Raw genomic sequence first — 115,343 nt, forward strand, 5'->3', positions numbered from 1 at the left:
CGCCCAACGCCGCGAACGCGCCCGCATCCGAAGCGAGAAAGGCATCCGCTGGGGCGGCCGACCTCTGACTTCCGCAGCCTGAAGCCTCGTCATCCAACCCGGCGATCGTTTCCGGTCACAGCACTAGATGTGCTTGCGGCTCCAGAACCGCCGCGTACGCTCCCCCGGCAGATGCGGCTCGTCCGGCGGTGTCGGCTGCCGGACGATCACGACCGTCGTCTTGGCGTGCCGAGCGCAGTACATGCTCGTCGAAGGCAGGAACAACCGGCTGAGCATCCCCCGCTTGCCCCGCCCCAGCACCAGCAGATCGCCCTCACGGGCCAGGTCGACGAGGTGATAGCCGGGATCACCGACCCGGCCGACCACCGCCGTGGTGAGGTCGGCGGGCAGCCCACCGGCCACGTCGTCGAACACGCCCGCGATCACCTCGTTGCACCGCGCCTCCTCCCCTGCCTTCATGGCGTGCTGCACGGGCAGCGCCTCGGGGAAGGCCTGCATGGGGGCCCGGCTGACGTGGACGGCGATCAGCGCCATCCGATGCAGCCGCGCGGCCCCGATGGCCCACGCCAGCGCCCAGCGCGAGGCCGGGGACTCGTCCACCCCCACGATCAGCCTCGCTCCGCCGGGCAGGTCCTGATCCACCGCGACCCTCCTCGAAGAGGTACTCGACCATAGTGCGCCTCAGTCCCGGTTACCGGGAGGTGGCACTTTGCGAACTCTGGAGTCGTTCGCGATCCCCGGCGTAGCATGCGTGGGTGGAACGTGGGTGGGTGCAACCCCGTCCCGCCCTCGACCGGCGGCTCGACGGGGCGCTGACGCACAGGCTCACCACTGTGGTGGCCACCACGGGCTACGGCAAGTCGATCGCGCTGACGAGTTGGAGTGAGGCGGTCGGCGCGGTGCTCCACCGGCTGGGGCCCGCCGATCGCGACCTCACCACGCTGGCCGGCGCGCTGGTCTCGGCCCTCGCGGAGGTGGTTCCTGACCTGCCCGCCGAGCTCGCGGCCGCCGCCGAATCCCCGCTCGGGCCGGACGCCGACGAGCTGTCCAGGGCGGCGGCGCTGGCGGGCGCGCTGGCCGAGGCGCTGGCGGGGCGGCTGCGACGGGGACTCGCCCTGGTCTTCGACGGCATCGAGACGATCATCGGCGCGGCCGGCTCCGTACGCTATGTCGAGACGCTGGTCCGGGCGGCCCCGCGCCACCTGCACGTGGTCACCGCCTCGCGGGCGCCGCTGCCGTTCCCCACCGCCCGCCTCCGCCAGGACCACGAGGTGCTCGACCTCGACGCGACCGACCTCGCGCTCACGATCGGCGAGACCACGGCCTGGGCGCGCGACCGGCTGGGTGAGCCGGGGGCGGCGATCGCCGCCACGCTGCACGACGCCTGCGGCGGCTGGCCCGCCGCCGTGCGGGCCGCACTCGACGCGCTCGCCCGCACCGATCCGGCCACCTGGCCGGGTACGGCCGCGGGCCTGGCCGCCACCTCCGCCACGCTGGAGCGGCTCACGCTGTCGGCGTTCGACGACCTGCCCGCGACGATGCGCGAGCTGCTGCGGGCGGCGACCGTGCTGCCCGTGCTCACCGACGACCTCGCCGCCGCGCTCGGCGCCCCGCCCGAAACGCTGGCCTCGCTGACCAGCCGGGGCCTGTTCCTGGAGGCCGGCCACGACGGACCCCGGGCCGGGGCCGCCTCGACGGGCACTCAGCGCACAGCCGACGGACACGGCGCCCACCCCACGGCCGACGGGCACGGGCTGTCCGGCGCCGGCGGATACCGGCTGACCGCGACCAGCGCCCACGTCCTGGCCGCGCACGCGCCGCTCGACCGGCACGAGGCCCACGACACGGCCGCCGTCGCCGCCCGCTGGTACGTCGAGCACGACCAGCCCGAGCTGGCCCTGCGCGCCGCGGTCGCCACCCGGCACAGCACGCTCGTCACCTCGCTGCTCGGCACGCACGGCCTGCGCCTGGCCGAGCGCGGCGACGACGTGGTGGCGGCGCTCGCGCTGCTGCCGGAGCCGATCAGGCAGGCGCCGGCGATGCTGCGGCTGGCGGGCATCGCGGAGCAGAACCGCGGCGACTGGAACCGGGCGCGCGACCTGCTCGCCCGCGCGGCGGCGACCTCGGTGTTCGACGCGTTCCTGGCCAGGCGGCTGGGCCTCATCGACCACCTGCGTGGCGACCTCGACTCGGCCATCGCCATCTACACCAAGGGCTTCGAGTACGGCCTGCCGCCCGCCGACGCGGCGATGTGCGCGGCATCCACCGCGTCGGTGCTCTGGCTGAAGGGCGACCGGGCGGGCTGCGCCGAGCTGGCCGACCGGGCGCTGGAGCTGGCCGGCGCGCTGGGCGATCCGGGCGCCCTGGCCGCGGCCAACACCGTGCAGGCCATGCTCGCCTCGCTCGACGGCGACCGGCGGGCCAACGACGCCTATTACCTGCGCGCGCTGGAGTACGCCGAGCGGGCCGGGGACGTCGTCCAGCTCATCCGCATCCGGGCCAATCGCGCCTCCTGCCACCTCGACGAGGCCGCCTACACCAGGGCGCTGGCGGAGGTCGAGATCGCGGCCAGGCTGTCGGATCTGGTGTCGTTCGCCCCGTACGCCGCGCTGAACATCGCCAACCGGGCCAAGGCGCTCATCGGGCTCGGCCGGCTGGAGGAGGCGGCGATCGACGCCGCGGACGCGGCGGCCAGGTGGGAGGCGATGGGGTCGCGGTTCGTCGGCTACGGGCTGATCCGGCTGGCCGACATCCAGGTGCTGCGCGGCGACCGCAGGTCGGCGATGGCCATCTACCGGCGGATCATCGCGGACGCCGGCGCGTCCGGCGAGGTCCAGGAGCTGTCCAACGCCCTGAACAAGCTGGCCGTCCTGCTCACGGACGACGATCCCGACGAGGCGGCCCGGGTGGCCGCGCGGGCGCTGAAGCACGCGGAGGGCATCGCCGGGGTGGACGCGAGGCTGGTCGCGGCGCGCGTCGCGCTGGCGGCGGGGCGGTACGACGAGGCCAGGGCGCTGCTGTCTGAGGCCGAGTCCGTCGCCGTACGCCGCAGGGACCACGCGGCGCGGGCCGCGATGGTGGAGCTGCGCGCCGAGCTCGACGGCGACTCCCGGCTGGCCGACGAGGCCGTACGCCTGTGGTCGGCGCTCGGCGATCCGATCGGCCGGGCCAGGGCCGAGCTGGTCAGGGCCGCGCTGGGCGACGCGGTGCCCGGCAGGGAGGTCGCGCACCAGGTCAGGAGCCGCATGCACGCGATCGGCTGCCGGGCGCTCGATGCCAGGATCGACGCGCTGGTCGGCCGGTTCACGCCGGTGGCGGAGGCGCGCGTGCAGGTGGAGACCATGGGAACGTTCCGGGTCCTGCGCGGCGCGGTGCCCGTCGCACGCACCGCCTGGCAGTCGCGCAAGGCCCGCGACCTGCTGAAGATCCTGGTCAGCCGCCGGGGCGCGGCGATCAGCAGGGAGCGGCTGGTGGAGATCCTCTGGCCGGAGCAGCAGGGCGACGCGGTCGGGCTGAGGCGGCTGAACGTGATGGTGTCCACGCTGCGGGCGGTGCTCGATCCGGCTCATGTACGTCCGGCGGACGAGTTCGTCGTCTCCGACGAGGGCGCGCTGCGCCTCGATCTGGCCAACGTGGACGTCGACGTGGAGGGCTTCCTCGATCTGGTGGGCTCGGCCGGACAACTGGATCAGGCGGGGCGGCCGGCGGAGGCGCTGGCGCGCTGGGCGGAGGCCGAGGCGTCCTACGGAGGCGACTTCTGCGAGGAGGACCCGTACGCCGACTGGGCCGTGGGCCTGCGGGAGGAGGCGCGGCTGGCGTACGTGCGGGCGGCCGCCAGGCTCGCGACGGCGCGGGCGGGCGAGGGGCGGCACGACGAGGCGGCCCGCTACTGGCTGCGGCTGCTCGAACGCGACCGCTACGACGAGCGCGCCCACCTCGGTCTGGTGCGGGTGCTGGACTCGGCGGGCCGGCGCGGCGACGCGCGGCGGCGCTACGCCCTGTACGCCGAGCGGATGCGCGAGCTGGAGGTCGAACCCGCGCTCTACCCCACCTGAGCGGCCTGTCTCCAACTCACCTGAACCTGGCCTGAACCGTTCGGGGAGATGGTGCCGAAATGAGGACGGTCATCGTACGGCTGGTCGAGCCTGAGCAGTCCGGCGGCCAGCTCCGCGGGCTGCTCGAAGAAGTCGGTGGCGATCCGGTGCCGTTCAGCGGGAGCGAGGCGGTCGTCGACCTGCTGCTCTCCGCCGCCGGATTGACCCGAGATCAGCCCTGAACCTCCCGCGAACCTCGCTCACCATCATCGAGGGTGAGAGGAGGCACGATGAGCGAGCAGCTGGGGAGCACATGGCCGTTCGTCGGGCGAGGGGGCCAGCTGGCGACCGTACGGGAGGCACTGCGGTCGCGGGCGGGCGTGATGATCGCCGGAGACGCGGGGGTGGGCAAGAGCAGGCTGGCGGCGCAGGCGCTGTCCGGCCTGGAGGGGTACGGGGTGGTTCGTGCGCTGGGCACTGAGACGGCGGCGGCGATCCCGTTCGGCGCCTTCGCCCACGCGCTGACCGAACCGCCCAGCAGCGGGGAGAACCTGCTGCGCTGGGCCGCACGGCACCTGGGAATCAGCGCGGGGCGGGACGAGCTGCTGGTGAGCGTGGACGACGCGCACCGGCTCGACGCGGCCTCGGCCGCGCTGGTGCACCACCTGGCGGAGAGCGGCGCCGCCAGGCTGCTGGTCACGGTGCGCAGCGGTGAGCCGCTGCCCACGCCGGTCGCCGCGCTGTGGAAGGACGAGCTGCTCCGCCGGATCGAGCTGCCGCCCCTGACCGTGGCCGAGGTCGGGAAGGTGCTGGAGGGGGCGCTCGGCGGCGAGGTGGCCGGACAGACCGTCAGGCACCTGGCCGGAGTCAGCGAGGGGAACGTGCTCTACCTGCGCGAGGTCGTGCACGCCGGCCGTACCTCGGGATGTCTGACCGAGACCGACGAGCAGTGGCGCTGGCAGGGCGAGCTGTCGATGACCACCCGGCTGCGCGAGCTGGTCGACGCCAGGATCGGGCACCTCGACCAGGACGAGCGGGAGGTGCTGGAGCTGGTGGCGTTCGGCGAGCCGCTCGGCACCGACCTGCTCGTCTCGCTCACCTCGCCGATCGCGGTGGAGCGGGTGGAGGACCGCGGGCTGATCGTGGCCGTACGCGATGTGCAGCGGGAGCACCTGCGGCTCGGCCACCCCCTCTATGGCGAGGTGGTACGCGGCGGCTGCGGCACGCTGCGGACACGGCGGCGGCTACGGATGCTGGCCGAGGCGCTGGAGGCGAGCGGGCTGCGGCGGCGCGAGGACGTGCTGCGCGCGGCCGTGTGGCGGCTCGACAGCGGCTCGACCACCGACCCGGACATGCTGCTCGTCGCCGCGCGGCTGGCCTGGGCCAGGCAGGATCCGCGCCTGGCCGCGCGGCTGGCCAGGGCGGCGATGAACGCGGGCCCGAGCGTGGCCGCGGTCGCACTGCTCGGCGAGGCGCTCATGGTGCTCGGCGACGCCGACACCGCGCTGACCGCGCTGCGGCAGACGGCACCGGCGGTGGTCACCGAGAGCGAGCGCGCGCAGCACGCCATCAGCCTCGGTCTCAACCACGCCTGGGCGGGCTCGCTCACCGAGGCGTGCCGGGTGCTCGGCGAGGCGGCGCGTACGCTCACCGACCCGGCCTGGCAGCAGGAGGCGCACATCTACCTCGGCGTGGCCGAGTTCTGGGCGGGCCGCACCACCCGAGCCGTCGAGTCGCTCGAGCGGGCCCGCGCCTGCACGCCGACCACGGTGCGCGGCGCGGCGCACATGGCCGCGCTCGACTCGTGGACCAGCGCCTACTCGGGACGGACCGAGCACACCATCGCGGTCGTCGAGCAGGCCCTGGCCGGGGTGGACGGCTGGGGGGACGAGACGCCGCACGCGCTGCCGACGATGCTCGACGCGCGCTGCGCGGCCGAGACGTTCGCCGGACGGCTGGAGGCGGCGGAACGCACCGCCGACTACGGCATGGAGCTGGCCGCCGCCGAGCTGTCGGTCTCCGGGTTCGGGGCGTTCCGCGCACTAATCGGCAGGCTCCGGGGCGACGCCGAGGGCGCCGTGCGCTGGAGCCGCGACGACGCCGCCGGGCTGTACGAGCGCTCCCCCTACCGGGGGCGTTGCCTGGCCGAGCAGGCGCACGCTCTGGCACTGCTGGGCAGGACGGCGGAGGCGCGCGGCCTGCAGGCCGAGGCCGAGGAGCTCGCCTCCCGATGGGCGTTCACCCGCTACCCGACGCTGCAGGCCGCGGTGTGGGTGGCGGCGGCCGGCGGGGACCTGGACGAGGCGGTACGCCTGTGCCTGTCGGCGGCCGATGCCGCGGAGAAGCACGAGCAGTCCGGCCACCTGATGTTCGCGCTGCACGACCTGGTGCGGCTGGGCGTGCCCGCGCTGGCCACCGACCGCCTGTCCGCGCTGGCCGAACGGGTGGACGGGCCCCTGGCCGGGCTCCTGGCCCGGCACGCGCGGGCCACCGGCGACCCCGACGAGCTGCGCGCGGTGGCGGCCGGGTTCGAGCGGCTCGGCATGATCCTGTACGCCGCCGAGGCCACCGCCCAGGAGTCCGCCGCCTACCGTGCGATGGGCCGGAGCGCTCTGGCCAAGGGGGCGCAGACCAGGGCGTGGGCACTGGCCAGGCGCTGCCCGGGGGTGTCGACGCCCGCGCTGGTCGAGCTGGCCACGCCCGAGCTGACGCCGCGCCAGCGGGAGATCGTCCAGCTCGCGGCGGCCGGCTTGACGAACCGGCAGATCGCCGCCCGGCTCACGGTCTCCACCCGGACGGCCGCCAACCACCTGCAGGCCGTGTACGAGAAGCTCGGCGTCAACGACCGTGCGGAGGTGGGCCGGTTACTCGCCTCCCTCTGAACGGGGGTTGCCCGGCTCGCTCTGAGCGAGCCGGGCCTGGCTAGACCAGTGCCAGCAGGCCGTCGTGCAACAACGCGCGCTCGTGCTCGGAGATCGCGCCGTACGGCTCGGCGGCCCGCCGGTTGGTCTCCCGCTCGATCCCGTCGCGCAGCGGCCCCGGCCCGAGCACGATGATCTCGGCGGCGGTGAGGCCGGCGGCCCGCCAGGCGGCGGCGTGCGAGTCGGCGCGGTGGTAGCGCAGCGCGGCGAGCCGGTTGAACAGCAGCACACCCGCCGGCGTGCCCACCGGTTCGTACGGCGGCGCCATCGCGGCGAAGGCGTCACCGGGATCCGCTCCTGCCGCACCGATCACCCGTCCGGCCAGGTCGGCGAGCGTCTGGAGATCGCGACCCGCCCAGATCCGCGAGGTGGTGGCGGCGTGCACGGCGTAGAGGCCGTCGATGAACGCCAGCGCCTTGGCCGTCGCCCGCAGCGCGCCGTCGCCGTCCTCCTCCAGCATGCCCTGGTCCAGGTGGTCCTGGATCTCGGCGTCGAGCTCGGCCGCGTCGCCGTACCGGTAGATCGTGGCGAGCGAGCGACGGGTCAGCGGGCGGAGCGGGAGCGTGAAGCGCAGGTCGATCAGGAAGCCGGGCAGCAGTCCCGCGTCCTGGGCGCGAGCCGAGGCGTGCACGTTCACGTGGACCGCGCCGATGACGGGGCCCATGGTCGCCGCATAATCCGCCAGGTCATGTGTTTTCGGCATTGAGCGCCATTATGCCGGGGGAGAAGCGGTGGTGTTGGTCGATGGCGCGCGTCCCCGGACGTTCTGCGTCGGTCGGCGAGGCGCGCTCACTCCGGCGACATGATCTCGTAGAGGTTGCGGACCGCGTCGGTGAAGAACAGCCCGCGCGGGCAGAGCGGGTGGTCGATCCGTCCGTTGTCGGGGGTCGCGGGGTGGTTCCCGTACGGCACGCCGCGCTCCTGGATGCGGGCCAGGATCGCGTCGAACGTCGCCGGATCGACGTCGAACCCGAAGTGGTGCCCCTCGGGATTCTCGACGGTCATGTAGTCGAGCGTGAGCCGCTCGTCGACCCGCACGGGGGCGAAGTGCCCGCGGGCCCCCATAGGCGGCAGCCGCTCGAGCCCCATGATGTCGGCGAAGAAGTCGGCCTCCCGGTTGTTGTCGGCCGCGGGGACGATCGTGTGGTTGAGGGACACGCTCACGCCGGCTCCTCCTCCTTGATGGCTCCATGCAGGAACACCTCGACGAGCTGGCTCGTGGGCAGGACGGTCGAGCGGGTGAACAGCAGGCTCAGGAAGACCTTGCTCACCTGCGCGGCGGGCAGCCGCAGCGCCGCCTCGTCCGGTTCGAGCAGGTCGGCGATCGCGTCCCCGATCAGCTCCATGGACGCCTCGCGGCTGCCCGGCTGCGGGCGGGCGCCCCGCTCACCGCTCCGGTGGCCGCTGGAATGCAGGGCGCCGGCCACGGTGCCCATGCGCGCCAGGTGGGCGCCGAGCGCGTCGGCCGCCTCGGCGAGCCGGTCGGCCAGCGGCTGGTCGAGCGGGATGGAGGCGAGCTCCGTGACCACGTGGTCGGGCCGCATCGCCTCGGCCATGCAGGCGTCGAGCAACTCGTCCTTGTCGGCGAACACGCGGAAGACGGTGGCCTCACCGATGCCCGCCGCTCTGGCGATCTTGCTGGTGGTGACGGCGGTGCCGTACTCGGCCACCAGGGGGAGGGCGGCGGCGATGATCATCGCGCGGCGCTCCTCCGGGCTCATTCCCGGCGCCCTGCGCCGGACCGGGTTCTCACTCATGCGGACCACGGTACGGAGTGAATACTCACTCCGTCAAGGGCGGAGTGAGCATTCACTCCGATGCTTGATCACGGGGCGGCCAAGGGCCGTGGCATGATGACGGCACTGTGACCGCCGGTCTGCCCTTCCGCCTCGCCCGCACCTCGGCCTTCGCCGCGGTGTGCCTCGGGCTGGGCGTGGCGGCGCACGCGTTCGGCGGTGGCACGGTCGGAGCACCGGCCATGGGCGCCGCGCTGGGTCTGTCGTTCGCGGCGGCGTTCCCGCTGTCGAGGCGCGAGCGGACCGTAGGCGCGATCCTGCCGCTGCTCGGCGGTCTCCAGGTGGTCATGCACCTGCTGTTCTCGCTGGCCTACGCCGCCTCGCCGATCGCGGCGACGGGTCACGCGCACTCGGGCCTGGTGCCGGGTCTCGGCATGCTGGTCATGCACGGCTGGGCGATCGGGCTGACCGCCCTGTGGCTGGCGCGCGGTGAGGCCCTGCTCTGGGGGCTGCTGCGCCGTCTGGCCGTACGGCTGCTGGTCGTGCTGCTGCCCGTCATCCGGGCGCCGTTCCCGGCTCCATGTATGGCGGAGCCGCCGGTCTTCCGCTCCGCCGTGCTGCGGCACGTGGTCTCCGGGCGGGGTCCGCCGATGGTCGTCGAAACCCGCTGACCCCTTTTCGATGACCTCTTTTCGATGACCTCGTTTCGATGACCTCGTTTCGATGACCTCGTTTCGACGACCACGCCCGGCAGGGCGCGCTTCGGCGTGCCGTACCGGGTGGAGAAAGGCCTTTTCCCATGTTCTCTCGCCATGCCCTGCTGCTCGCCGCCGCCGCCATCGCACTCGCCGGCTGCGGCTCCGCGCAGGTCGCCGCCGCACCGGCCGAGCAGTCCCCCGCCGTCGCCGCCCCGGCCCTCACCATCACCGATCCCTGGGTGAAGACGGCCAAGAAGGGGATGAGCGCCGCCTTCGGCACCCTGGTCAACAACACCGACGCCGAGGTGACGATCGTCTCCGGCGCCTCGCCGCTGTCCCCGAAGATCGAGCTGCACGAGGTCGTGGAGTCCGGCGGCAAGATGATCATGCGGCCCAAGGAGGGCGGCTTCGACATCCCCGCGCACGGCACGCACGAGCTACGGCCCGGCGGCGACCACATCATGCTGATGGGCGTCGCGCAGGAGGTGCTGCCGGGCGCCCGGATCCCGTTCACGCTCACCGTCAAGGGCGGCAAGCCGCTGGAGTTCACCGCGATCGGCAAGGACTTCGCCGGTGGCAAGGAGGACTACCAGCCCGGTATGGGCCACAAGTGATCAGCCGCCGGGGTCTCATCGCCGGCGGCGCTCTGACGGCCGTCGGCGCTCTGACCGCGCCCCCTGCGCAGGCCGCCGTCGCCGTTGAGCCCTTCCATGGGCTCCACCAGGCCGGGATCGCGACGCCTCCGCAGGCGCACGCCGTCTTCGTCGGCCTCGACCTGGCGCCGGACACCGGCAAGGAGGCCGTCGTCCGGCTCCTCCAGCTGCTGACCGACGACGCGCGCCGCCTCACCCAGGGGCGGCCCGCGCTGGCCGACACCGAGCCCGAGCTGGCCGCGACGGCCGCCCGGCTGACGATCACGTTCGGCTTCGGGCCGGGGCTGTTCGCGGCGGTGAAGGCGGAGTCACCGGTGGCCGCGCTGCCGTCGTTCACGATCGACAAGCTGGACAAGCGGTGGAGCGGCGGCGACCTGCTGGTGCAGATCTGCGCGGACGACGGGGTCACCGTCGCCCACGCGCTGCGAATGATCGTCAAGGACGCCCGCGCGTTCGCCAAGGTCCGCTGGATCCAGCGCGGCTTCCAGAGCGCGACGCGGCGCAACCTGATGGGCCAGGTCGACGGCACGGTCCAGCCCGCCGACCTGGACCGGGCCGTGTGGATCGGCCAAGGGCCCGCGTGGCTGCGCGGCGGCACCACCCTGGTGCTGCGGCGCATCCGCATGAGCCTGGAGTCCTGGGACGCCGCCGACCGGGTGGCCAGGGAGTTCACGATCGGCCGCCGGCTCGACACGGGCGCTCCGCTGACCGGCCGGGCGGAACGCGACGAGCCGGACTACAGCCGGCTGAACCGGCTCGGTTTCCCGATCATCTCCGAGTACGCCCACATCAGGCGGGCCCACGTCACGGACCCGGGGCTGCGCATCCTGCGCCGTCCCTACAACTACGACGAGGGGCTCACTCCGGACGGAAAGTCGGACTCCGGGCTGCTGTTCGCCTCCTACCAGGCGGACATCGACCGCCAGTTCGTTCCCATCCAGCGCAACCTGGCCAAGGGCGACCTGCTGAACGAGTGGATCACACCCGTCGGCTCGGCCGTCTTCGCCATCCCCCCGGGCTGCGCACCCGAGGGCTGGATCGGGGACAGTCTGCTCGGCTGAACTCAGCCGAACTCCCGACCGGGCAGGCACGAGGGCGGGCGCCCCGAGGCGGGCCAGACGTAGTCCAGGTCGTCGGGCTCGTCGCCGAACAGCGGCCGGTAGAAGCCGGGCGCCTTGCGCAGCAGGGCGGAGCGGTGACTGAGATGGAAACCGGCGTCGCCCAGCCACGGCGGCAGCTCGCCGTCCGCCTCCAGGCACACCTGGGAGCGGACGGCGGTGCTGCCGCAGCGCTCGGCCAACTCCCTGGCCAGGGTGCCGGCGCAGGTGTCGGCGCGGCCGGTGGCGCACCACCGGCCGCACACGTCGAGCCCGTACCGCACCAGGGCCTCCTCGTAGCCCGCCCACATGCGTACCGCCGGATGGTGCCGCCAGCCGTAGCCGGGGACCGTCAGGGCGCGCAGGATCTGCAGGGCCTCGACCCGCTGCTTACCCAGCCGCAGCGGGTCGAGGACCGCCGCGGTGCGCGCGAAGTCGGGATAAGGCAGGAACGTCTGCACAGCTGCCCCGTGGTCGCCTCATGCCCACCGGCTACCCATGGCGGCTCGCGATCAACCTAGAGTGGAGCCGTGCTTCCCGACCTGATCAAGCAGCTCACCGAGTCGGACCTGCCGCGCCACCACTGGCGCGGCGACGACGAGCGCGGCGGCATATGGCTGTTCGAGACCGTCGAGGGCGACGGCGAGCACTGGGCGGTCAGACAGGTCGAGATCGGACCCGACCGTGCCGCGCACCGCTACTGGTGGCGCCATCTTCAGGACGAGCACGGCTTCCTCACCGAGCAGGCCGTGGAGATCTGGGAGCTGACCGAGATCACCGGGGCCGCCTTCGAGGCCGTGTGGGACGCGGCCGGGTAACACCCGCACAGGGAGGCAGTCGGGTGACACCCGTGTGTCGATGGACCGGCCGCCCGTCCACGCTCACAATCGGGCTATGGCTGAAGGTTATGTGGGTGCCAGGACGCCCCGCCGCGAGGATGCCCGGCTGCTGACCGGGCGCGCCCGGTACGTCGCGAACGTACGGCTGCCCGGCATGGCCCACGCGGTCGTCGTCCGCAGCCCCATCGCCCACGGGCGGCTGGTGAGCTGCGACGCCAAGCAGGCGTGGACGATCGAGGGGATGCTCGACGTCATCACGCCGGGCGACGCCGCCGCGGTCCGCCTGCCCTGCGTCACCCTGAGCCCCGGCCAGCCCGTCACCTCCTACCTGGCGCTCGACGAGGCGATCCGCTACGTGGGCCAGCCGCTCGCCGTGGTGGTCGCGCGGACGCCGGAGGCCGCCAGGGACGCGGCCGACCTGCTCGACCTCGGCTACGAGACGCTGCCCCCGGTGATCGGGATCGAGCGGGCGCTGGCCGGTGACGCCCCGCTGCTGTACCCGGACTGGGGCGGCAACGTGCTGACCGACTTCACGCTCGGCGACCAGGACTGCGACGCGGTCATCGCGGGGGCCGCGCACGTGGTGGAGATGACGTTCACGTTCGGCCGGGCCACGCCGTACCCGCTGGAGCCGCGCGGCATCGTCGCCGACTACGCCGACGGCGAGCTGACCGTGCGGACCTCGACGCAGGCCCCGCACCACGTACGCGAGCAGGCCGCGGACGCGCTCGGGCTCACGCACGACCGGGTGCGGGTCGTGACCGGCGACGCGGGCGGCGGTTTCGGGGGAAAGGAACACCTGTATCCGGATGAAGTGCTCATCTGCCTCGCCGCCATGCGCCTGGGCCGCCCGGTGAGCTGGACGGAGTCGCCCACCGACCGGCTCGCCGCGACCCTGCCCGCGCGGGGCGCCGTACACCATGCCCGCCTGGCGCTCGACGCGGACGGGCGCTTCGTCGCCCTGCACGCCGACGTCGTCGGCGACCTCGGCGGCCACCCGTCGAACGTGGGCATCTCGCCGTTCGCGGTGACCGCCACGCTGCTGCCCGGCCCCTACCGCTTCGACCGGGCAGGGGTACGGCTGCGCGCCGTCGTCACGACCACCACCCCGACCGGCTCCTACCGCGGCTTCGGCCAGCCGGAGGCCACCTGGACCAGGGAGCGGCTGGTCGACGAGGCGGCCAGACGGCTCGGCGCCGACCCGGTGGAGCTGCGCCTGCGCAACATGCTCGGCCCCGACGAGCTCCCCTGTACGTCCCGGACCGGGCAGGCGTACGACTCCGGCGACTACCCCCGCGCCCTGCGTACCCTGCGCGACCTGGTCACTCCCCCGGCCCGTGACGACGGGCGCAGGCGCGGCGTCGGCTACTCCTGCCATGTGGAGGGCACCGGGCTCGGCTCATCGATGGGCATGAAGGCCATGGGCATGCTGGCCGGGGGCTTCGAGACCGCGATCCTGCGCATGGAGCAGGACGCCTCGGTCGTCGTCTCGTCGGGTGTGTCGGGGGTCGGGCAGGGCATCGAGACGGCGCTGTCCCAGATCGCGGCGGATCGGGTGGGGGTGCCGCTCGACCGGGTACGCGTGGTGCTGGGCGACACCTCGGCCACGCCGTACTCCTCGATCGGGTCGATCGCCAGCCGCTCGCTCGCGGTGGGCGGTGGCGCGCTGGCCCTGGCCGGGGACCGGCTGCGGGAGAAGATCGTGGCCATCGCCGCCCATCGGCTGGAGGCGGCGCCGGCCGACCTGGAGATCATCGACTCGGTCGTACGCGTCAAGGGGGACCCGCAGGCGGCGCTGACGCTGCGGGAGATCGCCACGTCGGCGTGGCGGGGCTGGGACCTGCCCGAGGGGGCCGCGCCCGGACTGGAGGAGCGGGTCTCCTACGATCCGGCCGACATGACGTACGCCTACGGGGCGCACGCGGCGGCGGTCGCGGTCGACCCGGAGACGGGAGCGGTCGAGGTCGAGGGCTACTGGGCCGTCAACGACTCCGGCGTGCTGGTCAACCCGGCGATCGTGGAGGGCCAGGTCCTCGGCGGGATCGCGCAGGGGATCGGCATGGCGCTGACGGAGGAGATCGTCTACACCGAGGAGGGGCAGCCGGTCGCCGAGTACCTGCTGCCGACCACCCGGGAGATCCCCGACATCCGGCTCGCGACGCTGGAGGTGCCCTCGCCGCGCACGCCGGGCGGCATGAAGGGCGCCGGGGAGTCGGGGACGATCGGCCCGCCGGCGGCCATCGGCAACGCGGTCGCCGCCGCGTTGCCGGAGATCGCCGGCCGGGTCACCGGAACGCCGTTGACCCCGGCCGTCTTGTGGGCTCTACTCTCTGGATGACCTACGCCCGATATGTCGCCCTCGGTGACAGCCAGACGGAGGGCCTCGGCGACGGCGACGACGTCCGGGGCCACCGCGGCTGGGCCGACCGGCTCGCCGAGCAGCTGGCCGCCGCGAATCCCGACGTCCAGTACGCCAATCTGGGCGTCCGCGGGCGCCTGGCCGGGCAGATCCGCGACGAGCAGCTCGGCCCGGCGCTGCGGCTGCGGCCCGACCTGGCCACGGTGATGGCCGGGATGAACGACCTCGTCCGGCCCGGCTTCGACGCCGCCGCGGTGGCCTCGGCGTTGGAAGACATGTTCGCCCAGCTCACCGCGTCCGGCGCGTGCGTGGTGACCGTGACCTTCCCCGACATCGGCAAGATCGCGCCGCTGGCCCGGCGGCTGGTCCCCCGCGTGATCGACATCAATGACAGGATCAAGGCCGCCGCCGCCCGCCACGGCGTCATCGTCGTCGACACCTTCCCGCACTCCTTCAGCACCGACGCCAGGATGTGGAGCAGCGACCGGCTGCACGCCAGCCCGCTGGGCCACGCCAGGATCGCCGCCGCCATCGCCCACGCCATCGGGCTGCCCGGCAGCGACGACACCTGGTCGGTCCCGCTCACCCCGCTTCCCCCCGCCGCGCGCTGGCGGGTGGCCGGGGCCGAGGTGCGCTGGGTCGCGAGCTTCGCGGGGCCGTGGATCTACCGGCGCCTGCGCGGCCGGTCCTCGGGGGACGGCCGCGTCGCCAAGCGCCCCGAGCTCGGCCCCGTGCCGCCCCCTCCTGTGTGACCCGCCGCGACCGGGGCGCCTACCGGTCAATCGGTAGGCGCCGGCCACGGCTCACACGCTGACGAGCACACCCGCCACGGCGTCGGCGGTCTCGGGGTGACGGGCCAGCAGCGCGCCTGCCTCCCCGCTGAACGAGCCGCCGGACGAGCCGCCGGACGGCCCGTCTGCGGCCTGCTGCCAGCCGCCCTCGCAGCCGAGCAGCGCGGCCAGGGCGTCGGTCGCGCCCGGATGTCCCGCCAGCAGGTCGGTCACCGGGCCCGCCTGCGCGGGCGCCGCCGCACCTGCCGCCTTCTTCGCGGGCTTCGCCGACCAAGGCGGTGTCCACTGGTCGAGCGCGGCCAGGCCGCCGGGGAACGTACGGCCCGCCTCGCGCACCAGTACGGGCACCAGCTCACCGGCCTGCTCGCGCAGGGTCGTGATCAGGCCGGGCAGCCACGGCAGCAGCACGGAGTCGGGCAGCCGGCCGAAGGCCTTCGACATCAGCTCGACCACGAACGACGCCAGCGATGGAGCCGGCTCCATCGCCTGCGCGAACCCGCTCATGTACTCCGGGAACGCCGGGATGACGAGCGGGTTGGCGAGCAGCTCGTCGCAGCGCGCCCGCAGCTCGGCCAGCGGCAACGTGCCGAGCAGGTACTGGGCCGACCACAGGAGGGCCACCTTGGCGGGCGCCTCCGGATGCGACTGCCGCACCGCGATCTCCAGCTGGGCCCGCTCGCAGCCCAGCGCCAGCGCCAGGCTCTCCATCGTGAACAGGAACCCGAGCATGGCCGACACCTGCCGGACACCGATGTACTCGTCCACGAAGGCGGTCGGCAGCAGCGTGCAGTAGTGCGCGAACCCCGCCGTGACGAACGCCTCGCACCAGGCCGGCAGCTCTGGCTCGGTCGCGCGGTAGTGGGCCAGCAGCCGCCTGATCCGGCGCAGCACCTCCGGCGCATCGTCCACGGACCGCTCGGCGGCCAGCAGCTCCACGGCCCGCGCCCCGAGCTCGTCGGTGAAGCGCCGGCTGCGCAGGTAGAGGATCGAGTCCTCGACGGCCGCGAGCGCCACGGCCGCGGTCGCCTTGGGGTCCCATACCTTGCGCCGCAGCCGCTGCTCCAGCACCTGCTCGACGGTGATGCCCTCGTAGCCCAGCTCGATGATCGAGCGCTGGTGCTTGCCGATCGTCAGGTCCCAGCTCTCCTGGATCGCCCGCTCGCCCAGCCGCCGCGCGCCCATGATGGGCCGTACGGCGTCGTCGGGCAGCAGGTGGCGCAGGATCCACAGCAGGTCGGAGCAGGGCACCAGGTGCGGGTCCGCCTTGAGGTCCATGAGCGCCCGCTGCACCGTGCGCTTGCTCAGGTCCAGCCCCAGCGGCTGCAGCCGGTCGAACACGTCCTGGGCCAGCGGCGGCATGGCGTGGTAGCCCACCTGGCCGATCCGGTCGCCGCCGAGCAGGATCTCGCACAGGCGGCGCACGTCCCGGCGTCCCGGGACCGTGTCCTTCTCGATGCACGTGACCGCGGCGTCCTGGAAGTCGTACGGCGTGGGACGTGCCCGGCCACGCAGGCCGGCGAGCAGGATCGACGTCTCGAACACGGCGATGGCGTCGGCGGTGCTGGACTGGTAGCCGTTGCGCCGGGCCAGCCGGACGATGTCGACGGACCAGCCGAGCAGCTCGGCCTCGTCCAGGCCGTCCAGGACCGGCGGCTTGGCCAGGAAGCCGGACAGCCGGTCGGTGGCCGGCTCCGGCGCGGCGGGCGCCACCGGCTTCGGCGGCTTCTTGGCCGGCTTCTTCTGGCCCGCCAGCTGGTACGGCTTGACGCCGCCGCGCTGCAGCGCCTTCTCCCAGGTGGCCGCGGCGATCGAGACCGAGCCGGAGGCCAGGCCGAACTGGGCCTCGATGGCCGAGTGACTCGACGGGATCAGCCCGTACAGCCAGCGGGTGGCCGTACGGGGGCCGATCTCGAAGGGCGCGTCCGAGGCCAGCCCGAACTGCTCCACCCGGCTGGCCGCGTGGAAGGCGCCGCAGACGTAGAGGCACTCGGCCGGGTCGGCGCCCGTCTCGGCGAGGTGCTCGCGCATCCGCGTCCACATGTAGCGCTCGCGGTCCTCGTCGCGGTCCGTCCGCCGGTCGCCCTCGGGGCGCAGGCGGCGGAACAGGCTGCCGATCAGGACCATGACCTGCCGGTACGACTCGTAGTCCGCGCCGGTCAGCGGCTGCTCGACGTACTGGTCCCACCACTCCGACCAGTGCCGGACCTTGCCGTGGTGCAGCAGGTACTCTTCCAGCTCGGCGAAGCCCGGCCGCAGGTCGCCGATCTCGACGCCCACGGCGTCGCCGTGCAGGCCCGCGTCGTCGTCCCCGCCCTGCTTGGGCTCGGCCGGTTCGGCCGGGTCGCGGGGCAGCCACTGGAAGACGTGGTCCGTCGAGCGGTCCACCAGCACCAGCTCGACGCCCGGCGTGCCGAGCGCGTACGAGATGGCCTGGTACTCGGCCGACGCCTCCGTGATGGGCGCCACCACGCTGAGCGGCTCCCAGCCGGCCGGGAATCCGTCGATGTCGGAGGCGAACGCCTGCAACGCCACCGGCAGGCGGCAGTTGCGCAGCTCGTCGAGCAGCGGCCGCAGGTCCTCGCACAGCTCCAGGTAGATGACCTTGGGCTGCTTCTCGCGCAGGCGCCGCACCATGGCCAGCGCCGAGGCCGGCGAGTGGTGGCACACCGGGAAGATCTCGAGCTCCTCGCTCAGTGCCCGGTCGACGTCGTCGACCAGGCCCGACAGGATCCCGGCCAGGGTGTCCGGCTCGCCGGCGAACGCGGCGGCGGCCTCCAGCAGCTGCTCGCGGAGTGCGCCGAACGGGCTCATGAGAGCGTCTTGATGGCCTGGCGGCCACCTTCGAGGAAGTCCGTCCAGGGCCCGCCGTCCTTCTTGCTGCGGGGCTCGACGATGCCGTGCCAGTACTTGTTCAGGATGGCCAGGTCCTCCGGGGTGCGGCGGGCCAGCGAGCCCACCAGCGAGCCGCCGAGCGTCTCCGCCCGCAACTGGCGGTCGCCGAAGAACTGGCTGTGCAGGATGGCGTCCTCGAGCACGCCGATCTGCTCGGCCGTGGACAGGGCCGACTCCAGCTTCTCGTCGTCGCTCTTGGCCGAGGCCGCCGCGTTCCGCAGGTCGGCGAAGCTCTGCAGCAGGATGTCGAGCAGCGTGGGCGGCACGTCCAGCTCGATGCGGTGCCGGCGCAGCAGCTCCGTGGTACGGAACCGGACGATCTCCGCCTCGCTGGTCTTGCTGGTCACGACGGGGATGCGGACGAAGTTGAAGCGCCGCTTCAGCGCCGACGACAGGTCGTTGACGCCCCGGTCCCGGCTGTTGGCCGTGGCGATGATCGAGAATCCGGGCTGGGCGAAGACGATGTTGTCGTCGTCGAGCTCGGGGATGGAGACGTACTTCTCGGACAGGATGGAGATCAGGGCGTCCTGGACGTCGCTGGTCGACCTGGTCAGCTCCTCGAAGCGGCCGATCACGCCCCGCTCCATCGCCGTCATGATGGGCGAGGGGATCATCGACTGGCGGGACTGCCCCTTGGCGATCACCATGGAGACGTTCCAGGAGTACTTGATGTGGTCTTCCGTGGTGCCGGCCGTGCCCTGGACGACCAGGGTGGAGTTGCGGCTGATCGCCGCCGAGAGCAGCTCGGCGAGCCAGCTCTTGCCGGTGCCCGGGTCGCCGATGAGCAGCAGGCCGCGGTCGGAGGCCAGCGTCACGATGCTGCGCTCGACGAAGCTGCGGTCACCGAACCACTTCTGCGGGATCTCCCGGTCGAGCCCGTCCGAGCGCTCGGAGCCGAGCACGAACAGGCGGACCATCCGGGGGCTGAGCCGCCACGAGAACGGCTTGGGGCCGTCGTCCACGGACTCCAGCCAGTCGAGCTCTTCGGCGTACTTGACCTCGGCGGGGGCACGCAGTATCTCGGTCATTCGCGGGTCTCCTAGGTGAGGAAGTTCTTGAGCTCGAGCACGAGTTTGCGGATGTGGCCGGAGATCACGGGGGTGCCCAGGTCCTTGAGCTTTTCGCGGAACCACTGGTCCACGCTGGCGTACCCCGAGCTGTTCACGGAGCCGACCGGGATGAACTTGACCCCCGAGCGATGCAGCGACGTGAAGTCGTCGATCAGCGACCGGTTGTCGTAGAAGTCGGAGATCCAGACCATCACGGTGTTGCGCGGGTCGACGATCTTCGGCCGGGCCAGGGCCATCGCGACCGTACCGTCGGTGCCGCCGCCGAGCGTCGTGCGCAGCAGCACCTCGAACGGGTCCTTCACCCACGGCGTCAGGTCGAGCGCGCGGGTGTCATAGGCGACCAGGTGCACGTCCACCTTGGGCAGCCCGGCGAAGATCGACGCCAGGATGGTGCAGTTCACCATCGAGTCGACCATCGACCCCGACTGGTCCACCACCACGATCAGCCGGGCCGGAGTCGTCCGCCTGGCCGTGTGCCGGTAGAACAGCCGGTCCACATACAGCCGCTCGTCCTCCGGGCTCCAGTTGGTGAGGTTCTTCCAGATCGTCCGCTCGATGTCGAGGTTGCGGAACACCCGCTTCGGCGGCACCGACTTGTCGATCTTGCCGACGCTGGTCTTCTCGACCTGTGTACGGAGCACCTCGGCGACCTCGTCGACGAACCTGCGGATCAGCGCCTTGGCGTTGGCCAGGGCGACTCCGGAGAGGTTGTCCTTGTCGCGCAGGAGCTGCTCGATGAGCGACATGCTGGGATTGAGCTGGGCGGCCAGGGAGGAGTTGGACAGCACCTCGCGCAGGCGCATGCGGCGGACCAGGTCGCCTTCCAGGTTGGCCAGGACCTTGTTCAGCTCGGCGTCGTCGATTCCACGACCGCCACCGCCGGTGCCGAGCCCCCGGCCTTGGCCGGATCCTTCGCCTTCCTGTTCTCCTTCGCCTTGCGCGTTGCGGCTGCCGCCGCCTCCCCCGAGTGCTTGCTTGAACCACCCGGCGTCCTTCTGCCAGGCGGCGAGCTGGGCGGCCGAGACGTCGCCGGACCCGGTGGCGAAGACGTTGAGCAGGAGCTTGGAGATCAGTGCGGCCCTGCGCACCTGCTCACCGCCGTCCTCCTCGCCGCTGGAGTCGTGGTCGAGCAGGTGGTCGAACTCGTCGGCCAGGTCGGGGAAGCGCTGCACGAGGTTGTCCACCGACACCGACGGGTCGAGCAGGGCGGCCGGCAGGCCGAGGTCGTCCACGACGGCCACGCTGGCCGACTCCAGGGCGCCCTGCTCCTCGGTGTTGAACACCCGGGCCAGCAGGCGCCAGTAGAGCACCTGCCGCCTGTTCTCGTTGTTGGCAGTCATTTGCGCAGCAGCCGTCCCGCCCGCTCGCGCAGCACGGCCACCGCGTCGCCGTTCCTGGCCTCGGCCTTGGCGATCTTGGGGTCCGTCGGGCCCTGCGCCCAGTCGCCGTTGTGCGCGGTGACCGGCAGTTTCTTGACCATCCCCTGGACGGCGAGCGGCTGGAGCAGCCACCGGCCGGCGTCCCAGCGGAGCAGCCCGATGCACGACTCGGAGCCGCGCACGATCGCGGGCGTGAGCGGGCCGCACGACGGCAGCCGCCCCGTGTCCACCGTGATCGTCTTGCCGCCGAGGTCGAACACCATCTCATCGCCCTTGGGCACGGAGTAGCCCTCGACCAGCACCGGCTCGGCGAGACGCACCGGGTGGCGCTCCAGCGGCGGCGCGGCGGGGGCGAGCGCGCTCCCCAGCTGGACCCTCGCCGTGGTGAACGGGTCCGCGGGCTCCCCCGCCGTGGCCCGGTCGTCGTGCCAGATCAGGTCGCCGCCGCTGAGCAGCGGCATGTCCTTGATGTCCAGGCTGCGGTGCTCGGCCAGCGCGTTGAGCAGCACCGGGACCCCGGTCAGCAGCCGCCACACGGCCGAGCCGACGATCGTGTCCACCTTCGTGGCGGCGACGCTCGTACGCACCAGACGGCACCGACCGCCGTCGGCGGGCTCCAGGATCGCGTGGACCTGCGCCTGCACGGCGGTGGCGTGCTCGTGCACGTCCACGCCGAGCACCAGCAGCCGCCCGGACACCGGCTCGCCGGCGCCCGCGGGCAGGCCACCCGCCTGCGTGAGCATCAGCGCCTGCGTGAGCATCAGCGCCCGCGCCCACAGGTCGGCCCAGCGCCGGGCGGGCACGACCTCCATCGTGGCGACCGGGCACGACGCGCGCAGCTCCCCCGCCAGGCCGTCGATCAGCACCGCCAGCCGGCGCAGCCGCGGCTCGGCCAGCAGCGCCTCCATCGTCTGGCCCACGGCGGAGACCAGGTCGTGGTCGACGCCTCGCCAGCCGGTGATGGCCAGCTCGTTGAGCCAGGACCGGCACCCGCTGAGCAGGTTGTCGGTAGTGCCGGCCACCGACGGCTCCGCCCAGGAGTCCCGCTCCCGGCCCAGCGCCGCGTCGAGGCGGCCCAGCAGGGCGTCGTGCACCGCGCCCAGCAGCGCCGTACGCCCGCCGGCCAGCGCCGTGACGTTCTCCTCCGAGACCGAGCCCGCGGCGACCTTGGCCGCCGCCTCCCCCACCCGGTCGCCGAGCGGCGTGGCCGCCACCGCGCCGGCCAGGGCGGTCAGCGCCGAGGCGCGATCCTCGCCGAGCCGGGCGAAGCCGTTCGTCAGGGCCTCGTCGAAGCCCGTCACCAGGTCGAGCGCCTCGCCGACACCCGGCAGGGGCTGGTCGACGATCTCCGCCAGCTGCACGCTCAGCATCAGCCCACCGCCCCGGAGGACGGGAACCAGTGCAGCTCGGCGATGGGCTCGGTGGTCATGGGCAACTCCAGGTAGGCCAGGTGGCTCAGGAACCGGCTGAACACCTCGGCCCCCTGCGTACGCTCGACACCGCCGTTCAGGTGGTAAGACAGCCTCTCCCCCTCGGCGACCTCCACCCGCAGGTAGCCGGCGACCCGGTCCTGGCCGTACTGCAGCACCGCCTCGTCGACCAGTGATCGCAGGTGCTTGCACATGTCGCCGTACAGGCCGCCGCACGGCCGGTTGTTGTTGGTGCTGCAGTTGTAGGTATGGGTCCCGGCGGTGATCGACGAGACGTACACCCGGCTGATGTCCGAGCCGCTCGACACGACTCCCTGCAACCGCCCGTCGGCCATCTCGACGAAGGGCACCTTCGCCAGCTTGCGCGGGCTGACGGGCGAGACCACCCGTGCCACGCTGCGTTGCTCCCACGCGGTTCTGTCCGCGGTCACGCCTTTCGACCTCCAGCCCAGCGGCTCGCGGACGCCAGCCGGTGCGGCGGCACCTGTGCGAACGGCCGATCAGTGATCGCGTAATTTACCCCATTCGCGGGGAAGCGCGGGCGCGTTTCGATCTCCTTCCCCTGCACGTCCGGCCATCAAAGTAAGAGGCATTGTGCCTAGGTGCTCCTTACAGTTAAAGTCGGCCGTCAGGAGCGAAAGCTGGCTGAGCGCCTTACCGGAGGAGCGCATGGTGGAGCACGTCGACGGGGCCGGGTCCCCCCTGCGTCAGCTGCTCAAGCTCGCAGTGCCCGCGCTCGGCGTCCTGGCCGCCGAGCCGCTCTACCTGCTCGTCGACATGGCCGTGGTCGGCCATCTCGGCGCGGTGCCGCTCGCCGGGCTCTCGATCGGCGCGATCGTGCTGGCGCAGATCGCCACCCAGATGCGGTTCCTGTCCTTCGGCACGACCGCCCGTGCGGCCCGGCTGCACGGCGCCGGCCGCCGTACCGATGCCGTGGCCGAGGGCGTGGAGGCGACCTGGCTCGGCGCGATCGTGGGGCTGGTGCTGATCGTGGCCGGGCAGCTGCTCGCCGCGCCGATCGCCGGCCTGCTCGCCGGTGACGACCAGGTCGCCGCCGCCGCGGTGAGCTGGATGCGGATCGCCCTGCTCGGCGCCCCGATGATCCTGATCACCATGGCCGGCAACGGGTGGATGCGCGGCGTACAGGACATGCGGCGCCCGCTCCGCTACGTGCTCGTGGGCAACGGGATCTCCGCGGCGCTGTGCCCGGTGCTCGTGCACGGGTTCGGCTGGGGGCTCAACGGCTCGGCGGTCGCCAACGTGGTCGCGCAGGTGATCTCCGCGAGCCTGTTCGTACGGGCGCTGCTGGCGGAGGGCGTGCCACTGGCGCCGGTCCCGGCCGCGATGCGCGCCCAGCTCGGCCTCGCGCGCGACATGATGGTGCTCGGCCTGGTCTTCCAGGCGTGCTGGGTGTCCGCGACCGTGGTCGCCGCACACACCTCCACCGCGGCGGTCGGCGCCCACCAGGTGGTGTTCCAGCTGTGGATGTTCCTGGCCTTCGTGCTCGACGCGCTGGCCATCGCCGCCCAGTCGCTGGTCGGGGCCGCGCTCGGCGCGCACGACGGGGAACGGGCGCGCCGGCTGGCCTGGCAGGTGACCGGTTGCGGGCTGGTCTTCGGGGCGCTGCTCGGCGTGGTGTTCGCGGCGCTGGCCGGCATCCTGCCCCACGCGTTCACCACCGACGCGACGGTGCTGGCCGAGATGCCTCACGCCTGGTGGTTCTTCGTCGCGCTGCAGCCGATCGGTGGCGTCGTGTTCGCCTTGGACGGAGTGCTGCTCGGCGCCGGAGACGCGGCGTACATGCGGACCGCGACGTTGAGTGCGGCGGTCCTGGGGTTCCTGCCGCTGGTGTGGGGATCCCTGAGCTTCGGCTGGGGACTGGTGGGGATCTGGTCGGGGTTGTCGGCCTTCCTGCTGATCCGGATGACCACCCAGCTGGCCAGACTGCGGTCCGGCCGCTGGGCGGTGCTCGGCGCCGTACGGTGAACCGGCGATTGGGCGGTGATCCGGCGGTTGGGCGGTGCTCGGCGCCGGTGATCCGGCGCCGAGCCCCCGAGGGCCTCGGTCAGGCGCCCACGTAGGCCGCGAGGTGCTCGCCGGTGAGGGTGGAGCGGGCGGCGACGAGGTCGGCCGGCGTGCCCTCGAAGACGATCCGGCCGCCGTCGTGGCCGGCGCCCGGGCCGAGGTCGATGATCCAGTCGGCGTGCGCCATGACCGCCTGGTGGTGCTCGACGACGATGACCGACTTGCCCGAGTCGACGAGCCGGTCGAGCAGGCCGAGCAACTGCTCGACGTCGGCGAGGTGCAAGCCGGTGGTCGGCTCGTCGAGGACGTAGACGCCGCCCTTGTCGCCCATGTTGGTGGCCAGCTTGAGCCGCTGCCGCTCGCCGCCGGACAGCGTGGTGAGCGGCTGGCCCAGGCTGAGGTAGCCGAGCCCGACGTCGGCGAGCCGGTCGAGGATGGCGTGCGCGGCCGGCGTACGCGCCTCGCCGGCGCCGAAGAACTTCTCGGCCTCGGTCACCGACATCGCGAGCACCTCGCTGATGTCGCGGCCGGCGAGGTGGTACTCCAGCACCGAGGCCTCGAACCGCTTCCCCTCGCACTCCTCGCAGGTGGTGGCGACCCCGGCCATCATCGCCAGGTCGGTGTAGATGACGCCGGCGCCCTTGCAGGTGGGGCAGGCGCCTTCGGAGTTGGCGCTGAACAGCGCCGGCTTCACCCCGTTGGCCTTCGCGAACGCCTTGCGGATCGGCTCGAGCAGTCCGGTGTACGTCGCCGGGTTGCTCCGTCGCGAGCCGCGGATCGCGCCCTGGTCGATCGAGACCACGCCGTCCCGCCCCGACACCGAGCCGTGGATCAGCGAGCTCTTCCCCGAGCCCGCCACCCCGGTGAGGACGACCAGCATGCCGAGCGGGATGTCGACGTCGACGTCGCGCAGGTTGTTCGCCGTCGCGCCGCGGATCTCCAGCGTGCCGGTGGGCTTGCGTACCGTCTCCTTGAGGGCGGCCCGGTCGTCGAAATGGCGGCCGGTGATGGTGCCGCTGGCCCGCAGCCCTTCGACGGTGCCCTCGAAGCAGACGGTGCCGCCCGCCGTGCCGGCGCCGGGACCGAGGTCCACGACGTGGTCGGCGATCGCGATCGCCTCCGGCTTGTGCTCCACGACGAGCACCGTGTTGCCCTTGTCGCGCAGCCGCAGCAGCAGGCCGTTCATCCGCTGGATGTCGTGCGGGTGCAGCCCGATCGTCGGCTCGTCGAAGACGTAGGTGACGTCGGTGAGCGACGACCCGAGGTGGCGGATCATCTTGACCCGCTGCGCCTCGCCGCCCGACAGCGTGCCCGACGACCGGTCGAGCGAGAGGTAGCCCAGCCCGATCTCCACGAAGGAGTCGAAGGTGTGCCGCAGCTTGGCGAGCAGCGGCGCCACCGACGGCTCGTCGAGGTCGCGGACCCATTCGGCCAGGTCGCTGATCTGCATCGCGCAGGCGTCGCCGATGTTGATCCCCTTGATCTTCGAGGACCGGACCGCCGCGCTGAGCCGGGTGCCACCGCACTCGGGGCAGGCGGTGAAGGTGACCGCCCGGTCCACGAACGCCCGGATGTGCGGCTGCATCGCCTCCCGGTCCTTGGACAGGAACGACTTCTGGATCTTCGGGATCAGCCCCTCGTAGGTGAGGTTGACGCCGTTGACGTTCACCTTGGTCGGCTCGCGGTGGAGGAAGTCGTACCGCTCGGTCTCGGTGTAGTCGCGGATCGGCTTGTCCGGGTCGATGAAGCCCGACTGGGCGAAGATCCCCACGGTCCACCAGCTGTCCGTCTTGTAGCCGGGGATGGTGATCGCGCCCTCGGCGATCGACTTGGAGTCGTCGAAGAGCTGGGTCAGGTCGATGTCGTTCACCTTGCCCATGCCTTCGCAGCGCGGGCACATGCCGCCGGTGATGCTGAACTCGCGCCGCTCCTTCACCGTCTTCCCGCCGCGCTCGAGCGTGACCGCACCCGCTCCGCTGATCGAGGCGACGTTGAAGGAGTACGCCTGGGGCGAGCCGATGTGCGGCTGCCCGAGCCGGCTGAACAGGATGCGCAGCATCGCGTTGGCATCGGTGACGGTGCCCACGGTGGAGCGGACGTTGGCGCCCATCCGCTCCTGGTCGACGATGATCGCCGTGGTCAGCCCGTCGAGCACGTCGACCTCGGGCCGCGCCAGCGTCGGCATGAACCCCTGGACGAAGGCGCTGTAGGTCTCGTTGATCAGCCGCTGCGACTCGGCGGCGATCGTGTCGAACACCAGCGAGCTCTTGCCCGAGCCGGAGACGCCGGTGAACACCGTCAGCCGGCGCTTCGGGAGCTCGACGCTGACGTCCTTGAGGTTGTTCTCGCGAGCGCCGTGCACGCGGATCAGATCGTGGCTGTCGGCATCGTGCGGCTCAGGCGACTGCGTGTCCGTCCTCGTGGCCATGCTCATCGTGTCTCCATCTGTTAGGCGGGTCCGCCGTCGCGCTCCCCGTCAGGTCGCCTCGGCAACAGCCCCCTGTCTACCTGATCGGCGGCGCGGGCGAGCCGGGCGGGCCGCCCGTGGTGGAGCCCATGACGGTCAGGCTAGGTGCGGCTCGGTGACCCGTGCTTCTCGAATCCTGACCGGTCTGGTCACCTGCTTCGCCACGCACGGCGGCATCCCGGCCGTCGCGCGGCTGAGGTGCCCGGCCGACATGTGCGCGCCACGGGCGAGCGCCTCGACGTCCAGCGGCTGCGCGTACTCCCGGTCGATCCGGTCGCGAACGCGGCGCAGGCGGGCCAGGTCGCGCAGGTGCCGCTCGGCCGCGGGGCTGCTGGTCACCTACCCGATCGTGCCACGTCGCGCCGGAGGTGCCTAGCGCGGTGTACGCGCTGGGCCGGGCGTGCGGCGTATCCCCGACGCCGGAACCCGGCCCTCTTGTTGATCGTTGTGACGGGCGGCTGACACAACCGATCCCGAGGACAGGGAGACAACAGCGTGGTCTTCAAACGGATGCTGGGCGCCTTCGGCGTGGGCGCGCCCTCGGTGGACACCGTCCTCTCCACCCCGCGCATCCAGCCCGGTGGGCTGCTGGCCGGGCAGGTACGGCTGAAGGGCGGCGACTTCGACGCCGAGATCGAGCACATCACCCTCGGACTGGTGGCGCGGGTGGAGATCGAGCACGGCGACGGCGAGCACGCCGGGCTCGGCGAGTTCTCCCGCACCCGGGTCTCGGGCCCGTTCACGCTGCGCGAGGGCGAGAGCCGTACCCTCGACTTCCAGATCCCGGTGCCGTGGGAGACGCCGATCAGCGAGATCGACGGCCAGCACCTGGCCGGCATGGCTCTGGGCGTACGCACCGAGCTGGCCATCGCCAAGGCTGTGGACAAGGGCGACCTGGACATGATCGCGGTCGAACCCCTGCCCTCCCAGCTTCGCATCCTCCAGGCGTTGCTGCGGCTCGGCTTCCACTTCAAGTCCGCCGATCTGGAAGCCGGCCACCTGTACGGAGTGCACCAGGACCTGCCGTTCTACCAGGAGATCGAGTTCTACCCGCCCGCCCAGCACGCCGGGGTCGTGGGCGAGGTCGAGCTGACCTTCGTGGCGAGCCCGGCCGGGCTGGAGGTCATCCTGGAGGCCGACAAGCGGGCCGGCCGTCACTCCGGCGACGCCATCGGCCGCTTCCACGTCAGCCACGAGGACGCGCTGCACACCGACTGGTCCAGCGAGCTCGACCGCTGGCTGACCGGCCTGGCCCAGCACGGCGGTCATGGCCCCTCGCACGGCGGTTACGGACCCTCGCACGGCCATATGGGGCATCACGAGGGCTACGGACACCACGACGACCACCACCGCGGCGGTCCCGGTTGGGGAACGGTGGCCGCGGCCGGAGCCGCGGGCGTGGTGGGCGGGTTCGTCGCGGCCGAGGTGGTCGAAGAGATCTTCGAAGGCGACGAGGAAGACGAGGGCGGCGACTGGTAACGCGAGGCCGGGTGGCGGGCCGCGACGGCCCGCCCGAACGGCGGTAGCGCTGGCTGTACCTCTGAACTCCAGCGCGTGGGATCGATCACGAAGGGGGCCGGCCGACAAGCTTGTGGCATCGCCAACGAGCCATCAAGCAGGGAGCCCCCCGATGTCGTACCCCTCCACCAAGCGTCGCAGCCGCCTGGCCCTGGCGGCGGTGGCCGTCGCCACGCTGAGCGGCCTCAGCCTGACCGCCGCACCGGCCAACGCCGACACCGACGTGGTGCAGAAGAGCCTGGACGCCCTGGTCGGCGCCGACAAGTACCCCGCCGCGCTGGCGGCCGTACGAGGCCGGGACGGGCGGACGCGCAACTACACCGCCGGGGTGGCCGACCTGGAGACCAAGGAGAAGGTCCCGGTCGACGGGCAGGTACGCATCGCCAGCAACACCAAGATGTTCACCGCCACGGTCGTGCTGCAACTGGTCGGCGAGGGCAAGATCGACCTGGACGCGAAGGTCGAGACGTACCTGCCCAAGGTCGTGCGCGGCAAGGGCGTCGACGGCCGCAAGATCACGGTCCGGCAGTTACTGCAGCACACCAGCGGCCTGGCCGACTACGACGACGTCCTGATCAAGGACTACCTGGCCATCCAGCACACCCACTACGAGCCGCGCGAACTGCTGGACGCGGGGCTGACCAGCAAGAACTCCCCCACCCACGGCTGGAGCTACAGCAACACCAACTACGTGGTGGCCGGGCTCATCGCGCAGAAGGTCACCGGCCGGCCGATCGGCGAGCAGATCACCCGGCGGATCATCGAGCCGCTCGGGCTGCGCAAGACGTACTGGCCGGCTCTCGGCGACCAGTCCATCCGCGGCCCGCACCCCAAGGGCTACTACGCCGCCAAGTCCGGCTACCCGTACACCGACGTCACCACGATGGACCCCTCCATGGCCTGGGCGGCCGGACAGCTGATCTCCACCCCCACCGACCTCAACCGTTTCATGAGCGCACTACTGGGCGGCAAGCTACTTCAGCCCGAGCAGCTCAAGCAGATGAAGACCACCGTGGACGCCCCCGGCTTCGACACCGTCGGCGGCTCCCGCTACGGGCTCGGCCTGGCCACCTTCAAACTCAGCTGCGGCGGCTACGCCTGGTCCCACGGCGGCTCCGCCCCCGGCTACGCCACTGCCAACGCCGTCACCGACGACGGCAGAGCCGCCGCCATCGCCGTCACCGCGCTGCCCACCGAACTCTCCGCGTACAAACACTTCGAAGCCGCCCTCGACACGGCCCTGTGTGAATAACCGCAGGCAGCAGCGTCCAGGAGAGCGACGGCCCCGCCACAAGCGGACCGTCGCTCTGTTTTTGCCACATCGCATTCAGTGATGAATGTGCATGTCTCAATGCCGCGAATAACCCGCGTTTCCCCAGGTCAGCAGGAAATCATGAACAGCCAGGTTCGCGTTTTCGGACGGGGTTGAGGTAACCCACTGCGACTTGACTCAGCCATTCCTGAAAGGGCGGGCACCACGGCGCCACCTAAATGGAACGGTCCCCTACTCATCAGCCACCGCGGTCGGCTGCGTGCTATCGACCAGGACGTCCGCTTCGAGGTCGCACCCCAGGCCCAGCCCCTGACCCGCACCGCGAAGAGGCACTGTCCTTTGACATTGTCAGCTAGATCGCCATGAACCGATAGAGTCAGACCCGGTTGTGCCACAGGTAGTCATGGAGAAGTCAGAGCAACGACCGGAATTGACCGCGGAGTGGCTATGTGTAAAAGGCGACACGCTCCGTGAGCGACGAGTTGCCAGCACCTTGGTCACCCCCTAGTGTGCCTGAAGCATATTCACGTATTCGGACACCTGAAGGGTTAAGGGCCGGTACAGGCATTCGGCCTGCACAGGATCCGCTCTATGGGGGCATGAATGGCGCTCAGACCGCACACGGCTTCGGCCGTGGTGGTGCTGGCGGCAATGGAGTGCGGCGTGATCCCACCGCCGCGGCCCGAGGCCGCCGCCTTCGACATGCCCGCCCACCCTTGCCGTGCCCTGAACGCGCGGAGCCGGTCGTGGCCCGCAGGAAGAAGACAGACGTGACCTCCACCGAGTGGGAGGCCCAGACCGCCGACTGACGCCCGTCCAGCCGGACGGGTGCCCGCAACAAGCGGAGAACCAAGGAAATTGACCCCATGTACCCGCACGTACATGTGTGTCCGATTTGGGAGGTTTTGTGGTAGCTGTGGTTTCGGACTATGACAAGATCGGTGGCGCTCCCACCGTCCGTGAAGCGGTGGACCGCTTCTACACGGTCGTGTTGGACACTCCCGACCTCAAGCCGTACTTCGACGGCATCGACATGGCGCGGCTCAAGCGGCACATGGTCATGCTGCTGTGCTCCGTCCTCGGCGGCCCCGAGGTGTACGAGGGCCACGACCTGGCCGACGCGCACCGTGGCATGGGCATCACCGATGAGCACTATGACCAGGTCGGCGACATACTCGTCACAGTGCTCCGCGACCTCGGTGCTCCTGAGGAGGTCGTGGGGAACGTCGTGACCGTCCTGGGCCAGGTGCGCGGCTCCATCGTGGAGAAGCCCGCAGAGGCAGCCGGGTAAGTGGACACGCAAGCCTTAAAGGACAGCTGGCACCAGGTCGCCCGGTCGGGTGATCAGGTGCCGCTGTTCTTTTACTCCGCCCTGTTCCTGATGTACCCCGAGACACGCGCCCTGTTCCCGGTGTCCATGGCCACTCAGCGGGATCGCCTCGTCAGCGCGCTGGGGCGCGTCGTCAGCAACGTCGACCATGTGGAAGACGTGGTGCCGTTCCTCCAGCAACTCGGCCGCGACCACCGCAAGTTCGCCGTGGTCACGCAGCACTACCCCGCTGTCGGTCAAGCGCTCCTGGCCACCCTGCAGCACTTCCTCGGCGATCGCTGGACACCTGCTCTAGCCAACGACTGGACGCAGGCGTACGGCCTGGTCGCGAAGGTGATGACCGAGGCGGCCGAAGAGGCGGCGGCCACGACGCCGCCCTGGTGGGACGGCGAGATCATCATGCACGAGCCGCGCGCCCCCGGCATCGCGGTGATCCGGGCTCGCCTGAACTACCCCTACCCCTTCCGCGCGGGCCAGTTCGCGTCGATCTCGGTCGGGCTGCGACCGAGAATGTGGCGCTTCTACTCCTTCGCCAACGCGCCGCGCCGCGACAACACTATTGACCTGCACGTACGGGTGGTCGACGGTGGCGCGGTCAGCACGGCCCTGGTGCACGGCGCGCAACGCGGCGACGCCCTGAAGATCGGCGCACCGCTGGGCGACCGGTTGACGCTCGACACGAACCTGCCCAAGGACCTCCTCCTGATCGCCGGCGGCACGGGCCTGGCTCCTCTCAAGGCGCTCGTGGAGCAGGTGGCCTACGAAGGGGCGCGCTGCAACATCCGCCTCTTCGTGGGCGCCCGGACCTCCCGCGAGCTGTACGACATCGAGGCACTGTCCAAGCTGGACGCCGAGCACCCATGGTTGAGTGTCGTGCCCGTCGTGTCCCATGACGGGCTCTATCGCGGTGAGCGCGGCTATGTGGTGGACGTCGCCCTGAAGGCCTGGCGTGGCCAGGAGGTCTTCGTATGCGGCTCCGAAGAGATGGTTCAGAGCACGATCGCCCGGCTGCTGGACGCCGGCGTGCCTGCCGAGCAAATCCGCTTCGACGAATTCACCAGTGCTGGAGGTAGGGAGCAGTGACGGGAGAGACGCCATGGGCACATAACTCATCGAACGGCCGCCAGCCACTGACGCCGGATCGGGTCAGGAACAAGGACTTCTCACGCGCCAAGCTCGGGAGCCGCGGCTACAACGCGGATGAGGTGCGTACGTTCCTCTATCGCATGGCCGACGACATGGCGGCCAGCGACACGGAGAAGGCCGACCTGCGCGCGGAGGTCGACCGGCTGCGCAACTGGTTCAAGGACCACGGCCACGACACCACTCCGGGCGCCTCGGCCAGGCTCAACGTCGACGCGGTCAACCTCCTCTCCCGCGCTCAGCAGACGGCGGACGCCCAGATAGCCGAAGCGGAGGACTACGCCCGCAGGCTCGTGGGTCAGGCACGCCAGCAGTACGAGCAGATCCTCCAGGAAGCGCAGCAGCAGGCAGAGGAGGCCGCCAGCCAGGCGGTCAACGTCTATCGCTCGAGCGGAGAGGTCCAGTCGGTCGAAGCCGAGGAACTGGAACGCCGGATCGCCTACCTGCGCACCTTCGCGGAGGTCACCCAGGTCCAGCTGCGCGCGGTCCTCGAAGGGCTGGCCAACGAGGTCAACAAGCTGGGCACCCTGCCGGAGACGAGCCGACAGGCCGTCGCCTACTCCTCCTTGGGCTCCTCCTCAGGTTTTTCCACAGGCCCGGACTAGTTCCGGCCAGGAGAGGTCACCAACAACTGGAACTCGCAGACCAAGAGCATTTCTTGCATGCCGCATGCGGTCGTCTGGGATCTCTCGCATGCCCGCGTCCCCTACCGAGAGTCGCGATAGGCGGCTGGGTCACAGTTCGGCGCACGTGATAGATCGCCACGCCTGAACCAGGCGATCATGGGTAGCGCTGAGCAACCACACCCGTAACACCGAACGGACGGAAGCCCAGCATGCTCGCTCTCATTCTGCTCATCTTCGCTCTGGCCTGCTTCGTGCTCGCCGCCTTCAACGTCGGCGGCGGCCGCGTCAACCTCATCGCCCTCGGCCTGGCCCTCTGGGTACTGACCGAGATCATCCCCCACATCAGCGACTTATAGCGGCCGCCAGGGCTCCGCTGCCGTCCTGGGCAAGGACGGCAGCGGAGTGTCATGACTTGACGACGGCACCCACAGCACGGAACTGCTCGATCATGGCCGCGTACCCGCTGCCACCATGCCCATCCGCCACGGCCCGATCGGTCAGGGCCTTGATGAACCTCGGAAGTTCGGCATTCACCCCGAGGGACTCACTCTCGTGGATGAGATGTTCCATCGCGGCGAGGTGAGTATCGATGGTGGAATCAACGGCCGGGTAGGTGCCGTCGTCGATCTGCCGCGCATAGGCGGACACCCAGCCGTTCACGGTTTCGATCCCCTTGTTCGCGATCGGGGCGAACGCCGTGGCGTCCACACCCGCCGCACCGAGCAAGGCGGCACCCTGGAGGAAGCCGTTCAGGATGTTCCACATGAGACTCAGCACGGCCACGTCATACAGCCCCGAAAGGCCGTGGTCCTCGCCGAGGTAGGTCGTCCCCGCGCCAAGGCTCCCCAAGGCCGACTCGTGCAGGTCGAAGGCCGACCGCGGCCCGCTGTAGAGGATGACGGCCTCCGCCCCGACGGCCGCGGGGGTGGCCATGATCGCGCCGTCGAGGTAGGTGCCGCCCCGCCGCGTCACCCACTCGGCGGTCTCGCGGGCCCCCAGCGACGTACCGGAGGTCAGATTCACCAGGACGCGACCGGCGAGCTCCTCTCCCAGCGGATCGAAAAGCTCGCGCACGGCCTCGTAGTCCGAGACGCAGACGACCACGAGCGGGCTGGCCAGGACGGCGTCGCGGACCGAGTCGGCGGCCTTCGCCCCCTGGGCGACAAGGTGTTCGGCCTTCGCCGCCGTACGGTTCCACACGGTCGTGGGGTAGCCGCCGCGCAGGAACGCTCCGGCCAGCTCCTGACCCATCAGGCCGAGACCAATGACCGTCACGTCGCGATTCTGCATCATGCGCTGCTCCCCCGATGGGTTTGAGTGGTCATGGCAGAATCATCAACGTTCACACCGATATGAAGGTCAAGGAGAAGCGAGCGTGCTGATCGGGGAGCTGAGCCGGCGGACCGGAGTCCGCACGCATCAACTGCGTTACTACGAGGCCCAGGGCCTGCTCGAGCCCCGCCGCGCCGCCAGCGGCTACCGCGAATACTCCAGCGATGCCGTCCTGACCGTGACCCAGATCCGGACGTCGATCTGCGGATCGAGGTTCACGACCCGTCCGGACTCACCCCGCGTCGCCTGCGGGACCTCCAGGCCTCGCAAGACCCCCTGCCCGAGGACGCGCTGCCGGGCTTCAGCGAGGAGACCGGAGCCTGGACGTGGACGCCGAACGGCGGCAGACTTCTCACCGTTTACTTGCCGGACGGCGATCCGGCAAGGGACTCCGCGGCCGACGCGGCGGAGTTCGCCCGACAGCTCAAGCCCGTGCTCCTACTGCGGTCACTGCGCGGCCGGCGATGACCGGACTGGTGTGCCACGGCAGGTTGAGCGGCGATCGCTCCCCCGTGGACAATGCCCTGGTGATCCGTCAACGCCTGACCGTCTTGTCCCTGCTCCTGTTCCTGGCGCCAGCCGCTGGTTGCGGGCCCGTCGACAAGGCCCTCGGCAGGCTCACCCTCACCTTGTCGAGCGAGTCCATGGAGCCGACCATCAAGAAGGGCGCCCGTGTGTCGGCGCGGCGGACCGATGACGACTACGTCCCGCGGCGTGGCGACATCGTCGTCTATCGCGCGCCTGATGACTGGTCCCAACTCACCCCGGGCAACACCTACATCTCGCGGGCTATCGGCGTGCCGGGAGACAGGGTGGCGTGCTGCGACGACCCGAAGGCACGGCTCCAGGTGAACGGCGCGCCGCTGGACGAGCCGTTCGTGACGCGCGGTCCGGCCTCGGACCGGTGGTTCGACGTCAAGGTGCCGCAGGACCGCATCTGGATCATGAGCGACAACCGGCGTGTTTCTCTCGATTCCCGTTACCAGATGGACAAGGCCGGCGGCGGCACCATCGGGCGCAAGGACGTCATCGCCGTGGTGGAGGACTGGGAGCAGCCATAGGCTCCACCAGGCTCGCTGTCAAACTGTGTCGTCGAATCCACAGTGGCCACCGCGCCGGAGAATCTTCCGCTCATGTGGTCACCGTACCGAGTGGGAGTGCTCTGAGCTCGAGGAGCGATTCAGTCTGCGGTGAGGCTCAGCGGTGTGGTGACGATCAGGGCCCATTCACCGCCCAGCAGCGAGCCGCCATCGTCGATCCAGGCGATCATCGGTTTGCCCTCGCTGTTCATGGTCATGGCCAGCCCCTCGCCGGCGCCCCGCATCCTGGCTACCGCGGTGCTCTCGCAGCGACGTCCGGTGCAGGTGGCGAGCATGAGCCGGGTTCCGTCCTGGTTCTGGTACGCCACCAGCGGCCGCCCTACCCGATCCAGGACCAGCGCCGGGGTCGTACGGTAGGGGCCTCCCGCGTCCAGCGTGATCACGTCAGCCTGCGCGCAGTCGGACGTGCGGCAGTCGAGCAGCTTGGTCGCGTGATCGTTCATGTCCCGGTAGGCGATCACGGGGTGGCCGTCTGCCCGTACCGCCAACGAGAGGCCCGGCTCCAGGCCCAACCGGTCGTTGACGCTCGTCGGGTAAGGAGGGACGGGCCTGGTCACGCGAGGCTGCAGGCAGGCGGCATCCGCGCAGGAGATCACGTGGATCTGACCGCTGGTGGTGTCGAACCGGGCAGCGACGGGACGGTCGCCGGGCGCCATCGCGACGGCCAGATTGTGCACATCGGACAGGTACGCGCTCGCGTCCAGGTGCGCGACCTGCTTCGTCTCCGGGCGCGAGCAGCTCACGTCCGCGCAGGAAATGAGGGAGACGATGTCCTTGGTCGGACTGGTGTCACCCTTCACCTGCTCCTTGTCGGCGAAGGCGATGACCAGGCCGCCGCCCTGCCGCACGGCCAGCGCCACCCCGGTGTACTCCGCCGGATAGTTCGCCCTCGCGATGTTCCAGTTGCCGGGGGCGGGCACACACTTGTTCGCCTCACACGTCAGCAGTCTGAGTGCCTGATGTGACCAGGTGGTCAGTAGGAGCCGTCCGTCGGGCAGGCGTGCGCTGACCGCGCCGGGGGCCCCGTCCGTGTTGGCACTCGGCGGCTCCGCCCACGTGAAAGTCGTCTTCTGGCAGGAGGCGTCGGAACAGGCCAGCAAGCTGGCATAGTCCTCGAAGCCGTCGATGACCATGGTCAGGCCCGTGCCGAGGCCGGGGTGCACGTCCCGCAGGTCCATAGGCCGCAATTCAGGGTCGCGATCCTCGGAGGAGCCGGATCTGCCCGCCGGCTGCCACGACTCGGTGATGTTGGTCTCGGCGACCTCCAGCCAGCCGAACGGATTGAGCAGTACGACTCCGCTGAACAGCAGCCCGGGCAGCAGCGCTGCCAGCAGGAGAATAGGCCTGACCGGGCGCGACAATGTGGCCTTGGGCAGGCCGTGGGCCAGGTTCGAATCGTTCACCTCGGTGCGCCAAGCCATGCAGTGGAGGAACTGGCGCGCGACCACGGCTGCCTGGAAGGGCGTGATGGCCAGTGCCAGCACGGTTCCGACCAGACCCCATCCGATGGTCGCGAGCGGGTCGGGGAGCAGGCGCAGCCCTGACTCGAGAGCCCACATCGTCGCGCCGGGGACGAGGAAGACTCCGAAGGCCATCGTCAACGCGGTCGGCAAGAAACTCAACTCGGTCAAGCGGTAGGCGCGGCGGATCGAGTCGAGCCCCGAGCAGCCGTGCAGCAGGATGCCGGGCACGGCCAGCAGGCCTGGCATCGCCGCGTACGCGGCCACCACCAACACCACTGTGGCCAGCCACTGCTGATCAGTCGCCATCAGCACACCGGCCCCCGCGGCCCCGGTCGCTCCGAACGCCAGCGCGGCAATCAAGAGCAGGACGAGCAGGGACGGCAACCGTCGTACCGTCGCTCGCAGTGCCTCAACGGGCGATACGTGCTGGTCGACCAGGTGACCCGTGGCCATGATCACTGTTGCGGGGAACACCACGATCTCCCCGGCGAGCGCGATCGCCGCCGGCACCAGCGTCCAGATCAGAAGCGGGGCATCGGACGTCCCGATCAGCTGGAACTGCTGGTTGACCAGCGCCGCCGAGTCGCCGGCCGTTACCGTCAGGGCCAGCAGAGACAGCGCGGCGAGCGGCACGTGCACCAGCACGCTGGGCAGCGCGAGCCGGACCAGATGCCGCCCGGCATCCAGATAGCTCCGGAACAGCACACCGTACTTGCGCAGTCGTTCGACGTGCTCCATCGAGATCACCTACGGCAGTGAGATCACGGGTGAAACGGTGACATGGTGTTTTCGACGGTTCGCTTCCAACTCGCCGAAAATGGTCTGATCCGGGCATCGGCTGAGGGAGCCGGGGGTCAGGGCAGATTGAGCGGCGTGGTCACGACCAGGTCCCAGCCGTTCCAGGCGTCCATCCAGGCGATCATCGGCCGACCGTGGCCGTCCAACGCCATGGCCAGGCCGTCATCACCGCCGCGCCGGATCGTCGTGACCGGGGTACGCGTGCAGCGTGTTCTCGTGCAGGCGGCGATGACGATCCGTTCGCGGTCGAGGTCCTGGTAGGCCACCAGCGCCCGCCCGTCCCGGTCCAGCACCATTGCCAACCCCGTGTTGTGACCGGGTTCGGACAGTCTGGCCGTATCGGCCCGCGAGCACTCGCGGGTGCGGCAGTCCAGCAGCCTGATCGCGCCGTCGCTCACGTCCCGGTAAGCGATCAGCGGCAGGCCGTCAGCCCGGACCACCATGGCGGTGTCGTCTCGGTGGGCGCGGCCGGAGTAATCGGGCGAAACTTCCCAGACGGGCTGTCCTACGCGCGCCTTGGCGCAGGCGGAATCGTCGCAGGAGATCACGAAGATCGAGCCGGTGTCGCGGTCGAAGCGCATCATGACAGGGCGGTCGTCGGGACCCACGCCCGCGACGAGGCCGCGCCTGTCGAACCTGTATCTGTCGGCGGGAAGCTTGGCGAGCTCCTTGGTGCGTGGACGGGTGCAGGCCGGATCGTCGCAGGTGGTGATCGAAAGCCCTTCCTCGTCGACGTCACGCTTACTCCAGGGGAGCTCGTGGAGCTGGGCGACCACCAGACCGCCACCGGGCCGTGCCGCCAGGGCGACTGTCCCGTGCTGGTTGGTCTGCGTCACCTCCGTGATCGGCTTGCCGCCAGGTGCCGGGACACAGCCCGTCGCGTCGCAAATCAGCAGCCCGAGCCGGGCGCGCCATTTCTCGGGGTCCCGTCTCAGCTCGTCTTCGTCCACTCTCTCCAGCGCCCACGTCGACACGACGAGACGGCCGTCCGTCAGCCGGGCGCTGGCCGCTGCGTACCCACCGGCGACGTCGACCGGCTCGGCCCAGGTGAACCGGGTTCGAGCGCAGCTGCTGTCCATGCAGGTCAGCAGCTTCGCCTCGCCCGAGCCGTCCATGAGCATGACCATGCTTCCGCCCGGCCCCGCATGTAGGGCTTGCAGATCCGACCTGTCAAGCTCCGGCTTCGGACGCTCATCCTTAGACACCTCGAAGTCCGGGTCGCGTGGCCAGTTCTCCGTGACGGCCGTCTCGGAGACCTCCAGCCAGCCGAGCGGGTTGATCAGCACAGCTCCGCCGTACAGCAGGCCGGGCAGGAGCAACGCCGCGAGCACCGGCCCGCGCCTGGCCCGGCGTGGCGTGCTCGCCGGCAGACCGTCGACGATCTTCTCGAACTCGGTGATCGTCCCCTTGATACCCAGGCGGTGCAGGAACAGGCGGGCGATCACGGTCGCCTGGAACGGCACGGTGACCAGCGCCAGCAGGTAACCGGCCACGGCCGGCGCGATGGGTAGCCCGGACACAGCCCAGTTCACCGCCTTCGCGGCCAGCGCGGGGAAGAGCACGACGCCAAAGGCCAGCGTGAGCGGCGTCGCCCAGGAGGCGCCGGCCGTCACCCAGTAGGCGCGAGCGAGCGCGCCCCTCGCGGACCGGCCTTCCAGGACCATGGGCGCCACGGCCAGCAGGCACGGCATCGCGGACAGGGTCAGGACCGCCATGACGGCGTAAGCCGTGACCTGCGCCCCGGTCCACATGAGAATGCCGAACCCGGCCGCCAGAGCCACCGCGAACGCCACCACGCCGACCAGGATGAGTAGGGCCATCGCGGGCCAGCGCCGGGCCGCGGCCCGCATCGCGTCGGAGGTGGAGACGCCCTTGCCGACCAGCCGTCCGGTGGCGAGCACCACCGTCGCGGGCAGTGCCACCGCCTGTCCGGCCGCTGAGAGGACCAGCGTCGCAGCCGACCACACCAGCAAGGATGTACCAGGCGCGCCGATCAGCTCGAAGTCGCTGTTGACCACCCCCGCTGAACCGTCCACGAGCAGAATCAGCGCCGACGCCGCGAGCAGGCCGATCGGCAGGAATACCGCAACGGCAGGCACTGCGAGCCGGATCAGGTGCCGCCCCGCGGTGGCGTAGGCCAGCCAGACCACGCCGCCCCGCCGCACCTCATCCCGGGCATGCGCGTGGTGATCGTCCACAACGCCGCCCTCGGGGCTCTCATCCGAAGATCCAGGGCGTACGAGCAGGATCAGCATCTGCACCCAGAGGCACGCGCGCGGCCTGATCCGCGGCTTGGCGAACAGTTGATCAGGCCCGGACATGGAGGCCTCCAGCAGGACAGGGGGTGGCCGTGAGCCTAGATTCTGCGTCGTTCGTGAATGATGCCGAAGACCCCTTCGGTATCGGATCGAACCCGCGACTGGCCGCGTTCCGTACTCCAACCGCGCAAGGCGCGCTTTCCGGCATCGTGTCGGGCTTGATCCCGGGACATACTCGGGTGCTTGCCCGCAGCACCAAGTTCTTTAGCAAGGACGGGCAGGTGCACAGGAGTGTCGGTGTGAAGATCATCCATCTGATCGATGTCGGGCAGGCGGGGTACGCCCGAGACGAAGCCGCCCGATGGGAGCCACTGCTCCAAGCTGGGGGAATGGTCGATGCAGCAGGTTCAGCGGGTCGACACGCAGGCATGGGTCAGCGAGCTGGAGGAGACCCGGCTCGCCAAGTACATGGAGCAAGTGCGGCACGTTCTGCGACTCAGCCGCCTGCCGGATCCGCCGCTACCCGCCCCGGGGCATGCGGCACTTGACGCACGGGTGACGCACGGTCAACCAAAAAGCCCCTTCCCCGGAATCCCGGAAAGGGGCTTTGACCTGCTGGTGGGGCTACCAGGACTTGAACCTGGGACCTCTTCCTTATCAGGGAAGCGCTCTAACCGTCTGAGCTATAGCCCCGCGTACGCCAAACGGTATCGCATCCCCACCAGGGAAGGCGAACCGGTTGTTCGGACGAGGAAAAGCTTACCGCCTCTCCCGAGTTGCTCGCGCCGCCCCCGAAAGATCGACGGCGACGCGAGCCAAAAAGCCGCAAAACCAAGAGCCACAGAACCACGAACCACGAACCACGAACCGGAAGCTACTCCGCCTCGCTGAAGGTCACCTCGACGCCGCCCACCAGGTCGGAGGCCACGTTGTAGATGACCGCCCCCAGCGTGGACAGTGCCGTGATCAGCACCACGTTCACCGCGCCGATGAGGGCGGTGTAGCCGAGGATGCGGACCGGCTCGAACCAAGAGGCGATGTCGATCGGGATCGAGTTCTGCCCCTGCTCACCCTTGCCGAGCTGGTTGACCAGGTCCACGAGCGAGTCGAACACGCCCAAGGCGGACAGCACGCCGTACAGGACGGCCACTGCCACGAACAGCACCACGAAGCAGACGAGGGAGACCACGAAGCTGAACTTCATGGCCGACCACGGCTCGACGCGACGCAGGACCAAGTGGGCCTTGCGGGGGAGACGGGCCCCCGCGGAGCTTGAGGGCTTCTTCTTGGGCATCTCGACAAGCGGAGGGGCCTCGGAAGTCAGCGAGGGACGGAGGCGGACCGTCTCGTTGCCCTCCGTCGTCTGCTCCTCCCCTGGCTGAGCCGTGGCCGGCGGCACCACTCCTTGCGGAGGCGTCGCCTTCTCCTCGTCGACCGCTCCGTCGAAGATCTCGGTTTCATTGGACTTCTTCGGCTGCTGGCCGTTCTCCCGGGCCGCCTTAGTCCTGGCGGAGCCACCCTGGGCGCTCATGACCTACTCTCCTCCCCCGTCTTCCTCAATCTCCACCGAAGTCTCCATGGACTCGGCGTTCCGGGCGAGGGCCACCACGCTGTCGCCTTCGGCGAGATTCATCAAACGCACTCCCATGGTCTGGCGGCCGGACTGCTTGATCTCGCCGGCACTCGTCCGGATCACCCCGCCGGCGGATGTGATCGCGAAGACCTCATCCTCTGGGTTGACCATGACTGCTCCGACCAGCTTGCCACGGGAACTGACGATTTTCGCAGTCAGCACGCCCCTACCGCCACGTCCTTGAACTGGATACTGCTCGACGGGTGTCCGCTTTGCGTACCCAGCCTTGGTCGCGATAAGCACATGTTGACCATCGGCAATTCTATTCATGGCGAGAAGTTCGTCACCATCAAGGAATCTCATGCCGATGACGCCGCTGGTCGCCCGGCCCATCGGGCGCAGCGCTTCGTCGGAGGCGGTGAAGCGGACGGACTGCGCGCCCTTGGAGACGAGCAGCAGATCGTCCTCCTCGGAGACCAGGCGGGCCCCGATGACCTCGTCGTCGTCCCGCAGGTTGATCGCGATCAGACCACCGGACCTGGGGGAGTCGTACTCGGACAGGCGGGTCTTCTTCACCAGGCCGCTGCGGGTGGCCAGCACGAGGTAAGGGGCGACGTCGTAGTCACGTAGGTCGAGGACCTCCATGACGGTCTCGTCGGGCTGCATGGCCAGCAGGTTCGCCAGGTGCATGCCGCGCGCGTCGCGTGCCGCGTCGGGGAGTTCGTACGCCTTGACCCGGTAGACGCGGCCCTTGTTCGTGAAGAACAGCAACCAGTGGTGGGTCGTGGTGACGAAGAAGTGGTCGACGATGTCGTCTTGACGCAGCTGTGCGCCCCTGACGCCCTTGCCTCCGCGCTTCTGCGCCCGGTAAAGGTCGGTACGGGTGCGCTTGGCGTAGCCACCGCGGGTGATGGTGACGACGATCTCTTCCTCGGCGATGAGGTCTTCGATCGACATGTCGCCGTCGTACGCGACGATCTCGGTCTGCCGGTCGTTGCCGAAACGGGCGACGATCTCGGCCATCTCGTCACCGACGATCTGGCGCTGCCGGGGCTCCGAACTCAGGATGTCCTGGTAGTCGGCGATCGCCGTCATCAGCGTGTCGTACTCGTCCTGGATCGCCTGGCGCTCCAGGGCGGCGAGCTTGCGCAGCTGCATGTCGAGGATGGCCTGCGCCTGGATCTCGTCGATCTCCAGCAGCGTCATCAGGCCGCCCTGGGCCTCCGCGGCCGACGGCGAGCGCCTGATCAGCGCGATGACCTCGTCCATCCGGTCGAGCGCCTTGAGCAGCGCCCGCAGGATGTGGGCCCGCTCCTCGGCCTTGCGCAGCAGGTAGCGCGTCCGGCGGACGATGACCTCGATCTGGTGCGCCACGTAGTAGGTGATGAACTGGTCGAGCCGCAGCGTGCGTGGCACCCCGTCGACCAGGGCCAGCATGTTGGCGCCGAAGGTGTCCTGGAGCTGGGTGTGCTTGTACAGGTTGTTGAGCACGACCTTGGCGACGGCGTCGCGCTTGAGCACGATGACCAGCCGCTGGCCGACCCGCGACGACGACTCCTCGCGGACGTCGGCGATGCCGGTGACCTTGCCCTGCTTGACCAGCTCAGCGATCTTGTAGGAGAGGTTGTCGGGGTTGACCTGGTAGGGGAGCTCGGTGACGACGAGGGCGTGCCGGCCCTTGTTGTCCTCCTCGACCTCGACGACGGCTCGCATGGTGATCGAGCCGCGGCCGGTGCGGTAGGCGTCCTCGATGCCCCGGCGGCCGACGATCAGGCCCTTGGTCGGGAAGTCGGGGCCCTTGACCCGCGCGATGGCCGCCTCGAGCAGCTCCTCTTCGGAGGCCTCGGGGTTGTCCAGCGCCCACTTGACGGCCTCGGCCACCTCGCGCAGGTTGTGCGGCGGGATGTTGGTCGCCATGCCGACCGCGATGCCGCCCGAGCCGTTGACCAGCAGGTTGGGGAAGCGCGCCGGGAGTACGACGGGCTCCTGGGAGCGGCCGTCGTAGTTGGGCTGGAAGTCGACGGTGTCCTTGTCGATGTCGCGCAGCATCTCCATGGCGATGGGCGCGAGCTTGCACTCGGTGTAGCGCATCGCCGCGGGCGCGTCGTTGCCCGGAGAGCCGAAGTTGCCCTGCCCGTCGACCAGCGGGTGGCGCAGCGACCAGGGCTGCGCCAGGCGTACGAGGGCGTCGTAGATCGAGGAGTCGCCGTGGGGGTGGTAGGAACCCATGACGTCACCGACGACGCGCGAGCACTTGAAGTAGCCGCGGTCGGGGCGGTAGCCGCCGTCGTACATCGCGTAGAGCACGCGGCGGTGCACCGGCTTGAGACCGTCACGCACGTCCGGCAGGGCACGCGAGACGATGACCGACATCGCGTAGTCCATGTAGCTGCGCTGCATCTCGGTCTGGATGTCGACCGGTTCGATGCGGTCCGAAGACGGTGGAGGCGGAGTGTTCACTTCCGTCACGTGTGAAGATCCTTTTCTACTGTACGGCCGTGCGCTACACGTCTAGGAAACGGACATCTCGCGCATTGCGGATGATGAAGGCTCTGCGTGCCTCGACGTCCTCACCCATGAGCACGCTGAACATCTCGTCGGCCTGAGCCGCGTCATCAAGCGTGGCCTGGAGCAGGACGCGGCTGTCGGGGTTCATGGTGGTCTCCCACAGCTGGTTGGCGTTCATCTCGCCGAGACCCTTGAACCGCTGGACCCCGTCGTGGGCACGGGGGTCACGCTTGCCGCGGCCGATGCCGTCCTCGATGATCGCGTCGCGTTCGCGGTCGGAGTAGGCGTAGGAGGCGTCGTCGCCCTTGCGGTCCCACTTGATCTTGTAGAGAGGCGGCTGCGACAGGTAGACGTGGCCGCCCTCGATCAGCGGGCGCATGAACCTGAACAGCAGCGTCAGCAGCAGCGTGGTGATGTGCTGGCCGTCGACGTCGGCGTCGGCCATCAGGATCAGCTTGTTGTAGCGCAGCTTGCTGATGTCGAACTCATCGTGCACGCCGGTGCCCATGGCCGTGATCAGCGACTGGACCTCGGTGTTCTGCAGGACCTTGTCGACCCTGGCCTTCTCGACGTTGAGGATCTTGCCGCGGATCGGCAGGATCGCCTGGAAACGCGAGTCGCGGCCGCCCTTGGCAGAGCCGCCGGCCGAGTTGCCCTCGACGATGAACAGCTCGCACTTGTCGGGGTCGTTCCACTGGCAGTCGGCCAGCTTGCCCGGCAGGCCGCTGCCCGACTCCAGCAGCGACTTGCGCCGCGTCAGGTCGCGGGCCTGGCGAGCCGCGAGGCGGGCCCTGGCGGCCTGCAGCGACTTGTTGATGATGTCCTTGGCCTCGCCGGGGTTGCGCTCGAACCAGGCGCGCAGGTGGTCGTTGCAGGCCTTCTGGACGAACGACTTGGCCTCGGTGTTGCCGAGCTTCGTCTTGGTCTGCCCCTCGAACTGCGGGTCGGCCAGCTTGATCGAGACGATCGCGGTCAGGCCCTCGCGGACGTCCTCGCCGGAGAGGTTGTCGTCCTTGCCCTCCTTGAGGAACTTCTGCTCGCGCGCGTAGCGGTTGACGATCGACGTCAGCGCCGCGCGGAAGCCCTCCTCGTGGGTGCCGCCCTCAGCCGTGTTGATGGTGTTGGCGAAGGTGTAGACGGACTCGCTGTAGGAGTTGTTCCACTGCATGGCGATCTCTACGGAGACGCCGTCGCCGTGCTCCTCGAAGTCGATGACCGACGCGTGCGCGGGCTCCTTCTTGGAGTTGAGGTGCGTCACGAAGTCGGACAGACCGCCCTGGTAGCAGTAGGTGACCTCGACGACCTCGCCGTTGACGTGGTCGGGCCGCTCGTCGCGCAGCACGATCGTCAGGCCCTTGTTGAGGAAGGCCATCTCCTGGAAGCGCCGCGAGAGCGTCTCGAAGTTCCAGGTGGTGGTCTCGAAGATCCCCTCGTCGGCCCAGAACGTGATCGTGGTGCCGGTCTCGGTGGTCTCCCCGTCCGTCGCCAGCGGCGCGGTCGGCTTGGAGTGCTCGTAGCGCTGCCGCCAGATGTGGCCGTTCTGCTTGACCTCCACCTCCATGGCGGTGGACAGCGCGTTGACGACGGCCGAGCCGACGCCGTGCAGACCTCCGGACACGGCGTACGACTTGCCGTCGAACTTGCCGCCCGCGTGCAGCGTGGTCAGCACGACCTCGACGGCGGAACGCTTCTCGACCGGGTGGATGCCGGTCGGGATGCCGCGGCCGTTGTCGATGACCCGCACACCGTTGTCGGCGAGCAGGGTGACGTCGATGCGGTCGGCGTGGCCGGCGAGGGCCTCGTCCACCGAGTTGTCGACGATTTCGTAGACCAGATGATGCAGACCGCGCTCACCGGTCGAGCCGATATACATACCCGGGCGCTTGCGAACCGCCTCAAGCCCTTCGAGTACGGTGATTGAGCTAGCGTCGTAGGACAAGTGCCAAATCCTCCTGCCGCGGACACGCGGCGGGGGAGCGACACTTGTCAAGCTGCCCCTGCCGTGCCCGTCACCGTCGTGAGTGCCCCGTTGCGTTGATCACCCGGGGGAATCGGCGCTGCATGCGTGCCGGGGGTGACACGCAAACGGACGTGTCCGGAATCCGGTTTCATTCTACCGGCTCTGAGGGCCCAAGGTGGCATTGAACGCGCCTGTAACGGCCTGTCGCTTGATTTCCCCCTCTTCGAGCATCCCCCCACAGGAATGGGGGTCATCGCGTCTGCGGCTCTCTGATGGGTTTTCTCGCCGATCCGGCTCCTGGGTTACGCGCCGATCCGGGTCAGCCGTAGGTGTCTCCCGGGCCCTTGCTGCCGGTCACTCTCAGGCCGCCGGCCGCGCGCGGGGCGTTCTGCGGGCCTCTGACCTTCACCTTCGTCACCGTGCCGTGGCCCAGCTCCTCGTTGAGCCGGCGTACGAGAGTGCGCGCGAGCAGGCGCACCTGGGTCGCCCACGCGGTGGAGTCGGCCAGGATGAGCACCTCGCCGTCGTCGAACGAATCGGGCTTGGTGTGCGCGGCCAGCTCGGGGCCGACGATGTCGGACCAGCGGCCGAACACCCCGCCGACGGCCGCCGACCGCTCCCAGCCGCGGTCGGCCAGCAGGTCGGAGATCGCGCGTCCGAAAAGCTGCGGATCGCCGGCGTCCCTGCGCGCGCCCGCCCTGCGCCTGGGCTCGCGGCGGGGCAGCTGGCCGCGCTTGGCCGCGTCGGCCTTGGCCTGGGCCAGCTTCTCCCTGGCCATCGCCGCGCCCCTGGCCGTGGGGTTGTCCTCGACGGGCACCCGGGGGGCGCCGTCGGCGGCGGGCACCCTGGAGGTGCCGCCGGCGGGCATCTTTGAGGTGTCGTCAGCGGACACGCGTCACGCTCCCTTCGGCGACGTCGAACCTGGCCCCGATCAACTCCCCGGGCACGTCGTCGGCCACAGCCGCGGTGATGAGCACCTGCTCGGCGGGGGCGACGATCTCGGACAGGCGGCGCCTGCGCTGGCTGTCGAGCTCGGCGAAGACGTCGTCCAGGATCAGCACCGGGTCACCGCCATCGGCCCGGAGCAGGTCGTAGGCGGCCAGGCGCAGCGCCAAGGCGAAGGACCACGACTCGCCATGGCTGGCATAGCCGCGCGCGGGCAGCTCGCCGATGCCGAGGATCAGGTCGTCGCGGTGCGGGCCGACGAGCGTGACACCCCGCTCCAGCTCGGCCGCGCGGACTTCCAATAGCCGCTCGCGGAGTCGTTCTTCAAGGGTTTTCCCCAAGTCTGTGGATAACGTCTGTGTATCGGAAGATCCCGTCTCACCGGGGACTTCGTCCTCAGCCGCGTCGCTGCCTGTGGACAAACTGCTGCGATAGGCCAGGGTCGCGGGGGCGCTCGTGGGGGCGAGCGCGGCATAGGCTCCGGCGACCAGCGGGCGCAGCGCGTCGATGAGATCGAGCCGCGCCTGGAGGAGCTCCGCACCGTGTCTCGCCAGATGCGCGTCCCAGACCTCCAGAGTGCTCAGGACGTCTCCGGCGCCCGCCGCCGAGAATCCTGTGTCACTCTCGGCCCTTCGGGCGCTCCTGGCCCCTCTGCGGGCCTGGGAGGCGGCACGCAGGAGCGCTCCTCGCTGCTTCAGCACGCGGTCGTAGTCGGCGCGTACGCCGGCGAACCGCGGAGTGCGGCTCACCAGCAGCTCGTCGAGGAAGCGCCGCCGCTCGGAGGGATCGCCCTTGACCATCGACAGGTCCTCGGGGGCGAACAGCACCGTGCGCAGCAGGCCGATGACGTCGCGCGGCCTGGACACGGGGGAGCGGTTGAGCCGGGCGCGGTTGGCGCGTCCCGGGTTGATCTCCAGCTCGACCAGCGCCCGCCGGTCGTCCCTGTGGATGGCGCAGCGCACGATGGCCCGGCTCGCGCCCTGCCGTACGAGAGGCGCGTCGCTCGCCACCCGGTGGCTGGAGTGCGTCGCGACGTAGCCGAGGGCTTCGACCAGGTTGGTCTTGCCCTGGCCGTTGGGCCCCACGAACGCCGTGACGCCCGGCTCCAGGCCGAGCTCCACGGACGCGTAGGACCGGAAGTCGGTCAGCGACAGGTGGGCGACGTGCACCCCAAGAAGGTTAGTGGGCCACGCAGGTCACTGGGGTCACCGGCATGCACCTGTGGAAAACCGGTGTCGGGATCAGCGCACGTTCGGCGGGGTCACGTCGGCGCCGGGGGAGTCGGCGCCCATGCCCGTCGAGCCCTCCGCCGAGGCGATCGGGTGGCCGCCGAACTGGTTGCGCAGCGCGGCCACCACCTTCATCGCCGGCGGGTCCTCCTGGCGCGAGGCGAACCTGGCGTACAGCGCGGCGGTGATCACCGGCAGCGGCACGGCGTGGTCCACCGCGGCCTGCACGGTCCACCGGCCCTCGCCGGAGTCCTGTGCGTAACCGCGCAGCTCCTCGAGGTGCTCGTCGCTGTCGAGCGCCCGCACCAGCAGGTCGAGCAGCCAGGAGCGGATGACCGTGCCGGTGCGCCAGCTGCTGAAGCAGCCCTTGACGTCCTTGACGATGTCGGAGGCTTCCAGGAGCTCCCAGCCCTCGGCGAAGGACTGCATCATGCCGTACTCGATGCCGTTGTGGACCATCTTGGCGAAGTGGCCCGCGCCGACCTCGCCCGCGTGGACGAAGCCGTCCTCGCCTTCGGGCTTGAGCGTCTCGAAGATCGGCATCAGGTGCTGGACCACGGCCTCGTCACCGCCGCACATCAGCGCGTAGCCGTTCTGCAGCCCCCAGACGCCGCCGCTCACGCCGCAGTCGACGAAGCGGATGCCGCGCTCGGCGAGCTCGGCCGCGTGCTTCTGGTCATCCACATAGTGTGAATTACCGCCATCGATGACGATGTCGCCCTCGGAGAGGAGCTTGCCGAGCTCGTCGACCGTCTGCTGGGTGGGCTTGCCGGCCGGGACCATCACCCAGACGGCGCGCGGCGCCTCCAGCCGGTCGACCAGCTCTTTCAAGCTGCCGACGTCGCTGGCCTCCCGGTGGTGGTCGTAGCCCACGACCTCGTGACCTCCGCGGCGCAGCCTTTCGGCCATGTTGCCGCCCATCCTGCCAAGTCCGACCATGCCGATCTGCATGATGTACCAACTCCCCTAGTCAGGCCTCCATAATCCCCGATGGGATTTTCAGCTCGACAAGCGGATCGGCATGATCAGGTAACGGTAGTCGGGGACTCCGCCGTCATCCACAGGCTTTCCACCGGTGAGGATGGCGGGCTTGGTCGACGTGGTCATCTGCAGCCGGGCGACGTCCGAGTCGATCGCGCCCAGCCCCTCCAGCAGGAACTGGTGGTTGAAGGCGATGTTCATCTCCTCGCCCTCGTAGTCCACCGGCAGCACCTCGACGGCCTGGGCCTCGTCGCCGCTTCCGGCCTCCAGCACGACCTCGCCGCTCTTGAACGCCAGGCGTACGGGAGTGTTGCGCTCGGCGACCAGGGCCACGCGCTTGACCGCCTCGACGAACGAGCTTGTGGACAGGTCGGCGCGCGCCGAGAACTCCGTCGGCAGCAGCGAGCGGTATTTGGGGAACTCGGGGTCGAGCAGCCGCGTCGTGGTCCGCCGCCCGGCGCTGGAGAAGCCGATCATGCCCTCTCCGGTGCCGCCCGCCGCGCTGAGCGCGATCTCCACCTCGGCGCCGGTCGCGCCGAGCGCCTTGGCCGAGTCGGCCAGCGTCTTGCCGGGGATCATCGCGATCGCCGCGAAGTCGGGCTGGTCGGGCTGCCATTTCAGCTCGCGTACGGCCAGGCGGTAGCGGTCGGTCGCGGCGAGGGTCACGGTGTCGCCCTCGATCTCCATGCGTACGCCGGTGAGCATGGGCAGCGTGTCGTCCCTGCCCGCGGCGACGGCGACCTGGCCGACGGCGGAGGCGAAGACGTCGCTGCCCACCCGGCCGGCGGCCGGCGGCATGGCCGGCAGCGACGGGTAGTCCTCCACCGGCATGGTCAGCAGGGTGAACCGGGCGCTGCCACAAGTGACGACCGCCTTGGCCCCCTCCACGACGAAGTCCACAGGCTGTGCGGGAAGCGCGCGGGTGATCTCGGCGAGCAGCTTGCCGGAGACCAGGACCACGCCGGCCTCACCGGTGTGGAGTTCGAGCGTCACCTCGGCGGAGACCTCGTAGTCGAAGCCCGACAGCTTCAGCTGCTGGTCCTCGGTGACCTCCATCCGCATTCCGGCGAGAACGGGGACCGACGGCCGCGCGGGGAGGCTGCGTGCCGTCCATGCCACCGCCTCTGCGAGGACGTCTCGCTCGATTCGGAACATCACGGTCATCAGCCTCCTGAGTTCGTCGTTGATTCAAGTGTTGCCTCTCCCGCACTCGAGTTCCGGGAGAACCCCTCTATGGGTCTTGAGTTTCTTAGTAAGAGAGATAGGTGGTCTTCACACTAGGGACTGTGGATAGTGTGGACAACCGGCGTTTCCCCTGGTCAGCTTGCGTGGCGTCGCCCACATGCTCGGTGGATTACGCCTGGGGGAAACTTCGGCGCCTGGGGATGAAGTTTCGTTGCCCACAGCTCGTCCCCAGATCATGGTGCGTTCATCCACTGGTCATCCACCGGCTTTCCACAGGTTATCCACGGGCTAAACGGCCTCGTGGGAGACCCTTTTTCGACTGTGCACAGGCCGTCCACAAGTCATCCACCGGATGTCCCCAGGTTGTCCTCAGGATGTCCCCAACTTTATCCCCAGGCATCGCGCAGGATTTTTCAGGCGAAGATGGGGCGTACGGCCGCCGCGATCTGACGTTTCCCCTGATCCACAGTGTTATCCACAGGCTGTGCATGACGGTCAGGATCCGCGCGACGTCTGTTTGATACGCATTGTTAGCTCGTTGACCTGGTTGTACATCGACCTGCGCTCCGCGATGAGCGAGCGGATCTTGCGCTCGGCGTGCATCACGGTCGTGTGATCGCGGCCGCCGAACTGCTGCCCGATCTTCGGCAGCGACAGGTCGGTCAGCTCGCGTACCAGATACATGGCGATCTGCCGGGCGTTGACCAGTGCCCTGCTGCGCGAGCTGCCGCAGAGGTCGTCGATGCTGATGCCGAAGTATTCGGCGGTCTTGGCCATGATCGTGGCGATGGTGATCTCATGGCCGCCGTCGGAGGTGATCAGGTCCTTCAGCACCACCTCGGCCAGCTGGAGGTCGACGCCCTGCCGGTTGAGGCTGGCGAAGGCGGTGACCCTGATCAGGGCGCCCTCCAGCTCGCGGATGTTGGTGGAGATGCGGCTGGCGATGTACTCCAGGACCTCGGGCGGGGCGGCCAGGCCCTCCTGGATGGCCTTCTTCCTGAGGATCGCGATGCGGGTCTCCAGCTCGGGCGGCTGGACATCGGTGATCAGGCCCCACTCGAACCGGTTACGCAGCCGGTCCTCCAGCGTGATCAGCTGCTTCGGCGCCCGGTCGCTGGAGATCACGATCTGCTTGTTGGCGTTGTGGAGGGTGTTGAAGGTGTGGAAGAACTCCTCCTGCGTCTGCTCCTTGCCCTCCAGGAACTGGATGTCGTCCACGAGCAGGATGTCGATCGCCCGGTAGCGGCCGCGGAAGCCGTCGGCCTTGTGGTCGCGGATGCTGTTGATGAAGTCGTTGGTGAACTCCTCCGAGCTCACGTACCTCACCCGCGCGCCGTCGTACAGGCTCTGGGCGTAATGCCCGATCGCGTGCAGGAGGTGGGTCTTCCCCAGGCCCGAGTCGCCATAAATAAAGAGGGGGTTGTACGCCTTTGCCGGGGATTCGGCTACGGCCACCGCGGCCGCGTGGGCGAATCGGTTGCTGGCCCCGATGACGAATGTCTCGAAGGTGTACTTCTGGTTGAGCCGGGCGGGTTCGCTGGGCTTGTTGCTCTTCGCTTCCCAGCGGTTGTGCGTCGGCTCCGGCAGTTTCTCCACAGGCGACTGGCCCTGTTCAAAAGAGAACGTGGGCTGTGGATATTCGGTGGATATCTGGGCCGGGTCCGGCTGTGGAGAATAGAACTGCGGAGGCTCGGAAGCCTGGTAGTGCTGGGCCGATGGGGGCTGTGCATAACGTGGCTGGGGGTCCAGGCCCTGGGGATAATTTTGAGCCACAGGCTGTGGATGAAGGTCCGGCATCTGCTGCTCGGGGGCCGTCGTGTCGATCATCACGGCCAGGCGCATCGCCCGCCCGAGCTCCTGGGAGAGCGCGTGGGCCACGAGGGGGCGCAGCTTCCCCTCGATGAGGTCCTTCAGGAAGTCGTTGGGGACGCCCAGCACGATCGTGTCGTCGGCCTGGGCGATCGGGCGCACCATGGAGAGCCAGGTGCGCTGCTGTATGGGGACGTTCTCGTTGAGGAAGTTGCTCAGGGCCCTCGCCCATACCGTGCCGAGGTCGACATGGTTCATGTGCGGTACCCCTCCTTCCTCTCGCGGCCCCCCGCGATCGATCGTTTACCGCCTGCCCAGTGCGGGCATTGGCCTGTTGCGGCCTGGTTATTGGCGCTTCGCACACGTACGTCACAAGTCGTCGGTGCACCGTCACTGGCTGTCCACCGGGGCGAGTTATCCACATGGAGCTCCCACCCGCAAGCGCGGCCGGCGCCTTGGTCCACAGCGTGGCGGCCGAGCTGGACACCCACACCATCCACAGGCCATCCACAGGTTATGCACAGGCCTTGAGCGGCTCTGGGAGGGCTGACAGTAGCTCTGTGCACAGCTGTGTTCAAGCGTTGTCCACAGCCTAGTGGTACCTGAGTGCACATACTGTGGACGTGGCCGAGGATGTGGAAAACCCGCATGTGGATTAGTGGATAACTCGCTCGCTCGGCCGCCAGTTTGACCTGGGGCATGCTTGCCCCGTAACGTGCCATGGTCGGCTTGTCACGCGACGGCTATTTCGCGTGCCCTCGCTTTCTTGGCAAGCCAGCCATGTGTGTATCAGCGCCCCTGCGGCGCACCTTCAAGCCTGGAGCCCACCCGTGAGCAAGCGTACTTTCCAGCCGAACAACCGTCGCCGCGCGAAGACCCACGGCTTCCGGCTGCGGATGCGCACCCGGGCCGGTCGCGCCATCCTGGCCGCTCGCCGCCGTAAGGGCCGCGAAACGCTGTCGGCCTGATCGACTCGCGTCCGATAGTCCGCCCGCCGGTGAAGTCCGCCGGCGGGCGATAGGCGTATATGGTGCTTTCCCGGCAATCCCGCATGCGACGCGGGGAGGAGTTCGAGGCGGCCGTCAAGCGCGGGAAGCGCGCGGGCCGTCCTACCCTGGTAGTGCATCTAAGCATTTCTGGGGATTCGACGCCTCTGGTTGGTTTCGTGGTGAGCCGAGCTGTGGGTGGCGCCGCCGTCCGTAACAAGGTCAAACGGCGGCTCCGACACCTGATGCGGGACCGTCTCGACCGGCTCCCGCGAGGTAGCCTGCTGGTGGTACGCGCCAATCCACCGGCCGCGTCAGCGCGATACGAGCACCTTGCCGCCGAGCTCGACCTCGCGTTGGATCGTTTGTTCAGGCGGCGCGAGTCCGCGATGGATGGACACAGATGACGGAGCAGCCGCAAGGGATGCCGAGCCTCCCCGCTCGGGCATTGATCATCCCGATCCGGTTCTATCGGGCCTTCATCGGTCCAATGCTCGGTCCACGTTGCCGTTTCTATCCGTCATGCAGTGCCTACGGGCTCGAAGCGATAGCCGTACATGGTGCATTGCGCGGCACATGGCTGACTGTCCGGCGCATCGGGCGGTGCCACCCATTCCATCCCGGAGGTATAGACCCGGTGCCCCCACGCCCGGTTCGGTCCCACGAAACGCAAGGGAGATAGCTCGGTGGAGCTGTCCTGGCTGAGCTGGCTCTATGAAGCCGTAGCCCATGTCATCATCTGGATCCATCAGGGATACAGCACATTCCTCAACCCGGACAGCGGGCTGACATGGGCCCTGACCATCATCACGCTGACCGTGTTCATGCGGGTTCTGATCTTCCCGCTCTTCCTGAAGCAGATGCGCTCGTCGCGCAAGATGCAGGAACTCGCCCCCAAGGTGGCGGAGCTCCGCAAGCGCTACAAGAACGACAAGCAGCGCATGAACCAGGAAGTCATGGCGGTCTACCAGGGAGCGGGCGCCAACCCGCTCGGTGGCTGTCTGCCCGTGGTCGCGCAGTTCCCCATCTTCATCTCGATGTTCACCGTGCTGCGGGCCATGGCCGACGGCCGCCCGGTCTACGGCATGACGCAGCAGCTCGTCGACAGCGCCCGATCAGCGCACATCTTCGGCGCGCCGCTCCCGGCCAGCTTCTGGATGTCGCAGGCCCAGGTCGAGGGGTTCGGGGCCACCGTCGTCACGACGAAGATCGTGCTGGGCGTCTTCGTGGCGATCAGCTCGCTGACCACGTTCCTCACCGTCCGGCAGAGCGTCACCCGCTCCATGGCCCAGATGCCGGACAACCCCATGGCGCAGCAGCAGAAGATCCTGATGTACATCTCTCCGCTGTTCGCCTTCTTCAGCCTCAACTTCCCGCTCGGCCTGATCATGTACTGGGTCACCACGAACCTGTGGACGCTCGGCCAGCAGCACTGGTTCTACAGCCGCCACCCGATGCCGCAGTTCGACGCCAAGGGCAACGTGGTCCCGGTCGAGCCGAAGACCAGCCTGCTCTCGAAGCTCCGCAAGGGCGGCGCCACTCTGGAAGAGGAAGTGCCTTCCGCGCCGCCGGAGCCTAAGATCATTCGGCAGCAGCCCAGTCGTCAGCCCCGCAGCAAGCGCACCGGCAGCAAGAAGTCGTGAACACGAAGGAGAGGCCGGCCATGACCGAGGCCGAGCAGGAGAAGACTCCTGATCTCAACGCGCTCGAGCAGGAAGGCGAGATCGCGGCAGACTACGTCGAGGGTCTCCTGGATATCGCCGACATCGACGGCGACATCGACATGGACGTCGAGGGTGACCGCGCGCTGGTCTCGGTCGTGGGCCTCAAGGGCACCGGCCTCGTCGGGCCCGAGGGGGAGGTTCTGGAGGCGCTCCAGGAGCTGACCCGCCTGGCCGTGCACCGGCAGACGGGGGAGCGGTCCCGGCTGATGCTCGACGTCGCCGGCTACCGCGAGCGGCGCCGCGCCGAGCTCACCAAGCTCGGCACCGAGATCGCCAACGAGGTGAAGGAGAAGGACGAGCCCAAGGCGCTGCACGCCATGACGCCCTTCGAGCGCAAGATCGTCCACGACGCGGTGGCGGCCGCCGGGCTCCGTAGCGAGTCCGAGGGGGAGGAGCCGCACCGCTACGTGGTGGTGCTCCCGGTCTGACCGCACGTACGTACGCTCGCTCGCCGACCGGCCGCCGTCCCGCACTCGGGGGACGGCGGCCGGTTCGCGTGAGGGCACTCTTCATGTACGTACAGCTTGTCCGTTCCGTGGCCAATTGCTGCTTCATTTACTCTTTGGCATTCTTTGTGAAGTTTGGAGCATTATGGCCACCGCCCGGTCTTCCACGACCTCCACCTCGGCACGGAGTGCAGGGAGTGTGGCGCGCGCCCCTCATTCAGGGCGGGCCGCTAGTCTTCCCAAGTGATCGCTCACCTAGCCTTGAGTAGAGACAGAGCATCGCCCATGACCCCCGAGGAAGGGCCACCCACCAGTGACCGACGAGCTGCCGCCTCCGCCCGACGAAGCGCGTGAGCTGCCGCCTCCGCCCGATGTGGCGCGAGAGGTCTTCACCGGCGAGGCGTGGGGCCGCGCACAGGCGTTCGCCGAGCTCCTCGCCGGCCCTGGGGTGGTACGCGGGCTGCTGGGCCCCCGCGAGGTCCCACGGATCTGGGATCGCCATCTACTCAACTGCGCCGTCGTCGCCGAGGCAGTGCCGCCGGAGGTGCGGCTGGTCGACATCGGCTCGGGCGCCGGGTTGCCGGGCCTCGTGCTGGCGATCGTCCGGCAGGACATCACGGTGACCCTGCTGGAGCCGCTACTTCGCCGTACCGTCTTCCTGGAGGAGTGCGTCGAAGCGCTCAAACTGGACAACGTCGAGGTGTTGCGCGGTCGTGCGGAAGAGGTGGCGGGCAAGCGCGAATTCGACGTCGCCAGCGCCCGTGCCGTCGCGCCGCTTGACCGGCTGTTGAAGTGGGCCATGCCACTCCTTCGCGAAGGTGGCGAATTGATCGCCATGAAGGGGGAGCGCGCCGCGGAGGAACTTGCCGAGGCGGAGTCCCAATTGCGGGCCTGCGGGGCGAGGACAGCCGAGCTTGTGACCGTCGGGCGCGGTAAGGTCGAGCCGCCTGCAACATTGGTTCGGGTGGTAGCAGGTCGCGCGCCGGAGCCCGGTAGGCGGCGTCAAAGGAGGTGACGGTCGTGCCAATCGCGTCAAGCGGTCTTGGCTGGCCGGACAGCCCTCTGTCCGAGAGTCCCAGCGGGGTTGGCTGGCCCGAAATGGGCGTGTCGCGACAGCGAATTCCTGGCACCGGCCTGCCACTGGTTGAAAGGATGGCCAACGTGACCCAGACCCCCCTAAACCCCGGTGATTCGCCGTTGGTACGAGAGGCGCTCAGCTCAGTGGTTTCACGTGAAACATCTGCCACCCAGACGGCCGTCGCCAAGGCAGGCGCAGCGCCTGGGGGAGGCGACGGCGACTGGCCCAGGCCGCCCAAGTGCCGAGTGATCGCGGTGGCGAACCAGAAGGGTGGCGTCGGAAAGACCACGACCTCGGTCAACATCGCCGCCGCACTCTCGATGCACGGCCAGCGCGTACTCGTCGTCGACCTCGACCCCCAGGGCAACGCCTCCACGGCCCTGGCCACCGAGCACCGGGGCGATGTACCGGATGTCTATCAGGTGCTCGTTGACGACCTGCCGATGGCCGACATCGTCAAGGAGGTGCCGGACATGCCGGGCCTCTACTGCGCCCCCGCCACCATCGACCTCGCCGGCGCCGAGATCGAACTCGTCTCACTCGTCGCCCGGGAAGCCCGCCTCCGGCGCGCACTGGGAGCATTCGACGCGATCGAGCTCGACTACATCATCATCGACTGCCCGCCGTCGCTCGGCCTCCTGACCGTCAACGCCCTGGTCGCCGCCGAAGAGGTCATGATCCCCATCCAGTGCGAGTACTACGCTCTGGAGGGCCTGGGCCAGCTCCTCCGCAACGTCGACCTCATCAAGGCGCACCTGAACCCCACGCTCAGCCTGTCGACGATCGTCCTGACGATGTACGACGGCCGCACCCGGCTGGCGTCCCAGGTCGCCGACGAGGTCCGCGCCCACTTCGGGGAGACGGTCCTCAGCACGGTCATCCCACGCAGCGTCCGCCTTTCTGAGGCGCCCAGCTATGGGCAGTCGGTGATGACGTACGACCCTGGCTCGAGTGGCGCCATGGCCTACATGGACGCCGCCCGAGAAATCGCCCACCGCGCCATCGCCTGACCTTTTGCCATGTCGCAGAGCTGATCTTGTACAGCCGTAGGTAGGTGTCGTGCGGCTTGAATGCGGCGACCGTCTGTCCTGAGTGCGTTCTCCACGGGCTGTCCACCGATGGCCCCTTTCGCTGGGGCTGGTCGCCGTCTCTTGTGTTCTGTATTCGTACGGCCCATCCGCTGCTGCTCGTTCCCCCCAATTCCCACAGATCAGCCCTTACCGCTCATCTCCCGCAGCCGCATGACCTCACCTCTCGTCTCCCATAGCCGTACGGGACCGCAGCTCCCGTTCGTTTGCCGCCCCATGCTCGCTTGCCATGACGACCCACAAACGGCTTCAGCCCCCGGACGACCCATAGACCTCGCATCCAGCGCCTACGGGGACTGCCTACAGATGCACCCAGCCCGGACCGCGGAGACTGCCGAGGCCGCCGGGACGGATCGAGCCACCGGGACCGCTGGGACCGCTTGGACCCGGGGGCCTGCCAGGATCGCCGGGACCGCCCGGACTATGGCGGACTGCCGGGCTGCCGGTAGGGCCGAGCTCCCTGGACCGCTGGACTCTCCGCCCCGGCCCCCGGCCCCCGGACCGCTGAACTCCGGCCCCGGCCCCTGACTCCCAAGGACCAGCCGGGCTCCCCAAACCCCGCTCGACACCCCCACAGCGCGGGCTGTCCTCATGCCGCTCCTCATGCCGCATACGGCATACGGCAGGCGGCAGGCGGCCGTTGTCCTGCCCAGGGGCACCGCAGGCTGTTCTCATTCCCCTCCACGCCCTCGGGCAGCGTGCTCGTCCTTACCCGCTCCGGGTCACGCGCCACGCGCCGCCCTTATCCCACCGCCCGAGTGCCGCAGCCCCTCCTCTATCGGTTCCACGTCCGGCACACCGCAGGCGCCCCCACCTCAAGCGCACCGCAGGCGCCGTCATGTTCCACTCCCGGACACCGCACGAGCCACGCCCCGTACTAAGGACGCTCACAGCGCGGTATCCAGGGCACACATGACACACGCGGCGAGGGCACACGCGGCGGGACCAGCGGGACGGTACGGGAGCAGCGGGGCCTGAGGGCGCTGCGGGATGAGGTGGCGAACAAACTGGGCAGAACAGGCGGTGCGGAAGAGGCAACCGGGACCGGCAGTGCGAGCCGGGCGATGTGGGACCGGCGGTGCAGCCGCACGGGACGGGACTGGCGGTGCAGCCGCACGGGACGGGACTGGCGGTGCAGCCGGGCGGAAACGGGACTGGCGGTGCTAGACGTGTGTCGCCGGACAGGCGGTGCTGGACAGGCGTAGAACCTGGCCAGGCCGCGCCCCCACAGCCTTGTGGGGGCCTTCCCACGCCAAGTAGGACCTCGGCCACACTCCTGGGATCGTGGGCCGCTCACCATGCCCTCGAAGTCCGCGCACCCCCATAGGGTCGTGATGCGGAGTGTCGACAAGACGGGCGGCGTGCGAGGGAAACGCGGCACCACGCGGCACGCGGCGGTGCCCGACCTGGAACAAACCCCCACACTCTCACTCCAAGATCCGATTCTCTCTGAACAGTTTGTCTTCGCGGTCAAACCCATGGGGTACAGAGCCTGCGGAGTGCATGCCTGGTCGGATGTGTACGCCTGAGGTTGTGGCGGTGTAAATCCGGAGGAACCGCGTGTGGCGAGCGGGCACCCTGTTGCGTTGACGACGGTAACCTCTCCTGGAGTGACCGGAATCGGCCCGGTGGATGAGGAGAAGCAGTGAGTCAGCATCGGCGGGGACTGGGCAAGGGACTCGGGGCGCTCATCCCGACCGGTCCCATCGTTGACGGCACGGGGACAGCTGCCCCCGCGAATGGCGCGGCGGCGGAGACCGCCGGCCCCAAGCCGATTGCCGGAGCGTACTTCAGGGAGGTCGCCCTCAGCGCGATCGTCCCCAACCCACGCCAGCCCCGTGATGTCTTCGACGACGAGCGCCTCCATGAGTTGTCCGCGTCCATCCGCGAGGTCGGCCTGCTGCAACCGATCGTCGTGCGCTCGGTGGGTGGCGGCAAGTACGAGCTGATCATGGGGGAGCGGCGTTGGCGCGCTTGCCAACTGGCTGAGCTCGACCCGATCCCGGCGATCGTCCGCAACACCCAGGACGACGAACTCCTCAGAGACGCTCTGATCGAAAACCTCCAGCGCGAGCAACTCAACGCCTTGGAAGAAGCCGCCGCGTACCAGCAGCTTCTCGACGACTTCCGGGCGACGCACGAACAGCTCGCCCAGAAGGTCGGCCGATCCCGTTCCCACATCACCAACACCCTTCGCCTGCTCAACCTCCCGCCGGAAGTTCAACTCCGCGTCGCCGCCGGCACGGTCAGCGCCGGCCATGCCCGCGCCCTCCTCAGCCTCGACAGCCCGGAAGAGCAGATCCAACTGGCCAAGCGGATCGTCGCCGAACTCCTCTCCGTCAGAGCCGTGGAAGAGATCGTCTCCCTCGGCAGCTCAAAGGCGGCGCCCAAGGCGACCCGCGATCGCCAGCCCAACAAGCCGACCGCACCCGGCCTCGTCCACCTCGCAGACCGCCTCTCGGACCACTTCGAGACGAAGGTCAAAGTTGACCTCGGCCGCCGTAAGGGACGCATCGTGGTGGAGTTCGCGACGATCGATGACCTTGAGCGCATCATCGGAACCATGGCCCCCGAGGCAGCCCGCGCCATGAAGGACGCCGAAGACTGACCCATGTTTCACGTGAAACCATTGGCCGTTTCACGTGAACCCAGTGCTCATGAGCCGCCGCCTCGCCTGGAGAACGACAGCGAGCACCCGAAGGAACTGGCCCACTGAACCCGATCTGAGGCTGTCCGCCGGAGCAGCTCGTGTTTCACGTGAAACACCGCCAGCTCCGGCTCCACCAACCCCCGCCACTCGTACTGGCGAGCCCTTGAGCCTCGAGAGACGACCTTGGCGGGCGCCCCGAGCGAACACCCCGAGCGGGGGTCCCGACGGGCGTCCCGAGCCGAACACCCCGAGCGCGGGTCCGAGCGGGCGCCCTCGGAGGGGGGCGTAGGGGCCAAGGGTGGGGGTGAAAGGCGGGTCGGGGACGATCTGCAGACGACTGTAAGCGAGTCGCGGGCGGCCCGGGGATGACGTCACGCAGAGCGGTGTGGTTTCTCGGCTACTCAGTCAGGTCGTCCGCGGCCCGCCTTTCACCCCACCCTTGTCAGGCGACTTGTAGGCGAGTCGCGGGCGGGTCGGTCCGGTCATCATCCGCGAGTGGCGCATTCCGATGGAACGCTTCGCCGGCGCGATCTGGCAAAGCCAACGCACCACAAGTCGATTCACCGGCGCAAAATGTCGGCGGAACCTGTGCGCGAGCTTTCCTAACCCCAATTACCTGACCTTGCAGGACTTCGGCGGTATGGGCCGAGAGGCGATCCACCCCGTCTCAGGCGCCTGCGCGGTGTAATAAGTCAGGATGTCGCCTCCGGAACCGCCCGGCACATAACTGGCCCGGGCCAGCGTGGCGCCGGTCTCCATGTCCAAGAGCGTGCGCGTGTACGCGGGGAGCGACTTCGATCCCGGAGACCGAGGCTGCTCGCTGTCACGGGTGAACGTGACCGACAACGCCTGCCTGCCCTGCGGATCGGCTGCCGTACCGTACACCTTGGTGTCGGGAAGCTCCGCCAGCAGCCGCAGGATCGCGGCACGAAGTTGCGGGCGGATCGGCATGGACAGAAGATTGCCCGCGAGAGGAAGGAACTCCTCAAACGGCTGCTCGAACCCTCGGCTCTGCCATATGCGGTGATAGTCGTGGAGCTTGGCGAGCAGGCCGTTCCGGTCGGCGGGGATAGAAGCCAGATCGGCGAGTGTGAGGTCCGCGACGGAGTGGTCCCCGACCCGAGCGTCGTCGCCGTCACGCCATTCGCAGCCTTGGGGCTGGTCGGCAATCCGAATCGGTCGGCACCCGTCGACCAGGTTGTCCTTTGGGCAGCGCGGCTTGATCCGGGTCGGCGCTCCCGCCGCACGCCATGCGCGTTCGTCGGTTGCGGAGGCCGGGAGCGCGCTCGGCGCGGAGGTCTGCAGCATGGACCTCTCCGCGGAGTTCAGCGGAGCCGTTCGCTCGAGGCGCTGCCGGGTCAGCAAGTCGTAGCCGCCCGCTGAGATCCGTTCACCAGTGATGATCACCTCCCGCCAGTAGGCGCCTCTTCCTTCAGGCAGGCGCGCCACACGGTCGGCTAGATTGAGCAACTCGTTGTTCCGTGGTTGGACCAGCATCGGAGCAGGCGCAGAAACCAGGTTGGCCACCAGCGTGGCCGCTATGACCATCGCGGCCGTGGCCACGGCCGAGCTCAGCGCCCACACCCACACGCGAGGGCGGGAACGGCCGGTGGCAGGGCGGGGGCTCTCGCCGTCAGCGGCGAGGCGGGCGTGATCGGCAAGGCGGGCGTGAGCGCGAGCGACCACCTCGGGGGAGGGCGGGGGCGCGTCGGGCAGTGCCCGGGCGAGCAGTTCGAGCTCATCCATCGATGTCCTCCTTCAGCGCGCCGAGCGCCGCGCGCAGATGCTTGCGTGCCCTGTTAAGCCGGGACGCGACGGTTCCATAAGGAATGTCCAGGGCGGAAGCGACCTCGGCATGGCTCAGGCCGCCCAACGCGATCAGCAGCACCACGTCGCGATCGCGCTGCTTCAGCGCGGGGTCCTCGTGACCATCCCAGTCACGCGCCGCCGCGCGGCTGAGCGCCTTCCACCGCGTGGTCTCGGTACGGCGGTGCCGCGCGACCAGGTTGGTAGCGATGCCGTACAGCCAGGGCCTGACCTCTCCCACGGCTGGGTCGTATCCGCCGCGCAACGCCGCTAGGAACACCTCGGCGGCTAGGTCGTCAGCGTCGTCCACGGGCAGACGACGGGCGATGTACCGGTGGATCTCGGTGAAGTAGCGGTCGAAGAGATCGGCCGGAACCGCCGGTTGATCTCTCCCGCTACGCGTGTTGTACACGATCACACCTATTTCTTGCCGCGACCGTGAGAATGCTTTCACGCGCGCTGATTCACACCACCCGTGAAGCCGGCCCGGCTCATCCTCCAGGCACCTGCCCCAAGCTCACCAGTGCTCATGCCGATCGACTCCCGGACGTTCGCGCCTCTCTCGCCGACCGGAAGATTTGAATAACCTGCGCGAAACCGTCCAGACCAAGGTGTCGTACCGCAGACCGTAACTTGTCCCGGCTGCCACCTTCACCGGGAGGGACACTTCCCATCGCCCATCGCCCATCGCCCACCGGCCACCGCCCATCAACCACCGCCTCCCTCGCTCTCGGGGACTACACCGCCATTGGGTGGTGGCCACCCAATGGCGGATCAACGATCTCGTTGTGCGTTTCCTATGTGGGCGAGCAGAGGTGAGCGAGGAGAAACTACGCCGCTCTGTGGGACGTCATCCATGAAGCCCACCGGGGGGAGCTGTGAATGGATTGCCGCTGCCGCTGTGCTGCCGGGGGGGATGGTTTCACGTGAAACGGAGACGGCGGTGGGTGCGTCCGATGCGGGCGAACAGAGGTGAGCGAGGGAAACTACACCGCTTTGCGGGAGGTCATCCATGGAGTCCGCCGGGTGGGGACTGTGAATGGGGTGCCGCTGTGCTGGCGGATGGATGGTTTCACGTGAAACGGGGGCGTCAGTGGAAACGGGGGCGTCAGTGGTGCGTCCAACTGGCGGCCTGGGAGGGTTGTTTCACGTGAAACCGTGGGCCAGAGGCGTGTCGCGTGCGGGGGCGGGGAGCTTGCGCGAACGCCAAGGCCGGTGGATCAGGGGAGGACGAGAGACTTACGGATGTCATCGAGGAAGTCGTCTACGTGGTCCGGAGTGGTGTCGAAGGCGGTCATCCAGCGGACGGTGCCGGCGGCCTCGTCCCAGTAGTGGAACAGGTAGCGGGTGAGGAGGGCGGCTGCGGCTGGTTTGGGGAGGGTGGCGAAGACGGCGTTCGATTGGACGGGGTAGGCGAGGGTGATGCCGGGGAGGTCGGCTATGCCGTTGGCGAGGCGGATGGCCATTTCGTTGGCGTGGGTTGCGTTGTGGCGCCACAGGTCGTTCGTGAGGAGGGCCGAGAGCTGGGCTGAGACAAAGCGCATCTTGGAGGCCAACTGGAGGGACTGGCGGCGGAGGAAGGGGATGGCGTGGGAGAGGGAGGAAGAGGAGAGGACTATTACTGCCTCAGCTGCCAGCGCGCCGTTCTTGGTGCCGCCGAAGCTGAAGATGTCTACGCCGACTTCCGTGGTGATGGCGCTGAGGGTGGCGTTCAGGTGGGAGGCTGCGTTTGCCAGTCTGGCGCCGTCCATGTGGAGGAGTAGGCCGGCGGCGTGCGCCGTATCGGCGAGGGCGGCGATTTCTTCGGGGGAGTAGCAGGTGCCGAGTTCGGTTACCTGGGAGATGGAGACCACGCGGGGTTGGGAGTTGTGGTGGCTGCCCAAGGTGTCGAGTCGTGTGGTGATGTCCTCCGGGCGTAGTTTGCCGTCGGCTGTGGGGGCCATCACGAGCTTCGCGCCCAGGAGTCGTTCTGTCGCGCCTGTTTCGTGGGTGGCGATGTGGGCGGTGTCGGCGCAGATGATGGCGTCGTAGCGGCCGAGCATGGGGGCGAGGCCGACCATGTTCGCGCCGGCTCCGTTCAGGACGGGGAAGCCTTCCGCCCCTGGACCGAAGACGTCCTTGATGTGGTCCTCGAAGGTTGATGTCCAGCGGTCACCGCCGTAGGCGGGTGCGTCCCCGCGGTTCGCCGCAGCCATGGCTTCGAGGATGGTGGGATGGACGCCGGCGTGATTGTCGCTGGCGAAGCTCTTGGGATAGGTCGAATCGATCGGCACATGCCCAGGCTACTTTCACGACTCACAAGATTCAGAGAGGCGAGAGGTGATCGGCGAGGGTGGGCCCGGGGGGTCGGGAGGTGTCCGCTGGCTCGGGTGCTGGGTTGCTTGTTCGCGGTGACGCCCCCTGCTGGCGGTGATGCCTCCTGTGGGCGGCGATGCCGCTGTTGTGGGTGGGAGCAGGGGGATGTGGATCGGCCGCGTGAGCGGAAATGTGGGACCCAAGCTGTGGATCGGGCATCGTGGGCCCACCGGGTGTGAGCCTCAACGCGCGTGGACCCCCTCAAGGGGCGGTGGATCCCACGAGGGCGCGTCTGACGGGTGCGAGCCGAGCAAATCTAGGGGTCGGTGTTGGCGCGAGGCTCAGAGGAGCCAGGTGCCGGACGTACGGACGCTGAGGTATACCCGGTGTTGGGCATGCGCGGCGGAGTTGCGTCCGGTGTCAGAGCATGCGAAGGCCAGACAGGTCAGAGGTCAGCGCTGCAAAACGGAGATCTACCCAGGGTGAAGGAGGTCAGCGCCAGGGAAGAGCGGGGGACGCGTGGACCTCAAGCGTGTACGCGGGAGGCGGCGTTCTGGAGGAGGATGCGGCAGAGGTCGCCCAGGTCTTGGCCGGCGGCCTCCGCGGCCATCGGCAGCAGCGACGTCTCCGTCATTCCGGGGGCCACGTTGACCTCCAGGAAGTGGGGCTGGTCTGAGGCGTCGACGATGAGGTCGGTGCGGGAGATGTCGCGGAGGCCCAGGGCGGTGTGGGCCGTCACGGCGGTTTCGGCGCAGGCCGCGGCCGCCTCGGCGGAGAGGCGGGCGGGTGCGAAGAACTCGGTGTGGCCGGCGGTGTAGCGGGCCGCGTAGTCGTAGACGCCCTCGTCCGGGACGATCTCGACGGCAGGCAGGGCGATCGGGCCGTTGCCCAGGTCGACGACCGAGACCGCTACTTCGACGCCCTCCACGTAACGCTCGATCAGCGCCGTGTCGCCGTACGCGAAACAGCCGACCATCGCGGCCGGGAGCTCTTCGGCGGTGCGAACGATCGAGGCGCCCAGGGCGGAGCCGCCGCGGGCGGGCTTGACGAACAGGGGGAGGCCGAGGTGTGCCACGATGCGGCCCAGGACGGCCGTGGCGCCGAGGTCGTGGAAGGTCTCCTTGGGCAGGGTGACCGACTCGGGGGTGCGCAGGCCGACGGAGCGTACGACGCCCTTGGCGGTGGGCTTGTCGAAGGCGACGCGGCAGGCGTCGGGGTCGGCGCCGACATAGGGGACGTTCAGCAGTTCGAGGATGGAACGGATGGCGCCGTCCTCACCCGCTCCGCCGTGCAGCGTGACGAAGACCGCGTCCGGTGGGTCGGCCAGGATGGACGGCACGAGGGAGGCGTCAGTGTCGCGGGCCTCCACGTCGATGCCCGCCGCCCGCAGCACCTCGCTCACCCGGCGACCGGAGCGCAGGGACACCTCCCGTTCATAGGAGAGGCCCCCGGCCAGCACGAGCACGTGGCCCAGATCGCTCATTCGTTCTCCTCCGCTGATCGCACGCTGTCCAACCGTACCGGGACTGGGGTGGAATGGTGTACGGCAGGCGCTTTCTACCGTGCGGGTCATGACCAACGGAATGCAGCGGTAAAGGCGGCATCCGTACGCAATGTGAGGGAAGAGCCGGCGTCCCGACGGAGACGCCGGCCGTATTTCCGCAGGCGAAAGAGGGTCAGGCCAGGTCAGGCCCGGGCGTGTCCACGCCCGCGTGCCCCCGAGCCGACCCCGTCCCGAACGTGTCCCGCAGCTGGATCTCCTGCTCGATCACCCCAGCCAACCGCCGGACCCCTTCCCGGATCCGATCCGGCTCAGGGAAGCAGTAGGACAGCCGCATCTGCCGAGCCCCGCTCCCATCGGAGAAGAACCCGGTCCCGGGCACGAACGCCACCCGCTCCGCCACCGCCCGCGGCAGGATGGCCTTCGAGTCCAGGCCCTCCGGCAGCGTTGCCCACACGAAGAAGCCCCCGGCCGGTCGTGTCCAGGTGACTTCGGGGGGCATGAGCGCCGAGAGCGCGTCGAGCAGCGTGTCGCGTCGCTCGCGATAGAGCTCCTTGAACGATTTGATCTGTTCCTGCCACGGCTGCGTGGCGAGGTACTGGCCCACGGCCAGCTGGGTGAAGGACGAGTGCGACAGCACGGCCGACTCCATGGCCAGCACGAGCTTGTCGCGGACGGCGTGCGGCGCCAGCGCCCAGCCGACCCGGAACCCAGGGGCGAGCGTCTTGGAGAACGACCCGAGATAGACCACGCCGTCGGGATTGTCGGCCCGCAGCGCGCGCATGGGCTCGCCGTCGAAGCCGAGCAGCCCGTACGGGTTGTCCTCGATGATCAGCACTCCGGCCCGCTGGCAGATGTCGAGCACCTGCTGCCGCCGCGCCAGGTTCAGGGTGACACCGGCGGGGTTGTGGAAGGTCGGGATCGTGTAGAGGAACTTGATCGGGGCGCCCGCGGTCTCCAGCGCGTAGATGGTCTGCGCGAGCGACTCGGGAATGATGCCCTGATCGTCCATGGCGATATGCACCACTTTGGCCTGGTACGCGGCGAAAGTGCCGAGGGCGCCTACGTACGACGGGCCTTCGGCCAGCACCACGTCACCCGGGTCGATGAAGATCCGGGTGACCAAATCAAGCGCTTGCTGCGAACCTACGGTGACGACCACGTCGTTCGCCCCGGCCTGGATCCCCTCCAGCCGCATCACGTCGCAGATCTGCTCGCGCAGGTGCGGATCGCCCTGGCCGGAGCCGTACTGCAGCGCGACGGGACCGCGCGTGGTGACCAGATCGGACACCAGCTCGCCGACCATGTCGAGGGGGAGGGCCGTGACGTACGGCATGCCGCCGGCGAGCGAGACCACCTCGGGCCTCGACGCGACGGCGAAAAGAGCTCGGATCTCGGAGGCGACCATCCCGGCAGCTCGTGCGGCGTACCGATCGACGTAGGCGTCGATGCGCGACCCTTGGGTCGCGGGCGTCTGACCGTGATCCAGCTCTCCTGTCACGGTCCACCTCCTTGGTGTCATTTGTCGCTGAACTACCAGATTACGGCAGTCGGACATGTCGGCTGTGACCGGGCTCGACCGTCGTGCTTCCCGATGGCGGGACGTCACTGGGCTACGATGCCAGCTGGGGACGCGTTTTTCGCGCGCTTTTCCGGGTCAACGATTGGGGCCGTAGTTGTCGCGTCGGCTGGTCAACATAACCCTGGACAATCTGGACGATCTGCCGCGCCGCTGCCGGCGGTGCGTCTTTTGGGAGCTCGACCCCGTCAGCGGGGAGCGCGCGATCGACTCCGGTGGTCCAGAGCTGGAGAAAGAGGCATGGATCTCCGGCACGCTGCTCGAATGGGGCAGCTGCGGCAAGATCGTGTACGTCGACGGGGTGCCCGCCGGATTCGTCATCTACAGCCCGCCGCTCTACAGCCCCCGTTCGCTGGCCTTTCCCACCTCGCCGGTCAGCGCCGACGCGGTCCTGCTGATGACCGCGCACATCATTCCGGAGTTCTCGGGTGGCGGTCTGGGCCGGATGCTGATCCAGGGCGTGGCCAAGGACCTGACGCGACGTGGGGTCAAGGCCATCGAGGCGTTCGGCGACCTCAAGTGGGAGGAGCCGAGCTGCGTGGTCCCGGCCGACTACCTGCTTTCCGTGGGCTTCAAGACGGTACGCCCGCATCTGCGGTTCCCCCGGCTCCGGCTGGAGCTGAAGACAGCCGTCTCGTGGCGCGAGGACGTCGAGGTGGCCTTGGAACGCCTACTCGGCTCCATGAGCCCGGAACGCGCTCTTCGCCCCGTCTGACGCCTTCTCAAGGACGCCAAGAGCCCACGGGCCCACACAGAGGGAAGCCCCTTGAGCGAAAGATCGCCAGGGGGCTTTCAACTGCAACGCTGCGGGCGTCGTCAGATGATGCCCTCGAGCTCGCGAAGCAGCATGGCCTTCGGCTTGGCGCCGATGATCTGCTTCACGACCTCTCCACCCTTGTAGACGTTCAGCGTGGGGATCTGGAGCACACCGTAGTCGCGCGGGACATCCGGGTTTTCGTCGATGTTGAGCTTGACGATCTCCAGCTTGTCGCCGTGCTCTTTGGCGATCTCCTCGAGGATGGGCGATACCTGACGGCATGGGCCGCACCACTCGGCCCAGAAGTCAACGAGCACGGGCTTGTCGCTCTTGAGGACCTCGGCCTCGAAGGTGGCGTCGGTTACTGCCTTCACGGTGCGCTCCTTAGTTGTCGTTCGAGGCCAGCCAGCGCTCGGAGTCGAGTGACGCCGAGCAGCCGGTGCCGGCCGCGGTGATGGCCTGCCGGTAGATGTGGTCGACGACGTCGCCCGCGGCGAACACCCCGTCGATGTTGGTCGCCGTGCTGGGCGCGGCGACCTTCACGTAGCCGTCGTCATCGAGGTCGATCTGGCCCTTGACCAGCTCGCTGCGCGGATCGTGGCCGATCGCCAGGAACAGCGCGTCGGTGGCCAGCTCGCATTCCTCACCGGACTTGAGGTTGCGCAGCTTGACGGCCTCGACCTTGTCGGTACCGAGGACGTCGACGACCTCGGTGTCCCAGATGAAGCGGATCTTGTCGTTCGCGAACGCCCGCTCCTGCATGATCTTGCTGGCCCGCAGTTCGTCACGGCGGTGCACAACGGTGACCATGCGGCCGAAGCGGGTCAGGAACGTGGCCTCCTCCATCGCGGTGTCACCACCGCCGACGACCACGATGTCCTTGTTGCGGAAGAAGAAGCCGTCACAGGTGGCACACCAGGAGACGCCCCGCCCGGACAGGCGCTTCTCGTTGGGCAGGCCCAGCTCGCGGTAGCCGGAGCCCATCGCCAGGATGACCGACTTGGCGTAGTAGGTCTCGCTGTGGGTCTTGATCACCTTGGGATTGGCCTCAAGGTCCACTTCGAGTACGTCGTCCGCGACCAACTCGGCGCCGAACCGCTCGGCCTGCTTACGCAGGTTGTCCATCAGGTCGGGGCCCATGATGCCGTCGGGGAAACCGGGGAAGTTCTCGACATCGGTGGTGTTCATCAGCGCGCCGCCCGCGGTGACCGAGCCCTCGAAGACCAGCGGCTTGAGCTCGGCGCGCGCGGAGTAGACGGCCGCCGTGTATCCAGCGGGGCCGGATCCAATGATGATCACGTTACGCACGTCGCTCAACGCTCTCACGCCTTCCTAGTCTGCTCTTGCCTGTCGCCTCAACAGATCCTAGGCCGCCGTGATTCCCGGCCCCGTCCTCAACGCACGCCGAAAACGAAAGAGCCCGCCGAAGCGGGCTCTGACGTGCGTATCAAGGGATCACAGAGCTACCAGCGCCCCACTGTGGACTTACGCAGGCTCTTGCAGTTGAACGGGTCGACGATGTCGACGCGGAGCGTCTTGTTCGCCTTGTTCTTCCAGGAGGTCACGATGATGGCCTCCGACCCGTTGTACTGCCCCTGGTCGACCGCGAACACCTTGAGCTTCGTACGGTTCGCCACCCGGCTGACGCACTTGTCCACCACGTCGATGTCCGAGGAACCGCCACCCACTATGGGTGCGGGCCCGAGGAAGCCTTCGAGCGGCTGCCGCAGCTCCTGGTCGCTGTAGTTGTGCCCGCTGTCGGTCAGCGCGTACGCCCTGGCCCGCTTGTCCACCTTGGGCGGCGACGACGCCGTACCGGTGTGCAGCTGCTGATGCCCACTGGCGATGGTGCCACCACCACCGGCCGTGAGCAGGTTGGTGGAGAGCACCGCGGTGCCCACCACAGCCGCCGCGGCGGCCGCAGCAACCGTGGGCATCGCCCATCGGCGCCGTCGTGCGTCCTTGCGCTTGGCCGGGACGATGGTGCCGTCGTCGGAGACCACCCCGAGGCGTACCGGCTCCAGCTCCCGCGGGGACTGCTCCCACGGGGAGTCCCGCATGAGCTCATCCCAGTTGGGCGGTTCCGCCAGGCCGACACCACCCCCGCGCGCGGATCCCGCTTCGGCGGCCAGAGCCTTGTCGATGCGCAGTGCGACTCCCATCGGCATGGCCGGTGTCGGAGTCGCCGCGAGCACCTCGCGAACCGCTGCCAGGTCGGCCAGTAGCTCCCCACAGGGGTCGCATACCGCGAGATGCTCGCGGACCTGGCGGGCCGTGCCAGCGTCTAGGAGACCCTCGGCCAACTCGGCCAGGATTTCCAGATCGTAGTGCGTATCACCCGTCACGAAGTTCTGCTCCCTTCGCGGATGAGACGCGACTGAGGTCCGATCGGTTCCGCAGATGCGAAAGAATTGGGGCAAGTTTCGCGCGCCCCCGCGCGCACCGGCTCTTCACCGTCCCGCTGGGCACTTCAAGCACCTGAGCTGCGTCTTCGACCGAATAGCCCATCATGTCGACGAGCACCAGCGCGGCCCGCTGGTCGGTCGGAAGCAGTTTCAGCGCGGCCGAAACCTCCATCGAAACCTCACGCTCACCCGTCTGGTCGGGCATCGGCGTGTCACGCTCGGCGGCCTCGATGAGCTCGTCATCGGCCACCGGTCTGACGGATTTGCGGCGCATCCGGTCGAGGCAGGCGTTCACCACGATTCGGTGCAGCCAGGTCGTGACCGCGGCCTCACCGCGGAATGTGCCCGCCTTCCGGTAGGCGGAGACGAAGGCGTCCTGCACCGCGTCGGCCGCTTCGTCGGGATCGCCCAGCGTGCGCAGGGCGACGGCCCACATGCGGTCACGGTGTCTCTTGACGATCTCGCTGAAGGCGTGAGGATCCCCATTGATGTGCGCGGTCAGCAGCTCGGCGTCGGTGACGGCGGGCCGTTCCGCGGAGGAAGGTGGCTCGGGTGGGGAGTTCACAAGAGGGATTCCTGGGTTATGCCGATCCGGGAGAATGCACCACTACTTCATAGATGGTGCCATGAAACTTGCCCGCATCTGCCGGAAGACGGGTAAACCAGATCAAAACGTACTTGCCGCTTGCGGCTTGATCAGGTTTCAAGGTGATCTTTCCGGACCCGTTCTTCTCCTTGGCGACGGTCTTCAGCGAGCCCAGCTCAGGCGAGTCGCCGACCTTCAGCTCGACGCTCGCGCCCGATGTATCGGCCAGCGTAGCCACCACGTCGCCGATCGGCATGCTCTTGCCCATATCGAGCAGCAAACCCACACCGGCCTTGAGATTGCCCAGGTCGGCGCTGTTGTAGTTCTCCGTTTTCCAGAGCGTGCTGGGCTTGCCGTCGATGGCGAGCGGCGCCATCTCGTTCTTCTCGTCCCGGTCGGCGAGCGGATCGAAGCCGGTCGCCTTCTCCGGCTTCACGACGACCATCGGTTGCGCCGACGCGGAGGCGGAAGCGCTCGGGGAGGTCTCCGCCTGCGGGGTGTTCGGACTGCCCAGGCTGCGGCCGATCGTCCAGGCCCCCACGCCGACCGCGGCGATGACGAGCAGCACCACGACGGTCATCAGCACCCGGTTGAGCATGCTGCCGCCGCTGGGCGCGCGGGGCGGCATGGGTCTGGGCTGCGAGGGCAGGGGCGGGCGCGGCGGGCGCCGCTCGGTCTCAAGGCCCTCGGAGTGCGAGGCCGACTGCACCGCCGGCGTCTGGGAATAGGCCATCGGGATCGGCATGGGCCTGGCCACGTTGGCGAGCGCGTCGGCGATCTCGGACGGGCTGGACAGGGCGGCCTGCCCCTTGCGGGACTCGGGCAGGCAGGCCCTGATGGTGACCGCGTCGAGATATCCGGGCACTCCGGCGGTGACCTGGCGGGGCGAGCAGAAGTGCCCGTCGATCATCGGCGCCGTGGGCAGACCGCCCTCTTCCTCGTCGCCCGGCCAGTGGCCGGACAGCCCCGCGTACAGCAGTCGGCCCAGCCCCTCGGCGTCGTCGAGGGCGGGCTGGTCGGTGGTGAGGCCGGACAGGGCGGCGTCGACCGCGACGCCGAGCACCTTGACCGTGTTACCGGTCGTCCACACCAGGTGCGCGGGGCGCAGGCACAGGTGGTAGAGATCGGCCTCATGCGCGTGGGCCAGCGCCTCGGCGGCCTCGGCGACCAGGCCGGCGGCCCGCTCCGGCTCCAGCGGGCCGGCCGCGAGCAGGTCGGACAGGGTGTCGCCGGTGACCCACTCGCTGACCACGTACGAATGATCGTCGTGCTCGGCGGCGTCGAACACCTGCGTCAGGCGCGGATCGGTGAGCCTGCTGGCGGCGCGGGCGGCCGTGACCACCTCGTGGACGCGGGGGAACTCAGGGGAGAAGGTGTGGACCGCGACGGGCCGGGCGAGGATCTCGTCGATGGCCTTCCACAGGGTGGCTCCATCGGACTCGCTCACCCGGTCTTCCAGCCGGAAGCGTTCGGCGAGACGGGTGCCGGGTTCGACCGACGACGTGCTCACTGACTCACTCCGCTCGGCCGCTCGGGGGTGCTCATGACTCGACTCACCTGCGTGGGGGTGTACCACGTAGGCACGCTATGCCGGGTGGATCCGCCCACGCCCCTCCTGCTTCCATTCGCGCCGTGTCGGCACCATGCTAGTGCCGCGCCGGTTCCACCCGCGTTCCTTACCTGCCTAGCCGCCCGGCAACCATCCCAACGATCGAGTTGATCTCCGGGATGCGCATGCGATGGGCGACTCCCAGATACAACAGCATGCCCAGACCGCCGCCCACGGCCAAGGCGATCACCGAGTTGAGGAAGGTGAGCCCGCCGAACACGTCCTGAACCGCCCAGACGGCCACCAGCGCCAGCGCCGCCGCGGGCAGTGCGGACAGGTACATCCTCGTCAGAGCCATCCCGATCGTCCAGCCGCCCAGCCCCTTGACCCGACGGGCGGCGAGAATCCAGGCCCCGCCGGCCCCGATCGTGTAGGCGACGGCGTAGGCGAAGGCCAACCCCATCACCGCGTACCGAGCCGGCAGCAGGACGTTGAAGACTACCATCAGCAGCGCGTTGACCGCGGTCGTCGCCGCGCCCACGTAAACGGGCGTCCGCGTGTCGCCGAAGCTGTAGAAGACCCGCAGCAGCAACTGGAAGATCGAGAACGGCACCAGCGCCAGGCCGTAGACCTGCAGCACGTTGCCGATGTAGACGGCCGCGTCGGCCGAGGTGACGCCGTGGGCGTACAACGGCACGGTGATCGCCGGGCCGAGCACCATCAGCAGCAGCGACACCGGGACCATCACCGAGCTGATCAGCCGCACGCTCGACCCGAACTCGGAGCGGACCTCGCCGAGCTGCCCGGCTTCGACCGCCCGGCTCATCCTGGGCAGCATGGCCGTGATCACCGAGACGCCGATGACGCCGTAGGGCAGCTGGAAGAGCTGGAAGGCCAGGGTGTACGGGCTGATGCCGTGACCGGGCACCGCGTCGCCCGCCGCGCTGGACAGGTTGGTCGTCAGCATGAAGCCGAGCTGCGTGACCACCACATAGCCGATGGTCCAGATCCCGGCCCGGCCCATCTCACCGAGCCGCGCGTTGCGCACGTCGAAGCGCGGGACGAAGGAGAACCCGATCCGCTTGAGCGCGACGATCAGCACGGCGGCCTGCGCCACGATGCCCGCCGTGGTGCCCAGGCCGAGCAGCGCGATCTGGCCGTCGGTGACCAGGGCGATGTCGCCACCCGCCTTGCCGGCCACCACCATGTAGAGCACGAGCACACAGATGACCACGAGGTTGTTGATCACCGGCGCCCACATGGGAGCCGCGTAACGGTCGCGCGTGTTGAGAATGGCCCCGGCGACCGCGCCGACGCCGAAGAAGGCCAGCTGCGGCAGGATGAACCGGGCGAGCAGCACCGCGATCTCGAACTTGCGGCTGCCGGGCAGCCAGTCGGTGGTGTAGAGGTCGATGAGCAGCGGGGCCGCCAGCACGGCGAGCACGGCGACGACCAGCAGCGCGGCCGTGGCCAGCGTCATGAGGCGCTGCTCGTACGCCCGGCCGCCGTCGTAGTCGCGCTGCTGCGCCTTGACGATCATCGGCACCACGACACTGCTGAGCACGCCGAGCAGCAGCAGGTCGAGAATGCTGTACGGGATCGCGTACGCGGCGTTGTAGGCGTCACCCATGGCCAAGGTGCCGATCGCCGAGGCGAGCACCATCGTCCGCACGAATCCCGTGACCCTGGACACCATCGTGCCCGCCGCCATGACGGCGCTGGCCCGCAACATGCGGCTCATACGGTCTCACTCTCCCGGCTCTTGGCGGCCCGAGCGAGCCGTCGCTGCGATCTGCGCCGTAGCACCCGTGTCACGACCGCGGCGAGCATGACCGCCAGCGCTGCCCCGACGATGACCAGGGCGATCCCCGTGTAGCCGGTGGTGCGGATCGTCAGCTTGACGGGCTTGCCGTACGGCAGACCGTTCCTGGTCGTCAGCTGGACGCTCACCGTGGCGTCACCGCTGGTCGTCGCGTTCATCGGCACCTGGACGCCGCCGTTCTGACCGTTGGGGATCGTCAGCAGCTTCTTGACCGGCGTGGTGTCGATCTGGAGGAGTCCGGGGTTGTTGCTCTTCACGTCGATGTAGAGGGCGATCGTCTCACCGATCGAGTTCTTCACGCTGATGGGCACCGGGCCGTTGCTCCCGGCCAGCGTGCGCAGCCGGTCGGGGTCGGCCCCGGTGATCGAGATCTTGTTCATCTGGGCCTGGACGGCCCCTTCGACCAGCTTGATGGCCGCCCGGCCCGCGCGCGTGTTGTTGCGCCAGGACGAGGAGACCATCCTGAGCACCGCGGCGTCGAAGTCGGAGTGGGGCTTGGGCTCCGCGGCGATCAGGGCGGTGAGCTGTGCCTTCTCGGCGACGTTCTTGAGCGGGCCGAGGTATTTGGCGCTGAGCTCGTCCTTGCGGTCCTGGCCGGTGTAGGTGAGCGCGGCCCTGGGCACGGGCGCCTTGCTCGGCTTGAGCGAGTCGAGCGGGGTCAGCGTCAGCCACGGCAGCCGGTTCGCGGTCTTGAGCAGCAGGTTGACCAGCGTCGGGTTCGGGTCCCAGCGTCGCGAGGGTGCGATGACCAGCGACCGGGGACTGGTCTGGCCAGGCTCGGCGGCGATCATCGCGGTCTCGGCGATGAAGCGCTGCTTGTTCAGGAAGATCGAGCCCGGCGCGTCGGAGTCGGGCTCGAAGGTGCGCGTGAGCTGTGTGTCGGCGACCAGCGCGGTGACCGGCCCCTGGACGCTGTCGAGTGTGGCGACGGCATCGGGCGTGAACGCGACCGGCGGCTGCGGCGGCAGATTCGTGGAGTTGAGCAGGACCCGGTCGACCTTGGCGACGGAGAGCAGGTCGAGCGCGTCGGGATCGAGCACGCCCGCGACCGGCCAGTTCGTCGTCAGCGACACGTCGCGCTTGAGCAGGTCCGTGGCGACCTGGCGGCCCATGGCGATCGCCGTGGCGGTCTGGCCGTCGAGTCCCTGGTGGGCGAGCGCGGCGACGTCGGGATCGGCGTACGGCGTGGCCACGACCGGGGAGGAGGCCAGCGCGGTGCGCAGCGAGTTGAGCCACTGCGCGGCGTTGGGGTCGGCGGCCTGGTCCTTGGACTTGAGCCGGTGCTTGCGGGACAGAGCCTGCACGTCGTCGAGGAGCGACGGCTCCACGAACCAGGTGACCTTCTTGGGCGCCGTGGCGGCGATGCCGGCCAGCTCGGCGAGCCGGCCCTTGCCGGTCAGCTGCGGGCCCAGCTTGTCGTCGATGAAGTTGTCGTTCTCGGCGCGATGCGTCTGGTCGATGATGGGCAGCGCGATGGCCAGCCGGTTACGCGGCAGTTTCTGCGGGGTCGGCGGCGCGTACGTCAGGTAGGTGCGCTGCGGCGTGGAGATCGGCGCACCGAACCGGGCCACGTCGACGGCGATCGGATAGACGCCGAACGACGGCAGCCCGAGCTGCACGGGCGTCACCGTGATCTCGAACACCTTCGACGCGCCCGCCTCCAGGGCGGGGAGCAGCACGTTCGAGCTGTTCGCGACGTTCGGCGGCACCAGGCTCTCGTCGGACTGGTAGGCGACCATGGCGGCGCGGTCGGTGAGTTTCTGCGAGGTGTATCGCAGCCGGACACTCAGGCCGGTCATCGTCTCACCGGTGTCGTTGCGGACGGTGCCCGCGACCTTGACCTGCGTGGTCAGGCTCGACGGCACGTCGGGCGTGATGGACGTGATCGACACGGCCATCGACTGCCTGTTCGTCTTCCCGGCGGCCGTGCCCGGCGTCTTCGTGGCAGCAGTACTCGGCGTCGTCGCGGCCATGGGCGCGAGCAACGCGGCGGACAGTACGGCGAGGAGCATGACCTTACGGATCACGCGTCCGCCCGAGCTGGAGTACGACGCACGCCCGCAATGGTACGGGCTCAGTGCCGTATCGCGACCGCCTGGCGGGATCCTCTGGGCCTCGGGATCCGCAGGTTCACCGTCTTGCCGGGCAGGAGTGTCAGCAGGTCAAGGGCGCGCATGGTGAGGGCTGTGTGGCGTTCCCCGGTGGCCGTGAAGATCGCGTCGGCATCGGGGCGCAGGCGGTCGTCAACCGCCACGGCCACGCCCTCGGGCAGCAGCAACGGGCTGACGAGCCCGGCCGCGTAGTCGGTGACGGAATTGACCAGAAAGTCGGGGGCGGGGCGTACCTCCCGCACGCCGAGCGCGCCGCAGACGGCCCCGGCCTGCGGTGGGTCCGAGACTGCGGAGACGACGGCGACGACGACCTCGCGGCCGATTCTCGTGGCGACCTCGAACACCGTGACCGCCACGCACCGCTCGGGCGCGGCGGAGACCGCGTCGGGCAACTCGTCCACGCAAGTCATGGGGCGCGGAAGGCGTACGATCTCATGATGGACCTGGTGTGCGAGGAGCCAGCGGTGGATCGCGAGGGCGTCCTTCATAGAAGACCTCCTGGCCTGGTTCCATGGCCCCCGACGGTCCCCTGACCGACGGTAACCCCGACTGGATATTGCTCGGGGGATATGTTCCGGAATCAAAGGACCTACCCAGCTTGTCCGACTCAAATCTGACCGAAAGCCAGCAGCGGGCCATGACCGACCTGTTCCGCAAGATCGCTCCGGTGGCCGACGAGCTCGGCCGGTTGTTCGCCGCGCATGGGCACGAGCTGGCCCTTGTCGGTGGCCCGGTGCGCGACATCCTGCTCGGCCGTGTGGGCAACGATCTCGACCTGACCACCGATGCCCGGCCCGAACGGGTCCTGGAAATGGTCCGTGATTGGGCTGATTCGGTCTGGACGATCGGCATCGACTTCGGCACGGTCGGCGTGCGGAAGGGCGGCTCGTTGCTGGAGATCACCACCTACCGCAGCGAGTCGTACGACCCCAAGTCCCGCAAGCCGGAGGTCATGTACGGCGAGACGCTGGAGGCCGACCTGGAGCGGCGCGACTTCGCGGTCAACGCGATGGCCGTGCGGCTGCCGGGCCACGCGTTCGTCGACCCCTACGGCGGCCTGACCGACCTGTCGGCCAAGCTGCTGCGCACGCCGGGCACGCCCGAGCAGTCCTTCGACGACGACCCGCTGCGCATGCTGCGCGCCGCCAGGTTCGCCTCCCAGCTCGGCTTCACGGTCGACGCCAAGGCGCTCGCGGCGATGACCGACATGGCGGAGCGCATCGAGATCGTCTCGGCCGAGCGCATCCGTGACGAGCTCGACAAGCTGGTCTGCGGCACCTACCCGCGCGAGGGTCTGCGCCTGCTGGTCGAGACCGGGCTGGCCGCGCACGTGCTGCCCGAGCTGCCCAAGCTGCGCCTGGAGATCGACGAGCACCACCGGCACAAGGACGTCTATGAGCACACGCTGACCGTCCTCGACCAGGCCATCGCCCAGGAGGACGACGGCAAGCCCGACCGGATCCTGCGCTGGGCCGCGCTGCTGCACGACATCGGCAAGCCCAAGACCCGGCGGCACGAGGCGGGCGGGCGGGTCTCCTTCCATCACCACGAGGTGGTGGGGGCGCAGATGGCCAAGAAGCGCATGACCGAGCTCAAGTTCCCCAAGGATGTGGTGGCCGACGTGTCGCAGCTGGTCGAGCTGCACCTGCGCTTCCACGGTTACGGCACGGGGGAGTGGACCGACAGCGCGGTGCGCCGCTACGTGCGCGACGCCGGTCACCTGCTCGACCGGCTCCACAAGCTGACCAGGGCCGACTGCACGACGCGCAACAAGCGCAAGGCGACGGCGCTGTCGCGTACGTACGACCAGCTAGAGGAGCGCATCGCCCGGCTGGCCGACGAGGAGGAGCTGGCCAAGATCCGGCCGGAGCTCGACGGCAACGAGATCCAGCGGATCCTCGGCGTGGGTCCCGGTCCGATCGTCGGGCGGGCGTACAAATTCCTGCTGGAGCTCCGCCTGGACAAGGGGATGGTCGGCAAGGAGACCGCCACCGAGGCGCTGCTGGAGTGGGCGCGGGAGAGCGGTGCGGCACCCGCCGGCGACACGGCGCCGGCCTGATATCAGCGGGAGGCAGTGGCGCGGGGCGTCGGGATGATCATCCGGTAGATCAGGGCGCCCGCCAGGTAGCCGGCTGTCACGATCACCACGGCCGTGTAGGACTTGCCGTTGGCGGGCAGGATCGCCGCGGACAGGGCGGCCGCCAGCACGTACATGCCGTTGAAGAGCATGTCGTAGATCGAGAAGGCGCGGCCCAGGTAGGCGTCCTCCACGTCGCGCTGGACCGTGACGTCGGCGCAGATCTTGACGCTCTGCCCGGCGATGCCGAGCACGAACCCGGCGATCGGCAGGCTCCACGGCTGGAACGGCACGACCAGCACCGCAGTGAGCACGCCGGCGATGACCAGCGCGATCGGCACCCACCGCTCGATCGTGAACCGCGCGGTGGCCCACGGAGTGACGATCACCGCGAGGAAGAAGCCGACGCCCGAGGTGGCCACGACCAGGCTGAGCCCACGCAGCGCCACCTCGGAGTCGCCGCCGGAGAAGTAGTAGCGGTAGAGGATGATGCCGAGCGCGGTCGCCATGCCGTACATGAAGCGGTGTGTCGCCATCGCGCCCATCGTGGCGGCGGCCGTGCGGTGGCCCACCAGGTGCTTGGCGCCGTCGGCGAGGCCGATGAGCACGTTGCGTACGGCCTCGCGGGCCTGCGGCCGCTCAGGGTCGAAGGAGGGGCCGAGCAGCGAGCGCTCCATCGTGCGGGCGATCAGCGCGCTCATTCCGGCGACCACGCCCGAGACGGCCAGCAGCAGCGCCACGCCGAAGTCGCCGCTGCCGAACAGCTCACGCAGCAGGAACCCCACCCCGGCGCCGAGGAAGGTGAAAACCGTGCCCGAGGTGGGCGTGACCGCGTTGGCGGCCATCAGCCGGTCCGCAGGCACCACGTGCGGCAGCGACGCGCCGAGAGCGGCCAGGAAGAACCGGTTGGCCGCGAGCACGCCGAGCGCGGCCGCGTAGAAGACCGTGTCGGGCACGTCGGCGGCGACCAGCGCCGCCGCCACGACCAGCAGCGCGCCGCGCACGAGCGGCGCGACGACGAGGATCTGCCGCCTCGACCAGCGGTCGATGAAGACGCCGACGAACGGGCCGAGGATGCTGTACGGCAGCAGCAGCACGGCCAGCCCCGCGGCCACCTGCAGGGCCGTGGTCTGCGTCTCCGGGCTGAAGAAGGCGAACCCGACCACGGCGAACTGGAAGACCCCGTCGGAGAACTGGGAGACCAGCCGGGTGGCGAACAGCCGTCGGAAGTCCCTGCCCTTCAGGACCACGCGAAGATCGGCGACGAATGACACGCAGTCAGCCTACTTCCGGCCGATTCACAGGTTGGTACAGCAGGCAGTCTTTCGTCGCCAGAGGCCAACATGATCACGTACGCTTCGTAGCGTGACGAAGGAAGAACACGTGGTGTTGGTCGACGGCGACGGCAACGCGATCGGCACCGCTCCCAAGACCACGGTGCACGGCCAGGAAACCCCGCGCCACCTGGCGTTCTCCAGCTATGTCTTCGACGAGGACAGCCGCGTCCTGCTCACCAGGCGCGCCGCGCGCAAACTGACCTGGCCGGGCGTGTGGACCAACAGCTGCTGCGGCCACCCGCTCCCCGGCGAGCCGCTGGACCACGCGGTCATCCGCAGGCTGTCCTACGAGCTCGGCCTGACGGTCGAGCGGGCGGATCTCATGCTGCCGGCGTTCACCTACCGCGCGGTCATGCCCAACGGCATCGTCGAACACGAGCTCTGCCCCGTCTACCGCGTGACGGTCGCCGCCGCCGCCGCCGTCCCGAACCCGGACGAGGTCGACGAGATCCGGTGGATGCCCTGGAAGGAGTTCGCGGACGGCGTCATGAGCACCCTGCTGGCGATCAGCCCATGGTGCCGCGAACAGGTCCCCATGCTGAACGAGCTGGGCACCAACCCGCTGGACTGGCGCCCGGCCCCGCCGGAGGAGCTGCCTCCGGCGGCCCGAAGCGCCGCCCGTAACGGTCTGCTCGAGAAGTAACGGTTTGCTCGAGAAGTGAGGCGCCGCGCGGAGCGCACGGCGCCGGACCACGGAGCTATCTGTCCACTTCGCCGCGGATGAACTTCTCCACGTAGTCACGCGCGTCGTCGTCCGAGTACTGGACCGGCGGCGACTTCATGAAGTAGGAGGACGCGCTCAGGATCGGCCCCGCGATCCCCCGGTCGAGGGCGATCTTGGCGGCCCGCACCGCGTCGATGATGATCCCCGCCGAGTTGGGCGAGTCCCACACCTCCAGCTTGTACTCCAGGTTGAGCGGCGTGTCGCCGAACGAGCGGCCCTCCAGTCGTACGAAGGCCAGCTTGCGGTCGTCGAGCCACGGCACGTGGTCCGACGGGCCGATGTGCACGTCGGCCTTGGCCATCTCGTGCGGGATCTGCGAGGTGACCGACTGCGTCTTGGAGATCTTCTTCGACTGGAGACGCTTGCGCTCCAGCATGTTCATGAAGTCCATGTTGCCGCCGACGTTGAGCTGGTACGTGCGCAGCAGCTCGACCCCGCGGTCCTCGAACAGCTTGGCCAGCACGCGGTGTGTGATGGTGGCGCCCACCTGCGACTTGATGTCGTCGCCGACGATCGGCACACCGGCCTGGGTGAACTTCTCCGCCCATTCCGGGTCGGAGGCGATGAACACCGGCAGTGCGTTGACGAACGCCACCTTGGCGTCCAGCGCGCACTGGGCGTAGAAGCGGTCGGCCTCCTCGGAGCCCACGGGCAGGTAGGACACCAGGACGTCCACCTGGCTCTCGCGGAGCACCTGGACGACGTCGACCGGCGACTCGTCGGACTCTTCGATGATCTCGCGGTAGTACTCGCCAAGGCCGTCGAAGGTATGACCGCGCTGGACGATCACCCCGGTGGGCGGCACGTCCATGATCTTGATCGTGTTGTTCTCGCTGGCGCCGATCGCCTCGGACAGGTCGCGGCCGACCTTCTTGGCGTCGACGTCGAACGCGGCGACGAACTCGACGTCGCCCACGTGATAGTCGCCGAACTTCACGTGCATCAGGCCCGGCACCCGTATGGCCGGGTCGGCGTCCTTGTAATAGTGAACGCCCTGGACCAGTGACGCCGCGCAGTTGCCAACACCGACAATGGCCACGCGAACCGAACCCATCGCACTCGCTCCCTTACTCATCAGTTGATCTCTCGGGCTTCTCCTCAGAGGAGCCCCGTCTCTCTGTCGCGATCAGCTCGTTCAGCCACCGCACCTCGCGTTCGACCGATTCGAGCCCGTGACGTTGCAGTTCGAGCGTGTAGCTGTCGAGGCGCTCCCTGGTGCGAGCCAGGGCGGTGCGCACGCTGTCGAGGCGTTCCTCCAGGCGGCTGCGGCGGCCTTCGAGGATCCGCAGTCTCACCTCCGCCTCCGTGTGCCTGAAGAAGGCGAAGTGGACGCCGAAACTCTCGTCCTCCCACGCGGACGGCCCGGCCTGCGTCAGCAGGTCCTGGAGCCGTTCCTTGCCCTCCGCGGTCAGCTTGTAGACGATCTTCGACCGGCCTCCGACGATCGCGGCGGGCGCCGGCTGCTCCTCCACGATGAGCCCCTGTTCCAACAGTGAGCGCAGACAGGGGTAGAGCGACCCGTAGGAGAAGGCGCGGAACATGCCCAGCAAGGCATTGAGCCGTTTGCGCAGCTCATAGCCGTGTAGCGGCGTCTCGTGCAGCGACCCGAGCACGGCCAGCTCCAGCACTCTGCCCTGTCCGCTGGCCACTGGAACCGCCCCCTCTCGCGTCGATGTATCGAGCCGATACATCCCGATGATACGTCGCGCCGCTATATCGCCGCAATTAACGACTTTGCCAAGGCGTTGGGATGATTCGGCAAAACGCCGTAGTCTGGCGCTCATGTGGTCACAGAGAAGGGTGGTGGACTACGGCCTTGCCAAGAGGGCGGTGGCCGGCTCCCAGCGCTCCAGGCGTACGTCGCCTGGGGATATCTGTGACGCACAGCCGTACCTCCTTCGCGCGGCGCGCCATTTCGGCGAACCGACCGAACACCTCTGCCCGGTGTGCGCGAGGGAGAACGTCACCAACATGACCTACGTCTCCGGGGATTCCCCGGGACGCCATGCCGGTGAGGCAAAGGTCGCGTCGGAACTCGCCGATATGGCCCATGATTACGATGAGTTCCGGGTGTACGTCGTCGAGGTCTGCCAAGGTTGTTCCTGGAACCACCTGACGGTGTCGTTCGTCCTCGGCAACGGACCGCCGGACCGCGTCGGGCGACCGTAGAAGACCGAGGACGGCGAAGGAGCCCCACGCCCATCCGCCGTGCTATCCGACGACGTTGTGAGGACGTGTGAGTAACAGCAGCAATGAGGGGACGGCTCGGCCGGGAAGGCGCCGTCGCTCCAACTCATCCCGTTCTGTGCCCCAAGACAATTCGCCGCAAACCGGCGAAGCGGGCTGGGGGGCGGCACAGCCTCAGCGTCGGCCGGAAGCCGCGTACGAGCAGACCGGCGCGATGGCCGCCCAGCCATACCCGGGCCCCCAGCAACCGGGCATGCCGCAGCCGGGTCCCCATCAGCCGGGTCCCCAGCAGCCAGGTCCGGGCGGCCCCGGCCCCCGCCAGCCGGGACGGCGCGAGGCCGCGCCGCGCGAGCCGGGGCGGCGCCAGAGCGGCCGTGAAGGTTCGCGTTCGCGCGGCGAGGGCGAACCCGCGCCCCGCGCCCGCAGCAACCAGGAGACCATGATCAGCGACGCGCCCAGGCGGGCGCGCGGGCGAGGCTCCGGCGGACCTCAAGGACCGGGTGGCCCTGGTGGCCCCGAGGGTCCTGAGCGGCCCAAGGACGAGCGGCCGAAGTGGCGCCGCTTCATCCCCAGCTGGAAGATCGTCATGGCCTCGATGACGGTTCTCGCGGCCGGCATCTTCGGCATGATCGCGGTGGCCTACGCCAACACTCCGGTGCCCGACGAGAACGACACGCAGGCGGGGGCGACCGCACAGGGCAGCGGCGTCTACTACTCAGACGGCAAGACGCTCATCGCCAAGCTCGGGACGCCCCGGAAGATCATCCCGTATGAGCAGATGTCCGAGAAGCTCAGGGACGCCACGGTGGCCATCGAGAACGACACGTTCTACGAGGACTCCGGCATCTCCATCTCCGGTATGGCCCGCTCGCTGTGGATGACCGCGACGGGTCAGCAGTTGCAGGGCGCCTCGACGATCACCCAGCAGATGGCCCGCGGTTATTACGGCGGCCTCAGCTCGGAAGTCTCGATCAAGCGTAAGGTCAGCGAGATCTTCATCGCGGTCAAGCTCAACCAGACGAAGCCCAAAGAAGAGATCCTGAAGACCTACCTCAACACCGTCAACTTCGGCCGGGCCTACGGCGTCGAGGCGGCAGCCCAGGCGTATTTCGGCCCGAAGAAGCATGCCTCGAACCTCACCCTGTCGGAGGCGGCCTACCTGGCCGCGCACATCCAGACGCCGAGCTGGGGCTCCGAGGACCCCGCGCTCAAATTCCGCTGGAAGACCGTCCTGGACTACATGGCCAAGCAGTGGCCGGACAAATACGCCGCGGAAGCGAAGACGGCGGAGTGGCCCAAGATCAGGAAGGCCAACACCGACGACGCCATGGCGGGCATCAACGGCTACATGATCGAGGCGGTGAAGCGGGAGCTCCAAGGGCGCGGCATCACCGAGGACGTCATCGAGAGCAGCGGCTTCAAGATCATCACCACCTTCGACAAGAAGCTCATGCAGGCCGCCCAGACCGCGGTGCGCGGCGCGACGGGGGGCATGTCGAAGGAGTTCCACACGAGTCTCGCCGCCGTGGACCCCAAGTACGGCCGTGTGGTGGCCTTCTACGGGGGCACCGACTATCTCAAGGACCCGTGGAACGAGCCCTTCGACTCCGCGAAGCAGGCCGCCTCCGCGTTCAAGCCCTACGTCCTGGCCGCCTGGTTGAAGGCCGGGAAATCGCTCAGCAGCTACGTGCCGGGCAGCGTGACGGTGCCGAAGGAACTGCCTGGGCAGCAGCCCGGCGGATTCAGGAACAGCCACAACGTGGGTGCCTCGATCGACGTGGTCAAGGCGACCGCGCAGTCCGTCAACACCGCCTACGTGTCGATGGCGTACGCGCTGCCCGACAAGATCAAGGACGTCAAGAACCTCGTCGAGGCGGCCGGGTTCAGCGAGAGGCGCATGGAGCAGGACGTCAAGGACCACGGCTACGGGTTCGCCATCGGCAGCGCACCGGTGACCGCCGTGGAGCAGGCGGCCGGATACTCGATCTTCGCCAACGGTGGCAAGTACACCAAATATCACGTGGTGAAGGAGATCAGGCTGAACGGGCAGGTGGCCTACCCCGAGCAGCGGTCCGTCAAGAACGTGATCAGCCCCGAGGCCGCCGCCGACGCGACGGTCGCCATGCAGGAGGTGCTGCGGAGCGGCACCGCGGCGGGCAAGGGCCTGGGCAACCGCCCGGCGGCGGGCAAGACCGGCACGAACAACGAGGAGAAGGAAGCCTGGTTCGTCGGTTACACCCCGCAGCTCTCGACGGCGGTAGGGATGTACCGCGAGCGGTGCCTGACGAAGACCGGCAAGGTCGTCCAGCCCATCAATTCAAACTGTCCCACCACCCCGAGGGGCAAGCCGCACAAGAAGTACAACCTCAACAACCCTTACACCACGGCGAAGGAGATCTCGCTGGAATTCGAGGGTGCGGACACGCCCACCACGATCTGGCGCGCCTTCATGACCGCCGCACTCCAGAACAAGCCGGTCGAGCAGTTCCCCACCAGGGCCGACATCGGGCAGCCTGAGAACATCGTGCCGAGCCCGACGCCCACGCCGAAGGCCACTGAGGACCCGTCGCTCGACGACCCCAACGCCAACTGCGGCGTCGTCCCGCCGTGCACCGGCGACGACCCTGACCAGATCATCACGGTCGACCCCAACGACAACGGCGAGCAGCAGGACGACGGCGGCGGTTTCGACGGGCGGGGCCGCCAGAGCCAGGGGTCCAACCCGGTCATCGTTCCCGGACCGATGCCGAGCAGACGCGAGGACTGGTGAACTCGAGCACCGAGGTCCGCCCACCGCTCATGAACCGGGCCGTGCCGTACCTTCCCCTGGGGCTGTTCGCGGCCCTGGGGGCCACGCTCGCCTACATCGTGCGGCTGCCCTGCCGCACGGGCGGGTGGAACGACCAGGTCTCGACGTACACGAACTTCTGCTACACCGACATCTACCCGCTCTACTTCGACCGGCAGCTGGCGACGCAGAACCCCTACTTCGCCGACGTGCCGTTCGACAAGCATGTCGAATATCCGGTGGTCCTCGGCGAGGTCATGCAGGTGATCAGCTGGATCGCCCGCTGGCTGGAGCGCGACGTGGCCGCCCAGGCGGTCAGGTTCTACGACATCACCGTCATCCTGCTCGGCGTCTGCCTGGTGGCCGGCGTGCTGCTCATGGCGGCGGTGGCGGGACCGACCAGGCGGTGGGACGCGCTTTGGTACGCGCTCGCCCCTTCGATCGTCCTGGCCGCCTACATCAACTGGGACCTGGTCGCGGGCGCGCTGTCGATGGGCATGCTGCTGGCCTGGGCCCGGCAGCGGCAGGTGCTGGCGGGCGTGCTGCTCGGCCTGGCGATCGCGACCAAGTTCTACCCGATCATGTTCGTCGGCGCGCTCCTGCTGCTCACCATGCGCACCGCGCGATGGCGGCCGTTCCTCGTCACGATGGGCGCGACCGCCGGGTCGTGGCTGGTGGTCAACGTGCCGTTCATGGTGCTGGCCTGGGACGGCTGGCGCAGGTTCTACGTCTTCTCCGAGGAACGCGGCGTCGACTGGGGCTCGCCCTGGCTGTTCTTCCAGAACAAGGGCTGGCCGATCCTGGGTGACACCGACGTCAGCCGCCTGGGCATGGTCTCGCTGGGCCTGCTGTGCCTGGGCATCGCGGCCCTCACGCTGATGGCGCCGCGCCGGCCGCGGCTGGCGCAGATCTGCTTCCTCGCGCTGGCCGCGTTCATGATGACGAACAAGGTGTGGTCGCCGCAGTTCGTCCTGTGGCTGGTGCCCTTCGCGGTGCTGGCCAGGCCCAACTGGAAGCCGATCGCGCTCTGGCAGGTCGCCGAGATCTGGTACTTCTGCGCGATCTGGCTCTACCTGCTCTCCCAGTCTCCGGTCAGCCGTCCCGACCTGGGCATCGGCGACAACACCTACTTCACCGCCGTCTGGGGGCGGGTCCTCACGATCGCCATCATGATGGCCTTCGTGGTACGTGACATCCTGCGTCCCGACAAAGACGTCATCCGGCAGACCGGCATCGACGACCAGGCCGGCGGGGTCTTCGACGGCGCGCCGGACCGGTTCACCCTGCGCCCGGCCTAGCCATGATCACCCGCTCGGCCGACCGCGACGCGACGCTCCTCTGGTTCGCCTCGCGGGGCGGGCTGCTGGTGGCGACGCTGCTCGGCGTCGCGCTGCACGACTACGTGGGCACGTGGCGGAAATGGGACGCCGGGCTGTTCATCACGATCGCCGAGCACGGCTACGACGGCGATCCCGGCCGGCCGCCGGACGCCGGGCTTCCCGCGTTCTTCCCCGGCCTGCCGCTGGCGATGCGGGTGATACACCTCGTGGTGCCGGACTGGACGGCCTGCGGGCTGATCGTCTCGCTGGTCGCCGGTCTGGTGGCGGTGGTGGCGCTGGCCAGGCTGACGGAATGGGAGGGCGGCTCGGGGTGGGCCGCGGTGGCTGGGCTGCTGCTGTTCCCGATGGCCGTCTTCCTGGTCGCCGGCTACAGCGAGGCGTTGTTCCTGGCGTTCGCGATCCCCGCCTGGCTGGCCGCCCGCCAGGGCCGCTGGCCGCTCGCCGCCGCCCTGGCCGCGGGCGCCTCCTGCGTACGGATCACCGGGTTGTTCCTGTCGGTCGCGCTGATCGTGGAGTTCCTCACCAGCAGGCAGCCCCTACGACGGGCGCCGTGGCTGCTGGTGCCCTTCCTGCCGCTGGTGGCGTACTCGTTCTTCCACTACAGCCGTTCGGGAGACTGGCTCGCCTGGAAGCACGCCCAGGAGGCCGGGTGGGGACGGCAGATGGTGTGGCCGTGGCAGGCGTGGAGCACCACGTGGCAGTCCGCCATGGGCGCGGGCGACTTCGCGGTCGCCTTCCGCATGGAGCTGGCCGGTGCGGTGGTGGCCGTGGCCGCGCTCGTCTGGCTGCTGGTCATGCGCCGGTGGAGCGAGCTGGTCTACACGGGGTTACAGGCGGGGGCGCTCATGACCTCGGCGTACTACCTGTCGATCCCGCGCTCGCTGCTGCTGTGGTTCCCGCTGTGGGTGGCGTTCGGCCGGCTGGTGAGCAGGTATCCCTGGGTGCTGGTGGTGTACGCCCTGGTGTCGGGGCCGCTCATGCTGCTCGACGTGGTCCGCTTTCTGAGCGGCGCCTGGGCAGGATGATCTCCATACCCACTTTCGAGACTCGGTAATCCAGGGAAGTTATCCACAGGCTGTGTGTATTCGCTAGAGGTTCTTCCTCAGGAACGCGATGTCGTCGGCCTGGCCCTCGCCGGGCGTCTCCACCACGATGGGCGCGGCGGCCGCGCGGCAGACCGCCAGGATGAGCTCGGGGTCGATCTTGCCGTTGCCCAGGTTGGCGTGCCGGTCGGCACCGGAGTCGAACTCGTCGCGCGAGTCGTTGCAGTGCACCAGGTCGATGCGGCCGGTGATCGCCTTGACCCGGTCGACCAGGTCGAGCAGCTCCTCCCCGCCCGCGTGCGCGTGGCAGGTGTCGAGGCAGAAGCCCACGTCGAAGCCGTCGAGCGCGTCCCAGAGCCGGGCGATGCGGTCGAGCCTGCGGGCTATCGCGTTGTCGCCGCCCGCGGTGTTCTCGATCAGCACCGGGATCGGGCACTCCATGCGCTCGAACACCTTGCGCCAGTTGTCGAACCCGATCTGCGGGTCCTCGTTCTTGTTCAGGTGACCGCCGTGCACGATCAGGCCCTTGGCGCCGAGCCCGGCCGCCGCCTCCAGGTGCTGGGCGAGCAGCTTGCGACTGGGAATCCTGATGCGGTTGTTGGTGGTGGCCACGTTGATCAGATAGGGCGCGTGGATGTAGATATCGACGCCCTCGACCGGCTCGGCCGGCAGCACGGGCTTCTTGTAGCCCTGTGGATCGCCCAGGAAGAACTGCACCACCTCGGCCCCGATCGCGGCGGCGTGGGCGGCTGGGTCGTCCTGACCTACGTGAGCTCCGATGCGCACCATGTCACGAGCTTATCCGTTTGGAGCAGAGGGCTCAGGGAAGTCGCCAGACACCCCCTACGCGAGGAGAACGATATGACGCGCTGGCGCTGGCGCTCACTGATCTTCTTAATTTGGGTACTTATCGGCATCTATGTCGCCTGGGTCTACCACTACATCACGCCGGGGATCCTCCGGAACATCGCCGAGGCGCTCCTCGCGGTCTTCCTCTGGTTCCTGGTGCTGCTCGGCGTTGATCTGCATATCGGCAAATAACCTGAGACGAACGGTCCCGGCCAGGCCGGGACCGTTTCGCGTGCCATGAGCGGCTTACGGCAGGAACCCGCCGTGCGCGATGCCGAGAGCGACGCCGACGAACGACGCCACCAGGCCGATGATGTTCAGCGAGCGCTGGGGCGTGGTCACCGAGACGTACTGGGAGTAAAGCCCCATCCCAAATCCAAGCGTGCCGAACCACGCGGAGATCGGGTGGGCGGCGACGAAGAACGTCGCGGCAAAGGCCACCAGCCCGCACACGAGCGTGGCGACGGACAGGACGTTCTCGATCGGGTGCGGCTCCCCGTCGCTGTTGAGCGTGAGTCTGAACCGCTGGCTCTCCGGTGGATGAAGGATGTGCGGCACTAATGTCACCCCCATGGGTTTCCTACAGGTCCTTCCCATCCGCGAGCGGCTGGTAACCTGGTCAAGCTGCGTTGTGATGGGTGATCCATCAGCCTGAGACACCGAAAGGGGTGTCCGGGTCCTGACGTCAGCGTCCTCCTGTCACGGCAGAGTGTCGTGACCGCAAAAGTCCAGAGGAGGTTGGAGTCCCGCATGCGTCGTTACGAAGTAATGGTCATTCTGGACCCTTCGCTCGATGAGCGCACTGTGGCGCCGTCCCTCGACCAGTTCCTCACCGTGGTCCGCAATGACGGCGGCACTGTGGAGAAGGTCGACGTCTGGGGCCGTCGCCGTCTTGCCTACGACATCGACAAGAAGTCTGAAGGCATCTACGCCGTCATCGACCTGTCCGCGGAGCCCGCGACGGTCAAGGAGCTCGACCGGCAGATGAACCTCAACGAGGGCATCCTGCGCACCAAGGTTCTCCGCCCCGACGTGCACTAAGCAGCCGTTGCCCGGCTTTTTGTCGGGCGGCAGCCGTACTCTGAGCCGTAACCAAAGCGAAGGCGTGCAGGAAGGCGAGCGCAAGCCATGGCAGCAGGCGACACCGTAATCACCATCGTCGGCAATCTTGTAGACGACCCGGAGCTGCGCTTCACCCCCACGGGTCAAGCCGTGGCTCGATTCCGCATCGCGTCCACTCCGCGGTTCATGGACCGTCAGACCAACGAGTGGAAAGACGGCGAAAGCCTCTTTCTGACCTGCAACGTGTGGCGACAGGCGGCGGAGAACGCCGCCGAGAGCCTCCAGCGTGGCATGCGGGTCATCGTGCAGGGGCGGCTCAAGCAGCGGTCTTACGAGACCAAGGAAGGCGAGAAGCGCACGGTCTACGAAGTCGAGGTCGACGAGGTCGGCCCGTCTCTGCGTAACGCCACGGCCAAGGTCAACCGCACCACCCGTCAGGGTGGCGGCGGTGGCGGCGGCTTCGGTGGCGGCCCGGCCGACGACCCGTGGGCCTCCGCGTCGCCCGCTCCGCCCCAGGGCGGCGGCGGTTTCGGCGGCGGCGGTGGCGGTGGCGGCTTCCAGGGCGGCGGTCAGCAGGGCGGCGGCTCCGGCGGTTTCGGCGGCGGCGGCAACGACTTCAGCGACGAACCGCCTTTCTAATTCCAGTTCACCAGCCCGAGTCCATTCCCGCTTGACGGCGGGGCTCTGAAAGGAGCACCACGATGGCAAAGCCGGCACTGCGCAAGCCCAAGAAGAAGGTTTGCCTGTTCTGCCACGACAAGATCTCCTACGTCGACTACAAGGACACGGCTCTGCTGCGGAAGTTCATCTCCGACCGCGGCAAGATCCGGGCCCGCCGGGTGACGGGCAACTGCACCCAGCACCAGCGTGACGTGGCGACCGCGATCAAGAACGCCCGTGAGGTGGCTCTGCTGCCTTACACGAGCACCGCGCGCTAAGGGAGGACTGTCGATATGAAGCTCATCCTCACCAACGAGGTCTCCGGCCTCGGCACCCCTGGCGACATCGTCGAGGTCAAGGACGGCTACGGCCGTAACTTCCTCATCCCGCGCGGCTACGCCATGCGCTGGACGCGTGGCGCCGAGAAGCAGATCGAGTCCATCAAGAAGGCTCGTGACGCTCGCGAGATCCGCGACCTGGGCACGGCCAAGGAGGTCGCCGGCCAGCTCGGCGCCCTTCGCGTCCGCCTGGTCACCCGCGCGGGCGACTCCGGCCGCCTGTTCGGGTCGATCACCACGGGTGACGTCGCCGAGGCCGTCAAGGCCGCCGGCGGTCCCATCCTCGACCGCCGCCGCATCGAGATCGTCAACCCGATCAAGAGCGTCGGCTCGCACAAGGTCAGCGTCAAGCTGCACCCCGAGGTCTCGGCGTCGGTCGACGTCGAGGTCGTCGCCGGCTGACGACTTTCAGCCCCGGCCGCTGCCCCCTCTCGCTTCCGAGAGGGGGCAGCGCTGTCTCTATGGCCGTATGGGTGCAGGTGGGGGACATAGTGCACGGTAGGGCAGCGTAGGATTTGCTCGTTCTTCCCGCGCCCCTTCCCTGGAGGCCCCCAGCCATGGCCCGACCCTCGACGCTGCTGACCCTTGGCGTGCTCGCGGCGGCGGCCGTCGCCTGCGCCCCCGCCGACACTCCGCCGAGCGGCGCCACGCTCAGTCCCACGGCGTCCACCGCGTGCACCAAGGACCAGCTCAAGCTGGTCAACGCCGGCAAACTGACGATCGCCACCGACAAGCCCGCCTTCGAGCCGTGGTTCAAGGACGACGACCCGAGCAACGGCCAGGGCTTCGAGAGCGCGGTCGCGTTCGCCGTCGCGGGCGAGCTCGGCTTCGACCGCTCCGAGGTGCAGTGGAGCACGGTCAAGTTCGAGTCGGCCTTCGCTCCGGGCGCCAAGCAGTTCGACTTCGACATCAACGAGGTCTCGATCACCCCAGACCGGGCCAAGGCGGTCGACTTCAGCCACGGCTACTACACGGCCAAGCAGGCCATCGTGGCCATGGGCGACGGCAAGTTCGCCGCCGCGAAGAGCTTGGCCGAGCTCAAGGACGCCAAGATAGGCGTACAGGTCGGCACGACCTCCCTCAACGCGGTCAAAGAGGTCATCAAGCCCGGTGCCGAGCCCAACGTCTACACGGACCAGATCGACGCCGTCAACGCGCTGAAGAACAACCAGGTCGACGCGATCGTCGTGGACCTGCCCACGGCCTTCTACGTGACGGCCGCGCAGGTCGAGAAGTCGAAGATCGTCGGCCAGTTCAGCTCGACCGGCGGCACGCCCGAGGAGTTCGGCCTGGTCATGGAGAAGGGCAGCGCGCTCAAGCCGTGCGTCGACAAGGCCGTCGACGCGCTGAAGTCCAAGGGCGAGCTGACCAAGATCGAGCAGCAGTGGCTCAGCGCGGCCGCGGGCGCGCCCGAGCTGAAGTGAGTGAGCTTCAAGTGACTGAGAGCGCCGCAGGCTGGGTCAAGAGCGAGCGGCAGCTCGAACGCGAGCGGGTCCGCAGGTCGCGGGCCCGGCGCTCGGCCTCCATCGCCGGCACTTCGACGGTCGTCTTCCTCGTCCTGGTCGTGGTGGGGGTCGCCAACTCGCCCGGCTGGCCGCGGGTGCGGGAGTCGTTCTTCAACCCGGAGTGGTTCGTCAAGGCGCTGCCGGACGTCCTGAGCGGGTTCCTGCTCAACATCAAGATCTTCCTGATCGCGGAGCCGCTGATCCTGGTCGTCGGGGTGCTGGTGGCCCTGGCCCGCACTGTCACGGCGCCCGCCTTCTTCCCGGTCCGGGCGCTGGCCACGCTCTACACCGACATCTTCCGTGGTGTGCCGACGCTCCTGGTCATCTACCTGGTCGGCTACGGGTTGCCCGCGCTCAGGCTGCAGGGGATTCCGACGGATCTGGCCACGCTCGGCATCATCGCCCTGACGCTCTCGTACGGCGCGTACGTGGCCGAGGTGTTCCGGGCGGGCATCGAGTCGGTCCATCCGAGCCAGGTGGCGGCCGCCCGCTCGCTCGGCCTGAGCCACGTCAAGGCGATGCGGTTCGTCGTGCTCCCGCAGGCCACTCGCCGGGTCGTCCCGCCGCTGCTCAACGACTTCATCTCCCTGCAGAAGGACACGGCGCTGGTGGCCACCCTCGGGCTGCTGGAGGCGCTGAGGCAGGCGCAGATCATCGCGACCAGCAAGTTCAACTACACGTCTTACCTGGTGGCGTCGCTGCTGTTCATCCTGCTCACGATCCCGATGGCCCGCTTCACCGACCACCTGGCCGCGCGTACGCGAAGGAGGCGGGGATGAGCCTGCTGACCATCGACGGGGTGTGGAAGAACTTCCGCGGCCACAGCGTCCTGCGCGGCATCGATCTGGAGGTACGCACGCACGAGGTAGTCAGCCTGATCGGCGCGTCAGGGTCGGGCAAGTCCACGCTGCTGCGCTGCGTCAACCTGCTGGAGACCATCGACGACGGCGCGATCCACCTCGACGGGCAGGAGATCACCGACCCCCGGGCGGACGTCGACGACGTACGCAGGCGGCTGGGCATCGTGTTCCAGGCGTTCAACCTGTTCCCGCACATGACGGTCCTCGACAACATCACACTCGCGCCCCGGCAGGTGCACGGGGTGGCCAAGGCCGAGGCGGAGGAGCAGGCGGGGGAGCTGCTGGCCAGGTTCGGGCTGGCGGACAAGGCCCGTTCCTATCCCGACCAGCTCTCCGGCGGCCAGCAGCAGCGGGTGGCCATCGTCCGGGCGCTGGCCACCAAGCCACGGCTGATGCTGCTCGACGAGGTCACCTCGGCGCTCGACCCGGTGCTGGTGGTGGAGGTGCTCCAGGTCATCAGGGAGCTCAAGGACTCGGGCATGACGATGATCCTGGCGACGCACGAGATGGGCTTCTGCCGCGACATCTCCGACACGGTGTGCTTTTTGGACGGCGGGGTCATGCTGGAGATGGGCCCACCGGAGAAGATCTTCACCGACCCGGAGCACGCCCGTACAAGGGACTTCCTACGGGCTGTGCTGGACTCCGGGCGGCTCTAGCGCGGCATCCGCAAACGCTCGCCGGGAATCCCTTCTCCATCCGCCCCCCGAAGGGGATATCCCTCCCAAGGGACACCAGCCACCACGGACCGTCACAGGGATCGAGACGGTCGTGACGAACCACCCAGGCAGGGCTCTCAACGCCGGTGGCGCCCCCTGGCGTGGTTCAGGGGAGGCAACTCCGGCTGGGCCAGCAGGCTGTGGCGCCGACCGTACACAAGATAGACGAGCAACCCGAAAGTCATCCACAGGGCGAACCACGCCCAGGTGAGCACTTGCAGGTTCACCATCAGCCAGAGCGTCGCCACCAGGGACAGCGCGGGCAGCAGCGGCGAGAGCGGGACCCGGAAGCCGCGATCGAGGTGCGGCATCCGGCGCCGCATGACGATCACGCCCGCCGCGACGAACATGAACGCGAACAGCGTCCCGATCACCACCAGCTGCTGCAGCGTGAGCACCGGCACCAACTCGGCCAGGAGAATCGCGATCACCCCGATGAGCAGCGTCACCCGCGTGGGCGTGTGATATCTGCGGCTGATCGTGGCCAGGCGACGCGGCATCAGGCCGTCGCGGGCGATCGAGAACAGTACCCGCGTCTGCCCCACGATCAGCACCAGGATGACCGTGGTCAGCCCGAGGACCGCGCCGATGTCGATGACGTGCGCCATCCAGTCGACACCCACCACGCGGAACGCGCTGGACAGCGGCGAGTCGGGGGAGATGCCGGTGTAGGGGATCATGCCGACCATGACCACGGCCACCGCGAGGTAGATGACCGTGGCGATCACCAGGCTGCGGATCATGCCCTTGGGGATGGCCCTGGAGGCGTTCACGGTCTCCTCGGCGGCGGTGGCGACGACGTCGAAGCCGATGTACGCGAACGCGATGGCCGACGCCGCCGCGAACACACCGAACCAGCCGAACGCGTGGCTCTGCCCCACGATGATGTCGAGCACGGTCGCCGCCGGGGTGGTCAGGGGCTTCGGCTCGGTGTAGAGATCGCCGAAGTTGGCCACCTTGACGTACCGCGCCCCGACGACGATGACCGCTCCGATGGCCACCAGCTTGGCCGCCACCATCACCCACAGCGCCCGCAGCCCGACCCGCGCGTTGAGCGCCACGACGCTCGTCAGCACTACCAGGATGAACAGGACGAACACGTCCTCGACCACGTTCGGATACGGCAGGCGCACCCCGAACCCGGTGATCGCCCGGACCGTGATCAGCGCCCAGGCCCTGGCCACCACGGCCACGGCCAGCTCCAGCTCCAGGATCAGCGCCCAGCCGATGATCCACGCCCAGACCTCGCCGAAGATGACGTAGGTGAAGGTGTACGCGCTGCCCGACGTCGGCATCGTGGACGACAGCTCGGCGTAACACAGGCAGGCCAGCAGGCAGGCGATCCCGGCGATCATGAACGACAGGATCACTCCGGGGCCGGCCATGGTCGCGGCCTGCTGCCCGGCGATGCTGAAGATGCCCGCGCCGATCATCACGCCGAGCCCGAGCACGACGAGATCGGCGGGCCGGTAGAGCTCGGCGAGGCTGTGGCGCGCGCCCGTGCGTAATCCGGTCGCGGCGTCGGGCGGCAGCCGCCGGAGGATTGTCGACAAAGGCACACCCCGCTCAGGGAACTCGCCCACAGTGCCGCACCCCACGCGTAACAGCAAGCACGGGACGATTACGCCCCGGTCACCAGCCATGCCGTGCCGAGCGCCCGCTGTCCCAGCGTGATCAAACGTGCGATCATCCATGCCCCTAGCGCGCACCAGAGTGCGACGATGCCGAATCCCGAGGCGAGAAAGGCGCAGGGCAGGTACGCGAGCGTCGTCCACAGCGCCGCCCACGCGAGGTAGCGCTGGTCGCCCGCGCCGATCAGCACCCCGTCGAGGACGAACACCACGCCGCACACCGGCTGGAACAGCGCCACCGGCCAGAGCACGGCCAGCAGCTGCTCGGTCACCTGTGGATCGGCGTCGAACAGGCCGGGCAGCAGCGGCCGGGCCGCGACGACGAGCGCGCCGAGCACGAACCCCGACCAGAGGCCCCACCACACCATGCGCCGGGTCGCGGCCCTGGTGGCGGCCACGTCGCCGGCGCCGAGCGTACGGCCGGTGATGGCCTGGCCGGCGATGGCGATGGCGTCCAGGGCGAAGGCCAGCAGCGTCCAGACCTGGGTGGCGATGGCGTACGCGGCCAGCTGGGCCTGGCCCATCCTGGTGGCCACCACGGTCGCCACGACCAGCACGACGCGCAGGCAGACGGTCCTGATGAGCAGCGCGAAGCCGGCCGTACCCGCCTGCCTGACGCCCGCCGGGTGAGGCGTGAGCGGTATGCCGAGCCGCAGCGCGCCCCTGGCCACCACGACGAGGTAGACGGCCGCGCCCAGCGTCTGGGCCAGCACGGTGCCCCAGGCCGAGCCCGCGATGCCCCAGTGCAGGCCGAGTACGAACCACGCGTTCAGCCCCGCGTTGAGCGCGAACGAGCCCACCGCGACGGTCAGCGGCGTGACCGTGTCCTGCAAGCCGCGCAGCACGCCCGTCCCGGCCAGCACGACCAGCATGCCGGGCGCGCCGAGCAGCGAGATGCGCAGGTACGTCGTGGCCTGTCCGGCCTGCTCCGGTACCGCCCCGAACAGTCCGACGATCGACGGGGCGAGCGGCCAGCAGACCGCGATGAGGGCGGCGCCGATGGCCAGCGCGAGCCAGATGCCGTCCACGCCGCTGCGCATCGCCGTGGCGTGATTGCCCGCGCCGGTCTGGCGGGCCACCGACGCCGTCGTGCCGTACGCGAGGAAGACGCAGAGGTTGACCACCGTGGCCAGGATCGTGCCCGCGACACCCAGGGCGCCCAGGGCGGTGGTGCCCAGCCCGTGTCCCACGATGGCATAGTCGGCGAGCAGGAAGAGCGGCTCGGCGACCAGCGCGCCGAACGCGGGCACGGCCAGGCGTAGAATCTCCCGGCCCTGCAGCGTAATGGGCATTTACCCATTATGGCCATTACACGGCGTGTCGGGCCAACTTTCTTTCCTCCACAGCCGGTGGACAAAGTTTTCCCAGGTCAGATGGGGTGCTGTGGATTGTGGACAGAGTTATCCACAGCTCCGTCCACAGTTGTTTCACACCCTGAGCCGAATAGTGCACAGCTTGACCACAGGGTTGTCCACAGGCCGCGTTGCCGTCTCACCGCGAACCCGCGAAACTGTCAGACCGGTCGACTACAAGTGGGGGTGGTGCGACCGCCTGCAAGGTGTTGAGGGGGCGCGGTGAGCATTGACGAAGAGGGCGGCGGAGGCCCGGGTTTCGAACGTACGCCGCCGAGCAACATCGAGGCGGAGCAGTCGGTCCTGGGCGGCATGCTGCTGTCCAAGGACGCGATCGCCGACGTGGTGGAGCTCATCCGCTCCGACGACTTCTACCGGCCCGCCCATCAGATGATCTATGACGTCATCACCGACCTCTACGGCCGCGGCGAGCCCGCCGACGCGGTCACGGTCTTCGACGACCTGCAGAAGCGCGGCGAGATGGCCCGCGTCGGGGGTGCCGCCTACCTCCACACGCTGACGGCCGTCGTCCCCACCGCGGCCAACGCCGGCTACTACGCGAAGATCGTTCGTGAGCAGGCCATCCTCCGCCGCCTCATCGAGGCCGGCACGCGCATCGTCTCCTTCGGCTACGGCGGCCAGAACGAAGAGGTCGACGACCTGGTCGACCGCGCGCAGGCGGAGATCTACAAGGTCACCGAGCGACGCACGTCCGAGGACTACGCGCCGCTGGCCGACATCATGCCGGGCGCCCTCGACGAGCTGGAGGCCATCGGCAGCCGCGGCGGCCAGATGGTCGGCGTGCCGACCGGCTTCCAGGACCTCGACCAGCTCACCAACGGGCTGCACCCGGGCCAGATGATCGTCGTCGCCGCCCGCCCGGCCATCGGCAAGGCGCTGGCGCTCGACACGCCGCTGCCCACCCCGACGGGCTGGACGACCATGGGCGAGGTCGCGGTCGGCGAGCGGCTCCTCGGCGCCGACGGCAGGCCGACGCGGGTGGTCGCGGCCACCGAGGTCATGCACGGCAGGCCGTGTTACGAGGTGGAGTTCAGCGACGGCACGGTGATCGTCGCGGACGCCGGGCACCAGTGGCGGACGGCGCACGGCGTGCTGACCACGGAGGAGATCTTCAAGGCTGACGGAGGGGCGGCCCACGCGGTCGCGGTGTCGGCGCCGTTCGCTCTCGAGGAGCTCGAGCTTCCCGTGCCGCCGTACGAGCTCGGTGTCCGGCTCGGCGACCTCAGCAGCGCCGATCCGGACCAGCGCATCCCCTCGCCCTACCTGCGCGCATCGGAGGGACAGCGGCGCGACCTGTTGGCGGGCCTGCTCGCCTCGGACGGCTTCACCGGGGGATCCGTTGGGCAAAAGGGGCGGATCCTTTTCGGAGGAGCCGTGGCGAGTCGGCGGTTCGCCCATGACGTGCACGAGCTCGTCCTGAGTCTCGGCTACCACGCCACCACCGGGCGCGCCGACCAGGGATACTGGCTCGACTTCACCACACAGGCCCGCTCCATCGTGGACGTACGCCCTGTCCCCTCCCGGCCGGTCCGCTGCGTGGAGGTGGACAACGCCGACCACCTCTACCTGGCGGGCAGGACGTGCATCCCCACCCACAACAGCACCTTGGGGCTCGACTTCGCCCGCTCCGCGGCGATCAAGCATGGGATGACCACCGTCATCTTCTCGCTGGAAATGTCGCGCAACGAGATCACGATGCGTCTGTTGTCGGCCGAGGCACGGGTGGCGCTGCACGCCATGCGCTCGGGCATGATGGGCGACGACGACTGGACCAGGCTGGCCCGGCGAATGAGCGAGGTGGCCGAGGCACCGCTGTTCATCGACGACTCGCCCAACATGTCGATGATGGAGATCCGGGCCAAGTGCCGGCGCCTGAAGCAGCGCAACGACCTGCGGTTCGTGGTCATCGACTACCTCCAGCTGATGAGCTCGCCGAAGAAGACCGAGAGCCGCCAGAACGAGGTCTCGGAGATCTCCCGTGCGATCAAGCTGCTGGCCAAGGAGCTGGAGGTGCCGGTCATCGCGATCTCCCAGCTCAACCGAGGCCCCGAGCAGCGTACGGACAAGCGGCCCGCGGTCAGCGACCTGCGCGAATCCGGAAGTATTGAGCAGGATGCGGATATGGTCATTCTGCTCCATCGTGAGGATGCTTATGAGCGTGAGTCGCCTAGAGCGGGTGAGGCGGACCTTATAGTTGCTAAGCATCGAAATGGTCAAACTGCCACCGTCACTGTTGCCTTCCAGGGGCATTATTCACGCTTTGTTGACATGGCTGCCCACTAGCATTATTCGAAATGTAGGATCTGCGATCAATCCAGACTGGCTATACGAGCCGTACGTCACACGCCGCCGGACACTGGCCGATATCGCACGTGAGAAGGGCACCAGCACCGACTACATCACCCGCCGAGCCCATGACCTGGGCATCCCGCTTCGCCCAAGCGGTGGCGCCGGCACCCGCAAAGCCATGGACTCCAAGGCCGACTGCACGGGTGCTGTCTTTCCGCCGGACGCCGAAGAAGGGGTGCCAGTAACCACCGTGTCATAGGCCGCCAAACCTGGAAGATTCCGACGCGGGTGTTGTGCTTCAGCCGGCATGGTGCCGGTAACTGCCGGGCGGTGACCCGTACTGGCGTTTGAAGGCATGGGTGAAGGTGTACTGCGAGCTGTAGCCGACCTGTTGGGCGATCGTGTTGACGGGGGCGTCGGATTCAATCGTCTTGTGTCGGCGCCTTACTGTGCTGGTGGGCTGAGCAGCCGCGCAGCTCCCATCGTGAGGAGATGACATGAAGATCGCCGTTTATGGCGCGAGTGGATACCAGGGAAAGCTCGTGCTCACCGAACTGGCACGACGCGACATCGAGACGGTCCTGGCCGGACGTGATCTCGCGCGCCTGGAGGAGGCCGCCTCGGCGGTCGGTCTCCCCGACGCCGAACGATGTGTGGCCGGCACCAGCGACCATGAGGCGCTGGTGCGCGCGTTCCGCGGCTGCGACGGCGTCATCAACTGCGCCGGACCCTTCACCTCCTCAGGTGAAGCCGTGGTCCGCGCCGCGATCGCCGCCGGCTGTCACTACGTCGACACCTCAGGCGAGCAGCTCTACATCAAGAAAATCTTCGACACCTTCACCACGGAGGCGGAGAACGCCGGGCTCACCGTCGTACCCGCCGCCAACGACGGCTGCGTCCCGGTAGACCTCATGGCCCACATCCTGGCCGACCACCTTGAATCGGTCGAAGAGATCATCACCACCCACGTGATCGTCGGGGGCGGCGGCATGTCGCGCGGCTCGCTGCGCTCGCTGGTCGAAACGATCGACGCCATCAAGGCGGGAGGCGTGACCTACGACGACGGCGACTGGCGCTCCGGCATGCCCGCCCGCCGCACCGCGATCAGGCTGCCCGGACAGTCGGAGGCGACCCCGGTGATGGCCTTCCCTGTGCCGGAGGTGGTGACCATTCCCCGTCACATCCACGTCCGGCATGTCCAGGGCCTGACCGAGGCAGCGTTGGGCGACCGGCTGAACACCCCGCTCACACCGGAGATCATCGAAAGCCTGCCTGAAGGACCCGATGAGGACAGCCGCCGCACCCAGCACTTCACCTACGTGCTCGACGCCACCAGTACCGACGGCCGCCGCGCCCGCGGCATCGTCCAGGGCCCCGACACCTACGGCACGACCGCGGTGATCGCCGTCGAAAGCGCCCGCCGTCTCATCGCCGACCCCACCAAGCCGGGAGTACTCGCACCCGCCCAGGCCTACCACCCGAACGCCTTCCTCGACTTTCTCATCCCACATGGGATCCAGTGGATCATCGAGGACGCGCCGGCAACCTGACAATGAGCTGCCATCAAGCCGCCTCGTCCGTGGAATCGGGAGTGGGAGCCGGCAGCACGCTGCCGGACTGGGCCTTCTCGTCGGGGAAGACCCACTTCCGGAGCGCCCAGAAGCGGAAGACCATGGCGATCAGCGTGCCGATGATCTGCGCGCTCACGAAGTCGGCGATCTCCTGGGTCACCAGGCTCACATCCGGGGTCTCCAGGCGAAAGACGTACCGGGAGATCCATAGCGGCGCGGAGCTGAGCACCAGACCGATGCCACTGACCAGGAAGAACAGCGCCGCCTCGTGACGGCGCTCGTGGCCGCCCCTGGTCCGGAACGACCATTCGCGATTCAACACGTAGGACACGATCGTCGCCATGAGCACCGCGATGACCTTGGCGGTCACCGGCTTCGGCTCCAGAATGGTGAGCTTCAGCCCATAGAACACCGTGTTGTCCACTAAGAACGCTGTTCCACCCACCGCCGCGAACTTCAGCACTTCACGATGCTTGAGCGCAAGTGCGTGCAGAGGTTTCGGTAATCTTGTGAGTACTGCGTTCGCCATTCGGAGCACTCCCGATCTTCTCACCAGCCGCACACACTCATGGCCAGATGGTGAAACTGCTGAGGGACCGTGACGCTACGTATCCAGCGCCCGCATCAATCCCGGATTCCGGCGTTTCCGCAGCAGCGAATCCTCACGCAAGTGCGGACCCTGAAGTCATCCCCATGGGATCCCGGCCACGACGGACCGTCGCAGGGCTCAGTAGCCGATGGTGAAGCGCCGCTGGACGAAGCGAGGTAGTTCCGCCTCGTCGACGAGGGCGACGGCGGCGTCCTCCGACGAGATGCGGCTGCGTCCGTCGGCGTCGAGGACTGGTTGGTCACCACCAATGCGGAACCGGCCGGTGCGCCGGCCGGGAGCGATGTCCTCGGCCGGGCTGAAGTAGGTCCAGAGCCGGTTGGACGTGCGCAGGACGTTCAGGGCGTCGCGATGCCCGCGTACGGCGGCGGCGTACTCCCTCGGGAGCCCGATTTGGTCGAGGGTTTCGTGGAGAAGTTCGTCGGAGTCGGCTCGTACGAGACCAGGCTCGATCTCTAGACTGCCGGCGCCGCCGATCACGATCAGCCGGGTCCGGGGGTGGCTCTCCAGCGCCTTGAGCAGCGCTCGGGCGGCCGTGGCGTAGACCGTGGGGTCGGCGATCGAACGCGAAAGGGTGTCGGCGAAGTCGTCGGCGGCGTTGCCGGGCTGGTATCCGCTGATCAGTACGTCCAGCCCGGGCAGGACCGCGGCGATGCTCGCGGCATCGAGGACGTCAACGCTCTTCCAGACGATGTTCTCGCGCTCTTCGCTGATCCGGGTGGCGTCGCGGCTGAACGCCGTGACGTGATGCCCCCGGTGGAGTGCTTCGGTGACGACGCGGCTTCCGATGCCGCCTGTGGCGCCGATGATGCCGATGTGCATGGTTCTCCCTATGTGTCGTTGTCAGACGGGAGGAGACTATACGGCGTGAAGTTTTTATACGGCAAGCAGGGCGGTAACGCTGTAGAGTGGTCGCTGTGGGAAGCACGGGAGGCCGCCGCGAACGGCTGCGGGTCGAGACGACGGCGGAGATCCAGCAGGTCGCGCTCAAGCTGATGGCCGCGGGCGGACCTGACGCGATCACGCTGCGGGCCATCGCCCGCGAGATGGGCATGACCGCCAATGCGATCTACGGCTACTTCGCCACCCGCGACGATCTGGTCACGACGCTGATCAACGAGGTCTACACCGCGCTGGCCGACGCCGTGGACGCCGCCTGGGCCAAGGCCCCGGCCGCGCGTCCGGCCCATCGGATTCAGACGTGGGCGCGTGCCTTCCGGGGCTGGGCTCTGGCCAATCCCGAGGGATTTCGCCTCATCTATGGCGACCCCGTGCCCGGCTATCAAGCTCCCGAGGGCGGCGCCGCCCCGGACGCCGCGCACCGGGTCTGTACGGGCATCGCCGCCCTCGCGGACGCCGCCTGGCCGCACGCCGAACACCTTTACGCGCACAGCGACTTCCAATGGTCCGACTTCGACAGCGGGCTTCTCGACAAGGTCCGCCCGGCATTCCCCACCCTGCCGCCGGCCGGCGTGGCCCTCGCGTTGCGCATCTGGGGCCACCTGCACGGCCTGGTGTCACTGGAGATCTACGGACACCTGCGTACCCAGACGATCAGCCCCGACAAGCTCTTCCAAGAAGAACTGGCCCAGCTCGTCCGGTCACTCGGCCTCGAATCCGAGGCATGACGGCCCTCAGCGGGTGGATGCCGAAGAAGGTGGCGACGGTGAGCCGGGCCGGCGTCGCCGGGTCGAGTCGCGGACGGAGGCTGCCGTCCGAGGCCGCCCGCGTGTAGAGGCCGGTGAAGGTGTCGATCCAGCCCGTGTAGCGGGGCGGTAGGGCCGTGTCGCTGCTGCTGGACTCGTTCTGCGGGCGGACCGCAGCCCGGATGACCGGATCGTCCTTGAACTGGGTGGCCAGGGACTCCAGCACCGACCAGATCGCGGCGAGCCCCGGCTGTGCGGCCAGGGGTGCGAGGAGCTCCTGCCGGTTGCGGTCGAACGCCTCGGCCGACACCACCCCCTTCGACGAGGCAGGCTCTCCCGTGTTGAAGCTGCTCGCCAGCAACCAAGCCGCCTTCTGCGGAGGCAGGTCCTCCCGTGTTGAAGCTGCTCGCCATCAACCAAGCCGCCTTCTGCGGAGGCTGACGCCCCAGGTGGGCGTCAGCCTCCGCCGACGGCACCGTCGGTCTTCTCGCTGGTGCCGGTGGAGTCAGTGGCCGGGGGAAGGTTCAGCGCGGTCGCCTCGCAAGGGGCCACCGCCCCCTTGACCACCTCCAGCGAGACCGCGGTGGGCGGCTTGTCCGCCTGGCTGACGGAGACCGCCAGGACGAGCGTCTGGCCGGCCGCCACCTGCCCCTTGTCGATCCGGAACACGATCCCTGTGCCGTTGGCCCCGGCCAGGAAGCTGTTCTCGGCCCGCCCGTCGCCGGCCCCGTGCCCGCCTCGGGGCTTCTTGCAGGTCTGGTCCGCCGGCAGGTAGTCGACCACCGCCGTCACGCCCGCCGCGGCCAGCTTGGCCGTCAGCTCGCCGGGGTCGCGGAACTCGCTGATCCGTACCTCGACCGATCCGTCCGCGTTCCTGGTCACGGCGAAGGCCGGGGCGGCGCTTCCGCCGTACACGTTCATGGCCACTACGGTGGCCGCCGCGACCCCCGCCACCGCGGCGGCCAGTCCCACGGCACGACGGGTCCTGCCGCGTCGCGCCGGTGGCTGGACGACCGGGTCCGCCTTCCTGCCGGCGATGTCGTCCTTGAGCGCACTGAGCAGACGCTCCTCGAAGTCGGTCATGCCTGTCCCTCCACGTACACAGCCGATGACGAAGCGACGTCTTCAAGGGCGCGTCTGGCCCGATGCAGGCGGACTCGGGCGGTCACCCCGTTGATGCCCAAGGCCACGGCGGCCTCCTTGACGGTGAGCTGGTCGATCGCCACGAGCTCCAGCACGGCCCGCTCGCCCTCGGGCAGGTCGCCCATGGCCTTCAGGGCGCGCCGCATCTGGCGCTCGGCGTCGATCCGCTCCTCCATCCGGTCGAGGTCGTGGTCGTCCATCAGTCGCCTGCCCGCGACGCGGCTGGTCGCCTTCGCCTCGCGGGCCGTGCGTCGATACTGGGCGGACACGACGTTGCGCGCCACGCCGTACAACCAACCGGTCTCGCTGCCCCGGCCTGGGCGGTAGGTGTGTCCCGAGTCCAAGGCCGCCAGGAAGATGTCGGCAGTCAGGTCGGCGGCCAGATGAGGATCACTCACCCGGCGTACGACGAACCGCATGACGCCATCGACATGGCGGCGATAAAAGGCCTCAAAGGCCTCGGGGTCTTCGTTGAGGCGCACAGGCCTCGCTCCCTTCGTCGCTCGCCCTACACCTCTACTTGGACCGAGCAACCAGAAGCGTTTCCAGCCAGGACGGTCAGGACGGACGGAGCCGTTCGGCGACGTCGAGCCAGACCGTGACCTCGGCGGCGGTGAAGTGCCGGATCGCCCAGTCGACCATGCGCAGGCTCATGTGCGCCCAGCAGGCCGGCTCCGCCTCCTCGGAGACCATTCCGTCGAGCAGCCGAGCGAGCTCCGGGGCCCGGTGCGTGAGGTCGAAGCGCAGCGTGAAGAGGTCGAAGTCCGCGTCACCCCGCGTGGCGCCGTCCCAGTCGATCACTCCGGTGACCGTGCCCGAGGCGTCGACCAGCACGTTCTCGGGATGGAAGTCGGTGTGGACGAGGTCGGGGCCGTCCAGCCGCTCGGGAAGGGCGGCGCCGATCTCCTCGACCTGGTCGAGCAGCCGCCGCGTGCGACTGTCTTACGTCCGCAGCGGCTCGTGCAGGCAGAAGCCCGGCCCGTCGGCGCGCAGGAAGAGCGGAAATCCGGACAGGTCCGTACGGCCGGCCAGCAGGCCGCGGCAGCGCCGGTTGATGTCGAGCATCGACTCGATCGTGACCCGGGACGGCTCGCGCGGGGGAGAGCCCGGCAGCAGCTCCTGCACCACGACCGGTGGGCGCACCAGCTCGTAGCGCGGCGCCGGGACGCCCGCCGCGCGGGCCACCTCCAGCAGCGCGCCGACGTCGGGCCCGCGGGTGAGCACCGATCGGTGGCCGTCGGGCCAGCGCACGTACGCGGCTCCGACCTGTCCGCCGGGGCACGGGCCTTCATGGACGAGCGGGACGTCGAGCTCGCGCAGGACGCCGTCGATGTCGAGGCGGGGCACGCGGGGGAGTGTCACGACGACCGATCCTCGCCGCTGCGGCGGGTGCGGCACAACACGTCAGGGGCGCGGCACAACACGTCGGGTGCGGCACAACACAGAGCCATCGCCGGTGTGACACAACAGACAGCGGCTCCCGGAATCCCGGCTGATCGTCCCGGTGCTGCAACGAGAGAGTGAGCTTCAACCTGAAGGGAAGCACGCCATGACCATCCTCGTCGCCTACGACGGCTCAGCCGACTCGCGCGCCGCCATCGAGTTCGCGGCCAAGCACCTGGCCGCCGAGCCCACGCTCATCGTGACCGTGTGGGAGCCGCTGCTCGTCCAGCTGAAGAGGTATCCGCTGGCCGGTGCCGCGGTCCTCGCCGACTCCAGTGAGGAGTGGCGGGTCCAGGCCGAGCAGTACGCCAAGGAGGGGGCCGAGCTGGCGATCGCCGCCGGTCTCGCGGATGTGACGTATCGGGCGGTGGCCGACAACGAGTCGATCTGGCGGACGATCGTGGACGTCGCGGACGAGGTCGACGCGTCGCTGGTCGTCACGGGGTCGCGAGGACTGGCCGGCGTGCGCTCCGTACTCCTGGGCAGCGTCTCCAACCACGTGCTGCACCACGCCCACCGGCCGACCCTGATCGTCCCACCGGCCAAGCACTGATCAGCAGGCGCCCTGTGGGGCCGAGCAGCTCTCCTTGGACGGGGTGAGCCGGGTGTCGATGCGCCTCGCGCCCGGTCCTTCGCTGCCCAGCCGGTCGTGCGGGTTGGCCAGCGCGCAGCGGTCGAGCGACAGGCACCCGCACCCGATGCACTCCGTGAGGTCGTCGCGGAGCCGCTGGAGCTGCTCGATCCGGTCGTCCAGCTCGCTGCGCCAGGCCGCCGACAGCCGCGCCCAGTCGTCACGCGTGGGCGTGCGCTCCTCGGGCAGCTCGCCCAGGGCGTCCTTGATGGTCCGCAGCGGGATGCCCAGCCGCTGCGACAGCCGGACGAACGCGACCCGGCGCAGCGTGTCACGGGTGTAGCGCCGCTGGTTGCCCGCGGTGCGGCGGCTCCCGATGAGCCCCTTGGCCTCGTAGAAGTGCAGCGCCGACACGGCCACGCCGCTGCGCTCGGCGAGCTGGCCGACCGTCAGCTCCTTGGAGTTCCACGCCACCTTGGTCATAACCTTAAGTTTACTTGAGGATTACCGGCCGGAAGTGGGTGACCAGCTGCCGGCCGTCGAAGATGTGCAGCGCGTACGCGGGCGGCAGGTCGTACGTGACGGGGATCTCGGCGTCGGTCTCCACGCTGGTCAGGCCGGTGGAGATGACGCCGGGTGCGACGACGAGCGGCAGACCGGCGAACCGGGCCGACACGGCGGTGTGTGCGTGGCCGGTCAGCACCCCAGCCACGTGCGGATGCCGTGACAGCAGGTCCGCCAGCCGTTCGGGCTCGCGCAGCCGGATCTGGTCGACGTACGGGATGCCCAGCTCGATCGGCGGATGGTGCATCCCCACGAACGCCGGGACGTCGGGCCGCTCCGACAGCACCTCGTCGAGCCAGGCCAGCGTCTCGTCGGCCAGATAGCCGTGGTCATGGCCGGGCACGCTCGAATCGGCCAGGGCGATGGTCACGTCGTCGAGCCTGAGCGCCTGGTTGGCCGGGCCGAGCAGCTTCTCGAACTCCGGCACCGCGTCATGGTTGCCCGGACAGACGGCCAGCGGCCGCTCGTCGCGGAGCAGCTCCTCCGCGATCGCGTATTCCTCCGGCAACGCGTGGTCGGCGATGTCGCCCGTGGCCAGGACGGCGTCGAGGCGCAGCGTGCGCAGGTGCTCCATGACCTGCCGCGTGCGCTCGACGCTCTCGTCGGAGCCACCGATGTGGGTGTCACTGATCTGCGCAAAAATCGCCACCTGAGCACCCTATTCCACGTGTACGGGCCGCTCGAAGAACGTCTCCAGCACGACCACCGTCTGGGTCCCGGTCACGCCGTCCACCTCGAACACCTGCCGCAGCACCTGCTGTAACTCCCTCGTGTCGGCCGTACGGACCTTGAGCAGCACCGAGGCCGGACCGGCGATGACGTGGGCCTCCTCGACCGGCGCGATCGCCGCCAGCCGCGCGGCGGCGTCCCCCATCCAGGCGCCGCCGTCGACCAGCACATACGCCACGACCTCGCGCCCGAGCGCGGCCGGGTCCACCTCGATCGTGGTGCGCTTGATCACCCCACGCTCGCGCAGCTTGCGCACCCGCTCGTGCGCCGCCCCACCCGACAGGCCGACCGCCTTGCCGAGCACCGCGTACGACCGCGTGGCGTCTTCCTGGAGCAGCCCGATCAGCATCTTGTCGATCTCGTCCATGACAGTATGCTATTCGACTATGCAGCCTTTTCACCAAACACCATATGGCCACATTCCCACGGAGCTCGAAGTGCTGGACGAGCGCTTCGCCACGGTCGGCGGCGACGACCTGGTCGAGCGCATCTACTTCGGCACCCGCTGGGCCGAGGGGCCCGTCTATTTCCCTGCGGGCCGGTTTCTGGTCTGGAGCGACATCCCCAACGACCGGATGCTGCGCTGGGATGAGATGACCGGCGCCGTGGGCCCCTTCCGGCAGCCCGCCGGCTACGTCAACGGCAACACGCTCGACCGCCAGGGCCGCCTGATCTCGTGCGAGCAGGGTCAGCGCCGGGTCACCCGCACCGAGGCCGACGGCTCCATCACCGTGATCGCCGACCGATGGCAGGGCAAGCGGCTCAACAGCCCGAACGACGCGGTGGTCCGCTCCGACGGCTCCATCTGGTTCACCGACCCCGCCTATGGGATCGACAGCGACTACGAGGGTTATCGGGCCGAGCCGGAGATCGACGGCTGTCACGTCTACCGCGTCGATCCGGTGACGGGCGAGGTGAGCCGGGTGGCCGACGACTTCGACCGGCCCAACGGCCTGGCCTTCTCGCTGGACGAGTCCCGTCTCTACATCGCCGACACCCGCCGCAGGCACATACGCGTGCTCGACGTGCACGACAACGGCACGCTCTCTGAGGGCAAGGTCTTCGCACAGGGAGGCGACGACGACCGCTTCGACGGGATGCGGCTGGACGACACGGGCCGGGTGTGGGCGGCGGCGGGCAAGGCGGTGCTCTGCCACGACCCCGACGGGACGCTGATCGGCCGGCTCCGCCTGCCCGACGATGTCGCCAACCTGGTGTTCGGCGGCCTCAAGCGCAACAGGCTCTTCATCGCGTCCTCGTCCTCGCTCTACTCGGTGATGCTGAACGTCACGGGCGCCCGCCCCGTCTGGTCCTAGCGCTACTCCCAGCGGAACAACCGGATCGCGATCCCGCCGAAGACCAGCAGGCCGGCCGCCATGACGACGAGGTGCAGCGGCTGCGGCGCGTGCCCCGCCCAGGTGTCGCGCAACGCCTGGGCGAACGGCCCCGCCACCGAGTAGTCGCTCACCACCCGCAGCGCGTCCGGCATGACCTCGCGCGGGATCCACATGCCCGCCACGAACATCAGCGGGAACATCACCACCGACCCGATCCCCGGCGCCGACTTCCCCGACGGCGCGACCGAGGCGATCACCAGTCCCAGGGCCAGCAGCGCGGCCGAGCCGAGCAGGAAGACCAGCGCGAAACCGGGGAGCTGCTTGGGTATCGCGACGCCGCGCACCAGGTTCCCGACCACCACCAGGAGGACGACCGACACGGTGCCGATGGCCAGGTTGATGATCAGCTGGGCGGCCAGCAGCCGGCCCCGCGGGACGGGCGTCGTCGACATCCGCCTGAGCACCCCCTGCTCGCGATAGGTGACCAGGACGGCCGGCAGCACCGTGCAGGCGAGCGTCAGCACCGCGAGCAAGGTCATCTGGGCCGGCAGCTGGGTGTCGATGAACCGCTGGCCGCCCATCGCCGGATCGGGCGCGGACAGGTCGGGGATGCTGCCGAGCGCCAGCAGCAGGGCGAGCGGCAGGCCGATGGTGAAGACCATCGTGGGCCACTGCCGCAGATGCAGCTTGGTCTCGACGAGGAGGATCTTCCTCATGACAGCTTCCTTCCAGTCAGTGCGAGGAACGCGTCGTCGAGCGTGGCCTGCTCGATGCGCAGGTCGGCGGGGACGACCTCATGCCGGGCGAGCGTCAGCATGACGGAGGTGGCGAGGTCGCCGGTGCCCGTCACCACGACCTGCTCGCCGCTCCTGGCGACCTCGCTCACCTCGGGCAGGGCCAGGAGGAGGTCGTCGGAGAAGGGCGCGGTCGGCCGGAACCGCAGCCGCTGCGCGCCGCCCACCTGGGCGATCAGCCCCGCGGGTGTGTCGGTGGCGACGACCCGGCCCGCGTCGATGAGCGCGACGCGGTCGCAGAGCCGCTCGGCCTCCTCCATGAAGTGGGTGACGAGCACGATCGTCACGCCGGAGTCGCGTACCTGCTCGATCAGCTGCCAGGTGTCACGGCGGGCCTGCGGGTCGAGGCCGGTGGTGAGCTCGTCGAGCACCGCGACGCGTGGCCGGCCGACCAACGCCAGCGCGATGGACAGGCGCTGCCGCTGACCGCCGGAGAGCTCGCCGAAGCGCTCCTCCCGCTTGCCGCCGAGCCCGACGCGCTCGATCAGCTCGGACCAGTCGGCCGGGTCCGGATAGAAGGAGGCGTAGAGATCCAGCGCCTCCCACACCTTGAGCTTGTCGGGCAGCGCGGCACTCTGCAGCTGCGCGCCGAGGACGCGCCGCAACGCGTCCCTGTCCTGCTGAGGGTCGATCCCGGCCACGCGTACGGTGCCACGATCGGGAGTGCGCAACCCCGCGACGCACTCGACGGTCGTGGTCTTGCCGGCGCCGTTCGGGCCGAGGATGCCGAAGATCTCGCCATCCGACACCTCGAACGACACGTCATCCACCGCCACGTGGTTCGGGTACCGCTTGTGGACGTTCCTGACCTCGATGACTTTCATGCCTTAGACGCTAGGAATTCCGGCTCTCGCGGAGAATCGGGCTGGGTACCCGGCGAAGGTGTATCTAGGTGCAATATGCGCGATGCCGTGGATCGCGCACACTGGGAGCATGCTGAGAAGGTACGTCCAGGTCGCGGCGTTGCTGGCGCTGATCCTCGTCGAGGTGCCCGCCGCCGTCGTCTCCTTCTGCCTGCTCGTCCTGACCTTCGGCCTCGGCGTGGTCCCTCTCTTCCCGCTGCAGGTGCGGCTGGCCAGGCAGGTGGCGGAGCGCAGGAGACGGCTGGTCGGGGAGTGGTTAGGGGTCCGGATCGACTCGCCGTACCTGCCCAAGCCGCCGCCTCCGCAGCGGCAGGCCGACGGGATGTACCGCTCGCACCGCACGCTGTACAAGTCGCCGCGGGTGCCGGCCTGGAACGACAGGTGGAAGTGGCTGGTCTCCGACCCGGCGACCTGGCGCGACTGCGTCTGGCTGGTCCTGGACCCGGTGGTCAAGCTGGGCCTGCTGCCGCTGTTCCTGCTGTTGCCCGACCGCGGGCTGCGCGTCTACGGCATGTGGTGCGAGCTGGTGCTGGCCCCGACCGCGGCGAGCCGCCTGGCGGGGCAGGTCAACCACCTCCAGCGGGTACGCAACCTGGCGGCCGACACCCAGTCGGCGGAGATGCGCAGGATCGAGCGCGACCTGCATGACGGCACGCAGGCGCGGCTGGTGGCGATCGGCATGACGCTCGGCGCGGTCGAGCAGCTCGTCGACACCGACCCGGCCGCGGCCAAGGCGCTGCTGTCCAAGGCCAAGGAGGCGTCCTCGGAGACGCTCACCGAGCTGCGTACGGTCATCCGCGGCATCCACCCGCCGGTGCTGGCCGAGCGCGGGCTCGCCGACGCCGTGCGCGCGCTGGCCATCGACAGCCCGCTCCGGGTGCACGTGGACGTCGACCTGCCGCACCGCCCGGAGCCGCCGGTGGAGGCCGCCGCCTACTTCGCGGTCAGCGAGCTGCTGTCCAACGCCGCCAGGCACGGCGGGGCCGCCACGGCCACCGTCGACGTCAGCGGCAACGGCTCCGACCTGCGGATCTCCGTGATCGACGACGGCATGGGCGGCGCCGACCCCGGCAAGGGCAGCGGCCTCATGGGCATAGAGCGGCGGCTGGCGGCCTTCGACGGGGTGCTCGCGGTGAACAGCCCGCCCGGGGGACCGACCACGGTGACCATGAGCATGCCCAAGGTCCTGCCGAATCACTGGGCGGGCAGCCTGCCCAAGCTGCCGCGCTGGAAGGTCGCCCTGGTGGTCACGCTCTGGCTGACCGCCTGGTGCCCGCTGTTCCCGCAGGGCATCGTGGCGGGCATCTTCAAGGTCATCGGCTTTGAGGAGAAGGCCTGGTTCCTCGCGCTGTACATGCCGGAGCCGTGGCAGTGGCCGGTCATCCTCTTCATGATCGCTCTTGGCTGCACCATGTACCTGACGGCCACCCTGCTCCCGGTCTGCCACAACAAGGAGCGCTGGTGGGCGGAGGCGACCCCTCGTCGTCTATGGTTCAGCCGGTGAATCGCGTTCTCGTCGCCGAAGACCTCTACCTGCTCAGGGACGGCCTGGTCCACCTGCTCCAGGCGCACGGCTTCACGGTCGTGGCCGCCGTGGAGAGCGGGCCCGAGCTGCTCAAGGGGCTGATCGAGCTGCGCCCGGACGTCTCGATCGTGGACGTGCGGCTGCCGCCCACCTTCACCGACGAGGGCCTGCAGGCCGCGCTGGCCGCCCGTCAGCAGGTGCCCGGTCTGCCGATCCTGGTGCTGTCGCAGCACGTCGAGCAGCTGTACGCGCGCGAGCTGCTCGCCGACGGGTCCGGCGCGATCGGCTACCTGCTCAAGGACCGGGTCTTCAACGCCGAGCAGTTCATCGACGCCGTACGCCGGGTCGCCCAGGGCGGCACCGCGATGGACCCCGACGTGATCGCCAAGCTGCTGGCCAGCAACGCCAGGAACGAGCCGCTGGCCGCCCTCACGCCCCGCGAGCGGGAGGTGCTGGAGGCGATGGCCGAAGGGCGCTCCAACGCCGCCATCTCCCAGCGGCTCTACCTCAGCGAGAGCGCGGTCGCCAAGCACACGGCCGGCATCTTCGCCAAGCTGGGTCTGGCGCCTTCTGACGACGACAATCGCCGGGTCCTGGCGGTGCTCGCCTACCTCAACAGCAGATAGCCGCATTGTCGGTGACACCGGCTACCTTTCATAGGAGGCAGCAACACGAAAGGGTGGGTCAGGTGAAAATCCGGGTAAACCGCGATGTTCTGGCAGACGCGGTGGCGTGGGCCGCCAGGGTGCTGCCCAGCCGCCCTGTGGTGCCCGTGCTCTCGGGGCTGCTGCTGGGGGCAGACGAGGAGCTGAGCCTGTCCGCGTTCGACTACGACGTCTCGGCCCAGGCCAGGATCGACGCCGACGTGGCCGAGCAGGGCCAGGTGCTCATCCCCGGCCGCCTGCTCGCGGAGATCAGCCGCAGCCTGCCCGCCGACGACGTCGAGATCGTCACCGAGGGGCAGGAGGCGGTCCTGACCTGTGGCAGCGCCGAGTTCGGCCTGATCACGATGCCCGTCGAAGACTTCCCGACCATGCCCACGATGCCGCCGAGCATCGGCGCCATCGGCGGCGGCGTCTTCGCCTCGGCCGTGGGCCAGGTCGCGCCCGCCTCCAGCCGCGACGACACGCTGCCGATGCTCACCGGCATCAGGGTCGACATCGAGGGCGAGTCGGTCACGATGGCGGCCACCGACCGCTACCGCATCGCGGCCCGCGAACTCACCTGGCGCCCGGCCACGCCCGACGTCGCGGTGTCCGCCATGGTGCCGGCCCGCGTGCTGGTCGACGTGGCCAAGACGCTGCGCGGCGGCGAGGTGGCGGTGGCGCTGGGCGACGGCGTGGCGGGCTTCGAGAGCGTCGGCCGCAGCACCACGGTCCGCCTGCTCGACGAGCAGTTCATCGACTACCGCACCAGGCTGACCGCCGACTGGTCGATCAGGGCCGACGTGCCGGTGACGGCGTTCGTCAACGCCATCAAGCGGGTGGCGCTGGTGGCCGAGCGCAACACCGCGATCCGGCTGTCGTTCAGCCAGGGTCACGTGCGCATCCAGGCCGGCGGCGGCGACATCGGCCGCGGCTCCGAGGTGGTCGAGTGCGAGCTGCGCGGTGACGACATCCAGATCGCCTTCCAGTCGCAGTTCCTCCTCGACGGCTTGACCGGCATAGAGAGCGACCTGGCCCGCCTCAATATGGAGTCACCGACAAGGGCCGCCCTGATCCAGGACGTTCCTGGAGATGGGCAGCCCAGCTTCCGCTATTTGGTGATGTCGCTGCGCCTCGGCTGACCCTTGCGGGTTATTCGCCCTCGGTGAGCGCGATGAGAATGTGCTCCATGCAGGCATGCCCGGCGCGCTCGGCGGCGGTGGCGTCGCCCGAGGAGATGGCGCGCGCGATGGCGTCGTGGGGGATGTAGCTCTTGTTCAGCGATGTGCCGGCGGCCGTGATGCTGGCCCGCAGCGCCGCCGAGAAGTCCTCGTAGAGGTCGATCAGCACGAGGTTGTGCGTGGCGTGCGCCACGGACATGTGGAAGGCCAGATCGGCCTCGACGAAGGCGTCCGGGTCGTCCAGCTCCCAGGCGCGGTCGCGCTCGGCCAGGGCCGCCTCGATGCGCAGGATGTCCTCGTCGGTGCGCCGGGTGGCGGCCAGGCGAGCAGATTCGACCTCCAGTGCGCGTCGCACTTCGAGGATCTCCAGCTGCTCGGCCTGGCGCAGGCGCCTCAGCATGGCGCCGGAGAGCTCGCTGGTAGCACGGACATAGGTCCCGTCACCCTGGCGGCACTCCAGCAGCCCGGCGTGTGTAAGCGCGCGTACGGCCTCGCGAACGGTGTTGCGTCCCACGCCGAGTTGCTCCGCGAGCACCGTCTCAGTTGGGATCTTGCCGTTCATCTGCCACAACCCTGAGGTGATCTGCTCCTTGAGCTGATCGATCACCTGGTCGACGAGCGAAGCTCGCTGAGCCGTACGCAGACTCACAGTCCGCCTCCTCCGGGGGTGCCAGTCATCCCATGAGTCAATGACTGGTAGACCCTAATTATTCCAGACTCAAAAACCAAATCTGGAGCTCCCGGAGGGCTAGCGGGACACTGAAACGTCGATCTTCACCCCTGCCAGTGCGGAATGGACTCCGGCGGCCTCCAACGCCCTGCGATAGGCGCTGGTCTGCTGGGCCTTGTCGCCGGAACTGCCGTAGAGGTCGCCCAGCTCTCGCCAGCAACGTGCGGCCTGCCTGTCGGAGCCGAACACCGGACGGTTGAGCGTCTCGAGCAGCTGCCGGGCCTCGCCGAGAGGTCTCGACAGGTCGGCGTCCAGAGCGAGCGCGACGCTGGCGAGCACGAGGTAGGCCTCGGCCGGTGCCGTGCCCGGAGCGTCGTGCACCAGATCGAGCGCCGAGGTGGCCAGCTCGCCCGCTCGCACGGCGTCTCGTGCCCGCAGCTTGACCCTGGCGTGCGCGATGAGGCTCTCGCCGTGCTCCTGCGTGCTGCCCGCGGTGCTCGCGAACACGCGAGACGCCGCTTCGGCCCACCGGTCGGCCTCGGCGATCGGCGCGGAGTCCAGCCTGGCCCAGTGCATGGCCACACGGGCCAGCTGCAGCGTGAGCCTGGCGGGCCGGCCGGCCATGATCGCGTCGTCGGCCAGGCGTACGGCCAGCGCGGAGTCCTCGCCACCGGCGGCGGCCACACTGGCCTGCCAGAGGGCGTGGATCTCAGCGGAACGGTCCACAATCTCAGACACGCCGCTGGCGTCGAGCACCCGCCGGACGAAGCCGAGCTCGGGAGAGTCGCCCTCGCGTCCGCTGCGCACCTCTATCAGCGCGGCGGCCAGGTCGATGGCGATCTCGCCTTGCGTGATCGCCAGCCGCTCCGCCTGCTCCAGCGCGTGCGCGGCCAGGTCGCGGGCCCGCAGGCGGTCGCCCGCCCGCTGATAGCAGCGGCTCAGCGCGACGGTGAGCGGCAGGTCGGCCAGCCGCTCAGGATGGGCCGCCGCCTCCCTGCGCAGCCGCTCGAACGCCTCGACCGCCTGGCCGAGCCGTCCCTGCGCTTCGAGGGCGCGCGCCCTGCCAAGGCGGGCGTGCGCGGTCAGCAGCGCGTTCTCCTCGTCGGCCGCCTTCACGATCTCCGTGAAGCGGTCGGCCGCGAGGACGGGGTCGCCATGCTGTAGCTCCAGCTCAGCGTGGCGGAGGCCGAGCTCGGTATCGATGCGCTGCCGAGGCTCGATCCCATGCAGGAGGAACTCGGTGGTGCACCCCAGGCGCTCGGCCAGGAGTCTTGCTACAACCGGAGTCGGAGTCCGCTTGCCCGACTCGATGAGCGAGACATAACTGTCAGACAGGTCGGGTCCGGCCAGCTGGGCCTGTGACATCCGCCTGTTTAGCCGCAGTCCTCGGACGCGGTCACCGATGGTTCCCTGACTCGGCATCTCATCTCTCAAGGCGGGGAAGGGTCAACACTCCGCAATGATTGCA

Annotated in this window: 106 protein-coding genes, 1 tRNA gene and 1 pseudogene; 49 read left to right on the plus strand and 59 right to left on the minus strand. The window is 69.1% G+C overall.

The genetic code is table 11. From position 1 onward, the window contains the following. Positions 1-123: 123 nt before the first annotated feature. Complete coding sequence (locus tag LDL49_RS43980) at positions 124-642, minus strand: universal stress protein (protein WP_225300879.1); 519 nt, start codon at positions 640-642, stop codon at positions 124-126. Positions 643-755: 113 nt separating this feature from the next. On the opposite strand from LDL49_RS43980, the gene LDL49_RS58765 reads away from it, so the two are divergent. Genes LDL49_RS58765 through LDL49_RS43995 form a run of 3 tightly spaced genes read left to right on the plus strand, consistent with a single transcriptional unit; the run spans position 756 to position 6,916 of the window. Continuing rightward, positions 756-4,055: an ATP-binding protein gene (locus LDL49_RS58765; protein WP_225300880.1), complete on the plus strand. Its 3,300-nt coding sequence runs from the start codon at positions 756-758 to the stop codon at positions 4,053-4,055. 59 nt (positions 4,056-4,114) lie between these two features. Then, entirely contained in the window at positions 4,115-4,276 is a 162-nt protein-coding gene (locus LDL49_RS43990; RefSeq protein ID WP_225300881.1) for a hypothetical protein, read from the plus strand. A gap of 48 nt (positions 4,277-4,324) precedes the next feature. Next, positions 4,325-6,916, plus strand: a complete 2,592-nt coding sequence (locus tag LDL49_RS43995; RefSeq protein WP_225300882.1) for a LuxR C-terminal-related transcriptional regulator — start codon at positions 4,325-4,327, stop codon at positions 6,914-6,916. A gap of 40 nt (positions 6,917-6,956) precedes the next feature. Here LDL49_RS43995 and LDL49_RS44000 read toward each other — a convergent pair whose 3' ends face one another. The 3 genes from LDL49_RS44000 to LDL49_RS44010 all read right to left on the minus strand — a co-directional run bounded on the left by LDL49_RS44000 (position 6,957) and on the right by LDL49_RS44010 (position 8,712). Next, positions 6,957-7,658: a hypothetical protein gene (locus tag LDL49_RS44000; protein ID WP_225300883.1), complete on the minus strand. Its 702-nt coding sequence runs from the start codon at positions 7,656-7,658 to the stop codon at positions 6,957-6,959. A gap of 86 nt (positions 7,659-7,744) precedes the next feature. Then, the gene (locus LDL49_RS44005; RefSeq protein ID WP_225300884.1) at positions 7,745-8,119 is read right to left on the minus strand and encodes a VOC family protein; all 375 of its coding nucleotides are present in this window, start codon (positions 8,117-8,119) and stop codon (positions 7,745-7,747) included. Next, positions 8,116-8,712, minus strand: coding sequence for a TetR/AcrR family transcriptional regulator (locus LDL49_RS44010; RefSeq protein WP_225300885.1), 597 nt, complete (start codon positions 8,710-8,712; stop codon positions 8,116-8,118). Before LDL49_RS44010 ends, LDL49_RS44005 begins: the two co-directional genes overlap by 4 nt. Positions 8,713-8,819: 107 nt before the next feature. Between LDL49_RS44010 and LDL49_RS44015 the strand changes: the two genes are divergently transcribed. The 3 genes from LDL49_RS44015 to LDL49_RS44025 all read left to right on the plus strand — a co-directional run bounded on the left by LDL49_RS44015 (position 8,820) and on the right by LDL49_RS44025 (position 11,103). Beyond that, complete coding sequence (locus LDL49_RS44015; RefSeq protein WP_225300886.1) at positions 8,820-9,362, plus strand: MFS transporter; 543 nt, start codon at positions 8,820-8,822, stop codon at positions 9,360-9,362. 128 nt (positions 9,363-9,490) lie between these two features. Next, entirely contained in the window at positions 9,491-10,003 is a 513-nt protein-coding gene (locus LDL49_RS44020; protein ID WP_225300887.1) for a copper chaperone PCu(A)C, read from the plus strand. Further along, complete coding sequence (locus LDL49_RS44025) at positions 10,000-11,103, plus strand: Dyp-type peroxidase (RefSeq protein ID WP_225300888.1); 1,104 nt, start codon at positions 10,000-10,002, stop codon at positions 11,101-11,103. The genes LDL49_RS44020 and LDL49_RS44025 overlap by 4 nt, the downstream gene beginning before the upstream one ends. Before the next feature lie 2 nt (positions 11,104-11,105). Here LDL49_RS44025 and LDL49_RS44030 read toward each other — a convergent pair whose 3' ends face one another. Further along, complete coding sequence (locus LDL49_RS44030) at positions 11,106-11,600, minus strand: MSMEG_6728 family protein (RefSeq protein WP_225300889.1); 495 nt, start codon at positions 11,598-11,600, stop codon at positions 11,106-11,108. A gap of 69 nt (positions 11,601-11,669) precedes the next feature. On the opposite strand from LDL49_RS44030, the gene LDL49_RS44035 reads away from it, so the two are divergent. From LDL49_RS44035 to LDL49_RS44045, 3 genes are all read left to right on the plus strand, one after another. Further along, on the plus strand, positions 11,670-11,957 hold the full coding sequence (locus tag LDL49_RS44035; protein ID WP_225300890.1) for a hypothetical protein: 288 nt from the start codon (positions 11,670-11,672) through the stop codon (positions 11,955-11,957). 76 nt (positions 11,958-12,033) lie between these two features. Further along, positions 12,034-14,316, plus strand: coding sequence for a xanthine dehydrogenase family protein molybdopterin-binding subunit (locus LDL49_RS44040; protein WP_225300891.1), 2,283 nt, complete (start codon positions 12,034-12,036; stop codon positions 14,314-14,316). Next, on the plus strand, positions 14,313-15,089 hold the full coding sequence (locus tag LDL49_RS44045; RefSeq protein ID WP_225300892.1) for an SGNH/GDSL hydrolase family protein: 777 nt from the start codon (positions 14,313-14,315) through the stop codon (positions 15,087-15,089). The genes LDL49_RS44040 and LDL49_RS44045 overlap by 4 nt, the downstream gene beginning before the upstream one ends. A gap of 51 nt (positions 15,090-15,140) precedes the next feature. Here LDL49_RS44045 and LDL49_RS44050 read toward each other — a convergent pair whose 3' ends face one another. Genes LDL49_RS44050 through LDL49_RS44070 form a run of 5 tightly spaced genes read right to left on the minus strand, consistent with a single transcriptional unit; the run spans position 15,141 to position 22,330 of the window. Beyond that, complete coding sequence (locus LDL49_RS44050; protein WP_225300893.1) at positions 15,141-17,939, minus strand: DUF5682 family protein; 2,799 nt, start codon at positions 17,937-17,939, stop codon at positions 15,141-15,143. Then, on the minus strand, positions 17,936-19,048 hold the full coding sequence (locus LDL49_RS44055; protein WP_225300894.1) for an ATP-binding protein: 1,113 nt from the start codon (positions 19,046-19,048) through the stop codon (positions 17,936-17,938). Before LDL49_RS44055 ends, LDL49_RS44050 begins: the two co-directional genes overlap by 4 nt. Positions 19,049-19,059: 11 nt before the next feature. Then, positions 19,060-20,430 carry a VWA domain-containing protein gene (locus LDL49_RS44060; protein WP_225300895.1) on the minus strand — a complete coding sequence of 457 codons (1,371 nt, stop codon included), beginning with the start codon at positions 20,428-20,430 and terminating at the stop codon, positions 19,060-19,062. Then, a complete protein-coding gene (locus tag LDL49_RS44065) occupies positions 20,427-21,839 on the minus strand; it encodes a hypothetical protein (protein WP_225300896.1) in 1,413 nt (470 codons plus the stop codon). The genes LDL49_RS44060 and LDL49_RS44065 overlap by 4 nt, the downstream gene beginning before the upstream one ends. After that, positions 21,839-22,330, minus strand: a complete 492-nt coding sequence (locus LDL49_RS44070; protein WP_225300897.1) for a hypothetical protein — start codon at positions 22,328-22,330, stop codon at positions 21,839-21,841. Before LDL49_RS44070 ends, LDL49_RS44065 begins: the two co-directional genes overlap by 1 nt. Positions 22,331-22,568: 238 nt before the next feature. Here LDL49_RS44070 and LDL49_RS44075 point away from each other — a divergent pair, with 238 nt between their 5' ends. After that, positions 22,569-23,885, plus strand: a complete 1,317-nt coding sequence (locus LDL49_RS44075) for an MATE family efflux transporter (RefSeq protein ID WP_225300898.1) — start codon at positions 22,569-22,571, stop codon at positions 23,883-23,885. Positions 23,886-23,964: 79 nt separating this feature from the next. Here LDL49_RS44075 and LDL49_RS44080 read toward each other — a convergent pair whose 3' ends face one another. Both LDL49_RS44080 and LDL49_RS44085 read right to left on the minus strand, forming a co-directional pair. After that, positions 23,965-26,358 carry an ATP-binding cassette domain-containing protein gene (locus tag LDL49_RS44080; protein WP_225300899.1) on the minus strand — a complete coding sequence of 798 codons (2,394 nt, stop codon included), beginning with the start codon at positions 26,356-26,358 and terminating at the stop codon, positions 23,965-23,967. Positions 26,359-26,487: 129 nt separating this feature from the next. Beyond that, positions 26,488-26,730, minus strand: coding sequence for a helix-turn-helix domain-containing protein (locus LDL49_RS44085; protein WP_225300900.1), 243 nt, complete (start codon positions 26,728-26,730; stop codon positions 26,488-26,490). A gap of 156 nt (positions 26,731-26,886) precedes the next feature. Between LDL49_RS44085 and LDL49_RS44090 the strand changes: the two genes are divergently transcribed. The 6 genes from LDL49_RS44090 (at position 26,887) to LDL49_RS44115 (ending at position 32,637) form a co-directional block, all read left to right on the plus strand. Further along, positions 26,887-27,870 (plus strand): sporulation protein, encoded by a 984-nt coding sequence (locus LDL49_RS44090; RefSeq protein WP_225300901.1) that lies wholly within the window; start codon positions 26,887-26,889, stop codon positions 27,868-27,870. Positions 27,871-28,021: 151 nt separating this feature from the next. After that, positions 28,022-29,161: a serine hydrolase domain-containing protein gene (locus tag LDL49_RS44095; RefSeq protein WP_225300902.1), complete on the plus strand. Its 1,140-nt coding sequence runs from the start codon at positions 28,022-28,024 to the stop codon at positions 29,159-29,161. Positions 29,162-30,089: 928 nt separating this feature from the next. Next, a complete protein-coding gene (locus LDL49_RS44100) occupies positions 30,090-30,473 on the plus strand; it encodes a group I truncated hemoglobin (RefSeq protein WP_225300903.1) in 384 nt (127 codons plus the stop codon). A 57-nt stretch (positions 30,474-30,530) separates the two neighbouring features. Continuing rightward, positions 30,531-31,595 carry a globin domain-containing protein gene (locus tag LDL49_RS58770; protein WP_308016266.1) on the plus strand — a complete coding sequence of 355 codons (1,065 nt, stop codon included), beginning with the start codon at positions 30,531-30,533 and terminating at the stop codon, positions 31,593-31,595. Beyond that, a complete protein-coding gene (locus LDL49_RS44110) occupies positions 31,592-32,260 on the plus strand; it encodes a DivIVA domain-containing protein (RefSeq protein WP_225300905.1) in 669 nt (222 codons plus the stop codon). Before LDL49_RS58770 ends, LDL49_RS44110 begins: the two co-directional genes overlap by 4 nt. A 230-nt stretch (positions 32,261-32,490) precedes the next feature. Continuing rightward, entirely contained in the window at positions 32,491-32,637 is a 147-nt protein-coding gene (locus LDL49_RS44115) for a hypothetical protein (RefSeq protein ID WP_225300906.1), read from the plus strand. A gap of 49 nt (positions 32,638-32,686) precedes the next feature. Here the strand turns inward: LDL49_RS44115 and LDL49_RS44120 are convergent, their stop codons facing one another. After that, positions 32,687-33,574: an NAD(P)-dependent oxidoreductase gene (locus tag LDL49_RS44120; protein ID WP_225300907.1), complete on the minus strand. Its 888-nt coding sequence runs from the start codon at positions 33,572-33,574 to the stop codon at positions 32,687-32,689. Between LDL49_RS44120 and LDL49_RS59445 the strand changes: the two are divergent. Both LDL49_RS59445 and lepB read left to right on the plus strand, forming a co-directional pair. Further along, positions 33,573-33,749 (plus strand): annotated as a pseudogene (locus tag LDL49_RS59445) (MerR family DNA-binding transcriptional regulator); the annotation flags it as partial. The gene LDL49_RS44120 and the pseudogene LDL49_RS59445 overlap by 2 nt on opposite strands. Before the next feature lie 391 nt (positions 33,750-34,140). Continuing rightward, positions 34,141-34,674 (plus strand): signal peptidase I, encoded by a 534-nt coding sequence (gene lepB / locus LDL49_RS44130; RefSeq protein WP_225300908.1) that lies wholly within the window; start codon positions 34,141-34,143, stop codon positions 34,672-34,674. A gap of 119 nt (positions 34,675-34,793) precedes the next feature. On the opposite strand, the gene LDL49_RS44135 is transcribed toward lepB, so the two are convergent. The 11 genes from LDL49_RS44135 to dnaA form a co-directional block, all read right to left on the minus strand. After that, complete coding sequence (locus LDL49_RS44135) at positions 34,794-36,914, minus strand: hypothetical protein (protein ID WP_225300909.1); 2,121 nt, start codon at positions 36,912-36,914, stop codon at positions 34,794-34,796. 116 nt (positions 36,915-37,030) lie between these two features. Next, on the minus strand, positions 37,031-39,295 hold the full coding sequence (locus tag LDL49_RS44140; protein ID WP_225300910.1) for a hypothetical protein: 2,265 nt from the start codon (positions 39,293-39,295) through the stop codon (positions 37,031-37,033). A gap of 553 nt (positions 39,296-39,848) precedes the next feature. Next, positions 39,849-39,925, minus strand: a tRNA-Ile gene (locus LDL49_RS44145). A gap of 181 nt (positions 39,926-40,106) precedes the next feature. After that, positions 40,107-40,763 (minus strand): DUF3566 domain-containing protein, encoded by a 657-nt coding sequence (locus LDL49_RS44150; protein WP_225300911.1) that lies wholly within the window; start codon positions 40,761-40,763, stop codon positions 40,107-40,109. A 3-nt stretch (positions 40,764-40,766) separates the two neighbouring features. After that, a complete protein-coding gene (gene gyrA, locus LDL49_RS44155) occupies positions 40,767-43,274 on the minus strand; it encodes a DNA gyrase subunit A (protein ID WP_225300912.1) in 2,508 nt (835 codons plus the stop codon). A 34-nt stretch (positions 43,275-43,308) separates the two neighbouring features. After that, positions 43,309-45,252, minus strand: coding sequence for a DNA topoisomerase (ATP-hydrolyzing) subunit B (gene gyrB, locus LDL49_RS44160; protein WP_308016267.1), 1,944 nt, complete (start codon positions 45,250-45,252; stop codon positions 43,309-43,311). A gap of 340 nt (positions 45,253-45,592) precedes the next feature. Next, positions 45,593-46,165, minus strand: a complete 573-nt coding sequence (locus tag LDL49_RS44165) for a DciA family protein (protein ID WP_308016268.1) — start codon at positions 46,163-46,165, stop codon at positions 45,593-45,595. Continuing rightward, positions 46,155-47,387 (minus strand): DNA replication/repair protein RecF, encoded by a 1,233-nt coding sequence (gene recF / locus LDL49_RS44170; protein ID WP_225300914.1) that lies wholly within the window; start codon positions 47,385-47,387, stop codon positions 46,155-46,157. Before recF ends, LDL49_RS44165 begins: the two co-directional genes overlap by 11 nt. Before the next feature lie 72 nt (positions 47,388-47,459). Beyond that, complete coding sequence (gene gnd, locus LDL49_RS44175) at positions 47,460-48,398, minus strand: phosphogluconate dehydrogenase (NAD(+)-dependent, decarboxylating) (protein WP_225300915.1); 939 nt, start codon at positions 48,396-48,398, stop codon at positions 47,460-47,462. A gap of 48 nt (positions 48,399-48,446) precedes the next feature. Beyond that, a complete protein-coding gene (gene dnaN / locus LDL49_RS44180) occupies positions 48,447-49,586 on the minus strand; it encodes a DNA polymerase III subunit beta (RefSeq protein WP_225300985.1) in 1,140 nt (379 codons plus the stop codon). A 522-nt stretch (positions 49,587-50,108) separates the two neighbouring features. Next, entirely contained in the window at positions 50,109-51,680 is a 1,572-nt protein-coding gene (dnaA, locus tag LDL49_RS44185) for a chromosomal replication initiator protein DnaA (RefSeq protein ID WP_225300916.1), read from the minus strand. Between the two features lie 572 nt (positions 51,681-52,252). On the opposite strand from dnaA, the gene rpmH reads away from it, so the two are divergent. The 8 genes from rpmH (at position 52,253) to LDL49_RS44225 (ending at position 59,352) form a co-directional block, all read left to right on the plus strand. After that, positions 52,253-52,390, plus strand: a complete 138-nt coding sequence (rpmH, locus tag LDL49_RS44190; RefSeq protein ID WP_093172456.1) for a 50S ribosomal protein L34 — start codon at positions 52,253-52,255, stop codon at positions 52,388-52,390. Positions 52,391-52,449: 59 nt separating this feature from the next. After that, positions 52,450-52,815: a ribonuclease P protein component gene (rnpA, locus tag LDL49_RS44195; RefSeq protein ID WP_225300917.1), complete on the plus strand. Its 366-nt coding sequence runs from the start codon at positions 52,450-52,452 to the stop codon at positions 52,813-52,815. A 17-nt stretch (positions 52,816-52,832) separates the two neighbouring features. Further along, positions 52,833-53,090, plus strand: a complete 258-nt coding sequence (gene yidD, locus LDL49_RS44200; protein WP_225300986.1) for a membrane protein insertion efficiency factor YidD — start codon at positions 52,833-52,835, stop codon at positions 53,088-53,090. Between the two features lie 4 nt (positions 53,091-53,094). Further along, on the plus strand, positions 53,095-54,051 hold the full coding sequence (gene yidC, locus LDL49_RS44205) for a membrane protein insertase YidC (RefSeq protein ID WP_225300918.1): 957 nt from the start codon (positions 53,095-53,097) through the stop codon (positions 54,049-54,051). A gap of 20 nt (positions 54,052-54,071) precedes the next feature. After that, the gene (locus LDL49_RS44210; protein ID WP_225300919.1) at positions 54,072-54,560 is read left to right on the plus strand and encodes a Jag family protein; all 489 of its coding nucleotides are present in this window, start codon (positions 54,072-54,074) and stop codon (positions 54,558-54,560) included. A 373-nt stretch (positions 54,561-54,933) separates the two neighbouring features. Then, positions 54,934-55,593, plus strand: coding sequence for a 16S rRNA (guanine(527)-N(7))-methyltransferase RsmG (gene rsmG / locus LDL49_RS44215; protein WP_225300987.1), 660 nt, complete (start codon positions 54,934-54,936; stop codon positions 55,591-55,593). Between the two features lie 137 nt (positions 55,594-55,730). Beyond that, positions 55,731-56,666, plus strand: a complete 936-nt coding sequence (locus tag LDL49_RS44220; protein WP_225300920.1) for a ParA family protein — start codon at positions 55,731-55,733, stop codon at positions 56,664-56,666. Positions 56,667-58,389: 1,723 nt separating this feature from the next. Then, positions 58,390-59,352 (plus strand): ParB/RepB/Spo0J family partition protein, encoded by a 963-nt coding sequence (locus tag LDL49_RS44225; protein WP_225300921.1) that lies wholly within the window; start codon positions 58,390-58,392, stop codon positions 59,350-59,352. A gap of 654 nt (positions 59,353-60,006) precedes the next feature. On the opposite strand, the gene LDL49_RS44230 is transcribed toward LDL49_RS44225, so the two are convergent. From LDL49_RS44230 to LDL49_RS44250, 5 genes are all read right to left on the minus strand, one after another. Continuing rightward, a complete protein-coding gene (locus LDL49_RS44230; RefSeq protein WP_225300922.1) occupies positions 60,007-61,140 on the minus strand; it encodes a hypothetical protein in 1,134 nt (377 codons plus the stop codon). After that, complete coding sequence (locus LDL49_RS44235; RefSeq protein WP_225300923.1) at positions 61,133-61,612, minus strand: RNA polymerase sigma factor; 480 nt, start codon at positions 61,610-61,612, stop codon at positions 61,133-61,135. Before LDL49_RS44235 ends, LDL49_RS44230 begins: the two co-directional genes overlap by 8 nt. A gap of 808 nt (positions 61,613-62,420) precedes the next feature. Further along, the gene (locus LDL49_RS44240; RefSeq protein WP_225300924.1) at positions 62,421-63,473 is read right to left on the minus strand and encodes a threonine aldolase family protein; all 1,053 of its coding nucleotides are present in this window, start codon (positions 63,471-63,473) and stop codon (positions 62,421-62,423) included. A gap of 548 nt (positions 63,474-64,021) precedes the next feature. Next, complete coding sequence (locus LDL49_RS44245; protein ID WP_225300925.1) at positions 64,022-64,978, minus strand: D-alanine--D-alanine ligase family protein; 957 nt, start codon at positions 64,976-64,978, stop codon at positions 64,022-64,024. Between the two features lie 193 nt (positions 64,979-65,171). Beyond that, positions 65,172-66,497: an aminotransferase-like domain-containing protein gene (locus LDL49_RS44250; RefSeq protein ID WP_372470641.1), complete on the minus strand. Its 1,326-nt coding sequence runs from the start codon at positions 66,495-66,497 to the stop codon at positions 65,172-65,174. A 175-nt stretch (positions 66,498-66,672) separates the two neighbouring features. On the opposite strand from LDL49_RS44250, the gene LDL49_RS44255 reads away from it, so the two are divergent. Further along, positions 66,673-67,290, plus strand: a complete 618-nt coding sequence (locus LDL49_RS44255) for a GNAT family N-acetyltransferase (RefSeq protein ID WP_225300926.1) — start codon at positions 66,673-66,675, stop codon at positions 67,288-67,290. Positions 67,291-67,391: 101 nt separating this feature from the next. Here the strand turns inward: LDL49_RS44255 and trxA are convergent, their stop codons facing one another. The 8 genes from trxA to LDL49_RS44295 form a co-directional block, all read right to left on the minus strand. Continuing rightward, positions 67,392-67,706, minus strand: coding sequence for a thioredoxin (trxA, locus tag LDL49_RS44260; protein ID WP_225300927.1), 315 nt, complete (start codon positions 67,704-67,706; stop codon positions 67,392-67,394). A 10-nt stretch (positions 67,707-67,716) separates the two neighbouring features. Then, positions 67,717-68,649 carry a thioredoxin-disulfide reductase gene (gene trxB / locus LDL49_RS44265; protein WP_225300989.1) on the minus strand — a complete coding sequence of 311 codons (933 nt, stop codon included), beginning with the start codon at positions 68,647-68,649 and terminating at the stop codon, positions 67,717-67,719. Between the two features lie 146 nt (positions 68,650-68,795). Next, the gene (locus tag LDL49_RS44270) at positions 68,796-69,677 is read right to left on the minus strand and encodes an anti-sigma factor family protein (protein WP_225300928.1); all 882 of its coding nucleotides are present in this window, start codon (positions 69,675-69,677) and stop codon (positions 68,796-68,798) included. Continuing rightward, positions 69,667-70,302 (minus strand): RNA polymerase sigma factor SigM, encoded by a 636-nt coding sequence (sigM, locus tag LDL49_RS44275; protein WP_225300929.1) that lies wholly within the window; start codon positions 70,300-70,302, stop codon positions 69,667-69,669. The genes LDL49_RS44270 and sigM overlap by 11 nt, the downstream gene beginning before the upstream one ends. A 16-nt stretch (positions 70,303-70,318) precedes the next feature. Beyond that, a complete protein-coding gene (locus LDL49_RS44280) occupies positions 70,319-71,833 on the minus strand; it encodes a protein kinase family protein (RefSeq protein WP_225300930.1) in 1,515 nt (504 codons plus the stop codon). Between the two features lie 166 nt (positions 71,834-71,999). Continuing rightward, positions 72,000-73,613 (minus strand): murein biosynthesis integral membrane protein MurJ, encoded by a 1,614-nt coding sequence (gene murJ, locus LDL49_RS44285; RefSeq protein WP_225300931.1) that lies wholly within the window; start codon positions 73,611-73,613, stop codon positions 72,000-72,002. Next, positions 73,610-75,721 (minus strand): DUF6049 family protein, encoded by a 2,112-nt coding sequence (locus LDL49_RS44290; protein WP_225300932.1) that lies wholly within the window; start codon positions 75,719-75,721, stop codon positions 73,610-73,612. The genes murJ and LDL49_RS44290 overlap by 4 nt, the downstream gene beginning before the upstream one ends. Positions 75,722-75,768: 47 nt before the next feature. Then, entirely contained in the window at positions 75,769-76,293 is a 525-nt protein-coding gene (locus LDL49_RS44295) for an aminoacyl-tRNA deacylase (protein ID WP_225300933.1), read from the minus strand. A 149-nt stretch (positions 76,294-76,442) separates the two neighbouring features. On the opposite strand from LDL49_RS44295, the gene LDL49_RS44300 reads away from it, so the two are divergent. Continuing rightward, positions 76,443-77,864, plus strand: coding sequence for a CCA tRNA nucleotidyltransferase (locus LDL49_RS44300; protein ID WP_225300990.1), 1,422 nt, complete (start codon positions 76,443-76,445; stop codon positions 77,862-77,864). Between the two features lie 2 nt (positions 77,865-77,866). Here LDL49_RS44300 and LDL49_RS44305 read toward each other — a convergent pair whose 3' ends face one another. Next, entirely contained in the window at positions 77,867-79,156 is a 1,290-nt protein-coding gene (locus LDL49_RS44305) for an MFS transporter (protein WP_225300934.1), read from the minus strand. Between the two features lie 91 nt (positions 79,157-79,247). Here LDL49_RS44305 and idi point away from each other — a divergent pair, with 91 nt between their 5' ends. Continuing rightward, a complete protein-coding gene (gene idi / locus LDL49_RS44310) occupies positions 79,248-79,862 on the plus strand; it encodes an isopentenyl-diphosphate Delta-isomerase (RefSeq protein ID WP_225300935.1) in 615 nt (204 codons plus the stop codon). 55 nt (positions 79,863-79,917) lie between these two features. Here idi and LDL49_RS44315 read toward each other — a convergent pair whose 3' ends face one another. Further along, complete coding sequence (locus LDL49_RS44315) at positions 79,918-80,997, minus strand: inositol-3-phosphate synthase (RefSeq protein ID WP_225300936.1); 1,080 nt, start codon at positions 80,995-80,997, stop codon at positions 79,918-79,920. A 13-nt stretch (positions 80,998-81,010) separates the two neighbouring features. Then, positions 81,011-81,592 (minus strand): PadR family transcriptional regulator, encoded by a 582-nt coding sequence (locus LDL49_RS44320; RefSeq protein ID WP_225300937.1) that lies wholly within the window; start codon positions 81,590-81,592, stop codon positions 81,011-81,013. Positions 81,593-81,725: 133 nt separating this feature from the next. On the opposite strand from LDL49_RS44320, the gene LDL49_RS44325 reads away from it, so the two are divergent. The 4 genes from LDL49_RS44325 to LDL49_RS44340 all read left to right on the plus strand — a co-directional run bounded on the left by LDL49_RS44325 (position 81,726) and on the right by LDL49_RS44340 (position 87,283). Then, positions 81,726-82,112, plus strand: a complete 387-nt coding sequence (locus LDL49_RS44325) for a DUF5318 family protein (protein ID WP_225300938.1) — start codon at positions 81,726-81,728, stop codon at positions 82,110-82,112. 271 nt (positions 82,113-82,383) lie between these two features. Beyond that, on the plus strand, positions 82,384-84,900 hold the full coding sequence (locus tag LDL49_RS44330) for a transglycosylase domain-containing protein (RefSeq protein WP_225300939.1): 2,517 nt from the start codon (positions 82,384-82,386) through the stop codon (positions 84,898-84,900). Further along, complete coding sequence (locus tag LDL49_RS44335; protein ID WP_225300940.1) at positions 84,897-86,216, plus strand: glycosyltransferase family 87 protein; 1,320 nt, start codon at positions 84,897-84,899, stop codon at positions 86,214-86,216. The genes LDL49_RS44330 and LDL49_RS44335 overlap by 4 nt, the downstream gene beginning before the upstream one ends. 2 nt (positions 86,217-86,218) lie before the next feature. Continuing rightward, a complete protein-coding gene (locus LDL49_RS44340) occupies positions 86,219-87,283 on the plus strand; it encodes a mannosyltransferase family protein (RefSeq protein WP_225300941.1) in 1,065 nt (354 codons plus the stop codon). Positions 87,284-87,346: 63 nt separating this feature from the next. Here LDL49_RS44340 and LDL49_RS44345 read toward each other — a convergent pair whose 3' ends face one another. Beyond that, a complete protein-coding gene (locus LDL49_RS44345; RefSeq protein ID WP_225300942.1) occupies positions 87,347-88,090 on the minus strand; it encodes a deoxyribonuclease IV in 744 nt (247 codons plus the stop codon). A 72-nt stretch (positions 88,091-88,162) separates the two neighbouring features. Between LDL49_RS44345 and LDL49_RS44350 the strand changes: the two genes are divergently transcribed. Next, positions 88,163-88,342, plus strand: a complete 180-nt coding sequence (locus LDL49_RS44350; protein WP_225300943.1) for a hypothetical protein — start codon at positions 88,163-88,165, stop codon at positions 88,340-88,342. 54 nt (positions 88,343-88,396) lie between these two features. Here the strand turns inward: LDL49_RS44350 and LDL49_RS44355 are convergent, their stop codons facing one another. Then, positions 88,397-88,723: a hypothetical protein gene (locus LDL49_RS44355; RefSeq protein WP_225300944.1), complete on the minus strand. Its 327-nt coding sequence runs from the start codon at positions 88,721-88,723 to the stop codon at positions 88,397-88,399. A 177-nt stretch (positions 88,724-88,900) separates the two neighbouring features. Between LDL49_RS44355 and rpsF the strand changes: the two genes are divergently transcribed. The 7 genes from rpsF to LDL49_RS44390 all read left to right on the plus strand — a co-directional run bounded on the left by rpsF (position 88,901) and on the right by LDL49_RS44390 (position 93,234). Then, positions 88,901-89,191, plus strand: coding sequence for a 30S ribosomal protein S6 (gene rpsF, locus LDL49_RS44360; protein ID WP_026214314.1), 291 nt, complete (start codon positions 88,901-88,903; stop codon positions 89,189-89,191). 87 nt (positions 89,192-89,278) lie between these two features. Next, entirely contained in the window at positions 89,279-89,851 is a 573-nt protein-coding gene (locus tag LDL49_RS44365) for a single-stranded DNA-binding protein (RefSeq protein ID WP_225300945.1), read from the plus strand. A gap of 62 nt (positions 89,852-89,913) precedes the next feature. Next, positions 89,914-90,150 carry a 30S ribosomal protein S18 gene (gene rpsR / locus LDL49_RS44370; RefSeq protein WP_020543048.1) on the plus strand — a complete coding sequence of 79 codons (237 nt, stop codon included), beginning with the start codon at positions 89,914-89,916 and terminating at the stop codon, positions 90,148-90,150. A 15-nt stretch (positions 90,151-90,165) separates the two neighbouring features. Further along, positions 90,166-90,612 carry a 50S ribosomal protein L9 gene (gene rplI / locus LDL49_RS44375; protein WP_225300946.1) on the plus strand — a complete coding sequence of 149 codons (447 nt, stop codon included), beginning with the start codon at positions 90,166-90,168 and terminating at the stop codon, positions 90,610-90,612. Positions 90,613-90,767: 155 nt separating this feature from the next. Further along, complete coding sequence (locus LDL49_RS44380) at positions 90,768-91,634, plus strand: ABC transporter substrate-binding protein (protein ID WP_225300947.1); 867 nt, start codon at positions 90,768-90,770, stop codon at positions 91,632-91,634. Positions 91,635-91,645: 11 nt separating this feature from the next. Next, positions 91,646-92,494 (plus strand): amino acid ABC transporter permease, encoded by an 849-nt coding sequence (locus LDL49_RS44385; RefSeq protein WP_225300948.1) that lies wholly within the window; start codon positions 91,646-91,648, stop codon positions 92,492-92,494. Then, positions 92,491-93,234, plus strand: coding sequence for an amino acid ABC transporter ATP-binding protein (locus LDL49_RS44390; protein ID WP_225300949.1), 744 nt, complete (start codon positions 92,491-92,493; stop codon positions 93,232-93,234). Before LDL49_RS44385 ends, LDL49_RS44390 begins: the two co-directional genes overlap by 4 nt. Positions 93,235-93,371: 137 nt before the next feature. Here the strand turns inward: LDL49_RS44390 and LDL49_RS44395 are convergent, their stop codons facing one another. Both LDL49_RS44395 and LDL49_RS44400 read right to left on the minus strand, forming a co-directional pair. After that, positions 93,372-94,847 carry an APC family permease gene (locus tag LDL49_RS44395; protein WP_263656298.1) on the minus strand — a complete coding sequence of 492 codons (1,476 nt, stop codon included), beginning with the start codon at positions 94,845-94,847 and terminating at the stop codon, positions 93,372-93,374. A gap of 68 nt (positions 94,848-94,915) precedes the next feature. Then, complete coding sequence (locus LDL49_RS44400) at positions 94,916-96,217, minus strand: MATE family efflux transporter (protein ID WP_225300951.1); 1,302 nt, start codon at positions 96,215-96,217, stop codon at positions 94,916-94,918. Positions 96,218-96,499: 282 nt separating this feature from the next. Between LDL49_RS44400 and dnaB the strand changes: the two genes are divergently transcribed. Further along, positions 96,500-98,581 carry a replicative DNA helicase gene (dnaB, locus tag LDL49_RS44405; protein WP_225300952.1) on the plus strand — a complete coding sequence of 694 codons (2,082 nt, stop codon included), beginning with the start codon at positions 96,500-96,502 and terminating at the stop codon, positions 98,579-98,581. 304 nt (positions 98,582-98,885) lie between these two features. On the opposite strand, the gene LDL49_RS44410 is transcribed toward dnaB, so the two are convergent. Next, a complete protein-coding gene (locus tag LDL49_RS44410) occupies positions 98,886-99,086 on the minus strand; it encodes a helix-turn-helix domain-containing protein (protein WP_225300953.1) in 201 nt (66 codons plus the stop codon). Here LDL49_RS44410 and LDL49_RS44415 point away from each other — a divergent pair. Beyond that, a complete protein-coding gene (locus LDL49_RS44415) occupies positions 99,085-100,137 on the plus strand; it encodes a saccharopine dehydrogenase family protein (RefSeq protein ID WP_225300954.1) in 1,053 nt (350 codons plus the stop codon). The genes LDL49_RS44410 and LDL49_RS44415 overlap by 2 nt on opposite strands. Positions 100,138-100,150: 13 nt before the next feature. Here LDL49_RS44415 and LDL49_RS44420 read toward each other — a convergent pair whose 3' ends face one another. Next, positions 100,151-100,621: a GtrA family protein gene (locus LDL49_RS44420; RefSeq protein ID WP_225300955.1), complete on the minus strand. Its 471-nt coding sequence runs from the start codon at positions 100,619-100,621 to the stop codon at positions 100,151-100,153. 264 nt (positions 100,622-100,885) lie between these two features. Next, positions 100,886-101,587, minus strand: a complete 702-nt coding sequence (locus LDL49_RS44425; RefSeq protein ID WP_225300956.1) for an NAD(P)-dependent oxidoreductase — start codon at positions 101,585-101,587, stop codon at positions 100,886-100,888. Between the two features lie 95 nt (positions 101,588-101,682). Here LDL49_RS44425 and LDL49_RS44430 point away from each other — a divergent pair, with 95 nt between their 5' ends. Then, positions 101,683-102,393: a TetR/AcrR family transcriptional regulator gene (locus tag LDL49_RS44430; RefSeq protein WP_225300957.1), complete on the plus strand. Its 711-nt coding sequence runs from the start codon at positions 101,683-101,685 to the stop codon at positions 102,391-102,393. Here LDL49_RS44430 and LDL49_RS44435 read toward each other — a convergent pair. From LDL49_RS44435 to LDL49_RS44455, 5 genes are all read right to left on the minus strand, one after another. After that, positions 102,320-102,772 carry a TetR/AcrR family transcriptional regulator gene (locus LDL49_RS44435; RefSeq protein WP_225300958.1) on the minus strand — a complete coding sequence of 151 codons (453 nt, stop codon included), beginning with the start codon at positions 102,770-102,772 and terminating at the stop codon, positions 102,320-102,322. The two genes, LDL49_RS44430 and LDL49_RS44435, sit on opposite strands and share 74 nt — an antisense overlap. Positions 102,773-102,867: 95 nt before the next feature. Continuing rightward, positions 102,868-103,494 (minus strand): hypothetical protein, encoded by a 627-nt coding sequence (locus tag LDL49_RS44440; protein ID WP_225300959.1) that lies wholly within the window; start codon positions 103,492-103,494, stop codon positions 102,868-102,870. Next, on the minus strand, positions 103,491-104,036 hold the full coding sequence (locus LDL49_RS44445) for an RNA polymerase sigma factor (RefSeq protein WP_225300960.1): 546 nt from the start codon (positions 104,034-104,036) through the stop codon (positions 103,491-103,493). The genes LDL49_RS44440 and LDL49_RS44445 overlap by 4 nt, the downstream gene beginning before the upstream one ends. A 76-nt stretch (positions 104,037-104,112) precedes the next feature. After that, positions 104,113-104,478 (minus strand): phosphotransferase, encoded by a 366-nt coding sequence (locus tag LDL49_RS44450; RefSeq protein ID WP_225300991.1) that lies wholly within the window; start codon positions 104,476-104,478, stop codon positions 104,113-104,115. An 18-nt stretch (positions 104,479-104,496) separates the two neighbouring features. Continuing rightward, entirely contained in the window at positions 104,497-104,916 is a 420-nt protein-coding gene (locus LDL49_RS44455; protein WP_225300961.1) for a hypothetical protein, read from the minus strand. Positions 104,917-105,103: 187 nt separating this feature from the next. Between LDL49_RS44455 and LDL49_RS44460 the strand changes: the two genes are divergently transcribed. Beyond that, a complete protein-coding gene (locus LDL49_RS44460; protein WP_225300962.1) occupies positions 105,104-105,550 on the plus strand; it encodes a universal stress protein in 447 nt (148 codons plus the stop codon). Here LDL49_RS44460 and soxR read toward each other — a convergent pair whose 3' ends face one another. From soxR to LDL49_RS44475, 3 genes are read right to left on the minus strand one after another with little or no spacing between them, the layout of a single operon-like run. Beyond that, positions 105,551-106,051 carry a redox-sensitive transcriptional activator SoxR gene (gene soxR, locus LDL49_RS44465; RefSeq protein ID WP_225300963.1) on the minus strand — a complete coding sequence of 167 codons (501 nt, stop codon included), beginning with the start codon at positions 106,049-106,051 and terminating at the stop codon, positions 105,551-105,553. A 10-nt stretch (positions 106,052-106,061) separates the two neighbouring features. Beyond that, on the minus strand, positions 106,062-106,781 hold the full coding sequence (locus LDL49_RS44470; protein ID WP_225300964.1) for a metallophosphoesterase: 720 nt from the start codon (positions 106,779-106,781) through the stop codon (positions 106,062-106,064). Between the two features lie 9 nt (positions 106,782-106,790). Continuing rightward, complete coding sequence (locus LDL49_RS44475; RefSeq protein WP_225300965.1) at positions 106,791-107,228, minus strand: Lrp/AsnC family transcriptional regulator; 438 nt, start codon at positions 107,226-107,228, stop codon at positions 106,791-106,793. Positions 107,229-107,298: 70 nt separating this feature from the next. Here LDL49_RS44475 and LDL49_RS44480 point away from each other — a divergent pair, with 70 nt between their 5' ends. Then, positions 107,299-108,177, plus strand: a complete 879-nt coding sequence (locus tag LDL49_RS44480) for an SMP-30/gluconolactonase/LRE family protein (protein WP_225300966.1) — start codon at positions 107,299-107,301, stop codon at positions 108,175-108,177. A gap of 2 nt (positions 108,178-108,179) precedes the next feature. Here LDL49_RS44480 and LDL49_RS44485 read toward each other — a convergent pair whose 3' ends face one another. Together LDL49_RS44485 and LDL49_RS44490 are read right to left on the minus strand one after the other, a co-directional pair. After that, a complete protein-coding gene (locus LDL49_RS44485) occupies positions 108,180-108,914 on the minus strand; it encodes an ABC transporter permease (RefSeq protein WP_225300967.1) in 735 nt (244 codons plus the stop codon). After that, a complete protein-coding gene (locus LDL49_RS44490; RefSeq protein ID WP_225300968.1) occupies positions 108,911-109,816 on the minus strand; it encodes an ABC transporter ATP-binding protein in 906 nt (301 codons plus the stop codon). Before LDL49_RS44490 ends, LDL49_RS44485 begins: the two co-directional genes overlap by 4 nt. Positions 109,817-109,925: 109 nt before the next feature. Between LDL49_RS44490 and LDL49_RS44495 the strand changes: the two genes are divergently transcribed. The 3 genes from LDL49_RS44495 to dnaN (LDL49_RS44505) all read left to right on the plus strand — a co-directional run bounded on the left by LDL49_RS44495 (position 109,926) and on the right by dnaN (LDL49_RS44505) (position 113,166). Further along, positions 109,926-111,359 (plus strand): sensor histidine kinase, encoded by a 1,434-nt coding sequence (locus LDL49_RS44495; RefSeq protein WP_225300969.1) that lies wholly within the window; start codon positions 109,926-109,928, stop codon positions 111,357-111,359. Continuing rightward, entirely contained in the window at positions 111,356-112,006 is a 651-nt protein-coding gene (locus tag LDL49_RS44500) for a response regulator (RefSeq protein WP_225300970.1), read from the plus strand. Before LDL49_RS44495 ends, LDL49_RS44500 begins: the two co-directional genes overlap by 4 nt. A 62-nt stretch (positions 112,007-112,068) precedes the next feature. Beyond that, a complete protein-coding gene (gene dnaN / locus LDL49_RS44505) occupies positions 112,069-113,166 on the plus strand; it encodes a DNA polymerase III subunit beta (protein WP_225300971.1) in 1,098 nt (365 codons plus the stop codon). A gap of 10 nt (positions 113,167-113,176) precedes the next feature. On the opposite strand, the gene LDL49_RS44510 is transcribed toward dnaN (LDL49_RS44505), so the two are convergent. Both LDL49_RS44510 and LDL49_RS44515 read right to left on the minus strand, forming a co-directional pair. Then, complete coding sequence (locus LDL49_RS44510; protein ID WP_225300972.1) at positions 113,177-113,854, minus strand: FadR/GntR family transcriptional regulator; 678 nt, start codon at positions 113,852-113,854, stop codon at positions 113,177-113,179. Positions 113,855-113,953: 99 nt separating this feature from the next. Further along, the gene (locus tag LDL49_RS44515) at positions 113,954-115,297 is read right to left on the minus strand and encodes a helix-turn-helix domain-containing protein (RefSeq protein ID WP_225300973.1); all 1,344 of its coding nucleotides are present in this window, start codon (positions 115,295-115,297) and stop codon (positions 113,954-113,956) included. Positions 115,298-115,343 lie beyond the last annotated feature (46 nt).

It is taken from the genome of Nonomuraea aurantiaca, from assembly GCF_020215705.1.
Lineage (GTDB): Bacteria > Actinomycetota > Actinomycetes > Streptosporangiales > Streptosporangiaceae > Nonomuraea > Nonomuraea aurantiaca.

Excerpts from the sequence above, each read along its gene's own strand:
- gnd (WP_225300915.1), bottom strand. The coding sequence starts at position 48,398 with ATGCAGATCGGCATGGTCGGACTTGGCAGGATGGGCGGCAACATGGCC.
- LDL49_RS44150 (WP_225300911.1), bottom strand. The coding sequence starts at position 40,763 with ATGAGCGCCCAGGGTGGCTCCGCCAGGACTAAGGCGGCCCGGGAGAAC.
- LDL49_RS43995 (WP_225300882.1), top strand. The coding sequence starts at position 4,325 with ATGAGCGAGCAGCTGGGGAGCACATGGCCGTTCGTCGGGCGAGGGGGC.
- LDL49_RS44095 (WP_225300902.1), top strand. The coding sequence starts at position 28,022 with ATGTCGTACCCCTCCACCAAGCGTCGCAGCCGCCTGGCCCTGGCGGCG.
- LDL49_RS44210 (WP_225300919.1), top strand. The coding sequence starts at position 54,072 with ATGACCGAGGCCGAGCAGGAGAAGACTCCTGATCTCAACGCGCTCGAG.
- LDL49_RS44295 (WP_225300933.1), bottom strand. The coding sequence starts at position 76,293 with ATGAAGGACGCCCTCGCGATCCACCGCTGGCTCCTCGCACACCAGGTC.
- LDL49_RS44460 (WP_225300962.1), top strand. The coding sequence starts at position 105,104 with ATGACCATCCTCGTCGCCTACGACGGCTCAGCCGACTCGCGCGCCGCC.
- LDL49_RS44495 (WP_225300969.1), top strand. The coding sequence starts at position 109,926 with ATGCTGAGAAGGTACGTCCAGGTCGCGGCGTTGCTGGCGCTGATCCTC.
- LDL49_RS44140 (WP_225300910.1), bottom strand. The coding sequence starts at position 39,295 with ATGTCCGGGCCTGATCAACTGTTCGCCAAGCCGCGGATCAGGCCGCGC.
- LDL49_RS44045 (WP_225300892.1), top strand. The coding sequence starts at position 14,313 with ATGACCTACGCCCGATATGTCGCCCTCGGTGACAGCCAGACGGAGGGC.
- LDL49_RS44075 (WP_225300898.1), top strand. The coding sequence starts at position 22,569 with ATGGTGGAGCACGTCGACGGGGCCGGGTCCCCCCTGCGTCAGCTGCTC.
- LDL49_RS44120 (WP_225300907.1), bottom strand. The coding sequence starts at position 33,574 with ATGATGCAGAATCGCGACGTGACGGTCATTGGTCTCGGCCTGATGGGT.
- LDL49_RS44390 (WP_225300949.1), top strand. The coding sequence starts at position 92,491 with ATGAGCCTGCTGACCATCGACGGGGTGTGGAAGAACTTCCGCGGCCAC.
- rpsR (WP_020543048.1), top strand. The coding sequence starts at position 89,914 with ATGGCAAAGCCGGCACTGCGCAAGCCCAAGAAGAAGGTTTGCCTGTTC.
- LDL49_RS44515 (WP_225300973.1), bottom strand. The coding sequence starts at position 115,297 with ATGCCGAGTCAGGGAACCATCGGTGACCGCGTCCGAGGACTGCGGCTA.
- LDL49_RS44050 (WP_225300893.1), bottom strand. The coding sequence starts at position 17,939 with ATGAGCCCGTTCGGCGCACTCCGCGAGCAGCTGCTGGAGGCCGCCGCC.
- rpsF (WP_026214314.1), top strand. The coding sequence starts at position 88,901 with ATGCGTCGTTACGAAGTAATGGTCATTCTGGACCCTTCGCTCGATGAG.
- LDL49_RS44415 (WP_225300954.1), top strand. The coding sequence starts at position 99,085 with ATGAAGATCGCCGTTTATGGCGCGAGTGGATACCAGGGAAAGCTCGTG.
- LDL49_RS44380 (WP_225300947.1), top strand. The coding sequence starts at position 90,768 with ATGGCCCGACCCTCGACGCTGCTGACCCTTGGCGTGCTCGCGGCGGCG.
- LDL49_RS44350 (WP_225300943.1), top strand. The coding sequence starts at position 88,163 with ATGACGCGCTGGCGCTGGCGCTCACTGATCTTCTTAATTTGGGTACTT.
- LDL49_RS44365 (WP_225300945.1), top strand. The coding sequence starts at position 89,279 with ATGGCAGCAGGCGACACCGTAATCACCATCGTCGGCAATCTTGTAGAC.
- LDL49_RS44135 (WP_225300909.1), bottom strand. The coding sequence starts at position 36,914 with ATGGAGCACGTCGAACGACTGCGCAAGTACGGTGTGCTGTTCCGGAGC.
- LDL49_RS44020 (WP_225300887.1), top strand. The coding sequence starts at position 9,491 with ATGTTCTCTCGCCATGCCCTGCTGCTCGCCGCCGCCGCCATCGCACTC.
- LDL49_RS44400 (WP_225300951.1), bottom strand. The coding sequence starts at position 96,217 with ATGCCCATTACGCTGCAGGGCCGGGAGATTCTACGCCTGGCCGTGCCC.
- rplI (WP_225300946.1), top strand. The coding sequence starts at position 90,166 with ATGAAGCTCATCCTCACCAACGAGGTCTCCGGCCTCGGCACCCCTGGC.
- LDL49_RS44060 (WP_225300895.1), bottom strand. The coding sequence starts at position 20,430 with ATGACTGCCAACAACGAGAACAGGCGGCAGGTGCTCTACTGGCGCCTG.
- LDL49_RS44220 (WP_225300920.1), top strand. The coding sequence starts at position 55,731 with ATGGCCAACGTGACCCAGACCCCCCTAAACCCCGGTGATTCGCCGTTG.
- rnpA (WP_225300917.1), top strand. The coding sequence starts at position 52,450 with ATGGTGCTTTCCCGGCAATCCCGCATGCGACGCGGGGAGGAGTTCGAG.
- murJ (WP_225300931.1), bottom strand. The coding sequence starts at position 73,613 with ATGAGCCGCATGTTGCGGGCCAGCGCCGTCATGGCGGCGGGCACGATG.
- soxR (WP_225300963.1), bottom strand. The coding sequence starts at position 106,051 with ATGACCAAGGTGGCGTGGAACTCCAAGGAGCTGACGGTCGGCCAGCTC.
- LDL49_RS44425 (WP_225300956.1), bottom strand. The coding sequence starts at position 101,587 with ATGCACATCGGCATCATCGGCGCCACAGGCGGCATCGGAAGCCGCGTC.
- LDL49_RS44325 (WP_225300938.1), top strand. The coding sequence starts at position 81,726 with ATGTGGTCACAGAGAAGGGTGGTGGACTACGGCCTTGCCAAGAGGGCG.
- LDL49_RS44410 (WP_225300953.1), bottom strand. The coding sequence starts at position 99,086 with ATGTCATCTCCTCACGATGGGAGCTGCGCGGCTGCTCAGCCCACCAGC.
- LDL49_RS44490 (WP_225300968.1), bottom strand. The coding sequence starts at position 109,816 with ATGAAAGTCATCGAGGTCAGGAACGTCCACAAGCGGTACCCGAACCAC.
- LDL49_RS44055 (WP_225300894.1), bottom strand. The coding sequence starts at position 19,048 with ATGACCGAGATACTGCGTGCCCCCGCCGAGGTCAAGTACGCCGAAGAG.
- LDL49_RS44230 (WP_225300922.1), bottom strand. The coding sequence starts at position 61,140 with ATGGATGAGCTCGAACTGCTCGCCCGGGCACTGCCCGACGCGCCCCCG.
- LDL49_RS44355 (WP_225300944.1), bottom strand. The coding sequence starts at position 88,723 with ATGGGGGTGACATTAGTGCCGCACATCCTTCATCCACCGGAGAGCCAG.
- yidD (WP_225300986.1), top strand. The coding sequence starts at position 52,833 with ATGCCGAGCCTCCCCGCTCGGGCATTGATCATCCCGATCCGGTTCTAT.
- LDL49_RS44440 (WP_225300959.1), bottom strand. The coding sequence starts at position 103,494 with ATGACCGACTTCGAGGAGCGTCTGCTCAGTGCGCTCAAGGACGACATC.
- LDL49_RS44115 (WP_225300906.1), top strand. The coding sequence starts at position 32,491 with ATGCTCGCTCTCATTCTGCTCATCTTCGCTCTGGCCTGCTTCGTGCTC.
- LDL49_RS44245 (WP_225300925.1), bottom strand. The coding sequence starts at position 64,978 with ATGAGCGATCTGGGCCACGTGCTCGTGCTGGCCGGGGGCCTCTCCTAT.
- LDL49_RS44010 (WP_225300885.1), bottom strand. The coding sequence starts at position 8,712 with ATGAGTGAGAACCCGGTCCGGCGCAGGGCGCCGGGAATGAGCCCGGAG.
- LDL49_RS44040 (WP_225300891.1), top strand. The coding sequence starts at position 12,034 with ATGGCTGAAGGTTATGTGGGTGCCAGGACGCCCCGCCGCGAGGATGCC.
- LDL49_RS44065 (WP_225300896.1), bottom strand. The coding sequence starts at position 21,839 with ATGCTGAGCGTGCAGCTGGCGGAGATCGTCGACCAGCCCCTGCCGGGT.
- LDL49_RS44000 (WP_225300883.1), bottom strand. The coding sequence starts at position 7,658 with ATGCCGAAAACACATGACCTGGCGGATTATGCGGCGACCATGGGCCCC.
- LDL49_RS44315 (WP_225300936.1), bottom strand. The coding sequence starts at position 80,997 with ATGGGTTCGGTTCGCGTGGCCATTGTCGGTGTTGGCAACTGCGCGGCG.
- LDL49_RS44300 (WP_225300990.1), top strand. The coding sequence starts at position 76,443 with ATGACCGACCTGTTCCGCAAGATCGCTCCGGTGGCCGACGAGCTCGGC.
- LDL49_RS44475 (WP_225300965.1), bottom strand. The coding sequence starts at position 107,228 with ATGGACGAGATCGACAAGATGCTGATCGGGCTGCTCCAGGAAGACGCC.
- LDL49_RS44345 (WP_225300942.1), bottom strand. The coding sequence starts at position 88,090 with ATGGTGCGCATCGGAGCTCACGTAGGTCAGGACGACCCAGCCGCCCAC.
- LDL49_RS44485 (WP_225300967.1), bottom strand. The coding sequence starts at position 108,914 with ATGAGGAAGATCCTCCTCGTCGAGACCAAGCTGCATCTGCGGCAGTGG.
- LDL49_RS44340 (WP_225300941.1), top strand. The coding sequence starts at position 86,219 with ATGATCACCCGCTCGGCCGACCGCGACGCGACGCTCCTCTGGTTCGCC.
- LDL49_RS44330 (WP_225300939.1), top strand. The coding sequence starts at position 82,384 with ATGCCGCAGCCGGGTCCCCATCAGCCGGGTCCCCAGCAGCCAGGTCCG.
- dnaA (WP_225300916.1), bottom strand. The coding sequence starts at position 51,680 with ATGAACCATGTCGACCTCGGCACGGTATGGGCGAGGGCCCTGAGCAAC.
- LDL49_RS44080 (WP_225300899.1), bottom strand. The coding sequence starts at position 26,358 with ATGAGCATGGCCACGAGGACGGACACGCAGTCGCCTGAGCCGCACGAT.
- LDL49_RS43990 (WP_225300881.1), top strand. The coding sequence starts at position 4,115 with ATGAGGACGGTCATCGTACGGCTGGTCGAGCCTGAGCAGTCCGGCGGC.